Below are 115343 nucleotides of genomic sequence, written 5' to 3' on the forward strand. Positions count from 1 at the left end.
GTCCTCTAAAGAGCCGTTGAAGACTACGACGTTGATAGGTTGGATGTGGAAGCATAGTGATATGTGAAGCTGACCAATACTAATTGCTCGTGAGGCTTGACTATACAACACCCAAACAGTTGTTGTATTAAGCATCAATTGATTCGATATTCATCAAAACGACTTGATTCAGTATCTTGTTAGTAAGACAATATTCAACTCAGATATACCTGTTAATGTATTCTATTTGGTACGAAGTACGGCACATACTGCAAAGCAGTTAAATAAGACCCGAACAAGTCCATAAACAGTTGTGCTGGCGACAATAGCAAGAGTGAACCACCTGATCCCTTCCCGAACTCAGAAGTGAAACCTCTTTGCGCTGATGGTAGTGTGGGGTTACCCATGTGAGAGTAAGTCATCGCCAGCTCATTATTCGAAACACCCCCTGCATCAGCAGGGGGTGTTTTTTTGTGTGCGGGATTTTTAAGAACTTTTAATAAGCAATATTGAAACTACTAGAGCTTCTCAAACTTATTGAAGTGCTTAAATATATTTATATTTCAAAGCTGATCAAAACTTTCTTAGGAGGGTTGTTCTTATAGGAGTGATAGGAGATCTTGAATCTTGGGTTTGCTCTAAAATAATTGATAGGCCGATCTTATAAATCTTGGCAAATAAAAAAACCAGCAAAATGCTGGTTTTTGATTGCAGTTCATTTTAACCAAATACGCGCATTACGGCTGCGATTAATACCCAAAGAATTGCAATGGCGATGATGGGTTCAACAATCTTTGCCCATGTTGGGGTTTCTACAAGAACGACGTCTTCAACATCTTGATGCTGATGATTCTGGCTTACCATTTGATTAAACTCCTTCATTGATGCCTCCAATGATAGCTCTTCTTGTACAATTGGTTTAGAGCCTTTGAGTTCTGTTAGGTTGTTTGTTGTCCAAACCCAATCATCTGCTTGACCGGATAAATGTTCAATCTGGCCGGTGAGCAGTTCTTGAATGCTGTTAAGATTATGATTGCCGGTATCATGTAACTGTTTTAATTCAGTGAGCTGTAAATGGAAAATTTCCGAGGTGCTTTGTTCTAGTTGAGTTCGATCCAGAGCTGACTGGTTTTCCGAATGGGTGGCCAGATGACGCACGACTTCCAGTATATATAATTCATCAGGATGATTAATTTCGTTATAAATTTTTTGTGGATTGTTGCGCCACTCGGTAATCAGTTTGCCTAAAGTTAAGGCATTAATTTCAGTTATATATTTTCGTCTTTCTTCTTTCGTATGGTCTTTTAGAAGCTCAGGCTTTTGAGTTTCTATCTGTTCAACAAAATATTGTACTAAATCAAAAGCCATTCACTTGCTCCATTATTTTTTAATCTAATAACCTTAAAGTTGGTTTTTTCTTTGGCTGTTCAGGTTTTTCTTCAGTGCTTGATTTTAAAGCATCTTCATCGGTTTGTGTATGTTCATATTCACTTGGATCAAAGAATAAACCTTGGCCGTTTTCACGTGCGTAAATACCGAGTACGGCTGCCATAGGGACATAGATATCACGAGAGACACCACCAAAGCGAGCAGAGAAGCTAATTGCATCATTGCTCATATGTAGCGCATGTACTGCATGAGGCACAATATTCAGCACAATCTGCCCATCTTTAATAAACTGCTCAGGAACCATGGTATTTGGACGTGTCGCATCGACCAGCAAGTAGGGCGTCATATTGTTATCACAAACCCACTCATAGATTGCGCGTGCCATATAGGGACGAGTAGGGCTAAGGTTGAATTCTTGTTCGGACATGATGTTTCTCTACAGGTTCTTGATTTGTGCTGAATAACGGTTTTTTTCCTGCAATGTCATAGATTTTACAAAGGCAGGACGACTGAAAATTCGCTGGCAATATAAATAAAATGGACGGCATTGCTGCTGCGGTAATTCTATGCCCATCTGTTTCAGGCGGATAAAAATTGGCGCCAACATGCAATCCAGAATACTGAATTGTTCAGACATAAAATAGGGAAAATGCTGGAATAGTGGCATCAATGAGGTCAGGATATCTTGTAACTGCTTCTGTGCCTGGTTTTTGGCTTTTTTATCTAGGGTGTCTGGATGACGTAACATGATATCGGCCAGTTGTAGCCAGTCATTTTCAAAGCGCCAGATGTATTGACGTTGCTCCGCGCGCGGCATCGGCGCATCGGCATACAGTTTATTCTGACGATAGCGATCATCTACATATTCAGAAATAATTGAAGTATTGAATAATTTGAGTTCATTTTCGATCAGCATCGGCAACTGATTATAAGGATTGAGACTGGCCAGATCCTCGTCATCTGTATCTACCAGAATCAGGTTGTATTTAATTTGCTTCTCGGCAAGCACATAGCGAATCCAATGGGAACGGAAGTCATCGGCATGACTATATAAGGTAATTCCTTGAAGAGGCGCGCTTTCGACTGACATAAATCCTGATGAAGTTCTAATGAATAGACTAGGATACTAAAATTCAACCTAAAAAGCACCAAGCATCAAAGATCAATCGGCTTGAGCCAAGGTAGATTATAAGAAAAATATCTGGAGAAAAACAGCATGCTTATTAAACTGCTCATCATCCTGCTATTTATTGTTATTGGCGTAGCAAATTATTATCTGAGTAAATCATTTTGGTGCCATGACGGAGTCTGGGGTAAAGATATACATGAACAATAACCGCAGAAATATCCTTCAATATTGAAAATGAATACTTATAAAAAAAGCCTTGGAATAATCCAAGGCTTTTTTGTCCGGTTCGGTAAACGAATTAACGTTTAGAGAACTGAGGACGTTTACGAGCTTTACGTAAACCAAGTTTCTTACGTTCAACTTCACGAGCATCACGAGTAACGAAACCAGCTTGACGAAGAGCAGGTTTTAAAGTCTCGTCAGAAGCGATCAATGCACGAGTAATACCGTGACGGATTGCGCCTGCTTGACCACCGATACCACCACCAGCAACAGTGATGTAAAGGTCATATTTCTCAGTTGCTTCAAGCAGCTCAAGAGGTTGGTTAACCACCATACGAGCAGTTTCACGACCGAAATACTGTTCAAGAGTACGGTTGTTAATTACGAGTTTACCAGTACCAGCTGATAGGAAAACACGTGCAGTTGCGGTCTTACGGCGACCTGTACCATAATTAGTAGCCATGTGCTGTTATCCCTTAGATGTCCAAAACTTGTGGCTGTTGAGCAGCGTGTGGATGCTCAGTACCTGCATACACTTTCATTTTCTTGATCATTGCATAACCAAGAGGACCTTTAGGTAACATACCTTTAACAGCTTTTTCTAGAACTGCTTCTGGTTTGTGAGCGATTAACTTTTCAAAGTTAGTCTCACGGATACCACCAGGGAAACCAGTGTGGCGATAGTATTTCTTATCTTGTGACTTTTTACCAGTCACAGTGATTTCTTCAGCATTGATTACAACGATATAATCGCCAGTGTCAACGTGAGGAGTATAAGAAGTCTTGTGCTTACCGCGTAAACGACGAGCGATTTCAGTCGCAAGGCGACCTAAAGTTTTGCCAGAAGCATCAACAACGTACCAGTCGTGTTGAACCTCAGCTGGCTTAGCGCTGAGAGTTTTCATTAAACCACTACCTATTATAGTTGGTTTGGACTATGGAATCTGTCCAAACTAAAGGAGACGCGATTCTAAACGAATACGTGAAGAATCACAAATGAAAATTGAAATTTCAAGTGCTGTATTTTATCTAATCTCCTGAAATAAGGAAAGGCATAAACCTGAATATCTCGCAAAAACGATGACTATATTTGTAACCATCCTTTCAATCGTATCAAAATATTGATTTATAAGGACGCTTTGCAATGATCGCTGCAGCCTGGATATGATCGGGTTATAATATTTCTCAGCTTTGCCAAATTGAGAAGATGATGCTGCCTTTATATGTCACCAGCGGAGAACCTGCCGGAATTGGTCCTGATATTTGCCTGAGTCTGGCAGAACGTGTGGATGAACGTCCGATTATAGTATTGGCCGATCTGAATATGCTGAAAGCCCGTGCAGATCAATTGAAATTGTCTGTGGCGTTGATTGAATATACCGGACAGGACGCATCTTCAAAAAAAGGTCAGCTGTATGTTGAACATGTGCCACTCAATCGGCCTGTGGTATTAGGTGAATTGAACCCGAACAATGCCGCTTATGTATTAGAACAACTGCGACGATCTGCGGACTATGCCATGTCAGCTAAAAGTGTCGGCGTGGCAACTGCACCGGTGCAAAAGTCTGTGATGAATGAAGCTGGCATCCATTTCAGCGGTCATACCGAATATTATCAAGAATTTGCAGGCGTTGAGCGGGTGGTGATGATGCTGGCGACCAAGACTTTACGTGTGGCTTTAGCAACGACGCATCTTCCTTTACGTGCCGTTGCCGATGCGATTAGCAAAGAGCGTTTGCATCAAGTCATCGATATTCTGATTCACGATCTGAAATCCAAATTTAAGATTGAACATCCACATATTTTGGTCTGCGGTCTCAATCCGCATGCAGGCGAGGGTGGCTATTTGGGTATGGAAGAAATTGAAGTGATTAATCCGGTACTTGAAAGCTACCGTGCTCAAGGCATCAATATGAGTTTAAGCTTGCCCGCAGATACTTTATTTACCCCGGAAAACTTAAAAGATGCCGATGCGGTTCTGGCGATGTATCACGATCAGGGCTTACCTGTGTTAAAATCACAGGGCTTTGGTGAAGCCATTAATATTACCCTCGGCTTACCCTTTATTCGTACATCTGTAGATCATGGCACAGCACTCTCCCTCGCGGGTACGGGACTTGCGAAAAGTTCCAGCCTGCACGTTGCTGTCGATTTAGCCCTCGATCTGGCGCGCCACTGATTATTGTTCATCACTCACGTTGGAAATGTTTTTATGTATCAAATTAATGCCTTAAACCCAAAAGAAGAAGGGCATCAGGCTCGAAAACGATTTGGTCAAAACTTCTTACATGACCAACGTGTCATTGCCAAAATTGTACGCTCAGTCAATCCACGTCCAGGTCAGAACATTCTGGAAATTGGGCCGGGTCTGGCTGCATTGACCTCACCTTTGATTGGTGAATGTGATGCATTGACTGTGGTCGAACTTGACCGTGATTTGGCTGCGGGCCTGCCGGGTCGTGTACCACATCCAGAACGTTTAACCATTATTGAAGCCGATGCACTGCGCTTTGATTATTCAACATTATTTGAAGAAGGCCGTCCGCTGCGCGTGGTTGGTAACTTGCCCTATAATATTTCTACTCCCCTGCTTTTTCATCTTTTGGAATTTGGTGGCAAAGTGCAGGACATGCACTTCATGCTGCAAAAAGAAGTGGTTGATCGGATTACCGCATTACCAAATACTAAGGAATATGGCCGTTTGTCAGTCATGATCCAGTATTTCTGCAAACCGACTTTCCTGTTTGAAGTACCACCGGGATCTTTCAATCCGCCACCAAAAGTAACCTCGGCGGTATTTCGTTTAGAGCCTTATGCAGACAAGCCGATTGTGGCCAAAAATGAAAAAGCGCTGGCACGTCTGGTATCTCATGTCTTTACCCAGCGTCGTAAAACCTTGCGCAATAGCTTAAAAGGCATGCTGGTTGAAGATGGTTTTGAAAAAGCGGGTGTTGACCCGATGGCACGTCCAGAAACTCTGACCCTTGAACAGTTTGTTGCACTTTCAGATCAAATGGTGGCTTAAATAACGATGAACCGCACTGTTCGATATAATTATGTAATTGGCGATGTGCAAGGCTGTTTTGAGGCCTTGAAAGCTCTGCTCAAAGAAATCCGCTTCGATGCAGATCAGGACTTTATCTGGTTTGCTGGAGACTTGGTGGCACGAGGTGAAAACTCAATTGCTGCACTGCGGTTTATCAAGAAGCTGGCCGAACAGGGATCGGCTGCAACAGTCTTGGGTAATCATGATTTGACTTTATTGGCCTATGCCCGCGGCATCAAGCCGATTAAAGAAAAAGACAATGTTCGTGATGTGATTGATGCCATCGACAGCGATGACCTGATTGACTGGCTGCGTAAACAGCCGCTGTGTCTATTTCCAAATGAGCAGACTATTCTGACCCATGCAGGGATTCCGAATATCTGGAATGCAGAAAAAACTGCTCAATTGGCACAAGAAGTTGAAGCCATCATTTCTAATGATGACTTCGATGTGCTGGATGATTTTTTGAAAGAGATGTTTGGGAAAGAACCCGCACTGTGGTCAGACCAGCTAAAGGGCCATGAGCGTATTCGCTGTATCGTGAATTATTTGACCCGGATGCGTCTCACTGATGCAGAGGGGCGTCTGGAATACAGCTTTAAAGATGCGCTAGATGATCCAATGCCGGAAGGCTTTAAACCCTGGTTTGAATTTGAGTCATTAGCAGCGCAAAGCCATCAGATTCTGTTTGGTCACTGGGCTGCCTTAAATGGTAAAACTATTTCGGACCGAATTCAAAATGTCGATGGTGGCTGTGTCTGGGGCAATCAACTCATGGCATTCCGTCTGGAAGATCAGCAGATGTTCGCGGTTGATAATCCGGTGATCTAAGTAAATCCAATAAAAAAAGCCACGTGATCACGTGGCTTTTTTAAACTATCTATTAGTCTGCACGTATCCAGGTCTGGTTACGACCAAGTACTGAAACACCTACACTGGCGCGCAGGGTTAAACGTTTGCCAGTGTTGTTTAAACGCATTTTTGCGTCATAAATTTTACCTGCCAAGGGATCAATCACTTTACCTTTTTCATAGTTATTGGTGCCTTTAACATGTTTTAAGCCCTTGATAATTGTCATACCTAAAATGGGCTGATTGGTATAGGGAGCAGGGCAGGCATTACATTTTTCACGTGGTGTATAGCCCGGACGAGGGGTAACTTTCACAATTTTAGCAGAGTAAGTGTCGTTAGGCTCTTGGCTAATTACGATAATCGCTTTGGCAGCTCCCGTTTTATCATCAATTTGTTGCCAAGTTCCAGTAATATCTTCCGCCCAAAGGGTCATGCTAAACCCTGTGGTCAATGCGGCAAGTAATATTTTTTTTAACATAGAGAGTCATTCCAGAGAGTTTTTTGTCATCGCGCCCTCATGTTAGGAATTATGATTAAATAGTCAATAATTATCTGAATACTATAGAGTTAATGTACTAAAAAAAGCTGCCAAGTTGGCAGCTTTTATTAATATTGAGAATTGGATACTAATCCTGACGAATCCAGGTCTGGCTGCGGCCTAAAGCAGAAACGCCGACATAACCACGCAAGGTTAAACGTTTACCATTGGCATTTAGACGTACTCTGGCATCGTAAATTTTACCTGCCAGCGGGTCGATCACACGGCCTTTTTCATAGTTATTGGTGCCTTCCGCATGTTTTAAGCCAGTCAGTACATCCATGCCCAGAATAGGTTGATTGGTATAAGGCGCGGGACATTTATTACAGGTTTTTTGTGGAGTATAGCCCGGACGTGGCGTAACTTTGATAATTTTTCCGGCAAACGTACCGTTATCATTTTGGCGAATTTCAATCACTGCTTTTGGTGAACCGGTTTTGTCATCAATTTGTTGCCAGGTGCCTGTTAAGTCCTGTGCATACGCAGTGCCAGTCATCATGGCAGCGATGAATATTAATCCTAATTTAGATTGTTTCATTATATTTATCCCTTTTTTTATAGATGAAATAAAATATCTCCAACACAAATGTGCTGCTTTATTAATCCTGGCGAATCCAGGTTTGTGTACGGCCGATGGCAGATATCCCAATGTATCCACGTAGAGTCAGTCGTTTCCCATTGGCAGAAATCCGCCCTTTTAAATCATAAATTTTGCCAGTTAAAGGGTCGAGTATTTGACCATGTCCATAGTTATTCTTGCTGGTTGGTTTCAGCCCTTTAATGATCTCTAGTCCTAAAATCGGTTTGTCTGTATATGGGGGTGGGCACTTTATACATTTTTCCCGTGGCGTATAGCCTGGTCGCGGTGTAACTTTGTGAATGTTCCCAGTATAAGAACCATCTGCCTGAGTTTTCATTTCAATCAGTGCTTTAGGTGAGCCGGTTTTATCGTCAATCTGTTGCCAGAAACCCGATAACTCCTGCGCAAATGCCATGGAGCAGGTGACTATAGAGGCTGTAAATACACCTAAAATTGCAATTTTCTGCATACGATATCCTTATGACAACGCATCAAATTCCATTTGATACATATTATGTAAATTCTACTTATTATACTTTCATAATCCATGAGAAAAGCATATGTTCAATATTCATACAACTTAATGTATGAAAATGCAAGCTTCTCTCTGCTAAATTTTAAACTCATCACATTTTATTCAATAGAGTATGAATTAATCCTGTTTAATCCAGGTCTGGCTGCGACCCAGGGCCGAAACGCCTACATAGCCGCGTAAAGTCAGACGTTTACCATTACTGCTTAATTTTGCCTTGGTGCTATACACATTCCCGGATAATGGATCGAGTAGTTTGCCTTGAGCAAAGTTATTATTGCCGGTGTGCTTCAGGCCTGTCAGTACATCCAGTCCAAGAATCGGTTTATTGGTATAAGGTGCAGGACAAGAGACACAATTTTCTTTTGGGGTATAGCCCGGGCGCGGCGTGATTTTGGTAATTTTGGCCGTATAAGTGCCTGTAGCTGTTTCGCGAATTTCCAGGAATGCTTTAGGTGAACCGGTTTTATCATCGATATTGCGCCATGTCCCTGACAGATCCGAAGCTAAGGCCAGATGGCTGAAAGAGGTTAAAAGTAAAGCCGAGAATAATTGAACCTTTTTCATATTTCTGTTCCTTGAATAAAATTGTTTTATGTTTGTATATTAGGAACGATTAAAGCACAAAACAAACAATTAAAATGATTCACTAGTCACATTTTTTGCAAATAAAGTATAAAAGTAGGCAGCCAGATGGCAGTAAACACCGCATTGACTGCCATACCGAAAGCGGCATAACGTCCCGCAACACTGCCACGCTGCCAGGCCTGAGCTGTACCAATCGCATGTGCTGCCAATCCTAAGGCCAGTCCGGAAGCACGTTCATCATTGATATGCCGCAGGATAAACGGTGAAAATGCTGCGCCAATCACTCCGGAAAGAATCACAATCAGAATCACCATACTGATTGGAGCATCCAGCAAGGTGGCGATATTAATCGCAATGGGTGTCGTCACCGCCCGAGTCGCGAAAGCCATAATATCTGCGGAAGACATATGCAGCAGATATGCCAGTCCCATCGGCAGGGCGACAGCACTGATACTGGCAAAAACCAAGATACCGATAATCGCTTTTAGTGGTAAGTCATCATAGCGCATTGCAGCCAGTGGAATGGCCAGGGCGACGGTCACATAGCCAAGTAAATGATTGAAGAGCGGATTCACTTGATCCATGTAATTTTGATAAGGAATCCCGAGCACAAATAAAATTGCAAGCACAAAGAACATGCTAAATACGATGACAGGAATTTGCGGGATGATCCGGTTACAGGGTTTGGCAATCAGATAGGCCATCAGCGTGACCGCAAAGCCATATAAAATAGATAACATGCGGTACTCCTATAACCAGCGCTTGGCCATTTTGGCGTAAATCCATAAAGGAATCAGGGTGCTGAAAAACATGATGAACAAAAATGCCGGAATTTTCTGGCCCATATGGACCAGCATCATTAGTGCACCTGCACTGACAGGCAGGAAAGCAAAGGCGCTTTCCTTCATCAGCTTGTTATTGGTGTCTACGAGACGAGCGGGAAGTTTACCGAAATAGCGCCAGGTAAAAAGGGCAATCAATAAGCTGAGCAATCCTACCAGATTGCCCAATTCAGGATGATCCAGTTGGGTCATGAGCCAGACGGATGCTTCCCGAAAGACAATAATAAGTAACAGGGTGCCGATCCATGCTGGCCAGTCTATTCGTTTTATCCAGTTCATTCGTATGATCAATTATTAAGTTTACTTATCAAGTTTTACTCGATCTTTGACCGGATTTCAAACGCTTCCAGTGGACGTTGAAACTGCTGCGCCTGTTTTCCCAAAATTTCATCTAAAGGTAAATGCGCCTGTTTAATCAGCTGCTCCAGTTTTTGTGCTGCAATCCGAATATGTAAATGCAGCTGACCTTCATCATCATAATGTTCTGACTGGATTACATTTAAACCATAAAGCTGGTTGCGCAGCTTGCCGTAGGCGGGTTTCAGAATCAGGTCAAAGGATTGCAATTGTCCCATCAGGGCTTCATGTACCGCTTTACGCAGCAGGTCGATCCCTTCGCCACTATGTGCTGAAACATAGACACGTTCTGGCTCACCCGGGCGTCGATAAATAATTTTGGCCTCATCGCCGCTACAGTCAATTTTATTGTAAACCTGCAGGATCGGAACATCGGCACCAATTTCTTTCAGGACTTTTTCAACCGCTTCAATCTGCTCCAGCATTTCTGGACTACTTGAATCGATGACATGCAGCAACAGGGTAGCTTCTACGGTTTCTTCCAGGGTCGCCTTAAAGGATTCAACCAGCGAGTGGGAAAGATTGCGAACAAAACCCACCGTATCTGCCAATACCAGATTGCCGATGCCATCCCATTCCAGACGTCTTAAAGTCGGGTCCAAGGTGGCAAAAAGCTGATCGGCTGCATAGACATCACTCTTGGCCAGCAGGTTAAACAGGGTCGATTTGCCGGCATTGGTATAACCGACCAAAGACACAGTGGGGACAGCTGCTTTTTGACGGGCAATACGACCTTGCATTCGGGTCTGGCGGACTTTATCAATTTTGGCTTTCAGTTGTCCCATGCGAATACGCAGTAAACGACGGTCAGTTTCAAGCAGGGTTTCACCCGGGCCACGCAAGCCAATGCCGCCTTTTTGGCTGTCGAGATTGCCACGGCTGCGAATTAAGCGGGATGATAAATGTTGCAGTTGTGCCAGTTCGACTTGCAGCTTGCCTTCATAGGTACGGGCACGCTGGGCGAAAATATCTAAAATCAGTTCGGTACGATCGACCACACGGCACTTGATGACCTGTTCCAGATTGCGGGCCTGGGCCGGTGTCAGGGCATGATCAACAATGACCAGATTGGCGTCCAGTTCTTCTACGCATTCGGCGATTTCTTCTGCTTTGCCTGACCCGATAAAAAATTTGGCATCCGGTTTGACGCGTTGAGCATGAATATGTTCCAGAATTTCGGCATCTGCAGATTGCGCCAGCAGATTAAACTCTTCAGCATCAAGGTCATCCAGCATTTGTACGCTGACACTCACCAGAATGACGCGTTCTTTCCCCCGATGTTGTTCTAAATATTCCACTCAGGCCAATCTCCACTTGAAAGCTTTAGTGTAGTTGAAAAAGAGCGAGGCAGATACTGAATTAGCGCGGCTTTGGTTTAAAGTGCGGTGACAAACAGTTGTGCAAGTGTTACCAGTACAGCGGCATAGATACAGGTACCACCCAAAATATATTTGAGCACTTGTAAAGGCTGAAGCTTTTCATTCGCAGGCTGGGTTTGATCTGGCATGGCAGCGATCCTTTTTAATCTAATATTCCGATGTTTTTATTTTAAATGATTTATTAATCCAATTAAAATTGAAGATATAGATCTTATTGGTCGGTTTTTATTATCAATGCATGTTGCGAATGAACAGTATAGAATGAGTTTAATTCGTGGATATTCCCTGTATCTAGCTTAGGATTTAGTGACGTTTTTATGAACCCAACTGTACAAGATCAAACATCTCACCGACATGGCTTGGCAAAATTCTGGCTTTATATGCGAAAAGTAACAGCTTCACTGGCTGTTATCAGTGAAGGGTTCTATTTGGTTTTCCGTCACGGTTTATACAAAAATCCGAACAATCCAACCAATACCCGTTATGTGCAACATTTTTGTCGACAGTTGTGCAAAGTATTCAATATAGAAGTCCAGGTGCACGGTGAAATTCCGCGCGAACCCGCTTTATGGGTGAGTAACCATGTGTCCTGGCTCGATATTGCAGTTTTAGGTTCAGGGGCACGCGTATTTTTTCTGGCCAAAGCAGAAATTGAAAACTGGCCAATTCTGGGTAAATTGGCCAAAGGTGGCGGCACTTTATTTATCAAACGTGGTTCTGGTGATTCGGTGCGTATCCGCGAACAGATTACCGGATTTTTAAAACAGAATATTCCCGTATTATTTTTTCCTGAAGCCACCACTTCAGATGGGCGAGCCATTAAAAAAGTACACGGCCGGATTTTGGGCGCTGCGATTGAGGCACAGCGTCCTGTGCAAATTTGCCTGATTTGTTATGTGAATCAGCAGGGTGAACTCGATGTGGTTGCGCCGTTTATCAATGACATCAGTTTTGCAGCACATGTCAAAAAAGTACTGGAAATGCCACAAGTGATTGCACATTTAGTGGCTTTACCTGCAATCGCGACTGAGGGGCACACTGTTGAAAGCCTGACCCGTGTGGTACAGCAAACCATGCAGGCTGGCTTGGTGGAGTTGCAATCGCGTGTACTAGAAAAGACTTAATAAAAAACAACTGGATGAGAAATTTAGGCATTTGATATCTATTCTTGGGAATAGACGTGTATAGCCTCATCTTTGCTTTAAACATTTAAATGGCTTTGTGTTGGCAAAACTCTACTTTTGACAGACCCAAAGTAGGCAAAAGTCTTTATTATCCATACACGACGTCCTGTCGTGATAGATAATATGTGACATCCTTGCCACACTCATATCTCTGAAACTTGGGCAAATCCATGAGAAGAAGGCAGCGTTAAAGAAGAGGCTATTTTAAATAGTTCAACTCAAGCTGTTTGTCACTTACATAAACCCTTCGATCGGCAACCAGGACACCAGTTTGAGCCCAGCTTTTTGGTACCATCTTATTCCGGGTTCTTTGGTGAAGGTTTTAACCTCTCCATTGGCTTTCTTGATTTTCCAGTTAATATTCTGGTTGGCATCCAGCACCAGTTTATAGGCATATTTACTTAAGTTCTGATCCATGGTTTGGTGCACTGCCTGTGCTAAAGAGGGACTATTCAGTAAGACACCAATTTCAGTGTTGAGATAGGCAGAACGTGGATCAAAGTTAAAAGAACCAATAAACACCTGTTTTTGATCGATTGCCATCAGCTTGGCATGCAGGCTGGAGCGGCTCAGACCTTTCAGGCTGACTTTGGCTTTTTTGGAAATTTCCGCTGTATTGGCATTGAGATGATCGGCATCTGGCGCTGCAAGGAACTCATATAGCTGCACATCATTTTCCAATAAATCCTGACGATATTTGGCATAAAAGGCATGTACAACGGCAACATCATTGGCTTTAAACGAATTGGTCAAGACACGGACCTCGATATTTTCATCCGCCAGTTTCTTTAAACGATCTGCGCCAATTTTTTCCGGAACAAAATAGGCAGAGACAATATCAACACTTTGTTCAGGTTTTTCCAGATGTTGTAATAACTGGAAGTTGAGATGTTCTTCGGCTTTGGCCTTGGCCTTGATTTTGCTTGGAGGATCTTTGACCACTTCGGCTTCGACCCAATCCAGTTGAATGTTTTGTTCCAGCCATTGGTCAAATGCTCTGGAACGATTGGCCAGATCCAGATAATTCTGTGTGGCCTGATCCTGACTGTGCTTTTCCAGTTGTTGCTTCAGGCTTGGAAAGCGTAAGCCATGATGGCGCGGATTGACAATCTGTTGCACCGGATAGGCATAATCATCATTCCAGTATTCATCGAAGGAATGAATGATTTCATCCGATGCTGCACCGACCAGCATCACATCGACATCGGAAAACTGATAAATTTCACTGACATTATAATACTGGTTACTCATATTGCGTCCACCAATCAGGGCAATCTGGTTGTCGGCAATAAAACTTTTATTATGCATGCGGCGATTAATACGCTTTAAATCCAGCACCATGTCCATGGCACGATATTTTCGAAAACGGTAGGGATTATACAGTTTGACATCGATATTCTGATGCTGGTTTAAGGCCAGATAAATGCCTTCCATTTTCTTGGCATTATTGTCATCCATTAACAGACGCACTTTTACGCCACGATCTGCCGCCTGAATAATCGCATGCAGGGCAAGGGTGCCAATCCGGTCGTTGTCCCAAATATAATACTGTAGATCCAGACTACGCTCGGCCTTCTTAATCAGCTGGATACGCGCACCCAGTGCTTCGAGTGGGTCATAGAGCACACGATAACCGGTCAGGCCGATGTTCTGTTCACGTAAAGGTTCAACAATTTGCGCCAAACTGGTTTGTGAGGTATCTGTTTCAAATGCCATCTGGCTAGGCTGCTCAGTTTGCTTGGGCAAAGTACTGCATGCAGGAAGACCCAAGATCATGCTACAGCTCAGTAAAATTCCAGCTTTATAGCGGTAAATTGATGAAAAGCAGGAAAATTTTGAATGAGCTTGAACGTGGGGAGCAGTGGCCATATAAGTCGAAGAATGAAAAATTAGAATTGAGTATAATTGCCAGCTATGAAAAGATAAATATAAAGCCAGTAATCAGCTTCTCGACTCGACAAGGCAAATCTATGTGGGATACCAGTTCCGTACTTTTTTATTTTTATTTAGGCATGGCCATTCTGGCCATCTGGGCTGTGTACCAGGCATGGTCGAGTCAATCTCGTACCGAGACCATTCATCCATTTAAAGCATTTTGTCATTTGTTGGCTTTTTACCTGTCCTATTTACTGGTTCCACTGGTGTTCTTCAGTATTTATGCCGGATGGAGCGGTTATTATTCCTTGCATGAAGCTGTTTTTGTATTTTTGATCAGCGCCGTCTTGAGTTATGCACGCTTTATCGAGCCGCATTTAATTCAAGTGAAAACGACACAATATCAGATCAATGCGGATAAACGCTTAAAGCAACCCGTCCGGATTGCCCTGATTGCAGATTTACATATCGGTCTGTTTTCTGGTCATGAACGGCAGTTGCGACAAATTGTGCATAAGTTAAATCATGTTCAACCCGATTTGGTGGTGGTGGCCGGAGACTGGACTTATGAGCCGGAAAATAAACTGGCACAAGAACTGGCAGTTTTAAAAGAAATTCATGCCCCAGTCTATTCCGTCAATGGCAATCATGACGAGCAATATCCGGGACCACCGATTCAGGAACTGTTGCATTATGCACTGCAAGTCAATCAGGTCATGGATATTGAAGGGAAAATTGTCGAATTTGATGAATTTCGGCTCTTGGGTGTGGGCGATCTCTGGGCGGGTAAAGCCGATATGCGCAGTCTGCCAGATTTACCTCAGGACAAGCCTTGGGTCATTTTGTCGCATAATCCCGATACGGTGGATATGATTCCCAAATTGCCGACACGTCCTCTCATGCTGGCTGGACATACCCACGGCGGACAGGTGGAATTGCCTTGGCTGACCGATTATGTCATGAAAAAAGTGTCAATTTTGGGGCATAAGAAGGGCATGTACCGTCATGAACATGCAGATGTGTTTGTCACGGTCGGCACCGGTTTGGTCGGCGTACCTTTTCGTTTTCGAGTGCCGCCCACTATCGATATTATTGAACTGATCTAAATGGAGATATTGTCCTGTTCAGCTTTAACTAATGATCCAGATCAGGATCAATAACAGCACTGCAATGGCTGCCAGAATCCAGATTTTATTTTCAATTTTTCGGGTTGGGACTTCTTCGCGTAATTGTCGTGCGGTAATTTCAGCTTCTGTGGGGGTATTCAGGCTCGGATGGGTCGGAATTTCAAGGGGAGGCGTTACCAGGTCAATCTCACCCGCATCATCACTAAAGCGCGGTCCTGTGCTTTCAGTTTTCATGACCACATCGTGCTCACGGACAATCTCTTCAATCACTTGCAGCGCCTGGATTTCATTCAAAGTCGTATGCTCGGTGATATAGCGAACGGCCTCTATTTTTTTATCATCTTCCAGCAAAATGATAATATTGACCAACTGTTTCTGGGTTAGGGATTCAATAAGCTCCTGCATTGCCTTGTCTCATTGTCTGGTTGAGTCCATTTGATTGTTGAGCAAATTTAACGAGATAAGTAGCAGAGTTTTGTTGTGAAATCATAAAAAAGCCAGCATCGAATGCTGGCTTTTAAATCAAACTAAGACTTTAAATTTGATTATTTACATCATCATTCTTGGTTTCACGAATCAACAGAAATGCAATCAGTGACAGGATTGATGCTGCGGTCAGGTAATAACCGACTGCAGACAGACCATAAGTCGTTGCCAGTTTGGTGGCAATCAGCGGAGCAAAGGATGCACCAAAGATGCCTGCCAGGTTAAAGGTCAATGCAGAACCGGTATAACGTACTGAAGTCGGGAAGATTTCAGACAATACAGTGCCGATTGGCCCATAGGTTAAACCCATGATCGCCAGACCAATACACAAGAACAGGAATACCACCAGCGTGCTGCCAGATTCCAGCATATCTGCAAAGAAAATCCCGAAGATGGCAGAGATAACACAGACTGCAATCGAGGTGGTTTTACGGCCAAACTTCTCGGCCAATACTGCAGAAAGTGGAATAAAGGCAGCAAAACATAGGGTTGCAACCAACTGCAATTGCAGGAATTCTTCACGAGAATAACCTAGCTGTTTAGTACCCCATTGCAATGCAAATACTGTGGTGAGGTAGAACACCACGAAGGTACAAATTGCAGCAATGGTGCCGAGTACCAGCATGCGAGAATGTTTTTTGAAGACTTGAACAAATGGAATGTTCACTTCTTTTTGTTTATCTAGCACCTTTTGGAATGCCGGGGTTTCATGCAGTTTTAAACGAATCCATAAACCGACAATCACCAGCAAGGCACTTGAGATAAATGGAATACGCCAGCCCCAAGCCATAAAGTCAGCCTCAGACATGAAAGCGCCCAACGTCAGGAAAGAACCTGTTGCCAGAATAAAGCCGATTGGAGCACCCAGTTGCGGGAACATGCCATACCAGGCACGTTTACCTTCAGGTGCATTCTCGGTGGCAAGAAGTACGGCACCTGACCATTCACCACCCAGCCCCAAGCCCTGACCTAAACGACAGAGTGCAAGCAAGAGTGGTGCAGCAATCCCGATTTGCGCATAAGTGGGCAAGAGGCCAATCGCAACGGTGGAAATACCCATGGTCAGCAAGGCAGCGACCAATGTGGCTTTTCGCCCGATCCGGTCACCCAAATGACCAAAGAGTGCCGCACCAATCGGGCGGGCAATAAAGGCAATGGCGAAAGTGGCAAGCGACTGAATGGTGGCAGTCATCGGATCTGTACTTGCAGGGAAGAACAGATATGGAAAAATAATGACAGCAGCAGTGGCATAGATATAAAAATCGAAGAACTCGATTGTAGTACCGACCAAGCTCGCGGTTAAAACGCGAAATTTTGAATTTTGTGCTGGCTGAGCAGCAGAATTAGACGACGCCATGGAGAACCTTACACTTACTAAAAATAAAAAAGCTTAGTTTTAAAAGCGTAATCTTTTTAAAAAAGGCGTAATTTTTTAAAAAAACAACTGCAATCTTCTCGCTTTAACTCGCTCAGGGTCACTGAAATGAAAAAGAAGATGATTAAATCACGTAAAGATAGATAGACAGAAAATGTGATCCTGCGCCTATCAATACAAATATGTGCCAGATAGCGTGGGTATATCTTACTCTTTTTAAAGCGTAAAACAATGCACCTACGGTATAAGCCAATCCGCCAATGATCAGAAAGGTCAAAGATTGAGCACTGAGATATTGTTGCATATCATCCATCACCAGCAGCGCCAGCCAGCCCATGACCAGATAAGCCACTAAAGAAATTTTCTGGAAACGATGAATGAAAACGAACTTGAACAGTGTACCAATGAGGGCGATCACCCAGAGTGCAATCAATAAATACTGGGCTTTGGCTGTTGGAATGGCAATTGACAGGAAAGGCGTATAGGTTCCGGCGATTAAATAATAAATTGCAGTATGATCAACTTTTTTATAAAAATAACGACGGTCTGCTGCGGTGGCCATGTGATAGAGCATGGACGCAGAGAACAGCAAGATCATGCTCAGCGCGTAGACCCAAAGTCCAATCCATTGTCCAGTACTGAGATAAGACCCTTTAATAATCAAAAGAATACCAGCAATTACCGATAATCCAGCACCCACAGCATGACTGATATAATTAATTCGTTCCTCAGTGTGATCATAATCTGGAACCAGCGGCGCATTCTGCATGATTGTCATTCTTCTTTAAAATATACATTTGTATAGTAATTCAATTTTGCTTTTAGGTTAAGAAGATTTAAACTTGAGGGGCAATTCATTTCAGGTTTTATCTATGTCAACGTTGGCAACTCTCTCAGACCAAGAACAGCAGTTTTTAGATGTATTTCAGCAAGCTGTTGAAAGTGATCAATTTGATCGTCTGATCTTAAGCCAGTATAAAGGTGAACTACAGGATTTAGAGAAAATGACCTTGCGAGTCATTTCATTAAATGGGCAAAAAGTAATGAGCTGTCTGTATCGCCATAAAACTCAGGATGTCACCAAAAACTATCCTTTAGCGGATGCACTGGCACAGGTGACAGTATTATTAGCATGTTGCAAGCAAGCCAATTTAATGACGCTAGATGAAGAGTTACAGCTGAAAAAAAACAAGAAAAAAGCCATGTTGACCCGTACTAAAAACAAAAACTCGACGCTTCAGGCCAAGTCCGCTGAACAGGGCCATGACCGGATTAAACAACGTTATGTTGATCAGGACAGCATCTTTTTACAGCATCTTTTTACAGCATCTCGGCATTAGCGATCATAATGCGCAGATCATTCCGAGCATGGCGCGTAAATGGAAACAGATTAATAAATTTGTCGAGATTTTTTCGGGTGCATTGGCGCAGCTCAAGCCACAAGTCGAAGGTCTGCGTGTGGTGGATTTTGGCTCCGGTAAAGGCTATCTGACCTGTGCTTTATATGACTATATGCAAAAACATGGTGAGACGCCGTGGGTTACAGGGGTGGAACTGAATCCGAAAATGGTCGAGTTCTGCCAAAAGGTCGCGCAACAATCTGGCTTTGATCAGCTCGACTTTTTTCAGGGCGATGTGCGTACTTATGAACCGAAACGTCTGGATGTAATGATTGCTTTGCATGCCTGTGATGTGGCAACGGATTTTGCGATTCACAGCGGTATTCGCCTGAATGCACAGATGATCATGTGTGCGCCATGTTGCCATAAGGAATTGCGCCCACAGTTACAGGCGCCAAAAGTGCTGAGTCCGATGCTGCAATTTGGTATTCATGCCGGTCAACAGGCAGAAATGCTGACCGATACCATTCGTGCGTTATTGCTGAAAGCCTATGGTTATGAAACCAAAGTTTTTGAGTTTGTGGCACTGGAACATACCAGTAAAAATAAAATGATTCTGGCGACGAAACGCAAAGATTACCAACAACCCGATCAGGAGGTCTTGAAACAGATTCAGGACTTGAAAGAAATGTACGCTATCCAAAAACATTCACTGGAATTGTTATTGAATAATCAGTGGGATCAGCAGGGGATTGGTTCTAAATGCTAAAGGATTCAGAGCTTAAAATTGTTTCGGGTGGTTGGGAGGATTTAGCGAAGCATGCCAAAACCATTCGCGAAGCCGTGTTTATTCAAGAACAGAATATCGCTGCTGAAGAAGAATGGGATGAGCAAGATGCCATTTCCATCCATTTTGTGGTCTATGAAAAGGGGCATGCGATAGCCACTGCAAGATTGCTGGCGAATAACAGTATAGGTCGCGTTGCAGTGTTAAAGTCACATCGTGGTTTGAAGATCGGGCAGCAATTGATGCAGGCCATTATCGATTATGCCAAAGCAGATCATCGAAAAGATTTAAAACTGTCTTCGCAAGTACATGCCATCGGTTTTTATCAGGCATTGGGTTTTAAGGTTCAGGGCGAAGACTATCTGGATTGCGGCATCCCGCATATTGATATGTATTTAAAGCTTTAATTTTTTAGTTATTGAGATACAAAAAAGCGAGGCATTGACCTCGCTTTTTTACGCCCTTACTGAATCAAGATCAGTGGCCATGCGCTGAGCTATGCTCGGCACTCTCCATGTTGGCATGTTCTTCAGTTGACATATTATGTTCATTCGCTGTTGTATCGGAATGAGCCGTATTGGCAGTCGCACGTGCCTCACGATCTGCTTGAGCCTTCGCAATTGCTTCAGGAGACATGGTCGGTGCATTTTTAAAAGCATGCTGCTGGGTCGTCTGTTTATTTTGCTGGCTTGGCATGTAATCCGGTTCATTCGTCACCGCAAGCCAAAAAATAAACATGAATAATCCACCTAAAATACAGAAGATAATAAGTGCTTTCCAACCCCAAGGGGATTTTTCAGGTGAACTGTGATCAGTCATAGGTCTTACCCACGTGGATATCAAACTTATGTAACTTTATAACATAAATTGATCAAAAAGCAGATCGAAATCTGTCATTAGACGAGTGTATCCAGTGATTCAGCCAGATCCGGAAAATAAAAAGAGCAACTCAGTTCCTCTTTTTATTTAGAGCTCAAAATTATTGAATCGGCTGGCCTTCTGCTGCCCGGTCTTTCAGGAGTTGCGGTGCTTTGAAGCGTTCACCATACTTGTTTTCGAGTACCTTGGCACGGGTCAGCGCCTTGGCCAGACCATACTGATTTAAGAATTGCACCGCGCCACCCGTCCAGGCTGCAAAGCCAATGCCAAAAATGGAACCGACATTGGCATCGACCACAGACTCCAGCACGCCTTCTTCCAGACAGCGCACGGTATCCAGTGCCTGCACAAACAGGAAACGATCCATCATTTCCTGTTCAGAAAGATCAACCTCTTTTTTCCAGTGGTTGAGACCCGTCCAGAGCTGCTTTTTACCATTTTCTGGATAATCATAAAAACCTGCACCGGCAGCCTTACCTTTACGGTTAAACTCATGAATCATACTGTGAATGACTTCATCTGCGGGTGATTTGGTGATGGTCTGACCTTGTGCTTCTAAGACTTTGTATCTTTCATTGGCCACATGTTCGGAGAGGGTCAAGGACACTTCATCCTGAATGGCCAATGGCCCGACTGGCATACCGGCTTTGAGTGCAGCCATTTCAATCCGCGCCGGATGCACGCCTTCTGCCAGCAGGCGCAAACCTTCTTGAACGAACGTACCAAAGACACGACTGGTAAAGAAGCCACGGCTGTCATTTACCACAATCGGTAATTTGCCAATCTGCTGGACAAAGTCAAAGGCTTTGGCCAGTGTTTCTGCTGAAGTATTTTGCCCCTTGATGATTTCGACCAGCTGCATTTTATCGACCGGACTAAAGAAATGCAGACCGATAAAGTTTTGATCATTTTTTGAAGCCTGGGCTAACTCTATAATAGGCAGGGTCGAAGTATTCGATGCCATCACGCCATGACTGGCAAGATACTGTTCTGCTTCTTGTGTGACTTGAGCTTTCAGTGCGGGATTTTCAAACACCGCTTCAATGATCAGGTCACAACCGGCCAGATCTTGATTGGATGCAGTCGCTTGAATCAGGCTTAAAACCTGATCTCGTTGATCAGCAGATAAACGTCCTTGAGCTACTTTTTTATCCAGCAGTTTCTGGCTATAAGCTTTACCTTTTTCAGCCGCTTCAATCGAAATGTCTTTTAAAATAACCTGAATGCCTTTGCTGGCAGTCACATAAGCAATGCCTGCACCCATCATGCCTGCGCCCAGAATGCCAACTTTAGTGGCTTTCCATTTCGCAACCTTTTGGGGACGGCTGGCACCGGATTTGATCGCATTCAATCCATGCCAAAAAGTAGCGATCATATTTTTAGAAATCTGACCGGTGGCCAGATAAGTAAAGTAACGCGATTCAATGGTCAGCGCCGTATCGACATCGACCTGAGCACCTTCTACCGCTGCCGACATGATTGCTTCAGGTGCAGGATAGCAACCTTTGGTTTTATCACGCAGCATCGCTGGGGCAATCGCCAGCATCTGTGCAACTGCTGGCGTTGAAGGGCTACCACCCGGAATTTTGTAGCCTTTTACATCAAAAGGCTGTTGTGACTTCGGATTGGCTTTGATCCAGACAATGGCTTTGTCTAAGAGTTCATCGGTATTGTCTGCCACATCGTGAATCAGCCCTAAAGATTGGGCTTTCTCTACACCCAACTGTTTGCCTTCCATCAACAAGGGAAAGGCATTTTGCAGGCCGAGCAGGCGCACGCTACGGACAATACCACCGCCACCGGGTAGTAAACCCAGTGTGACTTCAGGCAGGCCAAACTTGTTTTTAGGGTCATTCAAGGCAATACGATGATGGGCACACAGAGCAATCTCCCAGCCACCGCCCAGTGCTGTGCCATTTAGTGCAGCCACAACCGGAATGCCGCGGGTTTCGATATAACGCATCTGTGCTTTCATCTCTTCAATCATGTTGAAGAATTCAGTCGCATGTTCAGGTGTAGCTTGAATCAGTTCATCCAGATCGCCACCGGCAAAGAAGGTTTTTTTCGCAGACCGGAAAATGATGCCAGTAATATTTTCATCAGCTTTGAGTTTTTCTACGGTTTCAGCCAAAGCGCTACGAAAATCTGCATTCATGGTATTGGCAGACTGGTTTGGAGAATCAAAGGTCAGAATGACGATATTATCTTCAGTTTTTTGATATTGAATTGCGCTCATAAATTTTTATCCAGATCATAATGGGATGAATTTGGAATTAATATCCTGATTAGATTTTAGAAATTTTCCTTATTACGGAGCCTTTCCAAATTCATCTAAATTCTTGGTTTAAGCTTCAGTTCGACCTGCCTTACGAAATGTATTTCTCATTTAGCAAAAGTAGGCAAACCATTGTCATACGCAAAATCTATTAATTTTGTAAAACAATGATCTTGCGCTAAAACCAAAGCAGTGCTTTGGTTTTGCTCAGGTTGCATATGACTAAAACGTGAATCAAACACTTTAAATATTTGAGTTAAACCAATTCAATAATGGTGGCGATGCCCATACCGCCACCGACACACAGTGTGGCTAGTCCACGTTTTTTGCCTTGGCGTTCTAACTCATCCAGTAAGGTTCCCAGAATCATCGCGCCTGTTGCGCCCAATGGATGACCCATAGCGATTGCACCACCATTCACATTCACTTTCGCTGGATCAACATTGAGTTCGCTAATAAATCGCATCACCACCGCAGCAAAAGCTTCATTGACTTCAAACAGGTCAATATCATCAATCGTCAAGCCGGCTTTAGCCAAAGCTTTACGTGCTGCCGGGGCAGGGCCGGTCAGCATAATGGTAGGATCAGCCCCGACCAGCGCCGTGGCCAGTACTTTAGCACGTGGTTTTAAACCTTGTTCTTTGACCGCTTGTTCTGATGCGATGAGAACCACGGCTGCACCATCGACGATTCCGGAAGAATTCCCGGCATGATGCACATGATTCACCGTGCCAACTTCAGGATATTTTTGTAGGGCGAGGGCATCAAAGCCCATCTGTCCCATAGTCGCGAAACTAGGATTGAGTTTGCCTAAGCCTTCAGCAGTTGTGGTCGGTTTAATAAATTCATCTTGATCTAAAATCATCACACCGGCCTTGTCTTTGACCGGGATAACAGAAGCGTTGAAATAACCATTGGCTTGTGCGGCAGCGGCTTTCTTCTGGGATTGCTCGGCAAACTGGTCTACGTCGGTGCGGCTATAACCGTCAATCGTGGCAATCAAGTCCGCGCCAATACCTTGCGGAATAAAATCACAGGCCATATTGGTTTCAGGATCCAGTGCCCAAGGGCCGCCATCGGAACCCATCGGCACGCGGGACATGGATTCGACACCGCCTGCAACGACCAGATCTTCCCAGCCAGAACGGACTTTTTGTGCAGCCAGATTGACAGCTTCCAGACCGGAAGCACAGAAACGGTTGATTTGTACACCGGCGACATCATTGTCCCAACCCGCTGCGATCGCCGCGGTTTTGGCAATATCGGCGCCTTGATCACCAATCGGAGTGACACAACCCAGCACAATATCATCGACTTTTGATGTATCAAATTGATGACGTGCCTGAAGTTCGTTAAGTAAGCCAGTCAGTAATGAAATGGGTTTGACTTGATGTAAAGATCCATCTTTTTTACCTTTTCCGCGTGGCGTGCGAATGGCGTCGATAATATATGCCTCGCTCATAGCATGTCCCTTTTATTAATTTGCTGAAAATTATTCTAATGACTCGAGTGTAATACTTAAATTTTGAAGTGCAATGACGAGAACGGACCAGATCATTTGATGATTTTTGCCAATAAAAAAAGCCCAGGTCTGGAAACCTGGGCTGGAGAAGAGGATATCGAGAATTTTAATTAATGATAACCATGCAACTGGCGATATAGACCTGGGGTTACACCGGTCCATTTCTTGAAGGCGCGGTGGAAAGTACTGGTTTCACTGAAACCGACCTGCTGCGCGACATCTTCGAGGGTTAGATCTGGATTCAATAACAGATGAATCGCGGCATCACGGCGCAAGGCATCTTTCACACCTTGATAGCTTTTACCTTCGGCTGCCAGACGGCGGCGCAAGGTTTGAGGAGATAAATACAGCATTGACGCGACATCATTCAATGTCGGCATTTCTTCGCCAATCTGGCTCTTCAATACATCACGGATTCTTGAGGTCAGCGAGTTGGTATTTTTAAACTTCACTAGGAGCTGAGCAGGCGCAGCTTTTAAGAATTCCTCTAAGGTTTCTTCATTCTGACGGATCGGCAGGTCCAGATAGTCCGCAGCAAAAGTGATTTCGGTGCGTGGCATGTCGAACTGCATTACCGGCGCAAAGAACAGGGCATCATATTCGTCAGCATGGGCTGGACGTGGATAGCTAAAATGCACACGTTCCAGCGGTAAACGACGTTCAATCAGCCAAGATGCCAGACCATGCCAGATCATCAGCATACTTTCGGTAATAAAATGATCCGGATCCATTGCATTTGGAATGAGGGGCACCAGACGTGCTTCGTGTTTGTCACGTTCCAGGGTCACCGACCAGTCATCACCGAAGAGTTTATAGAACTGCGAGGAAAGTTCCAGTGCATCACCTAAGGTTTTGGCATGAATGATGAGCTGACACATGATGGCAAAAGTGCCTAACCGGCGTTGCTGTTTGTCAAAGCCGACATGCTCGTCCTGGGTCACCATCCATAACATTTTAATAAAGCGGGTATATTGTTCAGGTGAAATACGGGCTTTGGGTTGATGCAGCAGTTCTGCTTCAATTCCGACGTGAGACAATAAAGTATCGACATCCATGCCTAAGCGCTTGACGCCAGATAAGGCTGCATTGACGAAATGGATACTGATCGTATCACGACTCATGTTTAATCCTTCAGTCTCTTTAATGTTCACTAATATTTGACCTAAATGACGAAAAATAATAAAGCAATGGCAATTTACAAGAACACCTTTGCCATTTTCTTACATATTAGATTGCCGAAACTATCAAGGTAAATGGCTGAACATGACATTGTTTTTATGCATTTATGTTTCTATGATGCTGAAAAAGCAATATAAGTAGAGTAAATATTCCAATGTCATATACCTTAAAAGGATTGAAAATTCTAGACTTTTCTACATTATTACCAGGCCCATTCGCGACATTATATCTGGCTGATCTCGGCGCCGAGGTTGTGCATATTGAATCACCGACCCGCCCGGACCTGTTGCGATTAATGCCCCCCTTTGCCAATGGACAGGCCACTTCACAGAGTTATCTGAACCGAAACAAGCAATCGGTAGCACTGGATTTGAAAGATCCGACCAATATCGAACTGGTCAAATCCAAGGTTGCAGATTATGACATTGTGATTGAGCAATTCCGTCCCGGCGTGATGCAAAGGCTTGGGCTGGACTACTCAACCTTAAGCGAAATTAACCCCAAATTAATTTACTGTTCCATCACTGGCTATGGCCAAACCGGTACTTACAAAGCGAAAGCAGGACATGATATTAACTATCTGGCCTTGTCCGGTATTGCTGGACACAGTGGCCGGATCGAAAGTGGGCCACCTGCTTTAGGCATTCAGGTTGCCGATGTAGCCGGTGGTTCCATGCATGCCGTGATTGCAATTCTGGCAGCGGTGATCGAACGCCAGCGCAGTGGTAAAGGTCAATATATTGATATTTCCATGACCGATTGTGTGGTCACCATGAATAATCTGGCCGCATCTGCCAGTCTGGCCGGCAATCAGCATCAACGACCTGAGTCTGGCTATCTGAATGGCGGGACTTTCTATGACTATTATGCAACACAGGATGGACGTTATCTGTCGATTGGCAGTCTGGAACCTCAATTTATGCAGGGATTGGCACAGGCTTTAGAGCTGCCGATTATTCTAGAAAAAGGCAATTCTTTTGCTCCAGAAGATCGTGCTGCGGTGAAACAGGCAATTCAAAATAGAATAAAGTCAAAATCATTAGCGGAATGGCAAACACTATTCGCAGCGCTGGATGTCTGTGTTGAGCCGGTGCTAAAACTTGAAGAAGCTTTGCATTCTGATTTAGCGCAACAGCGAGAATGGCTAGTTCAGGTTCCATTAAAACCCGATAGTCAGCAGACCGAAGCACAACTGGCCTGTCCGATTAAATTTTCACGTTCAAAGATACGTTATGATTTTGTCGGTCAGTTTTTGGGTGAGAGTGAAAAATGGTAATATTTTTAATTATTTAAAAGACAAAAAAGGGTAAAAGATTGAAATATCACTATATGAAAATAACTGCTAATGATTGATGAATTAAAGCATTATTGCTTTAAAACTACACTAAATGCGCTAAACCGTGATATCAGTGAAACTTTGGCAGGCTTATCAATAAAACAGCTATGAAATATGTATAAAAAGCATTTTATTGATAGGTTTAATCTCGCTATCCTTGCGATCGATATAATAGAAACTACTAGCAGCTGTACGCCATGTATTTATATACTGATTTCGATCAGCAACTGATTAATGAACGTGTTGCACAGTTCCGTGACCAAACGGAACGTTATTTAGCCGGTAAACTCACCGAAGATGAGTATCGTCCGCTTCGTCTGCAAAATGGTCTGTATGTACAGCGTTATGCGCCGATGTTACGTATTGCAGTGCCTTATGGTTTGATGAACTCAAAGCAACTGCGTAAAGTGGCTGATTTGGCTAAAGAATATGACCGTGGTTACGCGCATATTTCGACCCGTCAAAACATCCAGTTTAACTGGCCGGCACTGGAAAACGTGCCAGATATGCTGGCTGAACTGGCGACCGTGCAAATGCATGCGATTCAGACTTCAGGCAACTGTATCCGTAATACCACGACGGATCAGTATGCCGGTGTAGTGGCTGGTGAAATTGCCGATCCACGTCCGACCTGTGAGTTGATCCGTCAATGGTCAACTTTCCATCCGGAATTTGCTTTCTTGCCACGTAAGTTCAAGATTGCAGTCTCTGCGCTTGAAGAAACCGACCGTGCAGCCACTGCATTTCACGATATCGGTGTATATATTGTGCGTAATGAAGCCGGCGAAATGGGCTATAAAATCAAAGTGGGTGGTGGTCTTGGCCGTACTCCAGTGATTGGCAGCTTTATCCGTGAGTTCCTGCCACGTGAAGACTTGATTGCTTATCTTGAAGCAGTGCTTCGTGTGTATAACTTGCATGGTCGTCGCGACAACAAATATAAAGCCCGTATCAAAATTTTGGTCAAAGCTTTAACGCCAGCGGTATTTGCTGAGAAAGTTGAAGCTGAATTTGCGCATACTGGTAAGACTTTGAAAATCGATGCAGACACCTTGGCAAAAATGGATGAAAACTTCACCCCATTTGATTATCAAGATTATGCAGATGAAGATTTTACTGAATTGTTTGCGCAATATCCAAAATTCAAACAGTGGTTCAATATCAATACCAATGCACATAAAGTGAAAGGTTATCGTATTGTGACGATTTCACTGAAACGTGCCGGCATTGCACCGGGTGATGTCAGCACCGAAGAAATGAACCTGATTGCAGACCTTGCCGATCAGTACACTTTCGGTGAATTACGTACCACGCATGAACAAAATATCTCGCTGGTCGATGTGCCGCAAAAAGATTTGTTTGCTGTATGGCAAACCCTTGAACAAAACAATCTGGCACGCGCGCATATCGGTTTCTTGACCGACATCATCTGCTGCCCGGGCGGTGATTTCTGTTCATTGGCCAATGCAAAATCGATTCCGATTTCTGAAGCGATTTCACGCCGTTTTGATGATCTGGATACCATTTACAACTTGGGTAAACTGGACTTGAACATCTCAGGTTGTATGAATGCCTGTGGTCATCATCATGTCGGTAATATCGGGATCTTGGGTGTTGATAAAAAAGGCGCTGAATTCTACCAGATCACGCTTGGCGGTAATGCAGACCATGATGCCTCAATTGGCGATATTCTTGGGCCGTCATTTGCAGCAGATGTGGTGCCGGATATTGTAGAAGAAATTCTAAATACCTATCTTGATCTACGTCAGGACGCTGAAGAGTTTATCGATACTTATCGCCGTGTTGGCATCCAACCATTCAAGGAGCGTGCATATGCTTAATACCGCACTCGCAGTGCTCTCTAAAGATGGCACAGTGACAGAAAATACTTACCAGCTCATCGGTGAAGAGGGTGTTTTACCACAAGGTGATGTGGTTCTGACGGTAGATCAGTTAGATCAGCTTCGCCATGTTTCAGGTAAAAAAGCATTGTACTTAACCGTTGATGCTTCACCTGAAAGCAATGAATTTCCGCTAGCTCAATTAGATGCAATCTTTATTGAATTCGCCGGTTTTAATGATGGCCGTGGCTATTCATTTGCAGCACTTTTACGCCGTCAAGGTTTCCAAGGCGAACTTCGTGCCACTGGTGATGTATTCAAAGATGTGTTGAACTACATGAAGCGTTCCGGTTTCGATACTTTCGTGATTAAAGAAGGTAAAGACATTCAGGAGGCGGCTGCCGGTTTAAGTGATTTTAAAAATCCGTACCAGGCATCGACCGCGGTGAATCAGGCAAATTATCAAACAGGTGCCTAACCTGAAAGTTAAAAAGCTTGTCTGTAAATAAGTCTGTTTTTCTTATAAACAAAAAGCCTGCAATGCAGGCTTTTTGTTTGCTTTGGACGATAGATATGATTGTTTCTATACTATCCTGAATACTTTAAATTGCTGCGAATTGCTGTAGCATAAGTATCTTTATGCTGAGAGTAACGCGAGCAGAGCGCTAATTTTCGAGTATGCAAAATCAATCAAGAGGGCGATTTTAATGGGATCGTCATCTGATTTATTTTTTTAATTTTTTCATGATGAAGTGACTTGTCTTTATGCAAAATTCTATCCGTATTGGTATTGCTGGTTATGGCAACTTGGGTCGTGGCGTTGAAACCGCCATTCAAAAGAATCCAGATTTACAACTTGTGGGTATTTTTACCCGTCGTGCGCCTGAAACGGTATCTCCTTGCTTCGCAGCAACCCAAGTGTTCCATATGGACTCACTGACAGATTTCCAAGATAAAATTGATGTGCTGATTTTATGTGGCGGTTCAAAAGACGACTTACCGCAACAAGGTCCGATCTTGGCCAGCCAGTTTAATATTGTCGATAGTTTTGACACCCACGCACGTATTCCTGAATATTATGCAGCGGTCGATGCACCTGCAACAGCCAGCAAGAAAACTGCGATGATCTCCATTGGTTGGGATCCAGGCATGTTCTCGATCAATCGCTTATTTGGTGAAGCCTTACTGCCAGACGGTGAAACCTATACTTTCTGGGGCAAAGGCTTAAGCCAGGGTCATTCAGATGCCATTCGTCGTGTAGAAGGTGTGAAAGCAGGGGTGCAATATACCATTCCTTCAACAGAAGCAATTGAGAAAGTACGTAGTGGTGTTCGTCCAGTATTAACGACCAAAGAAAAACATACCCGTGAGTGTTATGTGGTGCTTGCAGAGGATGCAGATGCAGAAGCAGTGAAGCAAGCGATTGTGACCATGCCGGATTATTTTGCCGACTATGACACGACTGTGAATTTCATTGATGAAGCAACTTTAGCACAAGATCACCAACGTATGCCGCATGGTGGTTTTGTGATTCGTAGTGGAAACACCAGTGATGCACATAAACAAGTGCTTGAGTTTTCATTAAAACTAGAAAGTAATCCAGAATTTACAGCCAGCGTTTTAGTTGCTTATGCACGTGCAACTTATCGTTTAAATCAAATGCAGCAGTATGGTGCAAAAACAGCATTTGATGTGGCACCGGGCTTGTTGTCAATGAAATCACCTGAGCAACTTCGTAAAGAAATTCTTTAAGTCTTATCATTTAAAGTACAGCTTTGAATATTTGACGATAAAAAGCCTCCAATCGGAGGCTTTTGATTTCTAAAATTCCCCCTCCTTTATTAAAGGATGAGGAACGATGTTCCGCAAGAGGGGAGGATTTATAAAATCCCTCTAAATCTCTTTTTTAAAAGGGAGGCTTTTAATTAAAGCAACTCAATCACCACAGCAGTCGCTTCACCGCCACCGATACAAAGTGCAGCAATACCACGTTTACCACCGGTACGTTTCAGCGCATGAATCAAAGTCAGGATAATACGTGAACCGGTTGAACCGACAGGATGACCGAGGGCACAGGCACCGCCATTAATATTGACTTTTTCAGGATCAAGCTTGAACTCATCCATTGGACACATGGTCACCATGGCAAAGGCTTCATTGATTTCCCAGAGGTCGACATCTTGAGCATTCCAACCTGCTTTATCGAGAACCTTTTGAATTGCACCCACTGGCGCTATGGTAAATTCAGAAGGATGCTGTGAATTTGAAGCATAGGCAACAATTTTGGCCAAAGGATTTAAACCTTTTGCTGCGGCATGATCCGCTGAGCTAATCACCAGAGCTGATGCACCATCAGAAATTGAGCTGGCATTGGCAGCGGTAATGGTGCCGTCTTTGGCAAAGGCTGGACGCAGGGTTGGAATTTTATCAATATTGGCATTGAAGGGTTGTTCATCTTTATCAACAACCACATCACCTTTACGTGTTTTTACCGTAACTGCTACGATTTCATCAGAAAAATAGCCTTCATTCACAGCAGTTTGTGCACGTTTCAATGAGCGAATGGCGAAATCATCCATCTGTTCGCGAGTATAGCCTTTGGTATTTGCCATATCTTGGGCAAATGAACCCATCAAACGACCTGTCTCAGCATCTTCAAGACCATCTAGGAACATATGATCTTTAATTTCGCCATGTCCCATGCGGAAGCCGCCGCGCGCTTTCGGCAATACATAAGGCGCGTTGGTCATTGATTCCATCCCCCCTGCAACCACAATATTTGCAGAACCGGCTTTAATCATATCGGCTGCTTGCATCACCGCTTTCATGCCAGAACCACAGAGTTTGTTAATGGTCACAGCACCCGTTGAATCCGGAAGGCCGGCTTGACGCATCGCTTGACGGGCAGGGCCTTGTTTCAAACCCGCAGGAAGGACACAACCCATAATGACTTCTTCAATATCTGCTGCTTGTAAGCCTGCGCGAGCAATCGCTTCTTTAATTGAAGCCGCACCCAGTTCAGGTGCAGTTACACTGGCAAGGCTACCCTGAAAGCCACCCATGGCTGTGCGTGCACCATTGACAATTACGATATCAGTCATTGTTATATCTCCGTATGAGTTTTAATCAATTTTTCAAACATAAGCAGTATATTGAAAAAAACTCAGGATTGAAGCGCTAATCGCAGTCAATCATAAACTGCATAGTTCTGTTAGCAAGAAGGGAGACTTTCTACCCGGATATGTCCCATTTTACTCAGTACAATACGCTGCTGGCTGGAAATTTGCGCCGAACAATAATAGAAACTGCCATTCGAACCAATCGGAAGGGCGGTACGTGCCTGATAAGTGACACTTGGTGAACTTAATGCGCCTCGCCAACTCAGGTTGCCATATTTAAGATTTAGAGCATCAATGTGTAAAATTTGTTCGCCCGCATCGACTTGCCGATTTTTATTTTTATCAATAAAGACCAGCATATTCTTATTCCATTGGTTAGATTGACAAGTCAGGGAATCCTGGCTTGGACAGATGACAATATTCTGATGAAAAACTGCTGCCTGGCTGCGTGCATAGCGGTTAATCGCAGATAATTTGATTGGGATATTTTTGGCTTCCTGTTTGGAACGATACTCATGAAAGTAAGGTAAAGCAATACTGGCTAAAATTGCAATCACTGCAATACAGATAATTAACTCAACAATAGTGAACGCTCTTGTTATTTTTTTATACATAGAGTTACCTGATTTATATATTATTTTTATAAGAAACATGTTATTAATTATGCGTTTTTTATGCTTTGTTGAGCGTGTGATTTGGTCGTTACTCAAATTTCAAGAAAGCGATTAAAAAATAATTGGCAATCACAATAGGTCATTCAGAATAAAAAATTGAGTAAAAAATTACTGAATTACAACGGAAATTGTAAGTAATTTTGTCAATAATTTACTTGATTAAATTAATCAAGCACTTGGAAAAATAATAAAGTGTTTGTATGATGCCATGTGAATAGCTTAAGAATAAAACTGGGGTAATAAAAAGCCTATCTCAGGATGGCCTATTACGGGCTTGAGCTTGAACAACAATTGTTATCTCTGGAGGATAAATCCATGAAAATGAGTCGTATTGCTTTAGCTATGCTTGTAGCTGCACCTTTTGCTGTTGCAAATGCAGGCGTAACTGTTACTCCGTTGATGTTAGGTTATACATTCCAAGACACTCAGCACAACAATGGCGGTAATGATGGTGAGTTATTAGTTTCTAATCAAGGTGAAATGCAAGACGATTTATTCGTTGGTGCTGCGATTGGTGTAGAACTTACTCCTTGGTTAGGTTTTGAAGCTGAATACAGCCAAGTTAAAGGTGATGTTGACGGTGCTGAGCAGCCTGGTGCAGAATATAAAGGCCAAAACATCGCAGGTAACTTCTACGCAACTTCTGATGTATTTACTGGCAACTATGACAGCAAAGTGAAGCCATACATGCTTCTAGGTGCTGGTCACTACAAATACGAATTTGAAGGTGTAAATCGCGAAGGTCGTGGTAATGAAGAAGAAGGTACGCTAGGTAACGCTGGTATCGGTGCATTCTGGCACATCAACGATGCATTGGCACTACGTACTGAAGCTCGTGGTACTTACCACTTTGACGAAAAATTCTGGAACTATACAGCACTTGCTGGTCTTAACGTAGTTCTAGGTGGCCGTCTGAAGCCAGCTGCTCCAGTAGTAGAAGTTGCTCCAGTTGAGCCTGTAACTCCGGTTGCTCCAGCTCCACAAGAGTTGACTGAAGACCTGAACATGGAACTTCGTGTGTTCTTTGATACCAGCAAATCAAACATCAAAGATCAATACAAACCTGAAATCGCGAAAGTTGCTGAGAAGCTAGTTGAATATCCAAACGCTACTGCTCGCATCGAAGGTCACACTGATAACACTGGTCCACGTGCACTAAACGAACGTTTGTCTCTGGCTCGTGCTAACTCTGTTAAATCTTCACTTGTGAATGAATACAACGTAGATGCATCTCGCTTGTCTACTCAAGGTTTCGCTTGGGATCAACCGATTGCTGACAACAACACTAAAGAAGGTCGTGCTATGAACCGTCGTGTATTCGCGACAATCACTGGTAGCCGTACTGTACTAGTTGAAGGTCAACAACAAGCTCAATAATTAATTATTGAATTGTTAAAAAAGCGGCTCCTATGAGCCGCTTTTTTTATATCTGAATTTTGACTACACTACCTAGGCACTGAAAATGTAGTTGAGTAAAAGCGTGAGTATAGAAATTCCGGAAGATTTACAAAATCTGGAAGCCAATAGTGGAATTTTCTCGATCTGGATGATTTTCCATCATTATGGAATTGACCTGCATATTCCGGACTTGGTTCAGCTCTGTCGTCACAATCCGGAAATGGGAACTTCAACTATTGCCCTTGCAGTGGCTTTGCAGACGCTGGGACTGGATGTTGCTTTTTTTAGCGAATATGATGCAGATAAACAGCCAGTCGAGCTTGATTTTTATCAACAAGTACAGACACTTAAAATACCTGTTGAAGAGCGTGTGATCTCTTATGCAGAAATCCAGCAGCAGGTGGAAGCAGGCCGTTTCGTGATTGTTTTCTACGATACCTTAGAAGGGGTCGGTAATCATTCATTGATCTATGCAATAGATGAACATGAGATCAGTTTCTTTGACAGTTTTGATGCGATGCCGGCAGATGTATTCGAGCAGCAGCGTCAGGCAGAGGGGATCTGTCAGCAAGTGATTGTGATCGATGACCGTAATTTTGTCATGCGGCATAACTAATCTAAGAAATTAAAAAATCAGCCCGTAGGCTGATTTTTTAATTTATGATGGTTTATTCCTGATCAAGTTTCATAGGTTGTACATCCATCTCTTGATAAGACACCAGTTTGGATTTTTTCTTCCATTTGTATCCGAACCAGATTGCCAAGAACAATGGAATACTGATATAGGTCGAGAGAACCCCCATCCATTGACCTGCCAGAACATCCTGATAGTTTTGACCAAGGACGACAATCGCACAGAGAATAAAAGCAAACCAAGGAGCAAAGGGGAAGAACTTGGCGCGATAAGCCAGATCTTCCAGTTTGTAGCCTTGAGCCAAGTAACCTTTGCGGAAGCGATAGTGTGAAATCGCAATCCCGAGCCAGACAATAAAGCCGCACATGCCCGACATATTGAGTAGCCAGTTAAAGACTTCCTGTTCACCGAAGAAGGTGGTCAGGAAACACAGTGCTGCGATTGCAGTGGTGGCATACAGGGCATTCATCGGTACACCACGTGGATCCAGACGGCCAAACAGTTTTGGCGCACTACCTTTACGTGCCATATCAAATAGCATGCGCGTAGAGGAATACATGCCTGAGTTACCCGCAGACAGAATGGCTGTCAAAATCACCGCATTCATAATGCTCGCAGCAAAGGCAAAGCCGGCCTTTTCATAGAGCAGGGTAAAAGGAGAAAGCGCAATATTGTCGGTCGCAGCCGCCTGTAATAAGCGTGGGTCATTGTAGGCAATCAATGTGCCGATAATGAAAATACACACGATATAAAACAACAGGATACGCCAGAAAATCTGCTTGATTGCCACCGGAATGGTTTTCTTTGGATCTTTCGATTCGCCCGCAGCCACCCCGACCATTTCGGTTCCCTGAAAGGAGAATCCTGCAATCATCGCCACGCCAATTAAGGCTTGGAAACCACCGACAAAAGGTGCGTCACCAATACTCCAGTTGGCAAATGCTTCTGCGCCTGGGGTCAGCATAATCTTCACGATCATCCAGATACCGATAATGATAAAGGCAATAATCGCGACAACTTTCACCAGAGAGAAGAAGAATTCAGATTCACCAAAGCCTTTAACTGTCAGGGCATTAATCCCAAAAATAATGGCCAGGAAAATTGCACTCCAATAAACACCAGGAATATCGGGAAACCAGAATTTCATGATGAACTGAACGGCAACCAGCTCAAAAGCTACGGTAATGGCCCAGTTGTACCAGTAGTTCCAGCCCAAAGCGAAACCAAAACCGCCCTCGACATATTTAGTGCCATAAGTGAAAAATGCACCCGAGGTAGGATTATGCGTAGCGAGTTCGCCCAAACTGGTCATCAAGAAATAAATCATGACACCAATCAGTGCATAAGCAAGTAGTGCTCCGCCTGGCCCGGCATTGGCAATGGTCGCACCCGAGGCCAGGAATAGACCTGTACCGATGGATCCGCCAATGGCGATCATATTCAGATGACGAGCACCCAGCTTACGCTGCAGCTGCATCGTATTTTGCGTTTCGCTCATCATGATTCCTTAACATTTTTTTGTGTGCTAGCGAACAGCACTTTAAAGCCTTGTTGATCCGCTTTCACTGTGCAGCGACCAAAGTTTTGTTCAATCAGGGTCGGGTAGTTTAAGAAACGGTTGGCCACGATCCAAAGCTCGCCACCTGATTTTAAATGACGACGCGAAGTTTTACACAAGGTTTCGCTGGCCGTGTAATCGGTCTCGATTCCCATATGAAAAGGCGGATTACTGACAATGGCATGCAAGAACAAGGGTGCATCAGCAATGCCAGTGACCGCTTTAATTTCGATCTGTTCAGGGCTAAGCTGGTTTTCATCAAAGGTCATTTGGGTGGAGGCCAGCGCAAAGGCATCAACATCCATGGCAAAAATCCGGTTTTTCGGATTCAACTTTGCCAGATACGCACTAATCACACCTGCGCCACAACCAAAGTCAGCGATTTTACCCGAGGTAACTTGTGACAAATAAGGTAATAAGGTGGCAGTCCCAATATCTAAACGGTTTTGACTAAACACGCCCGGCAGGGCACAAATATTCAGGTCACCATTCGGGGTCGAGACGCTATAACGCTGTGCCCAGTCTGCAAGTGATTTTTTCTCGACCGTGTGGTCTAGAACCAGTTGCCAAAGCTGGCAATGACGTGCGCTATCCAGTTTGAGGGTTTTACCATAAGGCTGCAACTGTTTGGCTGCACGCTCTATCCCGCCTTTCTTTTCACCGACCAGGAAAATACTGCTGCCCGGTTTAAGTTGTGCTGCCACATTATGCAGTAAATAATTGAGCAGTTCTTTAGACTTGGGTACAAAAATAACCGCCTGATCAAACTCAGCTTCAGGCATCTCTGCGCCAAAGTGGACATCTGCTTGTTGCGACTGGAAATAGTGAAAATCATTAAAATTCCATGTCCAGACAGCGGGATTGATAGAGGCATCGAATTCAGCGAGTAGATCATCTGTCGGTGCATTAATGAGTAAGATGCGACCCGACAAAAAATCATATTGTCTTAATAAAACTTCGCTTTTAGGATCCATAGGTATCTCTCCAATATAAAGAACACTGCCTAAGTCTGACCTAGACAGTGTTCTTTGGACATGAAATTACTTCTTTGTTTCAGGAAGTACAACATTCAGAATAAGGGCAGCAATACCGCCAGTGGCAACGCCTGAGCTAAAGATATTACGGAATAACTCAGGAAGATGCTCAAGAATTTGTGGAACTTGTGCAACACCTAAACCCAGTGCCAGTGAAATCGCAATAATCAGCAGGGCACGGCGGTCCAGATGTACGCCAGACAGAATATTAATGCCGGAAGCTGCTACTGCACCAAACATCACCATCACTGCACCACCCAGTACCGCTTGCGGAACCGCCTGGATAATCCCGGCAACCGCAGGCAGTAAACCCAGAATGATCAGTAAAGCAGCAATCCAGATGCCGACATAACGGCTCGCTACACCCGTCAACTGAATCACACCGTTATTTTGTGCAAATACCGAACTTGGGAAGGTGTTAAAAATACCGGCAAGGAATGAATTGGCGCCATTGACCAGTACACCGCCTTTAATGCGCTGCATCCATTTTGGACCATCGACCGGCTGGTTAGAAAGCTTTGAGGTCGCCGTGATATCGCCAATCGCTTCTAAAGAGGTCACCAGATAAATGAATGCCATCGGAATAAACAGGCTCCAGGAGAAGCTTAAACCGAAATGCATTGGAGTTGGAATCTGTACCAGTGGGGCATCTTTTAAACCGGAAAAATCCAGATGGCCCATAAAGCCGGCCAGAATATAACCACAAACCAGGGCAATCAAAATGGCAGAACTTTTTACCCAGGTAATCCGGATACGGTTCAGGATAATGATCAGCGCCAAGACTGTGCAGGACATGATCAGGTTGTCTGCATTGGCAAAAGTTTTATCGCTCATGGCCTGATAACCACCGCCCATACTGATTAGACCTTCTTTAATTAAGGTTAAACCAATCAGAAGGACGACAATTCCGGTCACCAAAGGGGTAATCAGTTTTTTTATCCAAGGCAGAATCTGGGACACGCCCATTTCAATAAATGCACCTGCAATCACCACACCAAAAATTGCCGCCATGACTGACTCAACTGGCGTACCGGCAGCAACCATGGCTGAACCAATACCAATAATTGGGCCGATAAAGTTAAAGCTGGTTCCCTGAACAATCAACAGACCGGCACCAAAAGGTCCGACTTTTTTAGACTGTAAAAAAGTCGCGATACCCGAGATCACCAGGGACATGGACAAAATCATGTTGGTGTCTTCTTTGGATACCCCAAGTGCCAGACAAATTAGCAGGCCAGGCGTCACGATCGGGACAATAATTGCCAATAAATGTTGGAATGCAGCTAAAAAAGCAATAAATGGTTTTGGACGATCATCCAGACCATATACCAGGTCGAGTTGATCTTTAGGAGGAGGAGATTGATTAAAATCAGACATGTGTCAATGCAAATTAAGGCAGGGTGGAGCTATTCTAATCGAGTTACACGCCTTTACAAAATCAAAAAAAGCCCATCTCCTTAAAAAAAGTTGAGGAGTGTGGTAACAGTGACTATAAAAGTTTTGTATTTTTCTGTATAATTTGCCCTCAAATTACATACGCATTGAATTTACATGTCAGATATTAAAACTCTCCGTAACATCGCCATTATTGCGCACGTCGATCATGGTAAAACCACTCTTGTAGACAAACTTTTGCAACAATCAGGTGCTCTCGGTGATCGCGCGGGTGAGATTGAGCGTGTCATGGATTCTGGCGCTATCGAAAGTGAACGTGGTATTACCATTCTTGCAAAAAACACTGCAATTAAATGGACGGATGCACGTACCAATACTGAATATCGCATTAACATCGTGGACACCCCGGGACACGCCGACTTCGGTGGTGAAGTTGAACGTGTAATGTCGATGGTTGACTGCGTACTTCTTCTTGTCGATTCACAAGAAGGCCCGATGCCACAAACACGTTTCGTAACGCAAAAAGCGTTCGCACGTGGTTTGAAGCCAATCGTAATTATTAACAAAGTTGATAAGCCAAGCGCACGTCCAGACTGGGTGATTGACCAGGTATTCGATTTGTTCGATAACTTGGGTGGTTCTGACGAACAGTTAGACTTCCCGGTCGTTTATGCATCTGGTCTTCGTGGTGTGGCGGGTCCTTCTCCAGAAGAACTTGCTGACGACATGACGCCATTGTTCCAAACAATTGTAGACATCGTTGAACCGCCAGCAGTTGACGTTGATGGTCCATTCCAAATGCAAGTGTCTTCACTTGACTATAACAGCTTCGTAGGCGTTATCGGTGTTGGTCGTATTCAACGTGGTTCAGTTAAATTGAACACGCAAGTGACTGTAATCGATAAAGAAGGCAAAACACGTAACGGTCGTATCTTAAAAATCATGGGTTATCATGGTTTAGACCGTGTGGACATCGAAGAAGCCAATGCAGGTGATATCGTTTGCGTAACGGGTATTGATGCATTGAACATTTCTGACACGATTTGTGATCCGAAAGCTGTTGAAGCGCTTCCACCGCTTTCTGTAGATGAACCTACAGTCACAATGACATTCCAGGTAAACAACTCACCGTTTGCTGGTAAAGAAGGTAAATTCGTAACTTCACGTAACATTCGTGAGCGTCTAGATCGCGAATTGATCCACAACGTCGCATTACGTGTTGAAGACACTGACAGTCCTGACCGTTTCAAAGTATCTGGCCGTGGTGAACTTCACCTTTCAGTTTTAATTGAGAACATGCGCCGTGAAGGCTTCGAGATGGGTGTATCTCGTCCGCAAGTCATCTTGAAAGAAATTGACGGTCAAATGCAAGAACCGTACGAAAACGTGACGTTTGACGTTGAAGAACAGCACCAAGGTTCTGTAATGGAGCAAATGGGCAGCCGTAAAGGCGAGATGACCAATATGGAAGTTGACGGTAAAGGCCGTATCCGTATTGAAGCAACTGTTCCTTCACGTGGCTTGATCGGTTTCCGTTCTGAATTCATGACGATGACTTCAGGTACGGGTATCATGACATCAAGCTTCTCGCATTATGGTCCAATGAAACAAGGCCAAGTTGCGAAACGTCAAAACGGTGTGTTGATCTCTATGGTTCAAGGTACTTGCCTGGGCTATGCATTGTTCACATTACAAGACCGTGGTCGTCTATTCGCTAAGCCTCAGTTAGAAGTTTACGAAGGTATGATTATTGGTATTAACTCACGTTCTGACGACATGACTGTGAACCCGACTAAGGCAAAACAGTTAACCAACGTACGTGCATCTGGTACTGATGAAGCATTAACACTTGTTCCTGCAGTTGAATACACGCTTGAACAAGCACTTGAATTCATTGAAGATGACGAACTAGTTGAAGTAACACCGAAGTCAATCCGTATCCGTAAGCGTTATTTGACTGAAAACGAACGTAAACGTAACCGTTCAGGTAAATAATCTGTAGATTATTGATCTAAGATTCCTAAAGCCGCAATCTTTTCAAAGATTGCGGTTTTTTTTGTATTAAAATTTTAACTAGAACCATAAAACTTATAAAAAACATCACCTTATGTGAAAATGAAATCACTTATAATTAATGTATAATTCATCACAAACTTTAAAATGAATTATTGGAGAAAAAATGAGTATTATTCAAGAATTTAAAGAGTTTGCTGTCAAAGGCAATGTGATGGACCTCGCGGTCGGTGTTATTATTGGTGGAGCATTTGGTAAAATTATTGATTCTTTTGTAAAAGATATCATCATGCCAATCGTTAGCTGGATTTTAGGTGGTGATGTTGACTATTCTAACTGGTTCCTGGTACTGGGTGATAATCCTAATAATGTCACTTCTTTGACAAATGCACAGGCTGAAGGTCTGAATGTATTTGCTTATGGTAACTTCCTAACGATTCTGATTAATTTCCTGTTGTTGGCATGGGTGGTATTCTTACTGGTGAAAATGATGAATAAACTTCGTCGTAAACAGGCAGAAGAAGCACCTGCACCTGAAGCCACCCCTGAAGATATCGAATTATTGCGTGAAATTCGTGATGAATTGAAAAAACGTCCTGAAGCATAAGCGTTCTGACACAAATAAAAAACGGCGCCTCTTGTGCCGTTTTTTTAATCCTCCTAAATCCCCCCTTTTGTTAAAGGGAGGTGGGGAGAGATTTATAAGATTAAAAATCCATCCGGAACTTAATTTCTACCAAATGAAAACCAAACTGGCTTTTGACCGGACCATGTAAGACCCGTTCAGCAGCCGTAAACACCAGCTTATCAATGACAGGCACCAGTTGGCCTTTTTTTACTTCGCCCAGTTCTCCGCCACGCTTGGCAGAATTACAGGTTGAATATTGTTTGGCGATTTTATTAAAGTCAGCGCCACTCAAAATCTTCTTTTTAAGCTGCTCGGCAGTTTCTTTATCTTTAACCAGAATATGACGCACAATGGCTGTTTTCATGACTTTTTCCCTCGTACAGTTGCCAGTTTTTTGACAGGGAGGTGCATCTTTTTCAAAGGCTGACATTCTGGACAGAACACAGAAGCACGTTGTCCCAGTTTAATATTTTCAAGTGTGGTCTCACAGTTCACGCACATTTCCCCGGCACGACCATAGGCCAGCAGCGTTTGCTGAAAATAGCCATTTTCCCCCATGGCGTTGGTGTAATCCCGTAATGTCGACCCGCCTAAATCAATGGCCTGTTTTAATATGCGCTTGATTTCCAGCACTAATTTTTCGATCTGTGCCAAGCTTAAAGTCGAGACGGGTTGTGCTGGATGAATGCCCATATTGAACAGACTTTCGGTTGCATAAATATTGCCGACACCTACCACCACATGGTTATCCATAATCGCAACTTTGGTGCCAACATTTTTATTTTTCAATTTTTCAAATAAATACTGAGAATTAAAATTTTCACTCAGGGGTTCTGGTCCCAGCGTATCAATCAGTTTGCTTTGTGACTGCGCATCTAGCCATAAAATACAGCCAAAACGACGCGGATCATGATAACGCAGTTCAATATCATCAAACTGAATAATCAGATGATCATGTTTGCGTAATTCTTCAGTTGTTTCACACAAACGAAAGCTGCCAGACATGCCTAAATGCCAGAGCATGGTGTCGTGCTCAAACTCAGCCAGAATATATTTGGAACGGCGCGACAGGTTGAGTAATTTCTGCCCGACCAGCTTTTGTATATTTTCGGGAATGGGCCAGCGCAAACTTGACTGACGGATTTCAACCCGTTTTACACGTTGTTCTAACAAGGGTAATAAACTGGTTTTGGTGGTTTCTACTTCTGGTAATTCAGGCATAACACATCAGAGGCGAGGGAGATGCAGCTAATATTGGGCGAATTTACGGAGATTACAAGTCTTAATGGGGATGCAACCATTAGAAAATGACTGGGGATTTCATGTTTACTGGAGGTGTAAGAGCTTAAAGAATAAGCTGTTTTTTTGCATGTTTAGACCAAAAATTAAAGAAATAAAAGGAATGCAAAAATAAATAAATCCTAAGTTTTTGAAAAACATATAAATAATTTAACTATTTTGAAATAAAATTATATTTTTTGTATTAAGGCATAACTAAAAGTTTAATCAATAATAAAAAAAATAATAAGAATTTATAGGAAAAGTTATGTAAATTCATGCACCTAATAGCAATTTTAAAAACCTTGCTTGTTTTTCTCTCCGAATGTTTAGGTTTTATATGAAATATTTAGGTCTCGCTTTATTGCCATTAATGGCTGCCATGACAACCGCGCAGGCAGAATCTGCATTTGATCCGCAAGGTCAATATTTACTAGGGGGTTGGAATGGTCAACGTACAGAACTGGCTCAGCAAGGGATTAAATTTGAAGCCAATCTGCTAACTGATACAGCCTATCTTGCGGATGGTGGCCGGAATGCAGGCGCAGATCCATTAACTTCTGCCCAGTTATGGTTGGGAACTCAACTGGACCTGGAAAAACTGGCAGGATGGAACGGTGTCACGGTACGTGCTGCAATGAGTGCGCGCCAAGGCCAAAGTACGTCTATCCGTGATTTGCAAGATCCATCAGCGCCACAGATGGCCAATGCACAAGGTACGTTTGGGCGTGGCAATCAGGATAGCCGTCTGAGTGAACTTTCGATTGAAAAGAATTATAAAGAGCAAGGACTGAGTATTAAGGCTGGCCGTTTGGGTCTGGGCATGGACTTTAATGTGATGGCCTGTGACTTTGCCAGTACAGCATTTTGTGCTGCGCAGATGGGTAAATGGCAAGGCAATATCTGGATGAACACGCCAGTATCACAATGGGGTGCGCGTATAAAGCAGCAGCTAAACCCTGAACTTGCAGTACAAGTCGGTATTTATGAGTTTAATCCGGACAATGGCAATGGTGCTAAAGAAGGTCAAGGCTGGAGTTTGGATACTAAGCATGCCGATGGCGTGACCATTCCAGCAGAAATTGTATGGACACCCAAATCACTCATCAATAACTTGCCAGGCAGCTACCGTGTCGGCGGGATGTACAATACTGCCGATAATCCCGAAAATCAGTTTGATATTGCTAAGGGTAAGGCCGATGGTGTGGGGATTGAGGGTAAAAACCGTACCTTTGCAGGCTGGTTAGCTGTAGAACAACAGTTAACGTCTAGAGGTCAGGGCCGTCAGGGCCTGCATTCATTTGCTAACTTTACCTGGCATGATCGCGATACTAACAAAGTGGATAATTCACAACAAATTGGTGTGAAATATATCGGTCTTGCGGACAGCCAGCCGAATGATATTTTAGGTCTGGCGGTCAATCGTGTACATATTAATGACCGGATCAAGAATCTGAATTTTGATGCGAGTGCAGAATACAATATTGAACTGAACTATAGCTATAACGCAACAAAGTGGCTGATGCTGCGTCCAAACCTGCAATATGTCATTAATCCAGGTTCAAGCAACAATGTGGATGATGCACTGGTACTCGGTTTGACTACACGAATCATCTTCTAAAGTTTGATCGTTCACGTTATAACTAAACAGGCTCTTAAGAGCTTGTTTTTATTTTTAGAGTGAAACTGGGCAATAAAAAGAGGAAATACAGCGTGGCATTACTATTTCAACCTATTCAATTTGGATCACTGCAACTTCAAAATAAAATCATAATTGCGCCTATGTGTCAGTACTCCGCAACAGAGCAGGGGGAAATTACCTATTGGCACGAGCAGCAATGGGCCAACTATGCCTTATCGGGTGCAGGTTTATGTATCGTCGAAGCGACTGCGGTACAGCCAGAAGGCCGGATCAGTTATGCCGATCTGGGTTTATGGAATGACGAACAGGCGAAGCAGATCAAGACTTTACTGGAAAAAGTCAAATCCATTTCCCCGATGCCTTTTGCGATTCAGCTCGCACATGCCGGACGTAAAGCTTCCACAGATAAACCATGGGCAGGTAAAGGTCAGTTTAAGCCGAATGAAGCACATGGCTGGCAAACTGTTTCTGCCAGTGATATTCCTTTTCAGGCAGATGAGCATCCACCTAAGGCCTTAAGCCAGTCGGAAATTGAGCAGGTCGTTGCTGACTTTGCAGAAAGTGCCAAACGTGCAGTTGAGGCCGGTTTTGACCTAATTGAGCTGCATGCAGCGCATGGTTATTTACTGCATCAGTTCATGTCACCACTTTCAAATAAACGTAATGATCAGTATGGCGGCTCACTGGAGAACCGGATTCGCCTGACGCTGGAAGTATTACAAGCCATGAAAGCGGCGGTTCCAGAAGATTATCCAATCGGAGTGCGTATTTCAGCGAGTGACTGGATGGAGCATGAGGATAGCTGGAATATTGATTCTTCGGTTGAACTCTCTAAAGCCCTCGAAGCGGTGGGCGCAGCTTATATTCATATTTCCAGTGCTGGTTTACATGTCAAACAGAACATTGATGTGAAACCGAACTATCAAGTACCTTTTGCAGATATCATCAAAAAAGCCGTCAATATTCCGGTAATTGCTGTAGGTTTAATTACCGAAGCAGAACAGGCAGAACATATTCTGCAAAAAGGGCAGGCCGATGCCATCGCTATTGCACGCGCGATTCTCTACGATCCACATTGGCCTTGGCATGCAGCTGCGGCACTTGAAGAAAAACTAAAGATTTCACCCCAATATCTTCGCAGTGCCCCGCATGGTCTAAACCATCTGTTTGAGCCTTTTTAACAATCTTTTCTAAGCAGGAAGGTCGTATAATAGTCACTCATTGCAAATGAGGACGCTGCATTATGATTTTTGCGGTCATTGTGCCCATTTTTTTATTGTTGGCACTGGGTTATCTGACTGTAAAAAGTCAAGTGTTAGACAAAGAGCAAGTGGGTACAGTCGGTGCTTTTGTCATTAAAGTGGCGTTGCCTCTGCTGTTTTTCCAGTCTCTCGCCTCTAAAGACCTGCATGAAATCTGGTATTTTGAATACTTTGCGGTGTATAGCAGCGTAACTTTACTGCTCTATGGTAGCGGTTTCTGGATGATGCGCCGTTATTTTCAGAATACGCATTCGCAGAGTGCAGTATTGTCGCTGGGCGCCGCGATGTCGAATACCGGACTGATTGGTACGGCCGTGCTTAGTCTGTTAATCGGGCAGCAGGCCATGACTTATACTTCTCTGGTGGTCATCATTGAAAGTATGTTGCTGATTCCTTTGGTACTGGTCATGGCTGCGCTGGGAACACAGCATCAGGCAAATCTTGGCTCCATTTTTAAAAGTGTGGTGCTGACTTTAGTAACAAACCCCTTATTTATGGGGGTCGTACTGGGTATGGCCTGTGCGATTTTCCAGATTAAAATTCCGCTCTATATCGATCAGGTTTTTGCCTTGATCGGACAGACAGCATCGCCATTGGCCTTATTTGCAATTGGTGGCGGTATTGTGGGAATGAGCCTGAAATACGTCAATCTGCAAAGTTTCTATCTGGTGTTTTCTAACAACATTATGATGCCGCTGCTGATGTATCTTGGCCTCAGTCAATTGACCAGTTTAAGTCAGGAAATGGTTCATGCGGGTACTTTGATTGCTGCCTTACCGATGCCAACAATCTTCGGTATGTTGGGACAGGCCTATGGTTTAAATGATCGAGCCTTAACACCATTGCTGATGAGCACTATCGCTGGTTTTATCGTGACCAGCGGCTTGATTGCCTTGTGGTGGGGATAGCTCATTCCAGGATTGATTCTCTCCTTATAAAAAGCCCCATATTGGCATTTTCTTTTTTAAATTCATGATTATATTTTACAGGTAGAAAAGTCAGCCGCAACTGTTTGAGGAATGCGGTGTATTGCACCGCAAGATTAAAAATGATTGTTTTTGCGACAAATTTACCATGGATGCTGGCTGACGAGTTTTGCGATGAGAGTATGGCTCCGCAAGATGCCTTTCTTGCGAAGCTCCGCTTCTCATTGGGGTGAAACCAAATTAACTCTTTTTGGCAGGTGTTTTTTTCTGCTCAGCCATCATTTTGTCTACTGCTGCCAAAGACTCTTTAGCCTGCGGAATATTTTGCTGTGCCAATGCAGCAAAGATTTTTTTCGCTTCAGGCAAGTTTTGCTGCACGATACTGCCATTGGCAAACATATTGCCGACAGCCATCAGGGCAGGGATATAGCCTTTTTTCGCCAGATCCTGAATACTGCTTAAACCTTGCTGAATCGGTTTTTCATCTTTGTTTTTAAAACCAGAGCTGATGTCATATAAGGCTTTGGCGTGAATCGCTTGCATATTACCTTTTGTGATTAATGGTTGCAGCTTTTGTAGTCCGATTTTATTTGAGGCAGGGGTATTTTCAGCAAATAACAGCACAGCCAGATCTACACTGGCATCATCAAAGTTGGCTGCTGAGGCATGTTCCAGATACTGTTTGGCTTTGCTTAAATCCTGCTTTAGTCCTAATGTACCCGCCGCATAATTTTTGCCCAGTACATAATTGGCCACAGGGTAACCTTTGCTGGCTGCCTGTTCATAGAGCTGGATGGCTTTTTTCTCGTCTTTGGCAGTGCCCTGGCCGGTCTGGGTTAAATAGCCTAAGTTATATATGGCTTGGGCATTTCCCTGACTAGCCAATTGATTTAAAGCGTCATAGGCGCCTTTGAAATTATTGGCTTTCACCATGGCTTCAATTTTTACAAACTGGGGGTCGGCCTGATCTTTTACAGTATTTGCCAGAGTGAATTGCGCAGAAACTGCAAGAACGGTAGCGAGTATTAACTTTTTCATGGTTCCTATAACCTTATTATTGCTGGCACCTAAGTCCTTGGTGCGGTTTTAATCATTTTCACTTACATCATAAAAGGATTTTGTGCTTTGTAAATATACAATTTGTCATTAGAGTTCTTTCATAAATCATTTTTTAATTATTATAAATGAAATTCTATCTTCTTGTCGGAGACTTGCGCAGCATGCTCCTCCTCCCGAAGGGAGAAGGAGCGTTCAACCTCTATTTAAATATGAATAAAATTATCATTTCTTGAGTTATGAAAGGGATTTACTCAAAATAAATCATCAAATCAGGATATACCGATTTAACCAGATCACTGATCTGGATAACTTTCCTATCAATCATTCAGATATTGAAAGGATTACTTTGCTTAAAGGAACTTCTCTGGTTAAATCTCGGTTTAAATCAGCCTCCCAGGATTGAGCCATGTTTGTCAAAACGATTAAACGCCACTATGACAGAATTAACGTAGATGAAACGATTGCGGATGAAGACAAGATTGACGCACTGCTGATGAAGCTCGGTGCAGAATTTTTGATTAGTCAGGAAGACCGGGTCTACACCTTTCAAAAAGGTGAATTAACCACAAAATTTGATGCCAAACATGCTCGTGCTTATCACTTCAAAGATTATGTGGTGAAAGACATGAATAAGCTGTTTCATGGTTTCTAAAACAAAAAAGCCAAGAGTTAACTCTTGGCTTTTTTAGGGCCTAAACCGGAATTATTGCGGACGTGCTACATCACCGCTCAAAGCTTCAGGAAGTTCCAGAACCTCTAGACCCAACTCGGCCAATGCTTCAGGTTTGGCTACGACCAAGGCTTTATAGCCATCCTTCAGACTGATGCTATTCACGACTTCAACATTGTTGTTGAGCTGAGTGCCGACTACAGGTGCTTCACCCGTCGCTTGAATCAGATGCAGCCAATGTTTTGGCTTGGCTTTAAACCATAAGCGTGCAATGACTTCCTGACCTAAGTAACAACCTTTGTCATAGTGAATGCTTTCACGTTGATGTAAGCGCAATTCCTGTGGTTGAAACAGGGTCGCAGTGGCCGCCTGAATCCAGGCCTGACCTGATTCAATGGCTTGCTGCTCCCAGGTCGCCACATCGGTTTCAGTTGCAACAAAGTCAGTATGAATATCATTGATCACAGGATAAACCGCACCGACCAGTTCCAGTTTCATTTTTGAAAAGGCACCAAATTTTTTAATATGATTTGCCAGTTCAGTGGCCTGATCGTCAGTACTTACAATTTCAAAGCTTTCCGGACTGAGCTTTTTAAGCCATAAGCCAAATTGAATACGGCCTTTCAAGCTACAGATCGCGGTATAACGTGTCTGGTTTTCAGCCAATTTTTCAGTATTCAAAGTCACCTGACCTTGAAGGAATTTTTGTGCATCAACACCATTCAGACTAAACAATGTAAAAGCAGGAGACGTTGCCATGATAAGCCCCAGTTTGAATACTATAAATCAATGCAGTTATTGTGCAGCAAGCATCAAATAGAGGCAAACAAAAAAGCCAACAATCTAAATCATCGGCTTTTATGGAATGATAATATTTAGTGGTGATGGCTAGCCGGTAATGGCGAATCACAAGGGAATTTACCGCCACAAATCCGAACATATTCCATCATGCCCTGATCTTCATGATCGAGAATATGACAATGCTGTACAAAATCACCTTCAAATTTCTTGTAATGGCTGCGGACAATTACCTGATACCCCTGTTTAACAAAGATTGTATCTTTAAACTGTCCTTTTAAGCCGCGGTATTGAATATCTTCCAGATTAGGATTTGGATCTACTGCCAGCGGAATATCGCTGACATCCTTACCCGTTGGATCCAGCACTTTTACAATCTGGAAGGGGTTTACATGGATATGATAAGGATGATTCAGGTTATTACTGCTAAGAATCCATTCATCAATTTGCCCGAGTTCCAGTTTCCGTACATATGCACCTTCTACTGCATCCGCACCGGTAAAGAGGTCACCAAAACTATAGATTCCCTCAATATCACTGTAACGGTAGCCAAACTTACCATTTGGACCAAAGCTGGCATCGAAGGTTGAGCGTTGTGGTGGACGGTTTTTTAAGCGATTTTCAATTTCAGTGGTCATCAGCGATGGGTGGTCGATAAAGGCAGAAAGCTTTAACTGTGAGAGCTGGGTCTGAATTTCTTTGTTTAAGCCAATTTTCTGTGCCTGAGTTTGTAAAAACTGGGCTGGCGTTTGCGCTTTTAATTTACTCGCTTTGACATTCACCCATCCCAGTAGTTGGGCATTTAACGTATTACCCGGAGCGAGTTGAGGGGTAATTTGTCCGGATGTAGGGATGGTATTGATTTCATCATCAATGTTCAAGTTGGTGTCAAAAATACAGTATCTATTCGTGCTTGGGAAGGCGACCATCGCATCGTGACGGTAACCGGGTTGAAATATCGAGATTCTACGTGTCTGCACATGATCCATGGTTAAACCATCCTGAGCAATGGTATAGACCGGCAAGCTGGTGAGCTGATCAAAATCTACTTTTTTGTCTTCTTCCTGAAATTCAGAACAAGCTTTAATGGTTTGTTCAGCGGTAAATTTTTGTGATTTTGGCAGTTCCTTAATAATAAGACCAAGGGTGTCGCGAACACCACCATGAATCATACGCCAGCGCTTAAACTGGTTTTGCTCAACTTGAATCTCGCCATGTACTTTACCATTAATCGAGGTGTAATAATGATTTGCTCCCCATGAATTAAAGGCATTCAGGCCTTGATAATCTTCCAGCATACCGACTTCACCAGCATCACAATTATTGAGATTGGTTGTACCTGCCGGGTGAGTGCATCGATACTGAATTTGCTGAAACAGGAGGATATTTTCATTAGAATAGCTGTTCTTGCCTTTATCTTTCCACAGAATATCCATGTCTCCCGTCGATGTGATTTTGCCATTCCTGACTTGAGGAATACGGCTGCCTTCTACGATTAATGGGCCAGCCATGCCGCTAGAGACCTGAATAGCCGTTGAACCATGTAGATGAGCGTGATACCAGTAAGTACCCGCAGGATGATTTGGTTCCATTTTGAATTGATAGTCAAATTTTTCCTGTGGTTTGAACTTCAGGAAAACATTGTCACTATTGCCTTGCGGGCTGACCCAGAGGCCATGAGTGTGCAGATTGGTGGTATTAAAACAATGCGGGTCATTCGCATCGAGAATATGTTCTGGGCAGGTTGCTGTGGACTCCGTGGGCAGTTGGTTATTCAAATGCACAGAAAAGGTTTCTCCCTGTTTGACCCGAATCTGTGGCCCGACCAGCCGGTCTTCGACATATTCACCTGCTTTTTTCTTATTAAATACATTGGGCTTGGTCACATAGCCACGGAGCACCAGTTGATCCCATGTTCCTTTTCTGGGGTTATACAACTTATCCGTTTTATACGCGATGATCAGTTCGTATTTGCCTTTGGCATTTTTCTGTAGCAATGGCGGATTACTGATCAGAGAATCCGGTGCTGTTGGAGCAGGTGGTGGCTGAGTCGGGTTATTTGGGTTACTTGGATTTGACGGATTATTTGGATTTGAAGGGTTATAGGGGTTAGGAGGATTTTTAGCTCCATTCCAGTTTGATGCCAGTACGGCTATGACCGCTGCTATGACACCGATAATCGCAAGCTGTAACATCGTAATCACCTTTATCTACTTTTGTGATGAGTATTGTTGTTGTGAAGTAATTACTGTTTAGATTTACTTAATTGAGAGAAAAACTGTTATCACCAAATTAGGGGGAGGCAGATAAACGGTATGTCTAAAGTATTTTTTCTTTGGTGTTGAATGTGCTAATTTTTATGTAAATCTTTAATTATTCGATAATATTTATACATATTAAAATAGTTGTAAAATTTGTAAGAAAGTCTTACGAAAATTATGGAATTGAATCAGGACACAGCTTTTAAATGGTTCTATCGCTGAAATACGATGATTTTCGGAATTATTGTATAAGGATGTTTTGAAGATATGCTTAATATCCAGTTTTTATCAACAAGCCGCTTGCATATAAAGACCTAAATGTAAGAGAAGAGACTTATTTGGCTTTTAATAGTTGGCTTTTAATCGGTTATAGGGTCTATTCGCTGCTTAAAATACAGCTCATAAAAGTTGCATGAATATGAAATAAAGCCTGTTTATTGCGCCTATGTGTTGATTATTTTTTATGCTGTTGTGAGTGTCTCATACTAAAGAATGAGATGAATTTTCTACGATTTTTCAAAAAAATAGAAGTTTAGAGCCAAAATTCTAAAGGCCAGATAACAAATTTATTAAAATAGACCGATTTCTATAATTAAACTATTGAAAATTATAAGATTTGGGAAATGGACTTTCGGCAGCGTACAATGCCTTTATTAAAAAACAAGTCATCAATAAATTTTGATGTGCAAAAAAGAGTAATAAACGAGGGCAGGCAAGCTATGAACAACAACTACCGTAAACCGCTGCAATCCACCCAGCTGGAATATTATGACGTGCGTCAGGCCGTAGAAGATATTCAGCCAGGCGCATATGCCAAACTTCCTTATACCTCCAAAGTGCTTGCTGAGCAGCTGGTTCGTCGTTGTGATCCTGCCATTTTAGAACAGTCTTTGCGACAGCTGATTGAGCGTAAACAGGAACATGATTTTCCATGGTATCCGGCACGTGTGGTCTGTCACGACATCTTGGGACAAACGGCTTTGGTCGATCTTGCCGGCTTACGTGATGCGATTGCAGAACAGGGCGGTGACCCGGCTAAAGTTAATCCAGTGGTACCGACCCAGCTGATTGTCGATCACTCGCTCGCAGTGGAATTTGGCGGTTTTGATCCGGATGCTTTTGAGAAAAACCGCGCGATTGAAGACCGTCGTAATGAAGACCGTTTTCATTTTATTGAATGGACCAAAACCGCGTTTGAAAATGTCGATGTGATTCCTGCCGGTAATGGCATCATGCACCAGATCAACCTGGAGAAAATGTCTCCGGTGATTCAAAACCGTGATGGCCTGGCATTCCCAGATACCTGTGTCGGTACAGATTCACATACCCCACATACTGATGCGCTTGGCGTGATCTCGATTGGTGTTGGTGGACTCGAAGCCGAAAACGTGATGCTGGGGCGTGCGTCTTGGATGCGTCTGCCAGATATTATTGGGGTGGAGTTTGTTGGTCAGCGTCAGCCGGGCATTACCGCAACCGATATTGTGCTCGCACTGACAGAATTCCTGCGTAAAGAACGTGTGGTCGGGGCATACTTAGAATTCTTCGGTGAAGGTGCAGACAGCATGTCAGTGGGTGATCGTGCCACGATTTCCAACATGACCCCGGAATACGGTGCAACCGCTGCGATGTTCTATATCGATCAGAACACCATTGATTATCTGACTTTGACCGGTCGTGAAGCAGAGCAAGTCAAACTGGTTGAAACTTATGCCAAAGAGATTGGTCTGTGGGCATCGGATATGACTCAGGCAGAATATCCACGTGTATTGCGTTTTGATCTTTCAACAGTAACCCGTAACATTGCTGGCCCATCCAATCCGCATGCTCGTGTCTCGACATCTGACTTAAAAGAAAAAGGCATTGCCGGTAATCTAGAGGCTGCACGTGCGCAAGAAGCTGAAGGTTTAATGCCAGATGGCGCGGTGATTATCGCGGCGATTACGTCTTGTACCAATACCTCAAACCCGCGAAATACCGTGGCGGCAGGTTTGCTGGCGCGTAAGGCCAATGAACTCGGTTTAGTCCGTAAGCCTTGGGTGAAATCTTCTTTTGCACCGGGTTCTAAAGCAGCAGCGTTATATCTTGAAGAAGCTGGCGTACTCAAAGATTTAGAAAAACTGGGTTTTGGGATCGTGGCTTATGCCTGCACCACTTGTAACGGCATGTCGGGCGCACTAGATCCAAAAATTCAGCAAGAAATTATTGACCGTGACCTGTATGCCACAGCGGTATTGTCGGGCAACCGTAATTTCGATGGCCGTATCCATCCTTATGCGAAGCAGGCTTTTCTGGCATCTCCACCACTGGTGGTGGCGTATGCGATTGCCGGTACGATTCGTTTTGATATCGAAACGGATTCACTTGGTAATGACAAAGATGGCAACCCGATTTATCTAAAAGACATCTGGCCATCGGATGAAGAAATTGATGCACTGGTGAAAGAAGCAGTGAAGCCGGAACAGTTCCGTCAAATCTATATTCCGATGTTTGACTTGGGTGTGAATGAAAAGGCAGCAAGCCCGCTATATGACTGGCGTCCGCAAAGTACCTATATCCGCCGTCCGCCGTATTGGGAAGGTGCTCTCGCTGCACCACGTACCTTAGCCAATATGCGTCCACTGGCGATCTTGGGTGATAACATCACCACCGATCATTTGTCACCATCCAATGCGATTGTGCTCGACAGTGCTTCAGGCGAATACCTGAAAAAAATGGGCGTGCCTGAGGAAGACTTTAACTCTTATGCAACGCATCGTGGTGATCACCTGACCACACAACGTGCAACATTTGCCAACCCGAAACTGTTTAATGAAATGGTGGTGCGTTCAGACGGCAGCATCAAGCAGGGTTCGAAAGCACGTGTGGAGCCTGAAGGCGAAGTGATGCGGATGTGGGAAGCGATTGAAACCTACATGAACCGTAAACAGCCGTTGATCATTATTGCAGGTAAAGACTATGGTCAGGGTTCGAGTCGTGACTGGGCGGCGAAAGGTGTGCGTCTGGCGGGTGTAGAAGCGATTGTCGCAGAAGGTTTTGAGCGTATCCACCGTACCAACTTGGTCGGTATGGGGGTATTGCCGCTTGAGTTTAAGCCGGGTACGGATCGTAAGACTTTAGGTCTTGATGGTACGGAGCTGTATAGCGTGATTGGTAATATCGCGCCACGTTCGACTTTGACTTTGGTGATTGAGCGTTCAACCGATGATGGTAAGAACCAGATTATTGAAGTGCCTGTGACTTGCCGTCTGGATACTGAAGAAGAAGTGCATGTGTATGAAGCGGGTGGTGTATTGCAACGCTTTGCACAGGATTTCTTGGAAGGGAATGTGGCTTAATTTTTGTTAAATCCTCCCCAGCCCTCCTTTTTAAAGAGGGGAACTTCCTCCTTTTCTAAAGGTAAGAAGCATTGCTTCGCAAGGGTGGGTTAAAGTTGTTGATATTGTTTAAAAAAAACCCTACTGTGAAGTGGGGTTTTTATTTGGAATAGAAAGTGCAATCAATTATTAAAATGACATTATACTTTTTCTTAGGAATTACGGTTTTTACTGCTTTATTAGCTATAAGCGGCATTATATATACGTGGACAACAATATATTCGGATGAAAATCAGGTTGTACAGTTTTTTAATTTACCGTATTTAAAAGAATTGGTAACACTGTGTTTAGTTGAAATAATAGGAATTAGCATACTATTTGTGAAAAAAGGTTTTAAATATATTCCACAAATTAAAAATAATTCTAAGGTAGATGAAACTTTAGCATTTATGCAAGAGTTTGTAGGAATGGGGACGAGTGCAACAATCGTTAGCAATAGGGTTTCGTGGCTTATCAAAAATGAAAATTTATTAAAAATATTAAATCAAAAAATAGAAGACGGAATTAAGCTTGAAATTATTACACCAACTGAGGTGAGTCATCAGATTAAGTCAAGTCTAGTAGGTGCAATATTTATTGTTACTAATGAAAAATTACCGCCAGAAGCAAGATTCACTCTTATAAATGGTGATAGAACAGGGTGCGAAAAACTAGCTATTGCTAAAGGAGTTCATCCCGAACATGAAATTACTATTTTTGACCATAATTCCGGACCACAAATTATAGCTATGGCAAAGGATATTATTTTTAAATCTAAAGAGTTAGCAAGAAAATGAGTTGGTGTGAGTTAAGTACAATCAGAAAAGTCCAAATTGAAAGCAATAAAGACATAACTTTTTCAAAAGTATTTGTGCCTAAATACCTGGAAAAATTATCTAACTACAGTGGGAAAAAAATTATTGAAATTGGATGTGGTACAGGACATTTAGCAAAAGAATTAATAAGCTCAATAGAGTTTGAAAATTATATTGCTTTAGAACCATCGTTAGGGATGTATGAAAAAGCTAAAGATATGTTAAATGATTGTAAATATATAGAATTAAAGAATTTTTCTATAGGGAATTTAAAAGGTGAGATTAAGGTTGATATTATTCTAGCTCATTTAGTTTTTCATGTAGTTGAAGACATTGAGACTTTGTTAAAAGATAGTTTTGAAAGGCTACAACCTAATGCCAAGCTTTTAATTTCATTGCCTCATCCATGTTTTTATAATGATTATAAAAATATCTTTAACGAAGATGAGTATTCTTATAATGATGAAATTAAAACTAATACTCTTTTTAAAATTTCCCAAGATAATGCAAATGATGTAAAAGTTCCGTATATTCACAGACCAATTAGCTACTATATTAATAGGTTTTCTAAGTCAGGCTTCAAAATACTTGAGCTTGAAGAAATTTTTCCAGAAAAATCAATTCAAGTCTTATATCCAGAGCTGTGGCAGACACCTAGATATTGTATTTTTTACTTAGAAAAGATAATGAATAATTGAGTGGAGAAAACATACTTCGCCTAAACGCCCACATCACTCGTCGAAATGACCAATAGACATTCATCATAAGAGGGTTATACTAGATCTACCATTTCTAAAACTATGGAGAACAAAGATGGTTACTGCTGGCGAAAAACCCGGAACAGGCTTCTATTTTTGTATTCAATGCGGACACCGCACCTACTTAGAAATTGGTACTGATCGTTTACCACCGTGTACCAAATGCCAAGGCAATCAATTTAACAATAAGAATGCCTAAGCAAAACAATTCAAACAGTTACCCTCTGTTTTGAACGAAAGCCCTATTACTCGATAGGGCTTTTTGCTATCTAAACTTCGCTATTTATGATTTAGATTTGATTGAAAATTAACCAATAAAACCCCATATAAAAGCCTAGATTCACAGTGTTTAGGGCAGCTCAATTGCAACATTATCTTGATCTTAATCATGACTCGGGTGTTGCCAATTACGAGATTGGTAACGAGTTTATTCGGGTTCAATTTAAGAAAACCTCGAAAGTTTATACTTATAGCTATAGCAGTGCCGGTTATCAACATGTCGAAAACATGAAACAGCTCGCCCGATATGGCGATGGGCTAAATGCCTATATTAACCAGCATACCCGTCAGCTCTTTGTACACTAAAATTGGTCTGCTTCTTGCTTCAATCCAAGTCTGAGACGGCAAATATTTAATAACAGCTAAATATCTGCCTTGAAATAGTGCATGTGCACATATTGGAAAGAGGGCAAGCGCATATGGAAATCAGAGACTACGCACCAGAATCAGGCAAATTAAGCAAAAAAGCCCATTTTTATTCTGCATGGCCATTAATTCTGATCCTGTTTGGGGGCGCGATTGGCTTGCTCTACGGCGTGATGGCATATTTGGTAAATCTGAAAATCTATAATTCTCAACTGACGAGACTCAATAAGGTTCTGGCTAATCTGCTCTGCGGGATGTCGGCGATCAGTATCTGGTGGTTTAGCGCACAATGGATTCAGGCTGCTTTGTTTCAATAAATAGTCATCATGTCTTGAAGATAAATTGCAATAAAGGCCATTTTTATAGAATAAAAAAGCGTAAAAAATGAAGAATGAAATTTATTTCCCTAAATTTAGTTTAATAATGAAATAAATTTTCAAAAAATCTAAAAATTAAAAAAACATAGGAAATTAATCCCGTTCATTTTTGCCTAATATAGCTTTCAAGGGTGTGATGGGATCGGAAAGAGTAGCATGCTGTGAGCGGCGCAAAACGCGAGTGCAGTACGAACCCAAAAGGTCTCGATCCGGCTTAGGACGCTATAGACCACAAGTTTATAGGCTATAAGATCAAGTCTTATAAAGATTGATAGTTGAAGTAAACCATTAGACGTTTTCCCAACACCCTAAAAAATTCTCCAGCAGTGCAAATATGATAAATCATTAAAATAACAATAAATCAAAAGCTTAAACCAAGATTCAATTCAAGCATGATACAAATCAGTTCTCATTTTCCCAGATCAAATCTGTTATTTTTAAAGCATCAGCTGCGCCCAGTGGGGAATTATGATGAATCTCGATATTTGGTGTCGTTTTCTGCTATTTTCCTTAGTCATCAATTACACTATTCTCATGCTCTGGTTCACGGTTTTTGTATTTGCCCGAAACTGGATGAAACAATTGCATGGAAAATGGTTCCGGCTATCTGAAGCCAGCTTCGATGTGATTCATTATTCAGGTATGGCGTTGTATAAAATTGGGATTTTGCTGTTTAACTTGGCGCCTTTAATTGCAATCTATTTAATCAAGCAAAGTTAAGCGCTATGCTGAACTGAATATTTCAATGACAGAAAAATAGCTTCGGATCAGTAGGGTATATAAAAACTAAAACAGGATTTTAAAGGAGTTGAAACAGATGAATCGATTTAAACCGGCACTAATCTTGGGTGTCCTGATTGCTTTGGGGATGATAATTTCAGGATGGATTCTGGGCAATAGCGCCTTAAAAATCAAACAGTATGAACGTATTGTGTCGGTCAAAGGTTTGTCGGAACGCGAAGTCAAAGCTGATGTAGCAGTCTGGCCGATCCGTTTTAACGCAGGCAGTCAGGATCTGGCCCAGTTGTACGATACCATGCAAAACAATACCCAGGAAATTCAGACCTTTCTAAAAAATGAAGGTTTTAGTGCCGAAGAGATCACCAGTGCTTCACCGAGTATTACCGATAAATACGCCCAGCAATACGGCGGTGATGCCAATGTCGCACTGCGCTATACTGCCAGTCAGACCATTACCGTCTATACCCACAACATCGATGCAGTACGCAAGGCACAAAGCCGTCTGATGGCTTTGGGTCGAAAAGGCATTGCCTTTGCTGGAGATGATTCCGGACAAAGAACCGAATATTTATTTACTAAGTTGAATGACATTAAGCCGGCGATGATTGAACAAGCCACCGAAAATGCCCGCAGTGTGGCAGAAAAATTTGCCGCAGATTCAAAAAGCAGTCTGGGGAAAATCAAGTCCGCCAATCAGGGCATGTTTAGTATCGAAGATCGCGACAGCAATACCCCCTATTTGAAAAAAGTCCGTGTGGTCTCGACGGTGGATTATTATCTGGCAGATTAATTTATCTGGCTATGCGCGGTGATTGACAGGCTAAATACAGCTTGTTATTTTGCGCGCATTGTTCCAGATGCTGTATTCCTAAAATGCCCATCAACCCCGACTTTGTCTATTGCCCACCGCAAGAGCCGTTACATATTGTTTATGAAGATGATGATCTGGTGGTGATTGAAAAGCCGGCCGGATTATTGTCGGTTCCCGGGCGTTTAGCTGAACATCATGACAGTGCTTATTTGCGGGTTCTGGACCAGTATCCGCAGGCTAAAATCACCCATCGTCTGGATATGGCCACTTCAGGTATTTTGATGTTTGCCAAACACCGTGATGCAGAAGTGGCGGTGAGTAAAATGTTTCAGGCATGTACCGTGCATAAAAATTATGTCGCACTGGTACAAGGCAAACTTGAAGGTCAAGGCAGCGTCGAAGTGCCTTTGATGACCGACTGGGAAAACCGTCCGCGTCAGATGGTGCATTATGAACTGGGCAAAACTGCCAAAACCTTATATCAGGCAATAGAATATTTGCCCCAGCAAGACATTAGTCGGGTTTTACTCACGCCCATCACAGGCCGTTCCCATCAGCTACGCGTGCATATGCTGCATATCGGTCATCCCATTACTGGCGATAAAATTTATCATCCTGAACCCCAGCGCAGCCCTTTAAAGCGTATGGCTTTGCATGCCAGTTATCTGGCTTTTAGCCAGCCGCTGAGTGGTGTTCCAGTTGAAATTGAAGTCGTAGTCCCGTTTTGATTTGGATCATAAAAACAATGGTATCCAGTCAAATTAGTTCTATTTTTTGTAATCATTAAAAATGGTATTTGCCCTTAAACTGAACCGCTTAAATTAAAAATTGTGAGAATTTATTTCAGTCAATGCTCTGAAAATTAATGGTTTTTCATGTTTTTTATTTGAAATCTAATACTTATGCATTGCTCAATCTGCTGTTGGTAGAAAACATACAGGTGAATGCTGGTTGCATATCTTGATGATGAGTTTAGGAATTTTTATTGTCTTTATCTGCTTTTATAAGTTTGATATCTTTATTTCTATTGGTTTTTTAATTTTACTGTCATTAATTTTAAACTTTTAAATTATATCCTTTGATATAAAAAATACCGTTAGCTGTTTCAGGATCGTTTTGATTTAAGCTGCAAATCAATTCATGATGTATGACTTACACATAAAAAATTATAGAAAAATAAAATGAATGAAAGACTTAGTGGCGATTAATGGCTTTGATTATCTGGTTAAAGTGATGCAAAATTAACCAGTACTTTATAATAAATTTTTAATTTGATGTTTTAGGGCAATGCCCGGGGTTAAAGGAAAGAACGATGCTCAGTATGGCTCTCTTCGTTCTCGCGAGTATTCTAATATGTGCATTGCTATGGAGCATGAAGGTACAGGCTTCATTACGCAGCAATATCCAGTTTTTACAGGAAAATCTGGATCATTCCCGCAGCAAATTGGCAGATTATGAAACTCAAGTCGATGAATTGAATTATGAAATTACCCAATTACGGGTACAGCATGGCAGTTTAAAAATTGCCCTGAATAAATATAAAAAATACCAGGATATCTATGATATCGAACAATATATTATCAACCGGACTTTGCAGGCCGAAAATTTTGTTGAAGTGACCAAACTGGATGCTTCGATCATGATTGATGATCTCAAGGCTTATATTGAAAGCGTGAAAGACTATCTCGCCCAGTTTCAAGCGAAAGCCTTAGTCGAAGTTGAACAGCAGGCCAGAAAAAGTTTAGCGGGTTATTATCAACAGGCCAAGCAACAGCAGCACTTAGAGGACGTAGTGAATGCCCTGGAACATAAAATCCAGGCCAAGCATTACGGTTTATGTCTGCCAGTACCGCAACTTTTACAACAGCTGATCGCAGGATATAGTGAAACGGATGCGGCTCGGCATCTGCTCGATGTACGTGAAAAAATTCAGCAGGCCATAGCAACACAGCAGATCGCCAGTTGTAATTATATCGATGACAGCCGCCGTAGAAGTATCATTGAAATCTTTAGTTTGGCCTTTAATAGCAAGGCAGATTTATATCTTGCTCAATTAAACAGAGAAAATTTGGGACAGATGTTGCAAGCCTTAAGGGATGATTATGTCCTGCTGAATTATACCGGACAGCAACTGAGTCAGGCCACGATTCAGTCATCCTATCTGGATTTACGTTTAGAGGAATTAAAGTTTGCTGCGCTGGTTGTGCACATGAAGCAAGAAGGCCGGCATCCAGAGACCGTATAGTTTTGATAGGCATCAAGCGCACTAAGTCTTGATGGTAGCTGATAACGAATAGGGTTTTAGCGAAAGATCGATATTCCCGGACGTGATAGGCTGTAAATATTTAAGAAATACCCATTTGACAGATAATTTTTATATTTATAAAAATCATATGTTTATTTATGGTTAAAAGATAATATTTTTTGTCCGGATCTCGATAATTGTCTAAAAATCAGCTAATCTTAGATGCAGAATAAAACAGCATCATAATAAGGATACTTCTATGTCACGTGATTACAATCAATTCCCTGACGATGAAAATGGCAATGTACTGTGGCAAATGCATCAGGATGGCGACGACCTGCAAGAAGCACATGAAATCGAATTTTCGCTGGTGTTTAGTGATGAAGAGCAGGCAGATCGTTGTGCCTTGTATCTCTTAAAGGAAGAACAAAAAATCAGCCTGTTTCAGGATGAAGAAAGCGCGACCCTGGAATGGATTATCACGATTTATGTCTATATGGAACCAACCTACGAGGATATTGTGGATCTGGAACAGTGGTTCAGCAAAATCGCTGCAGAATTTCAGGGTGAATATGATGGTTGGGGCTGCATGGCCTATGTCTATGATGATGAGCTGGATGAAGAAGAAAGCAGTCTACGTAATAGCTGATTGTGCCTGTATTTAAATAAAAAAACCCCGGTGCTGCCGGGTTTTTTTATCCTTTATATTTAGTTATATCGGAATGTCAGGACTTTAATACAGATACATAGTTATTATATATACCAGATTGAGGATTGCGTAAAATCAGTTCTATGGATGCTCAGCTTGGTCTGGTCAGTCTATACAAGAGAAGGGCAATATCCCTCAATAAAAATACATAATAACAATAAGGGACTAGGCAAAATGAGTTACACCCTAAAAATGCATCGAGTGTTTAGTGCACCTCCGGAGCGGGTGTATCGTGCTTTTGTTCACCCGGATGCCCTGGCAAAATGGTTGGCACCACATGGTTTTATTGCCAAGGTAGAACATGCGGAAGTCAAACCCGGCGGCAGCTATAAAACCACCTTTACCAATTTTTCCACCGGTACCCAGCACCATTTTCATGGGATTTATCATGAGGTGATTCCCAATCAGTTACTGCGTTATACCGATCAGTTTTCGACGCCAGATCTGCAAGGTGAAATAGAAGTCACTGTGATCTTTGAAAAGGTTTCAGTCGGTACAGGCCTGCATATTATTCAGGTCGGCTATCCCGATTTAGTGCCGCCTGCGGTATGTCACTTAAGTTGGCAGGAATCATTCCAGCTACTTTCCTTGCTGGTGAATCCGCATATCCCGGATAATTAATGCTTGATGATTATGAGCTGGCCTTCAACGAAACTCCTGTTCAAAAGCGCATCTCTGCAAAGATGCTATACTGTGATCTTATTTGTTTCATTTATTTAATTTTTCTCTTTTTCGAGGTTCTTATGGGTCTGCCAAACTGTCCAAAATGCCAATCTGAATATACCTATGCAGATGGCGATCTACTGATCTGCCCTGAATGTGCACATGAGTGGAAAGAAGGCGAAATTACTGAAGAACAAGTGATCATTAAGGATGCTCATGGCAATGTGCTGGCGGACGGCGATAGCGTGACGGTGATTAAAGACCTGAAAATCAAAGGTTCATCTTCAGTGGTGAAAGTGGGTACCAAAGTCAAAAGTATCCGCCTATTGCCGGATGCTGCCGATGGTCATGATATCGATTGTAAAATCGAGGGAATGGGCCCGATGAAGCTAAAATCTGAATATGTAAAGAAAGCTTAAATCTGGCATCAGACTAGAATTTTAACTGGACATGAGACGGTGGATAAATCGTCTCATTGCTAAAATTCAGCGTTTATTTTTTATGTAGTCCCAATCCTCACGTTTTTGATCCGAGATCACTCGTATGCCACATCTGCATCTGGAATATTCTGACAATCTTCAACATCTGCTCCAGACTCAGCCGCTCTTGCTGGCCATGCATCAGGCATTGTTCAATGCAGGCTATGTCACCGATCCCGATGATTTAAAAAGTCGTGCGATTATGCAGCAGGATTATGTCATTGGACTGAGTCCACGGACAGATCAGGCCTATGCACATGCCAAAGTCTCACTATTGAGTGGACGTAGTGTCGAAGTGCGTCAGGCGATTTCTGCATTGGTGCTTGAGGTGATGCAGCAATCTATTGCTCCACAGCCCGAATTAAAAATTCAGCTCTGTGTCGAAATTATTGAAATGCCAAAGCAGACCTATAGCAAAGCCACGATTTAAATCCTGGCTTTTAGCTGTGTGGCATCGCGACAGCTTAAGAGTTGTACTTAAACTCTTTACAATTGCTCAGTCTAAAATAAATCAGACGACCGAACATGAATACTATTCCTAAATTCATTTCATCTTATTAAAATATAAACATATTTTTTTATAAATGACATTTTTGGTCATTTACAAAAATACCGCAGAAGTCTTAAAGTGGGTTCAGATAACTCTCTATTCCTGATTTAAATAAAAATAAAGATTGATAGGGCTGTAATGTGGCATGTCTATGCAGATTGCATGAAGTTTTGGACTTAACTTAAAGATTGAAATCAAAATAATATTTTAAATAATATTCAGATGAATTGCAGTGAATAACACAAAGGGGATAGCCAAGCAATTATAGTGCTTGAGCATAATCAAAATAAGAAAAGCAAAAGACCAGAAATTTGGGACAATTTTAATTCCGATTTCAGGTCTGAATACCTGATTGAGGGGGACTTTATGCAGGTTTTTGGGGATGAACAACTGAGTCAGGAAGTCGTGGCATTTCTTCAGCAATGGGACCATGCCATATGCAGTCTGGAGATCCAGGATATTATTCAATTATGCCGGCCAGATATCCGTCTGGTCGATGTCAGTACTGAAATAAAAGGCATAGATGCCTATCAGGCACTCTGGTTGCAATATCGGCCTTTTATCCCTGAAGGAATCCGGATAGAGCGTCAAGATGTCAATATTCATGTGAGCACTGATTTAGCCTTGGTCGATGGCTATGTTCGGGTGAATTATGCGGTAATTGAGCCAATTTTCCAGTTGGGTTGGTGCCGGGTCAGTATGTGTCTCAGCAAGCAGCAGGGACGATGGCAATTGTTGCATCAACATACCTCAGTACCGGTACAACTCGAAACCCGTAAGATGCGCAGGATCAAAAGCGTCAGTTAAGTCATAAGCTCAAAAAATTAAGTGCAATATCTTGGTAAATGATTACAGGCATGCTTTATCAGGACACCATTCAGCAAAAACTGAATATACTCAAAGACTATCGTCAGGGAGCCGGGATGTGGGACGGTGCAATTCAGACCTTTGACAGGCTAGAAAATTCGATCGATACCCCGAAGCAGGAAGCGAGGAATCCAAATGTGCAGAATGTCAAAGTGGTCGGCTGGAACCTTCCAGTGAGGAAGCCGCACTAGGCTGGCCGAATACAATTTAAGGACTAAATAATGAAACAACAATGGATAGACAGCATCAAAACAATGAGTGTCGCATTTGGTCTGGCCAGTATCAGCTCATTAAGTCTTGCTGCCATTCAGGGGCTGCATTTTTCACATAAAGATTGGGAAATGGCCTGCGACAATACCGGTACCTGCCGCGCTTCTGGTTATCAGTCGGATCAGGAGATTAATCGACCAGTTTCAGTTTTATTGATGCGCGCAGCAGAAACGACCAGTGCGGTACAAGCAAAAGTCCAAATTTTACCCCTGCAAGCTGCAACATCGACAGCTCAGCTTCAGTTACAAATCGCGGGCAAGCCCTATGGTGTTATTCGTTTAGATCAGCAAGGGATAGGTCAACTGAGTCGTGCACAAACACAAGCCTTATTAAAAGCAGTTCAAGGCACGGATCCAGTGATATTTAAGAATGCACAATCACGCTGGACTTTGTCGACAGCCGGAGCCAGTGCCGTTTTGCTGAAGATGGATGAATTTCAGCGCCGCCTCTCTACGCCCTCAGCCTTGATCAAGCCTGGGAAAAAATCCAGTCAAGCGGTACTCAAAGCCGCAGCGATCCCGCAAATTATGATACCCAAATATCAGTCAGGCAAGATCACTCAAGTGAAACTGAATACGGCGGCGAGTCAGCAGATGATTCGGAAACTGCAAGCGAGCACTAACGAAGATCAATGCGATTTGCTGTTTAGCCAACACTTTATGCCGGATGATGTCATGATGATTTATCCCATCAATGCTCAAAATCAGCTGATTCAGATCCCTTGCTGGCGTGGAGCCTATAATATGGGCAGCGGTTTTTGGCTGATAGATCAAAACAAGCAACCGAGACAACTGGTGACCACCTCCGGAGAAACCTTTAGCCAAGGCCAGATATTTTCCGGGCATAAAGTACGTGGTTTGGGTGATTGTCTGAGTCAGGACGAATGGGCATGGGATGGTAAAACATTTGTCAAAAGTTTCAGTAGCCTGACCGTACAATGCAAGGGCTTTGCTGGCGGTGCCTGGGATTTGCCGACCTATGTAAGCACAGTCATTCAGGGTAAATAGAAATACCCTCGAAAAATAGAAGTGATAAAAAAAGCCTGAATCATTCAGGCTTTTGAATTTAAAAAAATATTATCTTAGAAGCGCTTTGGAATTCTCTGACCATTCGGAACAGGGATGTCGGCAATTTTTAATACCCCAAACAACCAGGTTTCTGCATGCTGTACCGCCGTTTTGAGTTGATCACCCATGGCCAGACGCCCGGCGATAAAGCTGGCCAGTGAACAACCCGAACCATGATATTCACCCTCCAGACGTGGACAGCGGGTCTCATTAATCAACTTGCCCGCGATATACAGACTGTTCTGAATATAATCCGGCGTATCTTCATGACCGCCTTTAACCAGAACTGCTTGTGCACCCATATCAAATAGTTTTTGAGTGGCCAGCTGTAGGTCTTCTTCACCTGTTAAAGCACGCAGTTCAACCGTATTCGGAGTTAGAAGGGTAGCCAATGGAATTAGTTGGGTAAATGCTTTGACCAGTGTCGCCTGATTGCCCAATGAACCGCCACTATTTGCCACCAGAACCGGATCGAGTACATACAGATAGTCCGGATGTGCAGTCAAAAACTCCGCCAGTGCTGCGATATTCTCTGTGGTGCCTAACATGCCAGATTTAATACAGCGAATTGGCAGGTCATTCACCACGGCATTGGCCTGAGCCAGCAGCAGCTCTTTAGATGTCGCTTCAAAACCAAAAACCTGCTGTGAATTTTGAATGGTGAGGGCTGTGCAGGCAATTGCTGCATGTGCACCACTTTGACCAATGGCTTCAATATCTGCCTGAAGACCGGCTCCACCTGAAGGGTCTAAACCGGAAAAGCAAAGTACGGTAGGGCGCAAAATGATGTCCTTCATTCACTAAAATTACATTAGTATAGGCAAATTTGAATGAACTCTCGATATTAATTTATATCGGTGCTGATGAGAGGGGATGGGCTGTGATTAAGAATATTTTAATTGATCTGGATGGGACATTAACTGATCCTAAAGTGGGGATCACCACGTCTGCGCGTTACGGTCTGGAAAAGGTGGGTCATCCGATTAGCGATGAGATCAATATCGACTGGATTATCGGTCCTCCCTTAAAAGCCTCGCTGGCCAAACTTTTAAATATCGAGACCGATCATATTCTGGCTGAGCAGGCGTTGATGGCTTATCGCGAACGTTTTGCAGTGAAAGGCCTATATGAAAATCACGTTTTCGAGGGTGTGGCAGAAACGTTGGCAGAACTGAAACGCCGTGGTTATCGTTTGTTTGTCGCTACGGCAAAACCGACGGTTTATGCCAAACAGATTTTAGAGCATTTTGATCTGGCTCAGTATTTTACTGAAATTTATGGCAGCGAACTCAATGGTGACAGAACCAATAAAGGTGAGCTGATTCAGTATATTTTAGAACAGCAACATTTAAAGGCCGAAGGCTGCATCATGGTCGGTGACCGTGAATACGATATTTTTGGCGCACGTCATAATGGCATTGACTCGATTGCAGTGAGCTATGGCTATGGCAGTCAGCAAGAGTTAGCGCTGGCACAACCCAAATATCAAATAGACCACTTTGACCAGTTGCTCAATTATTTTAAGTGAAGATGAAACAGTCTTATGAACGGTCGTGATGGTTCTGAGGCAGAAAGCAGCTAGGTCATACTGAGCTGCTGAGATTAAAAAATCCCGCACAGTGCGGGATTTTTTAATTTGGGCTAAAAGAATTAAAGCGTCAAAAACCAGGTTGATGCCAACACCACCATAATAATGATCACCAGCAAAATTTTGATGATCGTCATCTGATGTTGGGGGGGGACTCGGTCTTTGGTCAAGGCATTTCCGGCATGGTCAAACAGGATGACATTTTGTGCCTTACTTTCATAACCCAGTTCCAGTAATGCCCGCTTTTCAAGTTCGGTTAAACCATCTTCAGGAACATCCATAATTTGCAGCAGCGCAATAGAACCAAATAGCATCTTCATGGCCGATGAGGGTAAAAGTTGCTTCAGTGTTCCTGAGGCGGCATCAAAGTCCGCAATAATGCTCCGAGGATGGGCATAAGGCACATCGGGTAGCAGGGTATGTATAATCGTGCCATCCATATTCATCAGCTGCATTTTATCTTTGTAGATTTGCACCCATACAGCATCTGGAAATTTCACTAATTGATCTTGCAGCATTGAGAAGGTCTGATTTTGTTGATATTTACTCATTAAATAAGCGATAAACAAATCCCGCATCAAGACGGGATTTGTAAGATTCAGTTATTTTGCTGGAGCACCATATTCATTATTTTGTTGCTTGGTTTCAGTTGCCCACCACCAGATCAGCACCAGAATACCAATCACGGTCAGCATCAGTAATTGCCACCAGCCAGAGCGTCCTACATCATGCAAACGACGAGCGCCAACGGCCAGGCTTGGGACAAGAAGTGCCAGATTAAGCAGGCCATTGAGCAGTGGTTGAGTGCCTAAGACTTGATCAATGACCTCCGCAATAATGCCTAAAATTACACAAAACAGCATAAAGAACCAAAATTCTTTACGGCGTGCGCGGCCAGAAAAGTTTGCATAGTTGGTCAGACATTTTACAAACCAGTCAATGCTGCTGTAATTTTCCTCGGCCTGATCCAGATTGGAGTATTTACCCAGCTGACTGGAAATCTTTTCTCCCATATAAATAGAATTGCCTGAGGCCAGATACACCTCAGAGGCTTCACCTGTGCTGTTGCCAATAAAATCGACCCGATCGCCACGCGAAGGTGGACGCTCACTACGCCAGTCCGCGCCATTAAAGCTATAGCGCTGATTATCATCCCCCGAGATAAAACCGGTATTGTGTTGAATAGAAAAATCAAGGATTGAACCTTTCATGCTTGTTCTCGTCTATTAAGCTGGATTATTGTTTTAAAGTGATGCAATTTATTCGCCGAACCATTTTAGATTGATGCAGTCGCCAACATAAAGCCCGAAGCATCGGTTTTTGATGATTCATTTTTATTCAGATAACAGATTCTGGCAAAGTCTGCTAGAAATGCTGTTGATTTGTTTCATAAAGTCATCATTAGCTTTATAAAGCAATAGAATGTCAAAGAAACCATTTATGTTGGACAATATTGCATAAATTCAAAGAGCATTTTGATCCATGACTTCAATATTTAAACCACATTATTCAGCATTTTAAAATTAAAATTTCTGTATTGATTTTATAAAGATAACTCGAATCCACTGAACATAGACGATCCAGCTGACTGAATAGAATAAATAGATATGTTCCAGCCAGACCTATTTTTCTGAGTCATCATGTGATCAGGAAGCGAATATGATGCAGCATCGACTTCAACATCTGCCGATAAAAACCACCTTATCCGCTTTAATCGCCTGTATCAGCCAGACGCTATACGCACAGAATGCGGTGACAGAAGTACAAAAACTTGCGCCCATTATTGTGCAGGCGACCCGTACCGACCGGGAGCAGTTGACCACGCCTGCATCAGTGTATTATCTCAATCAAGAACAAAATCAGGGCATGAATGTGAACCTGTCGGAAACTTTAAAAGGCATTCCCGGTTTACAACTCAATAATCGGGAAAACTATGCACAAGACCTACAAATTTCGATACGTGGCTTTGGTGCGCGTTCCAGTTTTGGCGTGCGTGGGGTGCGTTTATATGTGGATGGAATTCCAGCCAGCATGCCGGATGGACAGGGGCAAAGCTCGAATATTGATTTAAATAGTCTGGATCATATCGAAGTATTGAGTGGTGCCTTTTCCTCACTGTATGGTAACTCTTCAGGCGGAACGATTTTAACCACCACGCGAGAGGGGCAAGGTGCTGACTCGATTGAGCTGGGGTATTCTGCCGGCAGTCAACATAAAGGCCAGACCAAGCTGGTTGTGCAAGGGGGTTCAGAACATGCCAATGAGCCGGGTTATATCATCAGCTCATCCTATTTTGATACTGGAGGTTTCCGGGAGCATAGCGGCGCGCATAAAGTTCTAAGCAATGCCAAGCTGACCTGGGAGCTGGATGATGGTTCTAAAATCAACTGGATCAATAACTATGTGAAAATTGCTGCCGATGACCCGGGTGGTTTAACTCGCGAACAGTGGCAGGCCAACCCGAAACAGGTCGCTGCGAATGTCCGTTTATATCATGCACGTAAAGATATCGAATAGTTGCAAACGGGTTTAACTTGGACTAAGCCGATCAATGATCAGCATGAACTCTATGGGATGGCCTATTGGGGGCAGCGTGAAGTCACGCAATATCAGTCGATTCCCCGTACAGCACAAGCTGGAATCAATCATGCAGGTGGTGTAATTGACTTCGACCGGAATTTTTATGGTGCGGATCTGCGCTGGACGGGTAGGGAGATTGTTCCTGATCTTCAACTGATTGCAGGTCTCGCTGTGGATGCCATGAGTGAAGAACGCAAAGGCTATCAAAACTTTTTAGGTGATCGCTTGGGGGTTAAAGGCGAACTGCGCCGAGATGAAGACAATCGCTTGTGGAACCTTGATCCCTATCTGCAAGCCTCTTATGTATTCTTGCCAAACTGGACGCTTGATGCCGGCCTACGCTTTAGCAATGTACATTTTAAATCAGAAGATAAATTCCTTTCCAATGGCGATCACTCAGGCAAAACAGATTATCAGAAATTACTGCCTACTTCGGCCTTGAGCTGGCAAATTCGACCTGAATTAATGGCCTATGCCAGTTATGCGCAAGGTTTTGAAACGCCAACCTTTACCGAAATGTCCTATCCTGCAAATACTGCCGAAAACCGTAGCTTTAGTTTAAAGGCAGCAGAAAGTGAAACTTATGAAATTGGCTTAAAGTCCGCTAATCGCTTCGGTGACTTTACTGTAGCCGCTTTCCAGACCCAAACTGAAAATGACATTGTCTCTGCCGGTAGTGATGGTGGACGTTCAACCTTCCGTAATGCCGATAAAACCTTCAGAAAAGGGGTGGAACTTTCCTGGAACAAACAGCTGTGGCGTGACCTAACCACACAAGTCAGTTATAGCTATATTGATGCGACTTTTGATGCAGATATTCCTGCGATTGGGGCAATTGCTGCGATTGCAGAAGGGAACTATATTCCAGGGATTGCTAAAAATCAGGCATTTTTATGTCTGGGTTGGAAGCCTGATCAGGGGCTACAGGCAGGACTCGACCTTCGTTATAGCGACAAAATGTATGTGAATGATTTAAATTCTGATGCTGCTCCAAGTTATGTCGTGACTGCAGCGAATGTTGGTTATCACTGGAAAATGCAGGATTGGGCGGTGAATACTTTTGCACGTGTCGATAATGTGTTTGATACAGATTATTCAGGTTCAGTAATCGTGAATGAAAGCAATGGCCGTTTTTTTGAACCGGCAGAAGGGCGAAATTGGAGTGCGGGGTTGAGTGTGACGAAGGAGTTTTAATGCAAACAATGAAAAGAAGAGGATGAATGATCATTAAATTCAGTCGATAAAAAAACCGCCACGAATGGCGGTTTTTTTATTCATAATACTTTATATATTATGTGATATTTCCAATTACCAGCTTAAAGCACCGCCGGTCTGATAATCCGTAACACGCGTCTCAAAGAAATTCTTCTCTTTACGCAAGTCCATCATCTCCGACATCCACTGGAACGGGTTATTCACACCAGCGAACTGTTCAGGCAAACCCAACTGCGCTAGACGACGGTTGGCAATAAACTTCAGATATTCTTCCATCATGCCCGCATTCATACCCAATACACCACGTGGCATCGTGTCACGTGCATATTCGATTTCCAGCATTGTGCCTTCAAGAATCATCTGAATGATTTCTTCCTGGAACTCGGTTGTCCATAGACCCGGGTTTTCGATCTTGATCTGGTTAATCATATCAATACCGAAGTTCAGGTGCATGGATTCATCACGCAAAATGTACTGGAATTGCTCGGCAACACCATTCATCTTGTTACGACGGCCCATCGACAGGATCTGGCTGAAACCGCAGTAGAAGAAAATCCCTTCAAGTACACAGTAGAACGCGATCAGGTTGCGCAGCAGGATCTGGTCATTTTCAGGTGTGCCGGTTTTAAAAGTAGGATCACTTAAAGACTGGGTATATTTCAGACCCCACGCTGCTTTACGTGCCACTGACGGAACTTCGCGGTACATGTTGAAGACTTCGCCTTCATCCATACCGAGCGATTCGATACAATACTGGTAAGCGTGTGTATGAATCGCTTCTTCAAATGCCTGACGCAAGATGTACTGACGGCATTCAGGGTTGGTAATGTGACGGTAAATCGCCAGTACCAGGTTGTTTGCAACCAGTGAATCGGCAGTCGAGAAGAAACCGAGTGAACGCATGACAATGGTACGTTCATCTTCAGTCAGGCCGTTTTCAGATTTCCAAAGTGCGATATCATGGTTCATGTTGACTTCTTGCGGCATCCAGTGGTTGGCACAACCGTCTAGATATTTTTGCCAAGCCCATTCGTATTTGAACGGAACAAGCTGGTTCAAGTCGGCACGACAGTTGATCATCGCCTTGTCGTCAACCTGTACACGCTGTGCACCCATTTCAAGCTCTTCCAGACCTGGAGCAACATCAAGTTGTTCTAGGGAAGCAGATGCTCTTGCCAGCGAATCGGTTGGATTTGATCCTCGGTTTTGAGTGGCTCTAAGGGGTTGTGCAGTTGCCACATCCGGCGATGCGTTGCCTGCATCAGATACCATCTGTGAATTAGTCGCTTTTTGCGGCTCGACGGGCGCAGGCTGCTGTTCAGGAGCAGCCGGTTTTTGCGAATCATCTTCGAAATCGTCCCAACTTAGGATAGACATATCAATTCTCTCTACGTTGCTTCATATCTTTTATGAGACATTCAGCTTGGCTGAGATGTCTTACTATACGCTTAATTTGTGTAAGCAAAATTAAGTTTTGTCGATGAATGCTGTGAATTTATACAGCAGCACTATCCCCACTACTTATTTTGTTTACGCTGCTGGCGTAGTTTGAACCAGAAATAAGCAAGTGGTGCGTAAAAGGTAATAGCAAAGGAAATCAGCAATGCCGCAAGTCCTAACATGTAGTTGTGGGTCATATGGGGCATTGAGGTTTCCTTTGTTTTTAATTGAGAGGCTTTTCAGCCTCTCAAGTTTTACCATAGGCTTAATTGAGCTTGGTTTGGATAACTTCTGCAATGTGCACGTACTTTTTCCCAACGATTAAATCGAAAACGGGAATAATCACAAACACTTACAGGTTTATCCAATGAGCACATTACTCTCATCAGCATCTCCTTTTTTGAAAAGATACTTTCAGAGGAGTGACTCACACTCTAAATTTTGCTAAAGTAGTCAGCGTTAAGTCCGCTAAAATTTAACACTGATTACCTTTATTACTTTCTAGAGTGTTGCTAACCCTCTGAAAGCTTGGGTTTTCAAATCAATGGTCTGTCACTTGTGATAGGCCATTTTTTTATTGCTTAAAATTTACTTTTTACATCCGCACCTCCTATGATTTTTCGCAGTTAGCTTGGAATCCCCCTAAATCCCTCTTTAAGAAAGAGGGATTTTCACATCTCAAATTATGGGCTGTGATCCCCCTCCTTTTAGGAGGGGTTAGGGGAGGTCAAGCAAAGCTTACTGACAAGCCTCACAATCAGGATTGTCAATTGAACATGCCATTGGCACTGGTGCTGCTTGCGCAAAACCATCTTCCTCTGCAGGAACTTCAGGTTTTTTCGCTTCAACCACCGGAGCAACTGCCGCAGCAGGAGCAGCAACCGTGGTTGCTTTAACCGCATTCAAGGCGCCAGTATTAATAGTCGATTTCTCAGCAGAAGTCGCACCCAATGCACGTAGGTAATAAGTCGTCTTAAGACCACGTAACCAGGCCATCTTGTAAGTGATGTCCAGTTTTTTACCATTTGCACCAGCGATGTAAAGGTTCAGAGACTGAGCCTGATCGATCCATTTTTGACGACGTGACGCAGCATCTACGATCCAACGTGTATCTACTTCAAATGCAGTCGCGAAGATGGCTTTAAGCTCTTCAGGAATACGGGAAATCTTCTGTACAGAGCCTTCGAAATGTTTCAGGTCGTTGACCATTACTGCATCCCAAAGGTCACGTTCTTTCAACGCACGTACCAGGTACGGGTTAATCACGGTGAACTCGCCAGACAGATTCGATTTCACATACAAGTTCTGGAAAGTAGGCTCAATCGATTGAGACACGCCACAAATGTTAGAAATCGTTGCAGTTGGCGCAATCGCCATCACGTTTGAGTTACGCATACCGTCTTTTTGAACTTTGGCACGTAAAGTGTCCCAATCCAAACGTTGAGTGCGGTCAACTTCGAACATACGTTCAGGACGTGTTTTTGCAACCAGATCCAGTGAGTCGATTGGTAAAATACCCTGATCCCACAATGAACCTTTAAATGTCTCATAGGTACCACGTTCAACAGCCAAATCACTTGAAGTTGAAATCGCGTAGTACGAAATCACTTCCATTGATTCATCAGCAAACTCAACCGCAGCATCAGAACCATACGCCAGGTTCATTTCGTATAAAGCATCCTGGAAGCCCATGATACCCATACCGACTGGACGATGTTTCAGGTTTGAATTACGTGCTTGTGGAACAGCGTAGTAGTTGATGTCAATCACGTTGTCGAGCATACGCACAGCCGTTTTTACTGTACGTGCCAGTTTTTCGCGATCCAGTACACCGCCTTGCACGTGTTGAACCAGGTTGATCGAACCTAAGTTACATACCGCGATTTCTTCTTTGCTGGTGTTCAACGTAATTTCGGTACACAAGTTAGAAGAATGCACTACACCAACGTGTTGCTGTGGTGAACGTAAGTTACATACGTCTTTGAAGGTGATCCACGGGTGACCAGTTTCAAACAACATCGACAGCATTTTGCGCCACAAATCTTTTGCACGGATTTTCTTGTGCAGCATGTTTGTTTCTTTGGCAATACCTTCGTAGTAAGCATAACGCTCAGCGAATTCTGCACCGGTCAAATCATGTAGATCTGGGGTTTCAGAAGGTGTGAACAATGTCCATTCCGCATCTTCAAATACACGTTGCATGAACAGGTCAGGAACCCAGTTCGCTGTGTTCATGTCGTGGGTACGACGACGGTCATCACCGGTGTTTTTACGAAGTTCCAGGAATTCTTCAATGTCCAGGTGCCAGGTTTCAAGATATGCACAAACTGCACCTTTACGCTTGCCACCTTGGTTGACCGCAACAGCCGTATCGTTCGCGACTTTAAGGAATGGAACTACACCTTGCGACTTACCATTGGTGCCTTTGATGTAAGAGTTTAAAGCACGCACTGGTGTCCAGTCGTTACCCAAACCGCCTGCCCATTTAGACAGCATGGCGTTATCACGCATTGCGCCATAAATATCATACAGGTCATCATCAATGGTGGTTAAGTAGCAGCTCGACAATTGTGGACGAAGCGTACCTGAGTTAAACAGGGTAGGCGTCGATGCCATATAGTCGAAGCTAGACAACAAGTTATAGAACTCGATGGCACGTTCTTCACGGTTTTCTTCATTGAGCGACAAGCCCATAGATACACGCATAAAGAACAATTGCGGCAATTCGAAACGTACGCCATCGGAATGGATGAAGTAGCGGTCAAATAAAGTCTGTAGACCTAGGTAGGTAAACTGGTTTGAGCGTTCTGGTTGAATCGCTGCTGCCAGTTTCGCCAGATCAAAGTTAAGCAGTTCTGGTGAAATAAGCTCAAGCTCAATTCCTTTTTTCAGGAAAGTTTCAAGTGCTTCACCTTCATGCGTATCCGTAGGCAGACCCAGGAATTTCAAACCAGTCGCCACCAGATCATCACGCAACAAACGTGCGGTCACATAGGTGTAGTTCGGCTCTTGCTCGATCCGGGTACGGGTCGCCATCATCATGGTGGTGGAGATGTCAGACTCTTTTACACCGTTGTACAGGTTTTTCACGGTCTCATCGACAATGGCTTGTACATCAATTCCTTCAAGGCCCTCTGCTGCTTTAGTAACATGCGCAGTTAAAGCACTTAAATCAAGTGGCTTAAGTTGGCCTTCAGCATCGGTAATTTGCAGGGTCGGGTGATGGTGTGCACCTAACTGTTTACGTGCTTCAGAACGTTGTTCACGGTAAATGACATAAGAGCGTGCAACTTTCTGTTCGCCCGTACGCATTAGCGCAAGTTCAACTTGGTCTTGAATTTCTTCGATATGAATCGTTCCGCCAGAAGGTAAACGGCGTTTAAAGGTATTTAGTACCATTTCCGTCAGTTGCTCGATACGATCATGGATCCGGCTCGAGTCAGCGCTTTGCTGGCCTTCAACCGCCAAAAACGCTTTACCAATTGCGACAGAAATTTTTTCTGCATCAAAAGCGGCAACATCACCGGTGCGTTTAATCACCTGAAGTTGACCAGGAGTTGAAGTGATTACGCTCATGTTAGCATAGCTCCATTGTCATCTATTTTTATGTTTATGGACCGTTTGAACTGGGCAAGTTTCATGCACAGTGTTTGAGGAATAAACACAAGACCTAGTGGTTTTAAAATTAATTGAACACAAGATACGGGAAAATTTAGGGTAGATCAATATTGACATTTAGCTAAATATTTTTCTTAAGTTTTGCTTTAATCCTTGTAAAAATATCGCTATTTTTATTGATTTTTGTATAAGCCTTATCAGGCAAGGCATAGCATAACAAAGTCCCGAGAAAGTGCTTATAGATAACATTGTGGATAACTAAAAAGTGCTGAATCAAGCAGTCATATTTTGTTCATGTAATAGTTGTGTAAATCACAAATCAGATCTAAATCACTGTTTCAAGCATAGTTGCCCAAAAAATGCACGATAAAATATTACAAAATGCTATCTTGATGTATCAGTTTGGTGAGCGCTATCTTGTTTACAATGTAAACGTGTGTATATTGCAAGCATATTAAAAACGTATCTATTGGATTTCAAAAGGATACGCCTATAGCGTAGATCCACCAAATAAGGGGCAATACATGAGCCAAGAAGAAAAGTTACCCAAGATTTTAATTGTTGAAGATGATGAGCGTCTTGCTCGTTTAACGCAAGAATACCTCATTCGTAATGGACTTGAGGTTGGGGTGGAGCCGGATGGTAACCGTGCCATTCGCCGGATTATCGCTGAGCAGCCAGATATGGTGGTGCTGGATGTGATGTTACCAGGAGCGGATGGTTTGACCATTTGTCGTGAAGTGCGCCCGCATTATCATCAACCGATTTTGATGTTGACTGCGCGTACTGAAGACATGGATCAGGTTTTGGGTCTGGAAATGGGTGCAGATGACTATGTCGCTAAACCGGTTCAGCCACGTGTATTGCTGGCACGTATTCGTGCATTGCTGCGTCGTACTGACAAGGTGCCTGAAGATGAAGTGGCACAGCGCATCGAATTTGATGATCTGGTCATCGACAATGGCGGCCGTTCAGTGACTTTAAATGGCGATCTGGTTGATTTTACCAGTGCAGAATATGACCTGTTGTGGTTGCTTGCATCAAATGCTGGCCGTATTCTTTCCCGCGAAGATATTTTCGAGCGTTTACGTGGCATCGAATATGATGGTCAGGATCGTTCAATCGATGTGCGTATTTCGCGTATCCGTCCAAAAATTGGTGACGATCCAGAGAATCCGAAGCGTATTAAAACCGTGCGTAGTAAAGGTTATCTATTCGTTAAAGAAACTAATGGTATTTAAGCAAATGTACGTTGTTGCTTGAACGAGCAGGATAAACTATAGGTGTTTAAACACAGTATATTTTTGCGTATATACGCAGGACTCGTCATCCTTGTCGTGTTGGTGGCTGTGTTCGGCTATCTGTTGGTACAGATTATCAACTATCAGCGTGCGCAAGAATATCGTGAGTCTCTGACTGATGGTATGGCCTATATCATCAGTGAGGGTGTCGCGCGCCAGCCAAATCTTCAGCAAAAGATGGATTGGGTTTCCGATGCTTCTGATTTGCTGGAATTGCCAATTCACTATGTAGAAGCCAGTAAGGTGGATATCACCCGTGCTGAAGGTCGCCGTATTGCCGATCGTAAAGCCGTCGTGCGCTGGGATGCCAAAACCGGCATTGCCTATATTGTGGTGGGGCTGCGCGATGACCCGAATCATTACCTGTATATAAAGGCCGACAGTATTACCGAGCGCCAGATGAAGGCGCTGCCGGTCTTTATTCTGGATTATCTGGTCTATTATCCGGGTCAGGAAAAAGAATATCTGTCCGCTATTCAGGATCATTTTTCTTATCCGGTATCGATTGAAAATGTACAGAGCTTACCTTTAGATTCCGAGCAGATCGGGCGCTTGCGTCTTGATCACAGTATTATCCTGTATCGGGATAGTGCCTCAATCCGTGGCACCACCATTTCAATTATTTCGCCAATTCCAGGTTCGACCTCACAAGTCTTGGTGATGGGGCCGGTGCCATTGTTTAACTGGATGCCATTCCAGTTAGCGACTGGTATTACTTTATTGAGCCTGTTTGTGCTGAGTCTGGGGGTGTATGGTTTGTTGGTGCCAATGCAGCGCAAGTTGCGTGAAGTCAGCTATGCCTTAAACAAAATGAAAACCGGTAATATGTCATTGCGTCTTCCTGTAGAAGGAAGTGACGAAATGGCAACGCTAGCCTCTAGCTTTAACAATATGTCTGATCATATTCAGCGCCTGATTGAAGCCCAGCGTGAATTGATGCGTGCGGTTTCACATGAACTTCGTACACCAGTGGCGCGGATTCGTTTTGGTGTGGAAATGATGGCAGATGAAGATGATTACGATTATCGTCTGCAACAGGTCGAACAGATTGATAAAGATATTGAAGCGCTGAATACCCTGATTGACGAGATCATGACCTATGCCAAGCTAGAACAGGGCATGCCTTCGATCGAGTTTGAAAAGGTCAATCTGTTTGAAGTGCTGAATCAGGTAGCTCTGGAAACTGAAGCATTAAAAACCCAGAAAATCATTGAGCTACATTCAATGCCTGATGTGGTAGTTGAGGCAGAGCGCCGTTATCTGCATCGCGTAATTCAGAATCTGGTCGGCAATGCGGTGCGTTATTGCGACAATAGGGTGCTGATCAGTGGTGGTCTGGATCAGGATGGTCAGGCTTATGTCTCTGTTGAAGATGATGGCCCGGGAATTCCGGAAGTGGATCGTGCCCGAGTCTTTGAAGCCTTTGCCCGACTGGATGACAGCCGTACCCGTGCTTCGGGTGGTTATGGTTTGGGTTTATCCATTGTTAGCCGGATTGCGTACTGGTTTGGTGGCAAGATTCATGTGGATCAAAGTCCGAGCTTGGGTGGTGCGCGCTTTATCATGAGCTGGCCTGCACAGCGTTATGTAAAGAAGAGCAAGCGCAAGTTGGCAGAAAAGACTGAGGAAATCAGTGATCATTCAGCTTGATGTTATATAAATGCTTTTGAGTTATAAAAAAACGATGCCTGAGCATCGTTTTTTTATTGGGGAAGAATTTTATTCCTGAATGGTGGCATCCGGCTCAATCAATGGTTTGCCTTCTTTTAGGCCATGCAGGGCTTCAGGATTGAAGTCGATCATTAGCTTGGTATTTTTTCCATCAATGCTATAGCGCTGGATCAGCCTCTGATCACCAGATAAAGTTTCTACTTTGTATTCATCGGCAATATTCATGATGCCATCCAGATTAATGCTGGAAGAGGCATGATCCTCTTGAAACAGTGCATGGATATCGCGCAAGTCAAAAGCGACCTGACTTATATTGGGGTGTTTCTGGACATAATCTTGGATATGTCGCACCAGTAACTGGGCAAATAAAAAATAATTCGGCTTATGCGAGAAGCGTAGAGACATGCAAGGACTCCTTATTGTTACTTTATTAATGTCATTATGTGGCTTAGAAATACAAATAACATATTCTGAATCAGTCTGTTGGGTGTGTTGCAAAAAGATACAATTGCTTGCCTTGAGTGAGGCTGGGCTTAAAGTGCTTTAATCCAAGTTAAAATGTGAAAATCATGTTAAATATCAAATTAAATCAAAAGCTTTATCCGCTGAAAGTTATGGATAGAATAAGTTTTTGTCTGATTTTTCTTTGCTTTGGCCGTGAAAGGGGCTATATCTAAGCCAGAGGCCAAGCAAGAATGATCTGAAATGGATTTATTTTTCAGGAATGCTGTTTATAGAAAAATTAATAGAAAATTAAAACTTAATCCAATAAAACGATTAAATCGGATGTTGAGAGATCAAACGCAAATTAAATGCTGAAATGCCTAAAAAATCATCCCAAAGACTAAGGCTTATAAACTAGCAAGTGAAATCCAAAATCAGGTACAATTGGCGGGATTAATTTTGTGTTTGGTGTATTTGAAGGCCAATACATACATTCTTTGTTAACAAATAGGCCTGCCAGGAGTTATCCCCGCATGAGTGCTATTACTCCATACGAATGGGCAATTATTGCCTTCGTGATCGGCGTTACATTTTTATGCGTCTTTATGCTGACCGTCCCATTACTCCTCGGGGGTAAATCATGGGGCCGTGCCAAGCAGGAGCAGTTTGAGTCAGGTGTTGTTGGTGCAGGTGGGGCTCGTATCCGCTTGTCTGCAAAGTTCTATTTAGTTGCAATTTTCTTCGTGGTGTTTGATTTAGAAGCACTTTATCTATATGCATGGGCGGTTTCTGTTCGTGAAGTAGGTTGGATTGGTTTTGCAACTGCAGCTATCTTTATTTTAGTTTTACTTGTTGGTTTGGTTTACGAATTATCCACAGGCGCACTCAACTGGGCACCTTCAGACAAACGTAAAGCCGCAGGAATTAAAGCTAAGATTGGTTCGCCAAATATGGATCTAGCAGAAATTACGCGCTTTAACTCAATTGAAGAATTGGTAATCGACCCTACAGGTCAAATCCCAGCTCAATCCTCTGGTCGTGTGAAAAGCTCACCGGCTAAATCATCTGATAAGGAGTAAGACGGGATGAAATATACATTAACCCGTGCGAATCCGGATGCTGATCAATATCCACTTCAAGAGCGTATCCTTGTAGAAGATCCGTTACTTGAAGAAGAAGTGAATAAAAATGTATTCATGACTCGTTTAGAGGATGTGGTACATACAGCAGTCAACTGGGGTCGTAAAAACTCAGTTTGGCCGTTTAACTTTGGTACATCATGCTGCTATGTAGAGTATGCGACGACCTTAACCGGTGTGCATGACTTGTCACGTTTTGGTGCCGAGGTGATTCGTGCTTCACCGCGTCAGGCGGATTTAATGATTGTGGCGGGTACCTGCTTTGTGAAAATGGCGCCTGTCATTCAACGTTTGTATGAACAGATGCTTGAACCGAAATGGGTCATTTCAATGGGGGCATGTGCCAACTCAGGTGGGATGTACGACATTTATTCAGTGGTACAAGGTGTGGATAAAATCATCCCGGTCGATGTTTATGTTCCCGGCTGCCCACCACGTCCTGAAGCTTTGATTCAGGCATTAATGCTGTTGCAAGACCAGATTCAACTCGAGCGTCGTCCGCTTTCTGCGGTGATCGGTGATGATCTTAAGCCAGTGTATAAGCCAAAGATGATGCCGGAACGTGACCGTAAGAAAGATCAGCGTGTTGCTGTGAAGAACTTGCGCTCTATGGATGAAATTAAATAATTTAAACGACTGGTCTTTTTTGCTGCACCCGCTATGGGTGTAATTGTCGTTTAGGTTGACTGAATTTGTATTAAATAGGAAGCCAAGCCAATGGCTGAAACTGACATTGCTATGCCAGAATCAACACCAGTTGATTCACGCCCAGCATTTGCCATCATTGAAGAACTCAAAACCAAATTTGGTGAGAACTTCTATGTGCAAACGACTTTCGAGGATTTCCCGACAGTCTGGGTTGAGCGCGCACGTGTACAAGAAGTTTTAATGTTCTTGCGTACAGTATCACGTCCTTACGTGATGTTGTTCGACTTGTCTGCGGTAGATGAGCGTCTGCGTACGCACCGCGACGGTTTACCTGCGTCTGACTTCACAGTGTTCTACCACTTGTTGTCGCTCGAGCGTAATACTGACATTCGTATTAAGGTTGCCTTAGCTGAAAGTGATCTGAATCTTCCGACGGCAACCAACATCTGGCCAAATGCCAACTGGTACGAACGTGAAGCTTACGATATGTTTGGGATCAATTTCGAAGGGCATCCAATGCTCCGTCGTATCTTGTTGCCAACCTATTGGGAAGGTCATCCGCTACGTAAAGAATATTCTGCACGTGCGACTGAATATACCCCGTATTTACAAGACAAGGCCAAGCAGGACTACGAACAGGAACATCTGCGTTTCGTGCCTGAAGATTGGGGTATGAAGCGCGGTAATGCCGATGAAGACTTCATGTTCCTGAACTTGGGGCCTAACCATCCATCTGCGCACGGTGCATTCCGTGTAATTTTGCAGCTGGACGGCGAAGAAGTGAAAGACTGTGTGCCTGATATCGGTTATCACCACCGTGGTGTGGAAAAGATGGCTGAACGTCAAACCTGGCATTCATTCATTCCGTATACAGACCGTGTCGACTACTTGGGTGGTTGTGCACAAAACATGCCTTATGTGATGGGCGTGGAGCAAATGGCGGGCATTACTGTACCGGACCGTGCGCAATGTATCCGCGTGATGATGTCGGAATTGTTCCGTATCAATAACCACTTGTTGTTTATTGGTACTGCAATTCAGGATGCCGGCGGTATGACCCCAGTATTCTATATGTTCGCTGACCGTCAAAAGATTTATGACGCGATTGAAGCGATCACGGGTTACCGTATGCACCCAGCTTGGTTCCGTATTGGCGGTACTGCGCACGATCTTCCAAACAACTGGCAGCACCTCATTCGCGAAATCCTCGACTGGATGCCGAAGCGTATGAATGAATACTACACAGCTGCATTACGCAACTCTGTATTCATGGGTCGTACACAAGGTGTGGCGCAATATGACGCTAAATCTGCATTGGCTTGGGGTGTAACCGGTACTGGTCTTCGTGCAACAGGTATTGACTTTGACGTTCGTAAATATCGTCCGTATAGCGGCTACGAAAATTACGATTTCGAGGTTCCTTTAGAGTACGAAGGCGATGCTTATGCACGTGTCATGGTTCACTTCCGTGAAATCGAAGAATCACTGAAAATCGTCAAGCAATGTCTAGACAACATGCCGTCTGGTGCGTACAAAGCAGACCATCCACTGGCTGTTCCACCACCAAAAGACAAGACATTACAAGATATTGAAACCTTGATTACGCACTTCTTAAGCGTATCTTGGGGTCCTGTAATGCCGGCAGGTGAAGCATCTGTGATGGCGGAAGTGGTGAAAGGTGCGTCGAACTACTACTTGACTTCAGACAAGTCAACCATGAGTTACCGTACCCGTATTCGTACACCAACCTTCACGCATTTACAGCAAATGCCTTCTGTGATTAACGGCAGCCTCATGTCTGACTTAATCATTTATTTAGCGACCATTGACGTCGTAATGGCTGACGTGGATCGCTAAGGGGTAAACGCATTATGATGATTTTGACTGATAAAAAGCCACGTGTGAACGTTGAAGGAATTTTGACTGCGGACGAAATTCACGATATCGAACATCACATGGGGCACTATCCATACCCACGTGCGGCGTGTCTGGACGCGCTAAAGTGTGTACAACGCCGTAATGGCTGGGTAGATGATGCGCAAATGAATGCCATCGCGCAAATGCTGAACATGAGCGTTGCAGATCTGGAAGGTGTGGCAACCTTCTATAACCGTATTTACCGTCAGCCAGTTGGGCGTCACGTAATTTTGTTATGTGATTCGATTGCGTGCTTCTTGATGGGTGCGGAAACTTTGGCAGAAGCATTCCAGCGCGAATTAGGCATTCAGTTTGGTCAAACGACTGCAGATGGTCGCTTTACCTTGCTGCCAATTTGCTGCCTGGGCAACTGTGACAAAGGCCCAACCTTAATGATTGATGAAGACACGCACGGTCTGGTTGAAGTGACTTCGGTGAAACAGCTGTTGGAGAAGTATGTATGAATACTGAACCAAAACCAATTTATGGCGACGGTAACCCGGAAACGCATCCACTCACATGGCGTTTAAGCAAACAAGCGAACGTACGTAATGCCGATGATTACGAAGCGCTCGAAGGTTATGCAGGCTTTAAAAAAGCCCTGTCGATGTCGCCTAAAGATGTATTGGACGTGGTGAAAGCGGCGACTGTTAAAGGTCGTGGTGGTGCAGGCTTCCCGGCAGGCATCAAATGGTCACTGATGGCGCCAAATGACAATTCAGGTCCACGTTACCTGATTTGTAATGCCGATGAGATGGAACCAGGTACCTTCAAAGACCGTTTGTTGATGGAAGATCTTCCACATCAACTGATCGAAGGGATGCTGATCGCGGGTTATACGCTTGAAGCAACCCATGGTTATATCTTTATCCGTGGCGAGTACATCGAAGCGGCTCAGTACTTAAATGAAGCGCTTGAGCAAGTTCGTGCCAAAGGTTACTTAGGGGATAACATTCTGGGTACTGGCTGGAACTTCGAGTTACACGTGCATACCGGTGCAGGTCGTTATATCTGTGGTGAAGAAACTGCATTGATTAACTCGCTTGAAGGCCGTCGTGCCAACCCGCGTACCAAACCGCCATTCCCGCAAGTTGCAGGTGCTTGGGGTCGTCCTACGATTGTCAACAACGTAGAGACCTACAACAACTTACCCGCCATCATGCTGCGTGGCCCTGAATGGTATATCGGCTTGTCTGCGGGCAAATCGAAAGATCCAGGTACGAAAATCTATGGTGCATCAGGTAAAGTGAAATTCCCGGGTCTATGGGAATTGCCTTTTGGTACGACTGCGCGTGAAGTGATTGAAGATCACGCGGGTGGTATGCGCGATGGCTTAACGCTGAAAGCATGGTTACCGGGTGGTGCATCAACGGACTTCCTGGCGGCCGAGCATATCGATCTTCCGATGGATGCGGAAAGCATCATGAAAGCAGGTTCTCGTTTGGGAACATGTCTGCTCATGGTGGTTGATGAAACCCAATGTATGGTTTCAGCAACACGTAACCTAGAAGAGTTCTTTGCACGCGAATCATGTGGTTTCTGTACCCCTTGCCGTGATGGCTTGCCTTGGGCAGTGAAAGCGTTAAAAGCGCTGGAAAATGGCACAGGTAAACAGGAAGATATCGATCACTTACAAGAGTTAACGCGTAAGCTTTGGATCGGTAAGACTTTCTGTGCCCACGCACCGGGTGCAATGGAACCGCTCATGGGCGCACTCAAACATTTCCGTGGCGAATTTGAAGCGAAGGTGGTGAATGCCGCTGCTCAAGTTAGCTCCGTAGAACAAGCTTAAGGAATTCGACTATGGCTACAATTCATGTCGATGGCAAATCGTATGAAGTCAACGGCTCGGAAAACTTGCTACAAGCATGTTTGAGTCTTGGCATTGATATCCCATACTTTTGTTGGCATCCGTCCTTAGGTTCTGTCGGTTCTTGCCGTCAATGTGCCGTGACTCAATACGCGAATCCGGAAGATACCCGTGGTCGTTTGGTCATGTCATGTATGACGCCTGCATCTGACAATACCTACATCTCGATTGAAGACAAAGAAGCAAAAGATTTCCGTGCTTCGATTGTTGAATTCTTGATGACCAACCACCCGCACGACTGTCCGGTCTGTGAAGAGGGTGGTCACTGTCATTTACAAGATATGACCGTAATGACGCAGCATGACCGTCGTCGCTACCGTTTCACCAAACGTACCCATTACAACCAAGAGCTTGGCTCATTCATTTCTCACGAAATGAACCGTTGTATCGCCTGTTACCGTTGTGTGCGTTATTACAAAGACTATGCAGGTGGTACGGACTTCGGCGTGTATGCCAACGCATCACGTGTGTATTTCGGTCGTCCAGAATCAGGCACTTTAGAATCTGAATTCTCGGGTAACCTGACTGAAGTTTGTCCAACAGGTGTATTTACCGATAAAACTCATTCGGCACGTTATAACCGTAAATGGGACATGCAATATGCGCCAAGCGTATGCCAAGGCTGTTCTTCAGGTTGTAACATTTCTCCGGGTGAGCGTTATGGTGAACTTCGCCGTGTCGAAAACCGTTTCAATGGTGAAGTTAACCAATACTTCCTATGCGATAAAGGCCGTTTCGGTACAGGTTATGTGAACCGCGAAGACCGTCCGCGTCAGCCACAATTCCGTAAAGGTGCGACTGTAGAAACTGTTTCAGTAGATGCAGCACTTGATACGGTGATTGCAAATATCCAGGACAAAAAAGTTTTGGGGATTGGTTCACCGCGTGCATCACTTGAATCAAACTTCGCGCTGCGTGAGTTGGTGGGTCAAGAGAACTTCTCAACAGGTTTATCTCAAAAAGAGCAAAATCTGGTTGAACTTGCAGCTTCAATCATGCAAACCGAGGGTGTTTACAACCCGAATATGCGTGAAATTGAAAGCTATGATGCAGTTCTGATCTTAGGTGAAGATTTAACCCAAACTGCGCCTCGTATGGCTTTATCTGTTCGCCAAGCTGCGAAAAATAAAGGCAAAGAGATGGCAGCGGAACGTCGTACCCAGGAATGGCTGGCTGAGCCGGTACAACGTATTGCTCAAGATGCGAAATCTCCGATTTACATCCTGGCTGCGACACAAACCCGTTTGTCTGACGTAGCGGAAGGCGAAGTGGTTGCTTCTCCAAACGACATCGCGCGTTTAGGTTTTGCTGTTGCTGCGGGCGTGAAGGGTGAAGCAATTCTCGGTTTAGATGACGATGCGAAAGCATTTGCACAAACGATTGCCGACACCTTAAAAGCTGCGAAAAAACCATTGATCATCTCGGGTACCAGCTTACAAGATGCATCAATCATGGAAGCTGCTGCACAAGTTGCACAAAATCTGGGTAATGCAGGCTTGACCTTGACAGTTCCTGAAGTGAACTCGATGGGTATGGCAATCTTCGGTGGTCAAAGCTTAGAGCAAGCCTTTGCACAAGATTATGATGCAGTGATCGTGGTTGAAAACGATCTGTATCGTCGTCTACCTGCTGCACAAGTGGATGCTGCACTTTCAGGCAAAGACGTGATTGTTTTAGATCACTCTGAAACTGAAACAGTGAAAAAAGCCGACATCGTGCTTTCTGCTGCAAGCTTTGCTGAAGGTGATGGTACGGTGGTATCGCAAGAAGGCCGTGCACAACGTTTCTACCAAGTGTATGACCCGAGCTACTACAATCCTGAATTGGCAATCAAAGAATCTTGGCGCTGGTTACACGCTCTGGAAACAGGCGTGAAAGGCAAAGCGATTTCTTGGACGTTGCTGGATGATGTGATCGAGTCAGTTGCGAAAAATGTACCTGCTTTAGACGGTATTTTGGATGTAGCACCAGATGCGGGCTTCCGTGTCCATGGTCTTAAAGTAGCACGTGAACCACGTCGTTACTCAGGTCGTACTTCGATGCGCGCGCCATTGTCTGTCCATGAGCCAAAACAGCCAGTGGACAAAGACTCTGCATTAACCTTCTCGATGGAAGGTTATGTCGGAACTCAAACACCTTCAGCACTGGTACCATTTGCATGGTCTGCCGGCTGGAACTCGCCGCAAGCCTGGAACAAATTCCAGGACAATGTCGGTGGTCATTTGAAAGGTGGTGATTCAGGCGTTCGTTTATTCGACCGTTTGGCAAAACGTCCGGCACGTACCTTTGTTGCACCGGCACCTGTTTTGGTTAATGCTGAAAGCTTCCGCCTAGTTCCAATGCACCATATTTTTGGTTCAGGTGAATTCACCGTAAAAACACCAGCAATGGAAACACGTATTCCTGAAGCGGTATTTGCAGTGGGTGAGCAGGATGCAGCACGCTTAAATGTTCAAGATGGTCAGACAATCACGGTGAAAGCAGGTGAGACGTCAATCGTTCTTCCAGTTCAAGTGATTGAATATTTACCGACAGGTTATATTGGCTACCCAATCGGTCTGGCACCGACGGTATCTCTTGCAGAGCCTGTTTCAGTCGCGGTAGGAGTGTAATTCATGGAACAAGAATTAATCCGTCAAACGCCGCTGTGGGCTGAAAACTGGCCAATTGCCTATTCAGTCATTCAAGCGATTGTGATCTTGCTGGTTGTAGTACTGATCGCTGCGTTGATGTCTTTTATTGAACGTCGTTTACTCGGCTTGTGGCAAGACCGTTACGGTCCGAACCGTGTCGGTCCGGGCGGTATGTTCCAGATTGTTGCCGACATGCTGAAAATCATGTTCAAGGAAGACTGGACACCAAAATTTGCTGACAAACTGACTTTCCGTATGGCGCCAGCAGTTGCGATGGCAACTGCTGTGCTGTCGTTCATGGTTATTCCTGTTTCACCTTATCTAGGTGTGGCAGACATGAGCATCGGCCTGTTGTTCTTTATGGCAATGGCAGGTATTGCAGTCTATGCAGTACTGTTCGGTGGCTGGTCATCCAACAACAAATACGCCTTACTCGGTGGTTTACGTTCTGCGGCTCAGACCATTTCTTATGAAGTGTTCCTGGGGATCTCGCTGATGGGTGTGGTGGCAATTGCCGGCTCATTCAACATGCGTGAAATCGTTGAAGCACAACGTGATGTCTGGTTCGTGGTGCCTCAGTTCCTTGGCTTCCTGATCTTCGTGGTTGCGGGTGTTGCGGTGACGCATCGTCATCCATTTGACCAACCAGAAGCAGAACAAGAACTGGCTGAAGGTTACCATGTCGAATACGGCGGCATGAAGTGGGGGATGTTCTTCGTTGCGGAATACGTCAACGTAGTACTAATCTCTGCTTTAATCGTGACGTTATTCTTCGGTGGCTGGCTCGCGCCATTCAACCTTGAAATTCCGTTCCTTCCAGCAGCATTCTGGTTCATTATCAAAACAGCATTCTTTGTAATGATGTTCGTGTTGGCACGTGGTTCATTAATGCGTCCACGTTATGACCAGGTAATGAATTTTGGTTGGAAAATTTGCTTGCCATTAGCTCTAGTCAACCTGTTGGTGACTGGTGCCGTGATCTTGTGGTAAGGGCAGGGAGAACAAAATGTTTAAATTTCTAGCTGGATTTGGATCGATTGTTCGTTCGCTTTGGATGGTGTTTAGCCATGTAACGCGTAAACGTGACACGATTTTATATCCAGAAGTGCCGGCCGAAGAAATCGTGCCACCACGTTTCCGTGGTCGTATTGTATTAACGCGTGACCCTGATGGCGAAGAGCGTTGTGTCGCATGTAACCTGTGTGCGGTTGCCTGTCCGGTAGGCTGTATCTCATTACAAAAAGCAGAACGTGAAGATGGTCGCTGGTATCCGGAGTTTTTCCGTATCAACTTCTCACGTTGTATTTTCTGCGGTATGTGTGAAGAAGCCTGTCCAACCACAGCCATTCAAATGACCCCGGATTTCGAACTCGGTGAATATGTTCGTCAAGACCTGGTCTATGAAAAAGAACACTTGCTGATTTCTGGTCCTGGTAAATATCCTGACTATAACTTCTACCGTGTCACCGGTATGGCAGTTGCAGGCAAGGACAAAGGTCAAGCACAGCGTGAAAGTGCACCTGTTGATGTACGGAGTCTATTACCATGATGTGGCCATTTTATTTAATGGCCCTTGTGGCCATTGTCTCTACGGTTCGCGTGGTGACTAACGCGAATCCGGTACATGCTTTATTAAGCCTGATCGTATCCTTGCTTGCTGTTGCAGGCATGTTCATGATTGTTGGTGCGCCGTTCGCGGCTGCCCTCGAAATTATTGTCTATGCTGGCGCGATCATGGTGTTGTTCGTGTTCGTGGTGATGATGCTGAATCTGGGTGAACAAACCGTTGAACAAGAACGTAAATGGTTAACTTCATCGGCTTGGGCTTATCCGGCGCTGATGAGCTTCCTGATCGGTCTGGTACTGGTATGGGTATTAAACTCTGATTACGCACAGCCTTCACTGGTAATGGGTGTGGAAATGGTGGGCCCGAAAGCCGTGGGTCAAGCACTCTTTACGCAATACTTGTTGTTGGTTGAAGTTGCCGCGATGTTATTGCTTGCTGCCTTGGTAGCTGCATTCCATTTGGGTAAACGTGAACCAGATGCAGAAGAGGAAAAAGAATAATGGGCAACATCCCTTTAGAGCATGGTTTGATCGTTGCATCTATTCTCTTTGCACTGGGTTTTTACGGTGTAATGGTGCGACGCAACCTACTATTTATTTTAATGAGCCTTGAAATCATGATGAACGCTGCTGCTTTAGCGTTCGTCCTGGCGGGCAGTGCATGGGCACAGCCAGATGGTCAGATCATGTTTATCCTGATCCTGACGCTTGCTGCGGCAGAGGCTTGTATTGGTCTTGCGATCGTCCTTCAGTTCTATCATCGCTTCCATCACCTGGATGTGGATGCTGCTAGTGAGATGCGCGGATGAGTTATTTATATCTAACAATTTTATTTCCGCTCATTGGTTTTGTCCTGTTAGCGGCGGGGCGTAACAAGCTTCCGGAATCTGTTGCAGCGATGATTGGTGTCGGTGCAGTCGGTTTATCTGCACTGTTCGCACTGATTGCGGGTATGGACTTTGTGAATAATGGTTCAACTGCAGTAGTACAACATCTCTGGACCTGGTTCAGTGTTGGCGGTTTTGCTCCGGGCATCAGCTTGCAGCTGGATGGCTTGTCTTTATTGATGCTGGGCATGGTCACTGGTGTGGGTTTCTTGATTCACATCTTTGCATCATGGTACATGCGCGGTGAAGAAGACTTTGCACGTTTCTTCTCTTATTTCAACCTGTTCGTTGCCAGCATGTTGCTTCTCGTTCTTGGCGATAACTTGGCGTTATTGTTCTTAGGTTGGGAAGGTGTAGGTCTGTGTTCATACCTGCTGATTGGTTATTACTACCAGAACCCTGCAAATGGTCTGGCGGCAATCAAGGCGTTTACTGTTACCCGTATAGGTGACGTATTCCTGCTGATTGCCATGTTCCTGATCTTCCAGCAATTCGGTACTTTGAACATTCAGTACATCGTTGAAAATGCAGCGACTGTAATGACGCAAAGTTCTTCGCTGACCATCTGGACAGCATTGTTATTGTTCTTGGGTGCGGCAGGTAAATCTGCACAGATCCCATTACAAACATGGTTAGCCGATGCAATGGCAGGTCCAACACCTGTTTCTGCATTGATCCATGCTGCAACCATGGTAACGGCGGGTGTTTACCTGTGCTGCCGTCTGTTTGCAGTCTTTGAACTTGCGCCAGAAGTGATGGTGTTTATTTCGATCACAGGTGCGGTGACCTTGCTTGTAGCTGGTTTTGCTGCATTGGTTCAGACCGACATCAAACGTATTCTGGCTTACTCAACCATGAGTCAGCTCGGTTATATGTTTATGGCAGTAGGTGCTGAAGCATACCAGGCGGGTTTATTCCACATGCTGACTCACGCATTCTTCAAGGCACTCTTGTTCTTGTCGTCTGGTGCGGTGATTTTGGCTTACCATCACGAACAAAACATCTTCAAGATGGGCGGTTTGTTCTACAAGAACAAATTCCTGTTTGCATGTTTCGCGATTGGTGGCGGTGCCTTGGCAGCGATTCCATTCCTGACCATTGGTTTCTTCTCAAAAGATGCAATTCTTGCTGCAGTCTGGACGCAAAGTCATATTGCTGGTTTACCAGTGTATAACACGCTGTACTGGGTCGGTGTTGCAGGTGCTTTCTTAACCTCGATTTATACATTCCGTCTAATCTGGGTGGTATTCTTCGGCAAAGAAAACACGCCTTATCATGAAATCAAAGGTGCAACTTACTGGGCGCCACTGGCGATTCTTGCTGTCCTTTCGACAGGTCTGGCAATCGTACTGAAAGCACCCGTGATGAGCATTCTAGATGCAGCCCAAATTCCAGCCTTCATTATTCCTGAAGCGCTTGAAGCAGGTGCACATGGTGCTGAATACATCGCCATTGCTGTTGCATTGACGGGTCTTGTGGTCGGTGTGGTGCTGTTCGCTTTTGCTTACAATGCAGTCAAACGTTTTGCTGCCACTTCTGTAGGTGCGGGTCTGGTTAATATCTGCCGTAATGCATTAGGTTTCGACAAGCTTTATGACCTGATTTTCGTCAAGCCATATTTGCTGTTCGCTAAACTGTTCGGTCGTGATCCAATTGATGGCTTATGGCTGGTACTTCCTGCACTGGTCAAAAGTGGTCACAGCTTTACAAGTTCACGTCAAACCGGTTCACTGCGTGAATATGCATCTAGTATGGGGCTCGGTGTCGTTGTCCTACTGATGATCTTGATCGTGATTCAGGTCGTGGGGAAATAAAATGGAAGCTCCAAACAATATTATTTTGCCGGCTCTGATCCTCATTCCGTTCATTGCAGGTTTCATATGCTGGTTGGTCGATAAACTCGACCAACACTTGCCGCGTTATATCGCGCTAATCGGTATGCTGGTGACTTTGGTTTTGACCATCGTCCTTTGGCAGACTGGTACCTATAACTATGAATTAGGCGCTGCGACACCTTCGTGGGCTGCCGAATTCAAACTGCCTTGGATTCAGACCCTTGGCATTAACATTCACTTAGCCGTGGATGGTTTATCACTTCTTATGGTTGGTTTGACTGCACTCCTGGGTGTGCTGGCAGTCGGCTGTTCATGGGGGGAGATTCAAAAAAACGTTGGTTTCTTCCACTTGAACCTTTTATGGTCTTTGGGTGGTGTGATCGGTGTATTCCTGGCGATTGACCTGTTCCTGTTCTTCTTCTTCTGGGAGATGATGCTGGTGCCGATCTACTTCCTGATTGCCCTTTGGGGTCATAAAGGGGCAGAAGGCAAGTCACGTGTTTATGCAGCAAACAAGTTCTTCATTTACACGCAGGTTGCCGGTTTGGTGATGCTGATTGGTATCCTGGGTCTGGTGACTGTAGGCTATACCATGACTGGCGAAATCCGTTTCGACTACAACTATTTATTAGGTGTGGCGAATACGCTTGACGCTCAGGTTCCAGCGCTTGCTTATGCATTCATGATCTGTTTATTCATCGGTTTTGCGGTAAAACTTCCAGTTTTCCCATTACACGGCTGGTTACCAGATGCGCATGCGCAAGCACCAACAGCGGGTTCTGTTGACCTTGCAGGTATCTTGATTAAAACTGCGGCGTACGGTTTATTGCGTTTCGTGATTCCGTTCTTCCCGGCAGCTTCGGCTCAGTTTGCAGATATCGCGATCATTCTGGGTTTAATCGGTATCTTCTACGGTGCCTGGTGTGCTTTCCAGCAAACCGACATGAAACGCTTACTAGCGTACACATCTATTTCCCACATGGGCTTTGTTTTACTTGCGATTTACGCAGGTAACATCCTGACCTTCCAGGGTCTGATGATCATGATGTTGGCACATGGTATTTCCTCTGCTGCACTGTTCATTATGTGTGGTCAGGTATATGAGCGTGTGCATACGCGTGACATGCGTTTGATGGGGGGGATGCGTGGTCAGTTCCCGTATCTTGCATTCTTCCTGATGTTCTTTGTTGCGGCGCTTGTCGGTATTCCAGGTCTGGGTAACTTCATTGGTGAGTTCCTGATCTTGATGGGTGCTTATGCACAATTCCCGGCGTTCACTATTCTTGCGGCAATCAGTCTGGTCTTTGCAGGTCTGTATGGTCTGATCCTGATTCACAAAGCCCTGTTTGGTGTGCCAAACGAAGCGCAAAAACAGCACTATACACATCCGTTAAAAGATCTGAATGCACGTGAAATCGCGTTATTGTTGATCTGTGCGTTTGGTCTACTTTGGCTTGGTCTATACCCACAAAGCTTCCTTGATGTGTCTAACTCAAGCATGGCGTGGTTAGCGAATAGCTACATTCCAGTTCAAGAAGTGGTTGAAGTTGCTGATCAGGTAACGACTCAACTTGAAAATGTGGAGATCCAATAAGCCATGAACTTCACAATGTCTTTTTCTGAGCTTATGCCGCTCGCACCTGTGATGATCGTGTCGTTAACTGCGATCGTCGTGATGTTGCTGACGGCAATCAAGCGTAACCATAATCTTGTTGCGACGACGACTGTTGTTGGTCTGAACTTAGCAGCGTTCTATATCATCTTCGTTCTGTTGGCAGGCACATTTGCACCTGCCAATGTGATGAATCTGTTCATCGTAGATCCATTTACGATGTTGTACCAGTTTGTGATTCTGATTGCTGCACTTGCCTGTAGTACCTTGTCACACGCGTATATCGAAACTTATAAAGATAACCGTGAAGAGCTGTATATCTTGATGTTGATATCTGTCGCGGGTGCAATGTTAATGGTGGCAAGCTCGCACTATGCATCATTCTTTATTAGTCTTGAGTTGATGTCGATTCCTGTATACGGCCTGTTGGCATATACACATCAACGTTCTCAATCGCTTGAAGCAGGTGTGAAATATCTGGTGCTTTCAGCAACTGCGTCTGCAATGCTGCTGATGGGTATGGCATATATTTATGCCTACACAGGTACTTTAAGTTTCGTTGCTGAACCGGGCAAACTGTTTACTGTATTCAGTCAGCCAGCTGTGGTAATTGGTCTGGCCTTAATTGTATTTGCTGTGGCATTTAAATTATCGTTGGCACCATTCCACAAATGGACACCAGACGTCTACGCAGGTGCACCAGCACCAATCGCGACTTTCCTTGCAACTGTGGCAAAAGTGGCGATGATTGGTCTGTTTGTTCGTTATGTTTTGTCTTCAGGTTTGATCCTGGCAGACAGCTTCGTAACGATCATTTCGATTATTGCAGTATTGTCGATTCTTGCAGGTAACTTGCTGGCTGTTCGCCAAGTGAACCTGAAACGTATTCTGGCATACTCTTCAATTGCGCACTTTGGTTATTTGCTGGTTGCCATCGTCAGTTCACGTAATACCGATTTCTTACAGGTTCAAGGTTTTGTGACTTTTGAAAGTGTAAACGTGTATGTGATTACTTATGTATTAACCACGATTGGTGCTTTCGGTGTTGTGACGCTGATGTCGAGTCCGTATAACAATACGGATGAAGCGGGTAGTCTGGCTGAATACCGTGGTCTGTTCTGGCGTCGTCCAGTCCTGACTGCTGTATTAACTGTAATGATGCTGTCTCTTGCTGGTATTCCTTTAACTGCCGGCTTTATCGGTAAGTTCCTGGTGATTAAAACTGCAGTTGCAGGCGAGGCTTGGTTCCTGACTGCAATGGTGATCCTGGGTTCAGGTATTGGTTTGTATTACTACCTGCGCGTGATGGTCGTGCTGTACATGACACCACCTGAAACACCACGTCTAGATGCGGTGAATCATTGGGGTCAAAAAGTCGGCGGTATCATGGTATTACTTGCTGCACTTGCGGTACTTGTGATTGGTGTTTATCCAGATCCAGTGATTGCGATTTCTAAATATGCGTTCTTCGCAATATCACCTGAATTACAGCAATTCATTTTCACTTTGGTTCAAAGTGGTTTTAACTAATATCTGCGAAGATTGACGTTATTACAAAAAAGCCTCCATGATTGGGGGCTTTTTTATTTATACAAATCAATAAAAGCCTTTATAATAGCGGAAATTTATCTTTAACCTTTTAGGTGTTCTCCTGTGGCAATCCATGAAATCCGTCATCCGCTCATCCGACATAAGCTCGGTTTACTCCGTCGTGCAGATATCAGTACCAAAAACTTCCGCGAGTTAGCTCAAGAAGTGACCATGCTTCTGACTTATGAAGCGACTAAAGACCTGCCAATGGTTGAACATGATATTGATGGCTGGAATGGTGCTGTCACAGTTGACCGTATTGCCGGTAAAAAAATCACGGTTGTGCCGATTCTACGTGCCGGTATTGGCATGCTGGATGGTTTCTTAAATCTGATTCCAAGTGCAAAAGTATCTGTACTCGGTTTAGAGCGTGATGAAGAAACCCTGGAAGCCCGTACTTATTATAAAAAACTGGTTCCAGACGTACAAAACCGTATCGCGATGATCATTGATCCGATGTTGGCGACAGGTTCTTCTCTTGTAGCTGCAATTGATGTACTCAAAGCCAGTGGCTGTAAAGACATTCGTGTTATGGTTCTGGTTGCCGCACCGGAAGGTATTAAGCGTGTAGAGGCTGCACATCCTGATGTGATCATGTTCACTGCATCAATCGACAGCGGTTTAAATGAAAATGGTTATATCGTTCCGGGTCTTGGTGATGCTGGCGATAAAATCTTTGGTTCAGTTCAGAAAGACTAATTTTTGAACAGGACGAAAAAAGGGGCTACTACAGCCTCTTTTTTATATAATGTAGATCGGGCATTTTCAGCATAGGACAACAGCATGAAAGATGAATTATATCAGGGCAAAATCAAACAGTACGACCCTGCAAAAGGTTTTGGTTTTATTGGTTCAGCTGAGGGAGATGTGTTCTTCCATATTTCAGACTTTCCTGCGGCAGAAGGCGAGCCAAAACGCAATGAACGTGTGAAATTTAATGTGGTAGAAAATGGCGATAAGTATAAAGCCATTAAGATTGAACGTGTTGAGGATACTTCAAAGAAAGCTAAAAAATCTAAGGTCGCTGCACATAACCAGTCAATTACTTCCGCATTACTATCAAATCTCAAGCGTTAATTAACCGTGAATTTGACTAAATGAAGAGGCGTTTTCGCCTCTTTTTTTATCTAAAAATTCATGAACTATAGTCTTACCTCAGGTTTTGTAACTTAAAGCTTATACTTCGTTACGCAAACAATAAAACATCTACCAAAGCGCTACAATCATCTCTATTTCTTCTCACTTAAAATACTATCTGTTGATTTATAGGGATAAATGTCATGTTTAGGAATGGAAAAATTAAAACTTATGATTCCGAACGTGGTACAGGCAGCATTGAGTTAGCAGATGACGCTCAAGAACTAAGTTTTAGGCTACAGGATTTACCTTCACCTGAAATTGATCCTCAAATTGGAGAACTGCTTAAATTTAGAATGATTCCTCATCAGGAAACCATAATATTGGACAATATGGTACGCCTAGATGTCAAAGTACAGGACGAGTTTGTAGCGGAAGTTGTGGCATTACCATATTTGGCACCCACAATATCTGTTCCGTTAAAGCGTTCAATTCTTTTTAGCCCAACGCTATGGTTGGCACTGGTATCCGCAGTTGGTTTTATAATTTTGGGTGAAGTATAAATTTAAACCAGAAATTTTTAATTTTCTATTTTTAACTCGGTATTTCTCTATTCTTCAATTTAAAAAAGCGCCTATAAGTGCTTTTTTGGTTTTTCTATTAAAGAATTTCATAAAAGCTTTTTGATGTATTTTTTATTACAATTATTAAAAATATCAAAGACAAGAGTGAATTATGTTTCAAGAGGGGAAAATCAAAACCTATCACGAAGCACGTGGTTTTGGTTTTATTCAAATCGAAGGGGAATCTAAAGACTTATTTTTTCACATTAAAGACTTTCCCAATCAAAATATTCCACTAAAAATTGGGGAAAAATTAAAGTTTTTAATGGTTGAAGATAATGGAAAGTTTAAGGCAGACCATATTGTCCGGCTGGATATTAAATCAAAATTGGTTATTAAGCAGAATAATGATTTATATGAAGATCCTGAAGTACATGTTTCTCCACGTTATGAAAAGACAAAATCATCAACTCGATCCAAACTAATCACAATATCGGGACTAATTATTATTGCGATTCTTGTTGGGCTTGTTTATAACAAATACCAAAGCTACCAAGTTCAAAAACAGCAGAAGCTTGAACAACTGATGGTAGAGCAGCAACGAATCGTAGTTGAGCAGCGAGCGGCACAAGGTGATTTAGCTATGGAGGGATTATCTGAGCAGGGTAGGCAGAATCTAGAAAATCGTGGTGCTGAGTTACCAAGCCAAAGTTACTCTATTAATCCGAAAACTTCAGAGACGGCTTCGCAATCTATATCTCAATTCAAATGTGATGGAAGAGAACATTGTAGCCAGATGGGTTCTTACGAAGAGGCTTTATTTTTTATCCGGAACTGTCCAAATACTAAAATGGATGGTGACAGCGATGGCATCCCGTGTGAAAGCCAATTTTAAGATAGAATAAAAAGCACCTTAAGGTGCTTTTTGATTGAAAACAAATTTAGGCTTCACAGAAATTCATAAAGGCTCTCAGGCCTGGCCCCTGATATTTCTGGCGATGTACCAGCATAAACAATGGACGCGTTAAAGACCAGAACGGAGTATTGAGAATCACCAGTTGACCTTTCTCGCGTAAAGGCTCAATCGCAAGTTTGGAAATACAGGACATGCCGATTCCGCCGGCTACGATTTTCAAAATTGCTTCATTATGGCCAAGTGTCAGACGGATATTGGCATCCGGCACGTCTTTCAAAATGGCATTATCAAAGACTTCGCGAGTACCTGAACCTTCTTCGCGCAGAATCCACTCTACAGATTTGAAATCTTCCGCGGTCAGCTCACGGTTCAATTGCGCTAGGGGATGATCCGGTGCACAGCACACCGCCAGCTCATCATCGCGCCAATGGATACATTGCAGTTGTGGCAGATGACAGGAGCCTTCGATCAAGGCCAGATCCAGCTGGAACTGATTCACCGCTTCAATCATTTGACGGGTATTACCAACTTGCAGCTGTAAATGCGCTTGAGGCTGAATTTTTAGAAAATCGGCCATCAGGTCAGGAATCAGGTAATCTGAAATGGTCAGGGTTGCACCTAAACGTAAATCGATACTTTGAAGCTCACCTTTCGCAACCTGTTCAAAAGATTCGCATCGACCTAAAATTTCCAGCGCTTGAGGGAGAAGAAAGCGCCCCAAGTCATTGAGCTGTAAACGTTTGCCTAGACGGTCAAATAATGGAGCACCCAGACCATCTTCCAGATCTGCTAAAGCCATACTAGCCGCACTTTGAGTAAGTTTGACGGCATCGCTAGCCTTCGTTACGGTACCCTCTTGTGCCACTGCTACAAAAACAGCCAATTGGCGTAAAGTCATGCGCATGAGTAGAGCCTTAACATTTAAAAAATATTAATAAATTATATTGCCATGCTACCATGAGCACAGTCTTTCATGCCACGTTGAAATCATGTCAATTGAAAAATTTAGCCTAGAAAAAGTTTTATCTGTACACCGCTGGACCAATACATTATTCAGTTTCACCATGACACGCCCGGCACACTTCAAATTCACTGCGGGGCAATTTGCGCGTATTGGCCTGCAGGTGGGAGATGAACTGGTGGTTCGTGCCTATTCGGTGGTGTCATCTCCTTTTGATGAAACTCTGGAGTTTTTTTCGATTGTGGTTCCAGAAGGTAAATTTACCTCCAATTTACAGCACCTTAAAGTAGGGGATGAGCTGTTTCTGGAAAAAATTCCCTATGGTTATCTGACGCTGGCCCGTTATCAGTTGCCCTTACCCAAAGACTTGTGGTTATTGGGCACTGGAACTGGTCTGGCACCGTTTCTGTGCATGTTGCAAGACTTTGAAACCTGGAGCAAATACGAAAAAATCAATCTGGTATATAGCGTGCGTAGCCGGGCTGAACTCGCTTATGTGGAACGGATTCAGGAAATTGCCGAAACCTTTGGCGAAGGACATAGCGGATTTAAATTTATTCCGATTATTACCCGTGAGCCTGATGCACCTTTGCACGATCGTTTACCGGTGCTGATTGCCAATGGTGAACTGGAAAAAGCCGTAGGTATGCAGCTCAATCCGCAAACCACCCATGTCATGCTTTGCGGTAACCCGGAAATGGTCGATGATACCAAAGAAGCCTTAAAAGCCCGTGGCCTGATCATGAACCGGCGTGGCGAAGGCAATATTGCAGTCGAGAATTATTGGTAAGTCTGAATTGCAGATAAAAAAGCTCATCCTTGGATGAGCGTTTTTATCTGCAAGGTGAATAATGACAGCTTAGTGCAGAATCTTGTTCAGGAATTGCTGGGCACGCTCACCACGCGCTGTATTAAAGAAATCATCTTTACTGCAATCTTCCACAATTTTTCCCTGATCCATAAAGATGACCCGGTTGGCAACCTGTCGGGCAAAGCCCATTTCGTGGGTGACACACATCATGGTCATGCCTTCTTTGGCCAGACCGACCATGACATCGAGCACCTCATTAATCATTTCAGGGTCAAGCGCAGAAGTTGGTTCATCAAACAACATGGCAATCGGATCCATGCTCAGCGCACGGGCAATCGCGACACGTTGCTGTTGTCCGCCAGAAAGTTGTGCCGGGAATTTATTGGCCTGTGCACTTAAGCCGACACGATCCAGATAGGCAAGTCCTTTCTGTTTGGCTTCGGCTTCAGAACGACCCAATACCTTGATCTGGGCAATGCTCAGGTTCTCGGTAATACTGAGATGCGGGAACAATTCAAAATGCTGAAATACCATGCCCACGCGACTTCTTAGTTTATTTAAATTGGTTTTCGGATCATTAATTTTAATTCCATCGACCAGAATACTGCCTTGCTGAACAGGTTCCAGACCATTGACAGTTTTAATCAGGGTGGATTTTCCTGAACCAGAAGGACCACAAACCACCACCACTTCACCTTGCCGAATCTGGGTGGTGCAGTCGGTCAGTACCTGAAAATCTTTATACCATTTACTGACATGCTGGAGGTCAATCATGACTTTGGCTTCGTTCATACAGTTAACCTCTGCTGTAATTTTTTAACAATATAGGTGGCGATCATACTGATGGTGAAATAGACCAAACCGGCAAAAAGAATATATTGGGTGAGTAAGCCCATCAGGTCACCACGTACATAATTGCTGCGGAAAAAGTCCAACAGGCCAATTGCATACACCATGGTGGAATCCTGAAACAAAATAATGGTCTGTTGTAATAATAGCGGTGTCATTTTGCGAAAGGCCTGAGGCAGTACAATCAGGCGCATGGACTGGCCATAGCTCATGCCGAGGGCAGAGGCCGCATCTGTTTGTCCCTTAGGAATAGACTGGATTCCGGCACGGACAATTTCGGAAAAATAGGCGGCTTCAAACAGCATAAAAGCCACAATACTGGACACCAGTGCCGTATCCATGGTCAGATATTTTCCAGTCACCCCAGTATAGATAAAAGGCACAGCGAAGTAGAACCACATCAGTACCAGCAGCAGGGGAATCGAACGGAACAGATTGACATAACCCTTGGCAATCCAGTTCAACACCTTGATTGAAGACAGCCGCATCAATGCCAGTAAGGTGCCAATAAAGACCCCGCCAATAGTGGCAAAAAATAAGACTTTTAAAGTAATACTCAGACCATGCCATAGGGCAGGTGCGGATAATTGTAAATCCTGAAAAAATGCAGTGAACCATTCCATTATTTAGTCCCCGCAATCAGACCGGGCACCTGAAGGCGCTTTTCCAGAAAGTTCATCAAGCCAATCAGGCAGACATTGATCAGGATAAAAATCAGGGTGACATAGGTGTAAATCTCAATGGTATTTTGCGTATATTCGCTGATGGTTTTCATCTGGGAAATGAGTTCCGCAACCCCGACCAGTGAGGCCACCGAGGTGTTCTTGACACAGTTGGTCAGCTCAGAACTTAAGGGAGGTAAGATCATGCGAAAAGACTGCGGTAAAATCACATAGCGATATAATTGTGTGGTGCTAAACCCCATAGCATAGCCGGCATTGATCTGCCCGGGTGGAATGGCTTCAATCCCGGTACGCACCTGCTCACAAACCCGCGCTGCGGTAAACAGTCCCAAACCAATACTGGCTGAAATCAGCGCCGTGGTATTGGCTCCCAGATCATTGATCCACCAGCTTTGAATGCTGTTCGGCAGAAAATTCGGAACCACATAGAACCAGATAAATAACTGGATCAGTAAAGGCACATTCCGAAAAATGGTGACATAAGCGCTACCAATCGCCCGGGCCGTTGGGCTGGGCAAGGTGCGCATGATGCCCAGCAGGCTACCCAAGAGCATGGCAATCGACCAGGCTACAATCGCAATGACCGCTAACCAGCCGAGGCCAGTCATGATCCAGTTGAGATAGGTGCTATCACCAATCCCGGTCGGTTGTAATAAGACACCCCAATTCCAGCTGTAATTCATGATCACTCCAAAATGGGCTTAAACAGATGATGCTTAAGCAGATGAATAAGATTCAGAATCTATTGATCGCGGTCATGCGGGGTGCTGATCAGGGCCTTCAAGTCATCAGACATGGCAAAGTTCAGGTTGATATTTTTCGGTGGAATTGGCGACTGGAACCATTTCTGGTACATGCTATTGATTTCACCGGAGCTATATGTGGCTTTAATCGCGTCATCTACCACCTGCTTAAATTCGGGGTCTCCCTTACGTAACATACAGCCATAGATTTCATTGATGGGCGCTGTACCCACAATGTGCCATTGTTGCGGATTTTTAGCCTTGGATTTTTCTCCCGCCAGTAAAATGTCATCCATCATAAATGCAGCAGCACGGCCACTTTGCAGCATTAAAAAGGATTCTGCATGGTCTTTGGTCGAAATAATTTCACCAAGGCCCAATTCTTTTTCATGCTGACGAATATAGCGTTCCGATGTGGTGCCGGCAGTGGTCACCAGTTTTTTGCCTTTCAGATCGCTAAAATCTTGAATACCAGAATTGGTTGCGGTTAATAGACGGGAACCTACTTGAAAAAAGCCAACAGAGAAATCGACCTGTTGCTGGCGTTCCTTATTATTCGTCGTCGAGCCACATTCCAGATCAACCGTACCGTTGGAGACCAGTGGAATCCGGTTCTGGCTGGTCACCAGGTTGTAGCGGATTTTTAAATCAGGAAGATTCAGCTTTTGTTTGACGGCTTCGACCACTTTTAGTTGCAGGTCATGGGCATAGCCGACCGGCTGATTCGGATTGTCAGCGATATAAGAAAATGGAATCGAGGAGTCACGATAACCTAATACAATCGTGCCGGACTGTTTGATCTTATTGAGCGTGCCAGAAGTATTCTGGCTGCCTTGCTGATTGCTTGGTGCCTGATTATCACTACAGGCACTCAGTCCCAAGGTCAGGGCACTGGCACACAGCAGCGTAGCGAATTGAGTCTTTGCTTTCATCGTGAAACTCCATTTTTCATTTTCAATTATTATGAGTACGCCCGTTTTCAGGCGCTGCTAAGACAATATTCTGATTATTGCTATAAAGTCTAAGTATTCGTTTATATTCATCTTAGTTGATGATTCAAGCATGACTCAAGCTGAATTTATTGCTGAAATGTTACTGAATCAGAAAAGGAAATCTGCGAGATGCTCAAAGGAATGCAAATAAATAAAGAGATTGAACTACAAGCATAAGAAAGAAAAAGTCATAAAAAAACCTCCAAACTGGAGGTTTTTTTATCGGTTCAAGCTTAATGCACAAACATATCCATCGATTCACGAATTTCTTGAATGGCCGTTTCGACATCGGCGCTGAGCCAGGTCGGTTCAAAGAATCCAGCGTAATGCTCAAGACGATCCGCAGGGACGACTAAGCGTACCGGACAATCCTCTTCCAATAAACGCCATGGAATAATTGGCACTTCATTGTCAAGCCATGCTGTTACATCTCGGATATCGATAATCATTGCGTTGACACAGTCCGGGAAAGGCATCACGGAAAACTCTTCAGTACGACGACGGAAATACTCCAGGTCTTGCCAGCGCAGTGCAAAACTCGGTTTACTGAATTCGATAATCCCGATCAGATGCTGATCGCGAGTATGATGCAAAGTGCATTGGTGGGTGACATCAGTGTCAAGATCCAACGATACACTTTGTTGACGATACGCCATAGAGCTCGATGAAATAAAAAAATGAGGGACACATTATAGCCCATTTTATAGAAACTGAGCAGTGCTATTGTTTAGCGCAAATTTTAGTGTTGGTTCTGCCCTGAGGTCGCGTACTGAAGCTCTTGAATTTCAAAGGACTGCATACCACTCAGGCAACTCAAGCAAACTGGGATTGGAAAAGAATGGAGAAGCTAAACCTCATTATCAGATTGATTATAGAGCCTTTTTCTTTTCTGATACGCTTTATATCGCTCTATAAGAAGGTTTAAGCGAATAGTGTTGCAATTATTCAAGCGATTAGATGTGTTGATCTGCCAGTAATTTTCTATGTCATTCACATGAGGGGAAAATGAATAGCAGGATAATACTGAGTTAAACCCATTCACCATCAACCAGTAGCGATCAGTGAATTAAAAATGAGCACGATTGCTTAAAGATTATTCTAAATATTATTCATACATATAACTTACATCCCGTCACCATCTCACCATGTTTTGTCACAGAAGCTGTTTTAACTGCTTGTTATGCTAAAAATCTACTTATGAATAACAAAGAGTGAGGATGGTTATGGTCGATGATTTTAATAAAAAACCACCTTTAGATCATCAGACAGCAGTGACGCAAAAAAAGCGTATTCCTGTTTATATCTTGATTTTGGTAGGTATCTTTTTACTGGCATTACTGTTCTATATGTTTGCTGACATGAATCCAGACGCAAATGATGCACCTGCTGGACATCCGAACCCTAATGTGCAACCTGCGACACCAAACAATACGACTCCAGTCGGTGAACCTACAGAAGCTACTGCAACGCTAGGTGATGGAACAGAAGCAACAGCAACTGCGACAGATGATGCACAGGCGGCTCGATAACTCAGACATATATCAAAAGCTCTAGTGAAACCACTGGGGCTTTTTTGCAATATATTGTGATGTTTAAGCTAATGATAGCTAGCTGGCTCAAGTCTAAAAACATCAAATCTGAAGGTGAATCCGAAAGAAGAAGGGGCTGAATGTTTCAAGGATAGGCTCCCGATTTCAGATAAATAGCTTAATAACAAAGAGGGTAAAACAACATGAATGATTATATGAGAAGTCCGCGTGGCGGCTTCGACGCCATGTATTATTGGGATCAGTTTCATCCCATTCTGAGTGCAATTGCCATATTAGTCATTGGTTGGATCATTGCATTACTGGTTTCGGCAGCAGTCAAGAAAGTCTTGCAAAAACTTGGAACCAATACACACTTAAATACGGCGACAGGCCATCGCTCTAATATCGAAAGTATTATTGCCCGGGTGGTGTTCTGGATTATTCTGATTATTGCCGTAATTGGTTCACTGAATGTACTCAACCTGACCAGTATCAGTGGTCCTTTCAGTAATATGATTCAGCAATTCCTGTTATTTATCCCGCAGTTACTAGGTGCAATTGCAGTCGGATTCATAGGGTGGATTGTCGCCAACCTGGTGAAAATAGGGCTACAAAAGCTACTTGACCGAACCCAACTAGACGAAAAACTCAGTGCTGAAGTGGGTGTCAGTCCCATTAGTCAGAACATCAGTGAAATTGCTTACTGGTTAATTTTATTACTGTTCTTGCCAATCGTACTGTCTATTCTGGGACTCAACGGTCTGTTGTTACCAGTTCAGAATATGCTGACTGATGTCGTAAGCTACTTACCAAATATCTTTATTGCTGCAGTGATCATTTTTGTCGGTTATATTCTGGCAAAAATTGTTCGCGGTATTGTTGAAGGCCTATTAAACAGTCTGAATGTACAACAACAAGCTGAAAAAGTAGGTATTTTCAAAAATTCCAATGTGGCACAGGTGATTGGTTCATTCATCTTCGCTGTCGTGATCATTACTGCATTGATTATTGCTTTTGAAGCATTGGGTGTCGAAGCGATTTCTCAGCCTGCCACGGCGATGCTGTATGAAATCATGAATGCCATTCCGAATATTATTGCTGCTGCCTTAATTCTGATTCTGGCTTATGTGGTCTCTAAACTGGTCGCACGTCTGGTGGTTGAAGTGGTATCGGGTACAGGTGTTGATGAAATTCCTGCCAAACTGGATGTACAGCGTTTTTTAGGCACCACTAAACTTTCGAGTGTGGTCGGTTATCTGATCGTATTGTTCACCATGTTATTTGCAGTGTCCGAAGCAGCAGACCGTCTCGGCTTTGAACAGGTGAGCGGCCTGATTGCGATGTTTATTTACTTCGGCGCCAACATCTTGCTCGGTGCCGTGATTCTGGTGATCGGTTTCTGGCTGGCAAATATTGTCGCGAACATCGTACAACGCGGTGAATATAACAGCTCACGCTGGTTAGCGAATCTGGTGCGTGTCCTGATTATGGGCTTGGTCGTTGCCATGGGTCTACGTGCCATGGGTATTGCCGACTCGATTGTGAACCTGGCATTTGGTTTAACGCTGGGTGCTGTCGCAGTAGCATTTGCTCTGGCTTTTGGTCTGGGTGGTCGTCAGCCTGCGGAGCGAGTTTTAACAGATCTGATTGATAAAGCAAAACGCGAAGCCAAAGAACCGAATCCAGTCAAAGATCAAGCTGAAAACAGCATATTTTCAGGATTAGGTACTCAGAGTACTTCAAGTACAACGGACATGGCAGGCACGACAGGTGCAGCGATGGAGATGGGTTCTACAGATACATCAATGGGACAATACTCCGACCGTTCACAAAACATGACCGGTACTGCTGATTCTTCAACCACTACGCCAGGAGCAGGTATTGTGCCAAATCAAGATTCAGAAGCAGAGGGTACTACGCCAATGAGTACGGACTTATCGCATACCACACCGGCAATCCTCACCACTGCACCGCAGGATGAGAATAGTCTAGATCCGGATCAGATCGTACCTGATTCAGTGGAGGTTGATCCTAAACATCCACCAGCCAATAATCCATTTGGTTCAACCGGAGAAAAAGAGCCTGATGTAGATCTTAATCATTCTACTCAGAAAAAAGATGACCTGAAATAACCTGTTATTTTTAACCAAAATCGGCCACGCTCATGTGGTCGATTTTTTTCAGTCACGAGGAAAAATAAATGAATAGCAAAAAACCCAACAAAGTTCTGGCTCCTTTGATTATCGCGGGAATTACCATTGGCTTTTTTACCGCTGCCTATCGATTTATTTTTGTGAAGAGCAAACAGGACGAGCAGTCAGAGCGAGCGCTGGATAGGAAAATACCTGATACAGACGAATTTAACTGAAAGAATTCTGCTGAATAACAAACAATAGAATTTGGCCTTTAAGAAATATATAATATTCAGGTGAATACTAAAATGATTTTGGTATTCTTCTTGCATTAAAAATATAAAAAAGGGAGATCAACATCATGTGGCAAACACTATCATATACATTCAAGAACACTTCAGCAGATGAAGCACCGCTATATTTGCGAGAAGCCACTCGAAAAATGCAGCTGACGATTGACCGTTTAGGAAATACGGCCAATCTCAAGCTGTTTAAGACAGATTATCTGGAATGAACTAAATATCAGTCTTGATGATCTATTGATTAAATATATTCCGATGCGGCATGCGCGGATGACCATGCCCATTGGAAATTATAGCCGCCCAAATGCCCGGTAACATCCAGCACCTCACCAATAAAATACAGGCCTTTCTGCTTTTGACTTTCCATGGTTTTTGAAGAAACCTCGCTGGTATCCACACCGCCCAAAGTCACTTCCGCAGTACGGTAGCCTTCTGTTCCGGATGGTTTCACTTCAAAACCATGCAGCCGTGTCGCAATCTGCTCCAGTTTATCATCACTGATATTACCAATTACGGTTTCTGCGACCTCAGCCCAGATCAGGCTCTGTAATTCAGCCACGACACTTTTCGGTAAAAATTCATTGACTAAGGTGCGTAATAACACTTTGGGCTGGCTTTGTTTTTTGCTTTTAAAGAAATCCAGTAAATCTGCACTTGGTAAGAAATCGACCTTAAAACTCTGACCAACATTCCAGTAATTGGACAATTGCAGGGAGCTTGGGCCACTTAAACCGCGATGGGTAAATAGCAGCGCTTCGGTAAAACTGTTGAGCTCATTGGAAAGGGTCGCTTCTACGGCATTCCCGCTTAAACGAGTGGTCACTTCCTTAAATCCATCAGAGAAAGTGAAGGGCACCAAACCGGCACGGGTCGGATAAACATGATGTCCAAACTGTTTTGCGATTTCATAGCCAATGCCCGAACCGCCCAGCGTCGGAATGGACAAGCCGCCGGATGCCACTACTACAGATTCAACCTCAAAATATCCAAGTGATGTAGCGACTTGAAAGCCTTGATCATCGACCGGATTGACTGCCTTTACTTCGCAGCTGGTTTTAAGATCGACCAGACCGGTCTTGTCACATTCTGCCAATAGCATTGACAGAATATCTTTTGCACCATTGAGGGTAAACAGTTGTCCATGTTTGCGCTCTTCATAAGCAATACCATATTCACAGACCAGGCCAATAAAGTCCCAATTGCTATAACGCGTTAATGCTGAAATCACGAAATGTGGATTATGCGAAATATAATGGCTTGGTTCGACCTCCAGATTGGTAAAATTACATTTACCGCCGCCAGACATCAGGATTTTTTTGCCAACTTTATTGGCTTTTTCCACCACTACGACTTTACGCCCACGTTGTGCAGCCATATACGCCGTCATTAAACCTGAAGCACCGGCACCTATGACGAGAACATCGTATTGCTTGGAAGACATAAAACACTCGAGGGAGAACAAAAGGAAAGCATTATAGACAATTTTATTTCCGCTTTCTCTATTCCTGAACAATCAACAGGCTGATTGCCGATTCGTATTAGAGTTTAAACATAAAATATTTGTAAGTCGGCTTAAAATCATGCATAGTTTTTGTACAGTTTTACAAAAATCACAATAATAAGGCAGGGCTTATGGCAACGTCAGAGGATCTAAAACAATACAACCTGATCAGTTATATTTTTTATATTCTGGGGTTTTTTCTGGGTGTGACCCCATTTATAGCCATTATCATGAACTATATTAAACGTGATGAAATGCGCGGCACCTGGCTGGAAAGTCATGTGGACTGGCAGATTAAAACCTTCTGGGTCAGTTTGCTGGGTTATATTGTTGGTGGCTTATTAACTATGATCTTGATCGGATTTCTAATCATCTTTCTGGTCTTTATCTGGCATATCTACCGCTTGGTCAAAGGGATGATTGCGCTGAATAATAATCAACCGATTCAGGCTTAAGCAATTGTAGAAGTAGTATCAATGTTACGGCCTTGCAACCCGCCGCTATGAATCACCAGCAGTCTAGATCCTGCTGGGAAATAATCTTTTTCAATCAAATCAAAGATGCCCATCAACATTTTAGCGGTATAGACCTGCTCTAGTGGAATTGCAAATTCGGTTTCAAAATCCCGAATAAACTGTATGAGGGCTGTGCTGGTTTTGGCATAGCCGCCACAGCAATAATCATCCAGAATATTCCAGTTGGTTTTGCTGGTTAGTTGCGCGACTTCATCTTTTAAAAATGAGCCTTGCAGCGCTGAAAATCCTAAAACCTGCTGATGCGCCTGACTGGCTTCGATCAGACCGGTGATGGTTCCACCAGTGCCTACTGCGCAGCAAACCACATCAAATTGAGTATCTTGCGGGCTCAAAATTTCCTGACAGCCCCGAATGGCCAAAGCGTTGGTTCCACCTTCAGGAATGAAATAATGCTCAGGAAATTGTTGTGCGAGTTCGGCCAGATACTCAGGCTGTTGCTTGCGACGATAGTGTTCACGACTGACAAAATGTAGCTGCATCCCCAACTGCCGTGCGGTGGCTAAAGTCGGATTGAGTGGCCGATGGGCCAGCTCCTCACCCCGAATAACCCCCACACTCTGAAAACCAAACTGCTGTGCGGCAAATGCAGTGGCCGCAATATGATTGGAATACGCACCACCAAAGCTGAGAATCTGCCGATAACCCTGTCTTTGTGCTTCCAGAAAATTGTATTTCAGTTTAAAAAACTTGTTGCCTGAAATTTGCGGATGTACCAGATCCAGACGACGTATTGTTAAAATAATATCGTGAAAATTAATCTGTTGATCGGGAATATTTTGGGCAATCTCTGCAAACATAAAAATTAACACAGTCAGTTATTCGGCCATTATAGCGAAAGCAGTAAAGATCAGGGATTGAGAATAAGTCATTTTCAGGCATGAGATAAAAATTGACGCAGAATGTCACAAATATTCTGCTGATTATTTAAGCAGGGATGCTAATCTAAATACAGGAAACCCTGAGGAGGGTAGAATAATGAAAATATTGTCCTATGCTGTTTTGGTCGGCGTACTGCTCAGTTTGTCGGGCTGTGATGATGCGATGAATAAACCTAAAACAGAGACCCGTACCATGATTATTGGTGGTGTACCGGTACATGATCAGGATTACCAACTGTTAGACACGCAATTCATTGCTCAGGATCAGTTAAAACAGTAGGCCATTACAGTAACTAAAATTCCTGACCAATACTGAAATTTTTAGAGCAAATGATTCGGTTTTTGCTTAAAATAATCCTTCAATTTTTAAGTCAGGTTATCTCGTGGAATCATTCTGGATTTTAGGCTCAATTGCTGTTGCCCTGATGTTAGGTGCAATGAGTCCCGGGCCGACTTCTATTTATGTGGCAAAAAATTCAATTGCGATTTCACGTAAACATGGTTTATTTACTGCACTGGGGACTGGTCTAGGTGCAGCAATTTTCGGTTTGCTGGCAGTACTGGGTTTGCAGGCATTTTTGCTGGCTGTGCCGTCGGCTTATCTGGCCTTAAAAATTTGTGGGGGGCTATATTTACTTTGGCTGGCTTTTAAAATTATTAAGCATGCCAAAGATCCGATTGAGGCAGATTCGAGCATTACCAAACAGATGTCTTTACGTCGCGCTTTTACCACAGGTTTAATCACGCAGTTGTCGAATCCAAAAATTGCGATTGTGTTGGCCAGTATTTTTACCGCCTTATTACCAAAAGAAATTCCGAACTATTTCTATTTTGCTTTGCCCATTTTATGTTTTTTTATTGATGCTGGCTGGTGCTCACTGGTGGCCATTGCACTTTCTGCTGAAAAGCCGCGCCGTGTGTATTTAAAGTTTAAGGCATTGTTTGATCGGGCAGCAGGTGCGGTGATGACCGTGCTCGGATTAAAACTTATTTTCGGGATGAAATAGTTTCAACACTTGAAGTCATCATCCTTGGAAAGTGATCATTCTTACTAGCTTTCCAAGGGACAGCTGATCATTTGAACTTAATCTTTAAAATGCACGGGAATCCATTGATAGCTTTTAGCATCTTTAGAATAAACATGCCCAATTCCCGGAAATGGTAAATGTGGTGCTGCCACCGTCTGGCCATTCTTTGCATATTCCGCAAAATACTTTAAGCGGGTTTCAACCGCTTTTTTCGGATCGATATCAAAATCTATAGCTGTCTGTGGACGATCAAACTGAATGGTATGGGAATGTACAATATCCCCAATAAATATCATTTCCTGACCTTGTGATTTTAAGCTAAAACCAAAATGTCCCGGTGTATGCCCAGCTGAACTGATCACATCAAAACCATTGATTTTATCGCTAGTCTTAAAGGTCTTTAACTGACCTTTGGCCTGATAAGGTGCGATGGCTTTCTTGATTTTATCGACTGTACCCAAAAAACCGGCCTGTTTTGCTTTTGGTAATTTTTCTACACTTTTAGGATTCATCCAGAAATCCAGTTCGGCTCGCGATACATAAATATTCGCATTGGCAAAATTGGCAACGCCGTTATTACTGATGCCGCAAACATGATCAGGATGTAAATGCGTTAATAAGATCGTATTGACTTGCTCAGGCTTTTGTCCAGATGCCTGTAAATTTGAATAAATAGACCCAAAGTTTGGCCCATTACAGCTAGAAGCACCGCTATCCACCAAGACCAGTTCTTTGCCTGTATTTACCAGGAAAGCATTGACGGAGGTCTGGATGCCTTTGCTTTGGTCAACATAATATTTTTTTAAAATCTGATTCACTTCTGCTTCAGGAATATCCTTAAACAAGGCTTTGGCTAAATAATTGGTGCCATCCAGCAGGGCAGTAATCTGGTAATCTCCAAAGCTGTATTGATAATATCCGGGAACCTGTTTTTGTTGTTCTAAAGTGGAAGGCGTTTGTGCGTGTGTTGGGGAAATACCTGCCAATGAACCTAAAGCAAGGAGTGATCCGACAAGAGAAGAGCTGAGGTATTTCATGGCTATTCTTATGTAATTAAAGTCAACTCTATGTATTAGCATGGATATTGATAAAAAAGAATATGAATATATTTACTATTTTTTTAAATCGAAATGGCGATTTAGCATCTGTACTAAAAATTCAGTGTGAATCTGTATATTGATTTTTTGAAAGTAAAGAATGTGTTTTTTGTAAAAATATTATTATAAATAAAATGCTTAGATGTATTTCACTTTTTATTAAAAGCTCGTTAACATAGGGTATTACGAACAAGCTTTGGGTGTCGCGATGAGTTTTTGGAAAAGAAAAAACAATGCCAGCTTTGTATTTTTCATTATTACCTTATATTCACTACTTGGTTTTGGACTGGGCTATGTGATTTGGGAATTTGTGTTGCAAGGCTAAGTGACCCAGCAATAAAAAAGCCTCTAGAGATAGAGGCTTTTTTATGTATTGATTAAGCCTTAAAGCATAGATGGATTGAGATAGTTTGTTCCATCAAGTAGTGCAATGATTTGGTGGTGGTAGTAACCAGCAACTTGTTTTTTTAGGGGATTAATTCGGTTTCTTGAGCTTGGGGTAGAGCTATAAATAAGCTAAGCGTTAATGCTGTTATGACGATTTTTTGATTGAATATTTTTTTAAGAATTAGCATATCAGGACTTTACTCAGTGTTTTTATAATTATTTTATAGAAAAAATCCTGTTATTACCAAGTTTTACTCGGTTATACAGGTGTATTTATTGACTATAAAGAAGAGTAAAGTTAATTATTTAAATGAATAAAAATTATAAAAAAATATTGTTAATTTGTTTATTATGTGGAGATATTGTTTATTTATTGTTAAGATTATTTTGAATTAATAAAAATTTTTTTAAGTCACAAGGATTAATATTTTGAAAAAACAGCACTCGTTTGTTCTTTAACCTGCTTAGCTTTAACAGCGTGTTCAACAACTGAAACCTCAAAAACAATACAAGCACCGTAAGTAACAGCTGCAACCGCACAAGTAAAATATACGGGCGCTAAAACTGCAGTTTCTATTGGGAAATTTGATAACCGTTCAAGTTATATGCGCGGGATTTTTTCTGACAATGTAGATCGTCTGGGGGGCAAGCAAAAACAATTTTAGAAACTCATTTGCAGCAAACGGGTTATTTCTCTGTTTTAAATCGTGATAATTTATCTGAATTGCAACAAGAAGCAGGATTTGGAAAATCAACACAATCAATTAAAGGCGCACGTTTTTTACTAACAGGGGATGTTTCTGAATTTGGTCGTAAAGAAGTAGGTGATCACCAATTATTTGGTGTATTAGGTCGTGGTAAAACGCAAATCGCTTATGCAAAAGTTAATCTTAATGTAGTTGATGTAAAAACTGCAGAAGTGGTTCACTCAGTACAAGGTGCAGGTGAGTATGCGTTAAGTGAGCGTGAAGTGCTTGGTTTTGGTTCGACCGCATCTTATGACTCAACATTAAACGGTAAGGTTTTAGATTTAGCTGTACGTGAAGCAGTGAATAATCTTGTGCTTGATTTACAGACTGGTAAATGGTCAAACAAGTAATAGGATTATTCTGTGAAAAATATTTTTTTATTACTTGGTGCTGTGATGTCACTAAGTTTGGTTGGTTGTGCAAGTGGTCCTAAATCTTTATATAGTTGGGGTACATATCCGCAACAAACTTATTTGTTGTTAAGTGTTCCTGAAAAAACCTCTCCTCAAGAGCAGATTGCTAAACTTGAAAAAGATATAGAGAAGGCTAAAGCTAAAAATGCGGCTGTGCCCCCGGGTTTATATGCACATTTAGGGCTATTAAATTTAAATCTTAATAATGGCCCACGAGCAGTAGAGTATTTTGAGTTAGAGTGTCAGGTTTATCCAGAATCAACTGTTTTGATGGATCGTTTACTGAAAAAAATGACAAGTCAAACTATTATTGCAGGAGCGAAAAAATGAAACAGTTAAAACATTTATTCGCTTTAGTTGCAGTAACATTGTTAGTTACAGGTTGTGCAGTAGCCCCTAAAAATACGCGTGATTTAAGCAGCTACACCGCGCATATGCCAAAGTCTATTTTGGTGATGCCACCTGTGAATGAATCTCCTGATACACGTGCAATTTATAGTTATTGGTCAACAGTAACTGTTCCTGTTGCAGAGGCAGGTTATTACGTTTTCCCTATTAGCGTTGTCGATACGATGTTTAAGGAAAATGGTATTTATAACGGTTCTGATGCTCAAACAGTAAGCACTCAAAAGCTACAAGAGATTTTTGGCGCTGATGCTGCTTTGTATGTGAAAGTAAAAGAGTATGGTTCGAAGTATCAAGTGATTCAAACGGTAGCTACGGTAGCTGTAGAAGCTAAATTGGTTGATTTAAAAACTGGTCAACTTCTTTGGGAAGGTTCAGAAAAGCAGATCCTTGCTAACAGCAATAATAATGCTGGTTTAGTGGGTATGTTGGTTGGTGCTTTGGTGGATCAAATCTCGAATCATTTAAGTGATAAGGCGTATGTACTATCAGGTACGGTAAGTCAATTGTTGTATTCGCCACGGTTGAATCAGCAAAAAGGTTTGTTATATGGACCAAGATCTCCGAATTTTTCACAGAATTCGATAAGTCCTCAGCAGTAAAAAATCCCCTCAATTGAGGGGATTTTTATATTTAGGTCTAAAAATTAAGACACTTTATCACCCGGTTTAGCACCAGATTCAGGTGAAATCACCCAAACGCCGTTGCCATTACCCGCTGCCAACACCATACCGTTAGAAATACCAAAACGCATCTTACGTGGCGCAAGGTTAGCCACCATCACCACCAATTTACCTTTTAGGTCTTCAGGTTGGTAGAACTCACGAATACCGCTAAACACATTACGTGGTTCAGCTTCACCAACATTCAAAGTCAACTGAAGCAACTTGTCAGAACCTTCAACTATAGCTGCTTCAAGAACTTCAGCCACACGTAGGTCAACTTTCATAAAGTCTTCGATGCCAATAATTTCAGCTTCACCGACTTTAGGTTCAGCTTTCTTCTCGACCTTCTTCTCTTTTTTCTTTTCAGCTTTAGCTGGTTCAACAGCAGGAGCAGCTAAAGAATCTTTAGATGCATCGACCATGGCAGCAACCGCTTTTGGATCTACACGTTGCATCAATGGTTGGAACAATGCAATTTCATGACCCAGCAGAATCGTTTCACGAGAAGCGAAGTTGAAAGATTCTAATTGCAAGAAATCTTGAACTTGTTGCGCCAGTGTTGGCAACACCGGAGCCAAATAAACAGCCAATTGACGGAACAGGTTAATACCGACAGAACATACGTCATGTACTTGTTGTTCCTGGCCTTCCTGCTTCGCCAGCGCCCAAGGCTTTTTCTCATCGATATATTGATTGGCTTTATCTGCAAGTGCCATGATTTCACGAATTGCAGCAGAGAACTCACGTGACTCATATTGCGCTGCGATTGAATCACCCGCATCAATGAAGCTTTGAACCAATTCAGGCTCTGCACAAGTTGCAGATAATTTATTGTCAAATTTAGTATTGATGAACTTCGCACAACGGCTGGCAATGTTGACCACTTTACCAACCAAGTCAGAATTTACTTTTTGCACGAAGTCATCCAGATTCAAGTCCGAATCTTCAACTTTGTCAGAAAGTTTAGAAGCAAAGTAATAACGTAAATATTCTGGGTTTAAATGCTCTAAATAGGTTTCAGCTTTAATGAAGGTACCACGAGATTTTGACATCTTTTGGCCATTTACGGTCAAGAAACCATTCACGAATAAACCTGATGGCGTACGGTAGTTAGCACCTTCTAGCATTGCCGGCCAGAACAGCGCATGGAAATACACAATGTCTTTACCAATGAAGTGATACACCTCATTTTTAGAATCTTTTTTCCAGTAGTCATCAAAGCTTAAATCAG

114 protein-coding genes, 2 rRNA genes and 3 pseudogenes (1 of these 119 running past the window's edge) are annotated in these 115343 nt (G+C 43.4%); 71 read left to right on the plus strand and 48 right to left on the minus strand.

The window, feature by feature from the left end; all coding sequences use genetic code 11:
* Both FTU40_RS06290 and rrf read left to right on the plus strand, forming a co-directional pair.
* Positions 1-104 (plus strand): 23S ribosomal RNA (locus tag FTU40_RS06290); the annotation flags it as partial.
* 190 nt (positions 105-294) lie between these two features.
* Positions 295-409, plus strand: a 5S ribosomal RNA gene (rrf, locus tag FTU40_RS06295).
* 290 nt (positions 410-699) lie between these two features.
* Here rrf and FTU40_RS06300 read toward each other — a convergent pair.
* The 5 genes from FTU40_RS06300 to rplM form a co-directional block, all read right to left on the minus strand.
* Positions 700-1347, minus strand: a complete 648-nt coding sequence (locus FTU40_RS06300) for a hypothetical protein (RefSeq protein WP_005169443.1) — start codon at positions 1345-1347, stop codon at positions 700-702.
* A gap of 19 nt (positions 1348-1366) precedes the next feature.
* Positions 1367-1795, minus strand: coding sequence for a ClpXP protease specificity-enhancing factor (locus tag FTU40_RS06305; RefSeq protein WP_005098047.1), 429 nt, complete (start codon positions 1793-1795; stop codon positions 1367-1369).
* Between the two features lie 9 nt (positions 1796-1804).
* On the minus strand, positions 1805-2458 hold the full coding sequence (locus tag FTU40_RS06310; protein WP_005098044.1) for a glutathione S-transferase N-terminal domain-containing protein: 654 nt from the start codon (positions 2456-2458) through the stop codon (positions 1805-1807).
* Between the two features lie 337 nt (positions 2459-2795).
* Positions 2796-3182: a 30S ribosomal protein S9 gene (rpsI, locus tag FTU40_RS06315; RefSeq protein WP_005007735.1), complete on the minus strand. Its 387-nt coding sequence runs from the start codon at positions 3180-3182 to the stop codon at positions 2796-2798.
* Positions 3183-3195: 13 nt separating this feature from the next.
* On the minus strand, positions 3196-3624 hold the full coding sequence (gene rplM, locus FTU40_RS06320) for a 50S ribosomal protein L13 (protein WP_004281682.1): 429 nt from the start codon (positions 3622-3624) through the stop codon (positions 3196-3198).
* A gap of 305 nt (positions 3625-3929) precedes the next feature.
* Between rplM and pdxA the strand changes: the two genes are divergently transcribed.
* From pdxA to FTU40_RS06335, 3 genes are read left to right on the plus strand one after another with little or no spacing between them, the layout of a single operon-like run.
* The gene (pdxA, locus tag FTU40_RS06325; RefSeq protein WP_074383506.1) at positions 3930-4898 is read left to right on the plus strand and encodes a 4-hydroxythreonine-4-phosphate dehydrogenase PdxA; all 969 of its coding nucleotides are present in this window, start codon (positions 3930-3932) and stop codon (positions 4896-4898) included.
* A 33-nt stretch (positions 4899-4931) separates the two neighbouring features.
* Positions 4932-5744: a 16S rRNA (adenine(1518)-N(6)/adenine(1519)-N(6))-dimethyltransferase RsmA gene (gene rsmA, locus FTU40_RS06330; RefSeq protein WP_005169455.1), complete on the plus strand. Its 813-nt coding sequence runs from the start codon at positions 4932-4934 to the stop codon at positions 5742-5744.
* A 6-nt stretch (positions 5745-5750) separates the two neighbouring features.
* On the plus strand, positions 5751-6596 hold the full coding sequence (locus tag FTU40_RS06335; RefSeq protein ID WP_005169457.1) for a symmetrical bis(5'-nucleosyl)-tetraphosphatase: 846 nt from the start codon (positions 5751-5753) through the stop codon (positions 6594-6596).
* Positions 6597-6648: 52 nt separating this feature from the next.
* Here FTU40_RS06335 and FTU40_RS06340 read toward each other — a convergent pair whose 3' ends face one another.
* From FTU40_RS06340 to FTU40_RS15220, 8 genes are all read right to left on the minus strand, one after another.
* Entirely contained in the window at positions 6649-7095 is a 447-nt protein-coding gene (locus FTU40_RS06340; RefSeq protein ID WP_005098035.1) for a DUF2147 domain-containing protein, read from the minus strand.
* A gap of 148 nt (positions 7096-7243) precedes the next feature.
* Complete coding sequence (locus FTU40_RS06345; RefSeq protein ID WP_074383505.1) at positions 7244-7693, minus strand: DUF2147 domain-containing protein; 450 nt, start codon at positions 7691-7693, stop codon at positions 7244-7246.
* Positions 7694-7754: 61 nt separating this feature from the next.
* Positions 7755-8204: a DUF2147 domain-containing protein gene (locus tag FTU40_RS06350; protein ID WP_005098031.1), complete on the minus strand. Its 450-nt coding sequence runs from the start codon at positions 8202-8204 to the stop codon at positions 7755-7757.
* Between the two features lie 183 nt (positions 8205-8387).
* The gene (locus FTU40_RS06355) at positions 8388-8834 is read right to left on the minus strand and encodes a DUF2147 domain-containing protein (protein WP_005098029.1); all 447 of its coding nucleotides are present in this window, start codon (positions 8832-8834) and stop codon (positions 8388-8390) included.
* Between the two features lie 86 nt (positions 8835-8920).
* Entirely contained in the window at positions 8921-9595 is a 675-nt protein-coding gene (locus FTU40_RS06360) for an LrgB family protein (protein WP_005098028.1), read from the minus strand.
* A gap of 9 nt (positions 9596-9604) precedes the next feature.
* On the minus strand, positions 9605-9976 hold the full coding sequence (locus tag FTU40_RS06365) for a hypothetical protein (protein WP_005098027.1): 372 nt from the start codon (positions 9974-9976) through the stop codon (positions 9605-9607).
* Between the two features lie 35 nt (positions 9977-10011).
* Positions 10012-11352: a ribosome rescue GTPase HflX gene (gene hflX / locus FTU40_RS06370; protein WP_005169463.1), complete on the minus strand. Its 1341-nt coding sequence runs from the start codon at positions 11350-11352 to the stop codon at positions 10012-10014.
* A gap of 77 nt (positions 11353-11429) precedes the next feature.
* Positions 11430-11561: a hypothetical protein gene (locus FTU40_RS15220; protein WP_005098021.1), complete on the minus strand. Its 132-nt coding sequence runs from the start codon at positions 11559-11561 to the stop codon at positions 11430-11432.
* A gap of 189 nt (positions 11562-11750) precedes the next feature.
* Between FTU40_RS15220 and FTU40_RS06375 the strand changes: the two genes are divergently transcribed.
* A complete protein-coding gene (locus FTU40_RS06375) occupies positions 11751-12557 on the plus strand; it encodes a 1-acyl-sn-glycerol-3-phosphate acyltransferase (protein ID WP_100329182.1) in 807 nt (268 codons plus the stop codon).
* A 294-nt stretch (positions 12558-12851) separates the two neighbouring features.
* Here FTU40_RS06375 and FTU40_RS06380 read toward each other — a convergent pair whose 3' ends face one another.
* Positions 12852-14486 (minus strand): phospholipase D family protein, encoded by a 1635-nt coding sequence (locus FTU40_RS06380; protein ID WP_180040188.1) that lies wholly within the window; start codon positions 14484-14486, stop codon positions 12852-12854.
* 101 nt (positions 14487-14587) lie between these two features.
* Between FTU40_RS06380 and FTU40_RS06385 the strand changes: the two genes are divergently transcribed.
* Positions 14588-15598, plus strand: a complete 1011-nt coding sequence (locus FTU40_RS06385; RefSeq protein ID WP_180040190.1) for a metallophosphoesterase — start codon at positions 14588-14590, stop codon at positions 15596-15598.
* A 24-nt stretch (positions 15599-15622) separates the two neighbouring features.
* Here FTU40_RS06385 and FTU40_RS06390 read toward each other — a convergent pair whose 3' ends face one another.
* The 3 genes from FTU40_RS06390 to FTU40_RS06400 form a co-directional block, all read right to left on the minus strand.
* The gene (locus tag FTU40_RS06390) at positions 15623-16024 is read right to left on the minus strand and encodes a hypothetical protein (protein ID WP_180040192.1); all 402 of its coding nucleotides are present in this window, start codon (positions 16022-16024) and stop codon (positions 15623-15625) included.
* Positions 16025-16154: 130 nt separating this feature from the next.
* Positions 16155-17462: an MFS transporter gene (locus FTU40_RS06395; RefSeq protein ID WP_074383499.1), complete on the minus strand. Its 1308-nt coding sequence runs from the start codon at positions 17460-17462 to the stop codon at positions 16155-16157.
* 142 nt (positions 17463-17604) lie between these two features.
* Complete coding sequence (locus FTU40_RS06400) at positions 17605-18249, minus strand: hemolysin III family protein (RefSeq protein ID WP_005098015.1); 645 nt, start codon at positions 18247-18249, stop codon at positions 17605-17607.
* A gap of 103 nt (positions 18250-18352) precedes the next feature.
* Here FTU40_RS06400 and FTU40_RS06405 point away from each other — a divergent pair.
* Both FTU40_RS06405 and FTU40_RS06410 read left to right on the plus strand, forming a co-directional pair.
* Positions 18353-19589 (plus strand): annotated as a pseudogene (locus FTU40_RS06405) (SAM-dependent methyltransferase).
* A complete protein-coding gene (locus FTU40_RS06410) occupies positions 19583-20014 on the plus strand; it encodes a GNAT family N-acetyltransferase (RefSeq protein ID WP_005098012.1) in 432 nt (143 codons plus the stop codon). Before FTU40_RS06405 ends, FTU40_RS06410 begins: the two are co-directional and overlap by 7 nt.
* 70 nt (positions 20015-20084) lie before the next feature.
* Here FTU40_RS06410 and FTU40_RS06415 read toward each other — a convergent pair whose 3' ends face one another.
* The 4 genes from FTU40_RS06415 to FTU40_RS06430 form a co-directional block, all read right to left on the minus strand.
* Positions 20085-20426, minus strand: coding sequence for a hypothetical protein (locus FTU40_RS06415; RefSeq protein WP_034608399.1), 342 nt, complete (start codon positions 20424-20426; stop codon positions 20085-20087).
* A 160-nt stretch (positions 20427-20586) separates the two neighbouring features.
* Entirely contained in the window at positions 20587-22722 is a 2136-nt protein-coding gene (locus FTU40_RS06420; RefSeq protein WP_180040194.1) for a 3-hydroxyacyl-CoA dehydrogenase NAD-binding domain-containing protein, read from the minus strand.
* 295 nt (positions 22723-23017) lie between these two features.
* Complete coding sequence (locus FTU40_RS06425; RefSeq protein WP_005098009.1) at positions 23018-24223, minus strand: acetyl-CoA C-acetyltransferase; 1206 nt, start codon at positions 24221-24223, stop codon at positions 23018-23020.
* A gap of 170 nt (positions 24224-24393) precedes the next feature.
* The gene (locus FTU40_RS06430; RefSeq protein ID WP_005169495.1) at positions 24394-25404 is read right to left on the minus strand and encodes an AraC family transcriptional regulator; all 1011 of its coding nucleotides are present in this window, start codon (positions 25402-25404) and stop codon (positions 24394-24396) included.
* 212 nt (positions 25405-25616) lie between these two features.
* Here FTU40_RS06430 and FTU40_RS06435 point away from each other — a divergent pair, with 212 nt between their 5' ends.
* The 4 genes from FTU40_RS06435 (at position 25617) to FTU40_RS06450 (ending at position 30391) form a co-directional block, all read left to right on the plus strand.
* On the plus strand, positions 25617-26738 hold the full coding sequence (locus FTU40_RS06435) for a CaiB/BaiF CoA-transferase family protein (RefSeq protein WP_100329176.1): 1122 nt from the start codon (positions 25617-25619) through the stop codon (positions 26736-26738).
* Between the two features lie 257 nt (positions 26739-26995).
* Entirely contained in the window at positions 26996-28639 is a 1644-nt protein-coding gene (locus FTU40_RS06440; RefSeq protein WP_180040196.1) for a nitrite/sulfite reductase, read from the plus strand.
* Positions 28632-29117, plus strand: coding sequence for a DUF934 domain-containing protein (locus tag FTU40_RS06445; RefSeq protein WP_180040198.1), 486 nt, complete (start codon positions 28632-28634; stop codon positions 29115-29117). The genes FTU40_RS06440 and FTU40_RS06445 overlap by 8 nt, the downstream gene beginning before the upstream one ends.
* 287 nt (positions 29118-29404) lie before the next feature.
* Positions 29405-30391 carry a diaminopimelate dehydrogenase gene (locus FTU40_RS06450; RefSeq protein WP_005169500.1) on the plus strand — a complete coding sequence of 329 codons (987 nt, stop codon included), beginning with the start codon at positions 29405-29407 and terminating at the stop codon, positions 30389-30391.
* Positions 30392-30564: 173 nt separating this feature from the next.
* On the opposite strand, the gene FTU40_RS06455 is transcribed toward FTU40_RS06450, so the two are convergent.
* Both FTU40_RS06455 and FTU40_RS06460 read right to left on the minus strand, forming a co-directional pair.
* The gene (locus tag FTU40_RS06455; RefSeq protein ID WP_180040200.1) at positions 30565-31740 is read right to left on the minus strand and encodes a thiolase family protein; all 1176 of its coding nucleotides are present in this window, start codon (positions 31738-31740) and stop codon (positions 30565-30567) included.
* Between the two features lie 110 nt (positions 31741-31850).
* A complete protein-coding gene (locus FTU40_RS06460; protein ID WP_005169505.1) occupies positions 31851-32372 on the minus strand; it encodes a GspH/FimT family pseudopilin in 522 nt (173 codons plus the stop codon).
* A 375-nt stretch (positions 32373-32747) separates the two neighbouring features.
* Here FTU40_RS06460 and omp38 point away from each other — a divergent pair, with 375 nt between their 5' ends.
* Together omp38 and FTU40_RS06470 are read left to right on the plus strand one after the other, a co-directional pair.
* A complete protein-coding gene (gene omp38, locus FTU40_RS06465; RefSeq protein ID WP_180040202.1) occupies positions 32748-33809 on the plus strand; it encodes an outer membrane protein Omp38 in 1062 nt (353 codons plus the stop codon).
* A 103-nt stretch (positions 33810-33912) separates the two neighbouring features.
* A complete protein-coding gene (locus tag FTU40_RS06470; protein ID WP_180040204.1) occupies positions 33913-34446 on the plus strand; it encodes a peptidase C39 in 534 nt (177 codons plus the stop codon).
* A gap of 52 nt (positions 34447-34498) precedes the next feature.
* Here the strand turns inward: FTU40_RS06470 and FTU40_RS06475 are convergent, their stop codons facing one another.
* From FTU40_RS06475 to FTU40_RS06485, 3 genes are all read right to left on the minus strand, one after another.
* Positions 34499-35962 carry an amino acid permease gene (locus FTU40_RS06475; protein WP_005097999.1) on the minus strand — a complete coding sequence of 488 codons (1464 nt, stop codon included), beginning with the start codon at positions 35960-35962 and terminating at the stop codon, positions 34499-34501.
* On the minus strand, positions 35962-36996 hold the full coding sequence (locus FTU40_RS06480) for a methyltransferase (RefSeq protein ID WP_180040206.1): 1035 nt from the start codon (positions 36994-36996) through the stop codon (positions 35962-35964). Before FTU40_RS06480 ends, FTU40_RS06475 begins: the two co-directional genes overlap by 1 nt.
* 66 nt (positions 36997-37062) lie before the next feature.
* Positions 37063-38433: a uracil-xanthine permease family protein gene (locus FTU40_RS06485; RefSeq protein ID WP_005097996.1), complete on the minus strand. Its 1371-nt coding sequence runs from the start codon at positions 38431-38433 to the stop codon at positions 37063-37065.
* Positions 38434-38607: 174 nt separating this feature from the next.
* Here FTU40_RS06485 and typA point away from each other — a divergent pair, with 174 nt between their 5' ends.
* Together typA and mscL are read left to right on the plus strand one after the other, a co-directional pair.
* Positions 38608-40446: a translational GTPase TypA gene (typA, locus tag FTU40_RS06490; protein WP_005097994.1), complete on the plus strand. Its 1839-nt coding sequence runs from the start codon at positions 38608-38610 to the stop codon at positions 40444-40446.
* A gap of 184 nt (positions 40447-40630) precedes the next feature.
* Complete coding sequence (mscL, locus tag FTU40_RS06495) at positions 40631-41071, plus strand: large conductance mechanosensitive channel protein MscL (RefSeq protein ID WP_074383487.1); 441 nt, start codon at positions 40631-40633, stop codon at positions 41069-41071.
* A 100-nt stretch (positions 41072-41171) separates the two neighbouring features.
* Here the strand turns inward: mscL and FTU40_RS06500 are convergent, their stop codons facing one another.
* Together FTU40_RS06500 and mutM are read right to left on the minus strand one after the other, a co-directional pair.
* Positions 41172-41456 (minus strand): peptidylprolyl isomerase, encoded by a 285-nt coding sequence (locus tag FTU40_RS06500; RefSeq protein ID WP_004281718.1) that lies wholly within the window; start codon positions 41454-41456, stop codon positions 41172-41174.
* Entirely contained in the window at positions 41453-42313 is an 861-nt protein-coding gene (mutM, locus tag FTU40_RS06505; protein WP_180040208.1) for a bifunctional DNA-formamidopyrimidine glycosylase/DNA-(apurinic or apyrimidinic site) lyase, read from the minus strand. Before mutM ends, FTU40_RS06500 begins: the two co-directional genes overlap by 4 nt.
* 397 nt (positions 42314-42710) lie before the next feature.
* Between mutM and FTU40_RS06510 the strand changes: the two genes are divergently transcribed.
* From FTU40_RS06510 to FTU40_RS06520, 3 genes are all read left to right on the plus strand, one after another.
* Complete coding sequence (locus FTU40_RS06510) at positions 42711-43991, plus strand: carbohydrate porin (protein ID WP_180040210.1); 1281 nt, start codon at positions 42711-42713, stop codon at positions 43989-43991.
* 92 nt (positions 43992-44083) lie between these two features.
* Positions 44084-45193, plus strand: a complete 1110-nt coding sequence (locus FTU40_RS06515) for an NADH:flavin oxidoreductase/NADH oxidase (RefSeq protein WP_180040212.1) — start codon at positions 44084-44086, stop codon at positions 45191-45193.
* Between the two features lie 62 nt (positions 45194-45255).
* Positions 45256-46182: an AEC family transporter gene (locus FTU40_RS06520; protein ID WP_005097988.1), complete on the plus strand. Its 927-nt coding sequence runs from the start codon at positions 45256-45258 to the stop codon at positions 46180-46182.
* 258 nt (positions 46183-46440) lie between these two features.
* Here the strand turns inward: FTU40_RS06520 and FTU40_RS06525 are convergent, their stop codons facing one another.
* A complete protein-coding gene (locus tag FTU40_RS06525; protein ID WP_180040214.1) occupies positions 46441-47238 on the minus strand; it encodes a tetratricopeptide repeat protein in 798 nt (265 codons plus the stop codon).
* Between the two features lie 427 nt (positions 47239-47665).
* On the opposite strand from FTU40_RS06525, the gene FTU40_RS06530 reads away from it, so the two are divergent.
* Positions 47666-47911 carry a hypothetical protein gene (locus FTU40_RS06530; RefSeq protein ID WP_005097984.1) on the plus strand — a complete coding sequence of 82 codons (246 nt, stop codon included), beginning with the start codon at positions 47666-47668 and terminating at the stop codon, positions 47909-47911.
* Positions 47912-47962: 51 nt separating this feature from the next.
* Here FTU40_RS06530 and FTU40_RS06535 read toward each other — a convergent pair whose 3' ends face one another.
* The gene (locus tag FTU40_RS06535) at positions 47963-48688 is read right to left on the minus strand and encodes a folate-binding protein YgfZ (protein WP_179999796.1); all 726 of its coding nucleotides are present in this window, start codon (positions 48686-48688) and stop codon (positions 47963-47965) included.
* A gap of 116 nt (positions 48689-48804) precedes the next feature.
* Positions 48805-50922: a multicopper oxidase family protein gene (locus tag FTU40_RS06540; RefSeq protein ID WP_180040216.1), complete on the minus strand. Its 2118-nt coding sequence runs from the start codon at positions 50920-50922 to the stop codon at positions 48805-48807.
* A gap of 785 nt (positions 50923-51707) precedes the next feature.
* On the opposite strand from FTU40_RS06540, the gene acnD reads away from it, so the two are divergent.
* From acnD to FTU40_RS06625, 17 genes are all read left to right on the plus strand, one after another.
* The gene (gene acnD / locus FTU40_RS06545) at positions 51708-54326 is read left to right on the plus strand and encodes a Fe/S-dependent 2-methylisocitrate dehydratase AcnD (protein WP_005097979.1); all 2619 of its coding nucleotides are present in this window, start codon (positions 51708-51710) and stop codon (positions 54324-54326) included.
* A gap of 155 nt (positions 54327-54481) precedes the next feature.
* A complete protein-coding gene (locus FTU40_RS06550) occupies positions 54482-55141 on the plus strand; it encodes a hypothetical protein (protein WP_180001539.1) in 660 nt (219 codons plus the stop codon).
* A complete protein-coding gene (locus FTU40_RS06555; RefSeq protein WP_180040218.1) occupies positions 55138-55857 on the plus strand; it encodes a bifunctional 2-polyprenyl-6-hydroxyphenol methylase/3-demethylubiquinol 3-O-methyltransferase UbiG in 720 nt (239 codons plus the stop codon). Before FTU40_RS06550 ends, FTU40_RS06555 begins: the two co-directional genes overlap by 4 nt.
* Positions 55858-55972: 115 nt before the next feature.
* On the plus strand, positions 55973-56116 hold the full coding sequence (locus FTU40_RS06560; RefSeq protein WP_180001537.1) for a zinc ribbon-containing protein: 144 nt from the start codon (positions 55973-55975) through the stop codon (positions 56114-56116).
* Positions 56117-56280: 164 nt separating this feature from the next.
* Positions 56281-56502 carry a hypothetical protein gene (locus tag FTU40_RS06565; RefSeq protein WP_005104128.1) on the plus strand — a complete coding sequence of 74 codons (222 nt, stop codon included), beginning with the start codon at positions 56281-56283 and terminating at the stop codon, positions 56500-56502.
* A 113-nt stretch (positions 56503-56615) separates the two neighbouring features.
* On the plus strand, positions 56616-56879 hold the full coding sequence (locus tag FTU40_RS06570) for a hypothetical protein (protein ID WP_005169554.1): 264 nt from the start codon (positions 56616-56618) through the stop codon (positions 56877-56879).
* A 531-nt stretch (positions 56880-57410) separates the two neighbouring features.
* Complete coding sequence (locus tag FTU40_RS06575) at positions 57411-57659, plus strand: DUF6868 family protein (RefSeq protein ID WP_005097975.1); 249 nt, start codon at positions 57411-57413, stop codon at positions 57657-57659.
* A gap of 97 nt (positions 57660-57756) precedes the next feature.
* Positions 57757-58470 (plus strand): SIMPL domain-containing protein, encoded by a 714-nt coding sequence (locus tag FTU40_RS06580; protein WP_180001536.1) that lies wholly within the window; start codon positions 57757-57759, stop codon positions 58468-58470.
* Between the two features lie 83 nt (positions 58471-58553).
* Positions 58554-59219 (plus strand): pseudouridine synthase, encoded by a 666-nt coding sequence (locus FTU40_RS06585; protein ID WP_180040221.1) that lies wholly within the window; start codon positions 58554-58556, stop codon positions 59217-59219.
* 584 nt (positions 59220-59803) lie between these two features.
* Positions 59804-60736 (plus strand): DUF4041 domain-containing protein, encoded by a 933-nt coding sequence (locus tag FTU40_RS06590; protein ID WP_180040223.1) that lies wholly within the window; start codon positions 59804-59806, stop codon positions 60734-60736.
* A gap of 259 nt (positions 60737-60995) precedes the next feature.
* Positions 60996-61385, plus strand: coding sequence for a ribonuclease E inhibitor RraB (locus FTU40_RS06595; RefSeq protein ID WP_005097967.1), 390 nt, complete (start codon positions 60996-60998; stop codon positions 61383-61385).
* Positions 61386-61619: 234 nt separating this feature from the next.
* Positions 61620-62066: an SRPBCC domain-containing protein gene (locus FTU40_RS06600; RefSeq protein ID WP_005169565.1), complete on the plus strand. Its 447-nt coding sequence runs from the start codon at positions 61620-61622 to the stop codon at positions 62064-62066.
* A 122-nt stretch (positions 62067-62188) separates the two neighbouring features.
* Positions 62189-62527 carry a zinc ribbon domain-containing protein YjdM gene (locus FTU40_RS06605; protein ID WP_005097964.1) on the plus strand — a complete coding sequence of 113 codons (339 nt, stop codon included), beginning with the start codon at positions 62189-62191 and terminating at the stop codon, positions 62525-62527.
* Between the two features lie 124 nt (positions 62528-62651).
* Positions 62652-63017 carry a 5-carboxymethyl-2-hydroxymuconate Delta-isomerase gene (locus tag FTU40_RS06610; RefSeq protein WP_005169568.1) on the plus strand — a complete coding sequence of 122 codons (366 nt, stop codon included), beginning with the start codon at positions 62652-62654 and terminating at the stop codon, positions 63015-63017.
* A 486-nt stretch (positions 63018-63503) separates the two neighbouring features.
* Positions 63504-63944: a nuclear transport factor 2 family protein gene (locus FTU40_RS06615; protein WP_180000566.1), complete on the plus strand. Its 441-nt coding sequence runs from the start codon at positions 63504-63506 to the stop codon at positions 63942-63944.
* A gap of 50 nt (positions 63945-63994) precedes the next feature.
* The gene (locus FTU40_RS06620) at positions 63995-64195 is read left to right on the plus strand and encodes a hypothetical protein (RefSeq protein WP_244881220.1); all 201 of its coding nucleotides are present in this window, start codon (positions 63995-63997) and stop codon (positions 64193-64195) included.
* 30 nt (positions 64196-64225) lie between these two features.
* The gene (locus tag FTU40_RS06625) at positions 64226-65281 is read left to right on the plus strand and encodes a DUF1176 domain-containing protein (RefSeq protein ID WP_180040225.1); all 1056 of its coding nucleotides are present in this window, start codon (positions 64226-64228) and stop codon (positions 65279-65281) included.
* Between the two features lie 74 nt (positions 65282-65355).
* On the opposite strand, the gene FTU40_RS06630 is transcribed toward FTU40_RS06625, so the two are convergent.
* Positions 65356-66123, minus strand: a complete 768-nt coding sequence (locus FTU40_RS06630; protein ID WP_100355901.1) for a hydroxymethylpyrimidine/phosphomethylpyrimidine kinase — start codon at positions 66121-66123, stop codon at positions 65356-65358.
* A gap of 98 nt (positions 66124-66221) precedes the next feature.
* Here FTU40_RS06630 and FTU40_RS06635 point away from each other — a divergent pair, with 98 nt between their 5' ends.
* On the plus strand, positions 66222-66869 hold the full coding sequence (locus FTU40_RS06635; protein ID WP_100329157.1) for an HAD-IA family hydrolase: 648 nt from the start codon (positions 66222-66224) through the stop codon (positions 66867-66869).
* 122 nt (positions 66870-66991) lie between these two features.
* Here the strand turns inward: FTU40_RS06635 and FTU40_RS06640 are convergent, their stop codons facing one another.
* Both FTU40_RS06640 and FTU40_RS06645 read right to left on the minus strand, forming a co-directional pair.
* Complete coding sequence (locus tag FTU40_RS06640; RefSeq protein WP_074383469.1) at positions 66992-67507, minus strand: hypothetical protein; 516 nt, start codon at positions 67505-67507, stop codon at positions 66992-66994.
* A 24-nt stretch (positions 67508-67531) separates the two neighbouring features.
* Complete coding sequence (locus tag FTU40_RS06645) at positions 67532-68140, minus strand: DUF805 domain-containing protein (protein WP_074383468.1); 609 nt, start codon at positions 68138-68140, stop codon at positions 67532-67534.
* Positions 68141-68591: 451 nt separating this feature from the next.
* Here FTU40_RS06645 and FTU40_RS06650 point away from each other — a divergent pair.
* Positions 68592-70703: pseudogene (locus tag FTU40_RS06650) on the plus strand (TonB-dependent receptor domain-containing protein).
* 114 nt (positions 70704-70817) lie between these two features.
* Here FTU40_RS06650 and FTU40_RS06655 read toward each other — a convergent pair.
* From FTU40_RS06655 to FTU40_RS06660, 3 genes are all read right to left on the minus strand, one after another.
* A complete protein-coding gene (locus tag FTU40_RS06655; protein WP_005169603.1) occupies positions 70818-72101 on the minus strand; it encodes a ribonucleotide-diphosphate reductase subunit beta in 1284 nt (427 codons plus the stop codon).
* A 140-nt stretch (positions 72102-72241) separates the two neighbouring features.
* Positions 72242-72370: a hypothetical protein gene (locus FTU40_RS15370; protein WP_005169615.1), complete on the minus strand. Its 129-nt coding sequence runs from the start codon at positions 72368-72370 to the stop codon at positions 72242-72244.
* Between the two features lie 532 nt (positions 72371-72902).
* Entirely contained in the window at positions 72903-75740 is a 2838-nt protein-coding gene (locus tag FTU40_RS06660; protein ID WP_005169619.1) for a ribonucleoside-diphosphate reductase subunit alpha, read from the minus strand.
* 566 nt (positions 75741-76306) lie between these two features.
* On the opposite strand from FTU40_RS06660, the gene bfmR reads away from it, so the two are divergent.
* Positions 76307-77023: a response regulator transcription factor BfmR gene (bfmR, locus tag FTU40_RS06665; protein ID WP_005097931.1), complete on the plus strand. Its 717-nt coding sequence runs from the start codon at positions 76307-76309 to the stop codon at positions 77021-77023.
* Positions 77024-77065: 42 nt separating this feature from the next.
* Complete coding sequence (bfmS, locus tag FTU40_RS06670; protein WP_159516145.1) at positions 77066-78733, plus strand: sensor histidine kinase BfmS; 1668 nt, start codon at positions 77066-77068, stop codon at positions 78731-78733.
* Between the two features lie 69 nt (positions 78734-78802).
* Here bfmS and FTU40_RS06675 read toward each other — a convergent pair whose 3' ends face one another.
* Positions 78803-79159, minus strand: coding sequence for a hypothetical protein (locus tag FTU40_RS06675; RefSeq protein ID WP_100329152.1), 357 nt, complete (start codon positions 79157-79159; stop codon positions 78803-78805).
* Positions 79160-79731: 572 nt separating this feature from the next.
* On the opposite strand from FTU40_RS06675, the gene ndhC reads away from it, so the two are divergent.
* The 17 genes from ndhC to FTU40_RS06760 all read left to right on the plus strand — a co-directional run bounded on the left by ndhC (position 79732) and on the right by FTU40_RS06760 (position 97430).
* The gene (ndhC, locus tag FTU40_RS06680; RefSeq protein ID WP_005097926.1) at positions 79732-80277 is read left to right on the plus strand and encodes an NADH-quinone oxidoreductase subunit A; all 546 of its coding nucleotides are present in this window, start codon (positions 79732-79734) and stop codon (positions 80275-80277) included.
* Positions 80278-80283: 6 nt separating this feature from the next.
* Positions 80284-80964 carry an NADH-quinone oxidoreductase subunit B family protein gene (locus FTU40_RS06685; protein WP_005097925.1) on the plus strand — a complete coding sequence of 227 codons (681 nt, stop codon included), beginning with the start codon at positions 80284-80286 and terminating at the stop codon, positions 80962-80964.
* 90 nt (positions 80965-81054) lie between these two features.
* Positions 81055-82842 carry an NADH-quinone oxidoreductase subunit C/D gene (nuoC, locus tag FTU40_RS06690; RefSeq protein WP_005097924.1) on the plus strand — a complete coding sequence of 596 codons (1788 nt, stop codon included), beginning with the start codon at positions 81055-81057 and terminating at the stop codon, positions 82840-82842.
* 14 nt (positions 82843-82856) lie between these two features.
* On the plus strand, positions 82857-83366 hold the full coding sequence (gene nuoE, locus FTU40_RS06695; RefSeq protein WP_100358017.1) for an NADH-quinone oxidoreductase subunit NuoE: 510 nt from the start codon (positions 82857-82859) through the stop codon (positions 83364-83366).
* Positions 83363-84694: an NADH-quinone oxidoreductase subunit NuoF gene (gene nuoF / locus FTU40_RS06700; protein ID WP_005097923.1), complete on the plus strand. Its 1332-nt coding sequence runs from the start codon at positions 83363-83365 to the stop codon at positions 84692-84694. Before nuoE ends, nuoF begins: the two co-directional genes overlap by 4 nt.
* Before the next feature lie 11 nt (positions 84695-84705).
* Positions 84706-87384, plus strand: a complete 2679-nt coding sequence (gene nuoG, locus FTU40_RS06705; RefSeq protein WP_180040227.1) for an NADH-quinone oxidoreductase subunit NuoG — start codon at positions 84706-84708, stop codon at positions 87382-87384.
* Between the two features lie 3 nt (positions 87385-87387).
* Positions 87388-88395, plus strand: coding sequence for an NADH-quinone oxidoreductase subunit NuoH (gene nuoH, locus FTU40_RS06710; protein ID WP_005097920.1), 1008 nt, complete (start codon positions 87388-87390; stop codon positions 88393-88395).
* A 16-nt stretch (positions 88396-88411) separates the two neighbouring features.
* Entirely contained in the window at positions 88412-88954 is a 543-nt protein-coding gene (gene nuoI, locus FTU40_RS06715; RefSeq protein WP_005097919.1) for an NADH-quinone oxidoreductase subunit NuoI, read from the plus strand.
* On the plus strand, positions 88954-89472 hold the full coding sequence (nuoJ, locus tag FTU40_RS06720; RefSeq protein WP_171063341.1) for an NADH-quinone oxidoreductase subunit J: 519 nt from the start codon (positions 88954-88956) through the stop codon (positions 89470-89472). The genes nuoI and nuoJ overlap by 1 nt, the downstream gene beginning before the upstream one ends.
* The gene (gene nuoK / locus FTU40_RS06725; protein ID WP_004280769.1) at positions 89472-89780 is read left to right on the plus strand and encodes an NADH-quinone oxidoreductase subunit NuoK; all 309 of its coding nucleotides are present in this window, start codon (positions 89472-89474) and stop codon (positions 89778-89780) included. Before nuoJ ends, nuoK begins: the two co-directional genes overlap by 1 nt.
* Positions 89777-91672: an NADH-quinone oxidoreductase subunit L gene (gene nuoL / locus FTU40_RS06730; protein WP_180040229.1), complete on the plus strand. Its 1896-nt coding sequence runs from the start codon at positions 89777-89779 to the stop codon at positions 91670-91672. Before nuoK ends, nuoL begins: the two co-directional genes overlap by 4 nt.
* A gap of 1 nt (position 91673) precedes the next feature.
* A complete protein-coding gene (nuoM, locus tag FTU40_RS06735) occupies positions 91674-93287 on the plus strand; it encodes an NADH-quinone oxidoreductase subunit M (protein WP_100329150.1) in 1614 nt (537 codons plus the stop codon).
* 3 nt (positions 93288-93290) lie between these two features.
* The gene (gene nuoN / locus FTU40_RS06740) at positions 93291-94835 is read left to right on the plus strand and encodes an NADH-quinone oxidoreductase subunit NuoN (protein WP_005097913.1); all 1545 of its coding nucleotides are present in this window, start codon (positions 93291-93293) and stop codon (positions 94833-94835) included.
* A 123-nt stretch (positions 94836-94958) separates the two neighbouring features.
* The gene (gene upp / locus FTU40_RS06745) at positions 94959-95594 is read left to right on the plus strand and encodes a uracil phosphoribosyltransferase (RefSeq protein WP_005097912.1); all 636 of its coding nucleotides are present in this window, start codon (positions 94959-94961) and stop codon (positions 95592-95594) included.
* A gap of 84 nt (positions 95595-95678) precedes the next feature.
* The gene (locus FTU40_RS06750; RefSeq protein WP_005097911.1) at positions 95679-95972 is read left to right on the plus strand and encodes a cold shock domain-containing protein; all 294 of its coding nucleotides are present in this window, start codon (positions 95679-95681) and stop codon (positions 95970-95972) included.
* A gap of 203 nt (positions 95973-96175) precedes the next feature.
* Positions 96176-96535, plus strand: a complete 360-nt coding sequence (locus FTU40_RS06755; protein WP_180040231.1) for a hypothetical protein — start codon at positions 96176-96178, stop codon at positions 96533-96535.
* 172 nt (positions 96536-96707) lie between these two features.
* A complete protein-coding gene (locus FTU40_RS06760) occupies positions 96708-97430 on the plus strand; it encodes a cold shock domain-containing protein (RefSeq protein ID WP_180001528.1) in 723 nt (240 codons plus the stop codon).
* Positions 97431-97476: 46 nt separating this feature from the next.
* Here the strand turns inward: FTU40_RS06760 and gigC are convergent, their stop codons facing one another.
* Positions 97477-98355 (minus strand): LysR family transcriptional regulator GigC, encoded by an 879-nt coding sequence (gigC, locus tag FTU40_RS06765; protein WP_005169640.1) that lies wholly within the window; start codon positions 98353-98355, stop codon positions 97477-97479.
* An 85-nt stretch (positions 98356-98440) separates the two neighbouring features.
* Here gigC and FTU40_RS06770 point away from each other — a divergent pair, with 85 nt between their 5' ends.
* Positions 98441-99202 carry a ferredoxin--NADP reductase gene (locus tag FTU40_RS06770; protein WP_100355586.1) on the plus strand — a complete coding sequence of 254 codons (762 nt, stop codon included), beginning with the start codon at positions 98441-98443 and terminating at the stop codon, positions 99200-99202.
* 69 nt (positions 99203-99271) lie between these two features.
* On the opposite strand, the gene FTU40_RS06775 is transcribed toward FTU40_RS06770, so the two are convergent.
* The 5 genes from FTU40_RS06775 to FTU40_RS06795 all read right to left on the minus strand — a co-directional run bounded on the left by FTU40_RS06775 (position 99272) and on the right by FTU40_RS06795 (position 103146).
* Positions 99272-99997, minus strand: a complete 726-nt coding sequence (locus FTU40_RS06775; RefSeq protein WP_171063342.1) for an amino acid ABC transporter ATP-binding protein — start codon at positions 99995-99997, stop codon at positions 99272-99274.
* A gap of 14 nt (positions 99998-100011) precedes the next feature.
* Positions 100012-100695, minus strand: coding sequence for an ABC transporter permease subunit (locus tag FTU40_RS06780; RefSeq protein WP_074383458.1), 684 nt, complete (start codon positions 100693-100695; stop codon positions 100012-100014).
* Positions 100695-101438: an amino acid ABC transporter permease gene (locus FTU40_RS06785; RefSeq protein WP_074383457.1), complete on the minus strand. Its 744-nt coding sequence runs from the start codon at positions 101436-101438 to the stop codon at positions 100695-100697. The genes FTU40_RS06780 and FTU40_RS06785 overlap by 1 nt, the downstream gene beginning before the upstream one ends.
* A 59-nt stretch (positions 101439-101497) precedes the next feature.
* Positions 101498-102430: a transporter substrate-binding domain-containing protein gene (locus FTU40_RS06790; RefSeq protein ID WP_005097894.1), complete on the minus strand. Its 933-nt coding sequence runs from the start codon at positions 102428-102430 to the stop codon at positions 101498-101500.
* A gap of 293 nt (positions 102431-102723) precedes the next feature.
* A complete protein-coding gene (locus FTU40_RS06795; RefSeq protein WP_100534919.1) occupies positions 102724-103146 on the minus strand; it encodes a hypothetical protein in 423 nt (140 codons plus the stop codon).
* 567 nt (positions 103147-103713) lie between these two features.
* Between FTU40_RS06795 and FTU40_RS06800 the strand changes: the two genes are divergently transcribed.
* The 4 genes from FTU40_RS06800 (at position 103714) to FTU40_RS06815 (ending at position 106665) form a co-directional block, all read left to right on the plus strand.
* Positions 103714-104019: a hypothetical protein gene (locus tag FTU40_RS06800; protein ID WP_005097890.1), complete on the plus strand. Its 306-nt coding sequence runs from the start codon at positions 103714-103716 to the stop codon at positions 104017-104019.
* Between the two features lie 203 nt (positions 104020-104222).
* Positions 104223-106151 (plus strand): mechanosensitive ion channel, encoded by a 1929-nt coding sequence (locus FTU40_RS06805; protein ID WP_180040233.1) that lies wholly within the window; start codon positions 104223-104225, stop codon positions 106149-106151.
* Between the two features lie 68 nt (positions 106152-106219).
* Positions 106220-106387 (plus strand): hypothetical protein, encoded by a 168-nt coding sequence (locus FTU40_RS06810; RefSeq protein ID WP_180040235.1) that lies wholly within the window; start codon positions 106220-106222, stop codon positions 106385-106387.
* A gap of 125 nt (positions 106388-106512) precedes the next feature.
* A complete protein-coding gene (locus tag FTU40_RS06815) occupies positions 106513-106665 on the plus strand; it encodes a hypothetical protein (RefSeq protein WP_167381268.1) in 153 nt (50 codons plus the stop codon).
* A 29-nt stretch (positions 106666-106694) separates the two neighbouring features.
* Here the strand turns inward: FTU40_RS06815 and FTU40_RS06820 are convergent, their stop codons facing one another.
* Positions 106695-107894, minus strand: coding sequence for an NAD(P)/FAD-dependent oxidoreductase (locus tag FTU40_RS06820; RefSeq protein WP_100329144.1), 1200 nt, complete (start codon positions 107892-107894; stop codon positions 106695-106697).
* Between the two features lie 191 nt (positions 107895-108085).
* Between FTU40_RS06820 and FTU40_RS06825 the strand changes: the two genes are divergently transcribed.
* Complete coding sequence (locus FTU40_RS06825) at positions 108086-108409, plus strand: hypothetical protein (RefSeq protein WP_180040237.1); 324 nt, start codon at positions 108086-108088, stop codon at positions 108407-108409.
* Here FTU40_RS06825 and FTU40_RS06830 read toward each other — a convergent pair.
* Complete coding sequence (locus FTU40_RS06830; RefSeq protein ID WP_180040239.1) at positions 108406-109287, minus strand: 1-aminocyclopropane-1-carboxylate deaminase/D-cysteine desulfhydrase; 882 nt, start codon at positions 109285-109287, stop codon at positions 108406-108408. The genes FTU40_RS06825 and FTU40_RS06830 overlap by 4 nt on opposite strands.
* A gap of 178 nt (positions 109288-109465) precedes the next feature.
* Here FTU40_RS06830 and FTU40_RS06835 point away from each other — a divergent pair, with 178 nt between their 5' ends.
* Together FTU40_RS06835 and FTU40_RS06840 are read left to right on the plus strand one after the other, a co-directional pair.
* A complete protein-coding gene (locus tag FTU40_RS06835) occupies positions 109466-109648 on the plus strand; it encodes an NF038215 family lipoprotein (RefSeq protein WP_005097873.1) in 183 nt (60 codons plus the stop codon).
* 103 nt (positions 109649-109751) lie between these two features.
* Positions 109752-110375: a LysE family translocator gene (locus FTU40_RS06840; RefSeq protein WP_100329141.1), complete on the plus strand. Its 624-nt coding sequence runs from the start codon at positions 109752-109754 to the stop codon at positions 110373-110375.
* Between the two features lie 77 nt (positions 110376-110452).
* Here FTU40_RS06840 and FTU40_RS06845 read toward each other — a convergent pair whose 3' ends face one another.
* Positions 110453-111433, minus strand: coding sequence for an MBL fold metallo-hydrolase (locus FTU40_RS06845; protein ID WP_180040241.1), 981 nt, complete (start codon positions 111431-111433; stop codon positions 110453-110455).
* A 268-nt stretch (positions 111434-111701) separates the two neighbouring features.
* Here FTU40_RS06845 and FTU40_RS15375 point away from each other — a divergent pair, with 268 nt between their 5' ends.
* The 4 genes and pseudogenes from FTU40_RS15375 to FTU40_RS06860 all read left to right on the plus strand — a co-directional run bounded on the left by FTU40_RS15375 (position 111702) and on the right by FTU40_RS06860 (position 114049).
* Complete coding sequence (locus FTU40_RS15375; RefSeq protein WP_086044934.1) at positions 111702-111818, plus strand: hypothetical protein; 117 nt, start codon at positions 111702-111704, stop codon at positions 111816-111818.
* 532 nt (positions 111819-112350) lie between these two features.
* Positions 112351-112979: pseudogene (locus tag FTU40_RS06850) on the plus strand (CsgG/HfaB family protein); the annotation flags it as partial.
* 45 nt (positions 112980-113024) lie between these two features.
* The gene (locus FTU40_RS06855) at positions 113025-113372 is read left to right on the plus strand and encodes a DUF4810 domain-containing protein (protein WP_218951638.1); all 348 of its coding nucleotides are present in this window, start codon (positions 113025-113027) and stop codon (positions 113370-113372) included.
* A complete protein-coding gene (locus tag FTU40_RS06860; protein WP_005097867.1) occupies positions 113369-114049 on the plus strand; it encodes a GNA1162 family protein in 681 nt (226 codons plus the stop codon). The genes FTU40_RS06855 and FTU40_RS06860 overlap by 4 nt, the downstream gene beginning before the upstream one ends.
* 44 nt (positions 114050-114093) lie before the next feature.
* Here the strand turns inward: FTU40_RS06860 and metG are convergent, their stop codons facing one another.
* Positions 114094-115343, minus strand: the 3' portion of a protein-coding gene (gene metG, locus FTU40_RS06865; protein WP_180040245.1) for a methionine--tRNA ligase. It continues 811 nt past the right edge of the window; 1250 of the gene's 2061 nt are visible here — the last part of the coding sequence; its start codon lies off the right edge, out of view — the gene reads right to left on this strand; it ends in the stop codon at positions 114094-114096.

This window comes from Acinetobacter sp. YH12100 (assembly GCF_013419135.1).
Lineage (GTDB): Bacteria > Pseudomonadota > Gammaproteobacteria > Pseudomonadales > Moraxellaceae > Acinetobacter > Acinetobacter pseudolwoffii.

Bases quoted from the DNA above. Each gene is read 5' to 3' on its own strand.
- FTU40_RS15375 (WP_086044934.1), top strand. From the start codon at position 111,702: ATGAGTTTTTGGAAAAGAAAAAACAATGCCAGCTTTGTATTTTTCATT.
- FTU40_RS06385 (WP_180040190.1), top strand. From the start codon at position 14,588: ATGTGGGATACCAGTTCCGTACTTTTTTATTTTTATTTAGGCATGGCC.
- FTU40_RS06675 (WP_100329152.1), bottom strand. From the start codon at position 79,159: ATGTCTCTACGCTTCTCGCATAAGCCGAATTATTTTTTATTTGCCCAG.
- FTU40_RS06410 (WP_005098012.1), top strand. From the start codon at position 19,583: ATGCTAAAGGATTCAGAGCTTAAAATTGTTTCGGGTGGTTGGGAGGAT.
- FTU40_RS06595 (WP_005097967.1), top strand. From the start codon at position 60,996: ATGTCACGTGATTACAATCAATTCCCTGACGATGAAAATGGCAATGTA.
- FTU40_RS06380 (WP_180040188.1), bottom strand. From the start codon at position 14,486: ATGGCCACTGCTCCCCACGTTCAAGCTCATTCAAAATTTTCCTGCTTT.
- FTU40_RS06620 (WP_244881220.1), top strand. From the start codon at position 63,995: ATGCTTTATCAGGACACCATTCAGCAAAAACTGAATATACTCAAAGAC.
- FTU40_RS06820 (WP_100329144.1), bottom strand. From the start codon at position 107,894: ATGTCTTCCAAGCAATACGATGTTCTCGTCATAGGTGCCGGTGCTTCA.
- nuoH (WP_005097920.1), top strand. From the start codon at position 87,388: ATGGAACAAGAATTAATCCGTCAAACGCCGCTGTGGGCTGAAAACTGG.
- FTU40_RS06790 (WP_005097894.1), bottom strand. From the start codon at position 102,430: ATGAAAGCAAAGACTCAATTCGCTACGCTGCTGTGTGCCAGTGCCCTG.
- FTU40_RS06430 (WP_005169495.1), bottom strand. From the start codon at position 25,404: ATGAGTCGTGATACGATCAGTATCCATTTCGTCAATGCAGCCTTATCT.
- FTU40_RS06510 (WP_180040210.1), top strand. From the start codon at position 42,711: ATGAAATATTTAGGTCTCGCTTTATTGCCATTAATGGCTGCCATGACA.
- bfmR (WP_005097931.1), top strand. From the start codon at position 76,307: ATGAGCCAAGAAGAAAAGTTACCCAAGATTTTAATTGTTGAAGATGAT.
- FTU40_RS06800 (WP_005097890.1), top strand. From the start codon at position 103,714: ATGGTCGATGATTTTAATAAAAAACCACCTTTAGATCATCAGACAGCA.
- nuoN (WP_005097913.1), top strand. From the start codon at position 93,291: ATGAACTTCACAATGTCTTTTTCTGAGCTTATGCCGCTCGCACCTGTG.
- nuoF (WP_005097923.1), top strand. From the start codon at position 83,363: ATGAATACTGAACCAAAACCAATTTATGGCGACGGTAACCCGGAAACG.
- acnD (WP_005097979.1), top strand. From the start codon at position 51,708: ATGAACAACAACTACCGTAAACCGCTGCAATCCACCCAGCTGGAATAT.
- FTU40_RS06860 (WP_005097867.1), top strand. From the start codon at position 113,369: ATGAAACAGTTAAAACATTTATTCGCTTTAGTTGCAGTAACATTGTTA.
- FTU40_RS06845 (WP_180040241.1), bottom strand. From the start codon at position 111,433: ATGAAATACCTCAGCTCTTCTCTTGTCGGATCACTCCTTGCTTTAGGT.
- rpsI (WP_005007735.1), bottom strand. From the start codon at position 3,182: ATGGCTACTAATTATGGTACAGGTCGCCGTAAGACCGCAACTGCACGT.
- nuoM (WP_100329150.1), top strand. From the start codon at position 91,674: ATGGAAGCTCCAAACAATATTATTTTGCCGGCTCTGATCCTCATTCCG.
- omp38 (WP_180040202.1), top strand. From the start codon at position 32,748: ATGAAAATGAGTCGTATTGCTTTAGCTATGCTTGTAGCTGCACCTTTT.
- mutM (WP_180040208.1), bottom strand. From the start codon at position 42,313: ATGCCTGAATTACCAGAAGTAGAAACCACCAAAACCAGTTTATTACCC.
- mscL (WP_074383487.1), top strand. From the start codon at position 40,631: ATGAGTATTATTCAAGAATTTAAAGAGTTTGCTGTCAAAGGCAATGTG.
- rsmA (WP_005169455.1), top strand. From the start codon at position 4,932: ATGTATCAAATTAATGCCTTAAACCCAAAAGAAGAAGGGCATCAGGCT.
- FTU40_RS15220 (WP_005098021.1), bottom strand. From the start codon at position 11,561: ATGCCAGATCAAACCCAGCCTGCGAATGAAAAGCTTCAGCCTTTACAA.
- FTU40_RS06415 (WP_034608399.1), bottom strand. From the start codon at position 20,426: ATGACTGATCACAGTTCACCTGAAAAATCCCCTTGGGGTTGGAAAGCA.
- nuoI (WP_005097919.1), top strand. From the start codon at position 88,412: ATGTTTAAATTTCTAGCTGGATTTGGATCGATTGTTCGTTCGCTTTGG.
- FTU40_RS06600 (WP_005169565.1), top strand. From the start codon at position 61,620: ATGAGTTACACCCTAAAAATGCATCGAGTGTTTAGTGCACCTCCGGAG.
- FTU40_RS06425 (WP_005098009.1), bottom strand. From the start codon at position 24,223: ATGAGCGAGGCATATATTATCGACGCCATTCGCACGCCACGCGGAAAA.
- FTU40_RS06835 (WP_005097873.1), top strand. From the start codon at position 109,466: ATGAAAATATTGTCCTATGCTGTTTTGGTCGGCGTACTGCTCAGTTTG.
- FTU40_RS06755 (WP_180040231.1), top strand. From the start codon at position 96,176: ATGTTTAGGAATGGAAAAATTAAAACTTATGATTCCGAACGTGGTACA.
- FTU40_RS06570 (WP_005169554.1), top strand. From the start codon at position 56,616: ATGGAAATCAGAGACTACGCACCAGAATCAGGCAAATTAAGCAAAAAA.
- typA (WP_005097994.1), top strand. From the start codon at position 38,608: ATGTCAGATATTAAAACTCTCCGTAACATCGCCATTATTGCGCACGTC.
- FTU40_RS06610 (WP_005169568.1), top strand. From the start codon at position 62,652: ATGCCACATCTGCATCTGGAATATTCTGACAATCTTCAACATCTGCTC.
- FTU40_RS06355 (WP_005098029.1), bottom strand. From the start codon at position 8,834: ATGAAAAAGGTTCAATTATTCTCGGCTTTACTTTTAACCTCTTTCAGC.
- FTU40_RS06830 (WP_180040239.1), bottom strand. From the start codon at position 109,287: ATGTTTGCAGAGATTGCCCAAAATATTCCCGATCAACAGATTAATTTT.
- FTU40_RS06390 (WP_180040192.1), bottom strand. From the start codon at position 16,024: ATGCAGGAGCTTATTGAATCCCTAACCCAGAAACAGTTGGTCAATATT.
- FTU40_RS06590 (WP_180040223.1), top strand. From the start codon at position 59,804: ATGCTCAGTATGGCTCTCTTCGTTCTCGCGAGTATTCTAATATGTGCA.
- nuoE (WP_100358017.1), top strand. From the start codon at position 82,857: ATGATGATTTTGACTGATAAAAAGCCACGTGTGAACGTTGAAGGAATT.
- FTU40_RS06420 (WP_180040194.1), bottom strand. From the start codon at position 22,722: ATGAGCGCAATTCAATATCAAAAAACTGAAGATAATATCGTCATTCTG.
- FTU40_RS06310 (WP_005098044.1), bottom strand. From the start codon at position 2,458: ATGTCAGTCGAAAGCGCGCCTCTTCAAGGAATTACCTTATATAGTCAT.
- FTU40_RS06540 (WP_180040216.1), bottom strand. From the start codon at position 50,922: ATGTTACAGCTTGCGATTATCGGTGTCATAGCAGCGGTCATAGCCGTA.
- FTU40_RS06580 (WP_180001536.1), top strand. From the start codon at position 57,757: ATGAATCGATTTAAACCGGCACTAATCTTGGGTGTCCTGATTGCTTTG.
- FTU40_RS06785 (WP_074383457.1), bottom strand. From the start codon at position 101,438: ATGAATTACAGCTGGAATTGGGGTGTCTTATTACAACCGACCGGGATT.
- FTU40_RS06395 (WP_074383499.1), bottom strand. From the start codon at position 17,462: ATGGCGTCGTCTAATTCTGCTGCTCAGCCAGCACAAAATTCAAAATTT.
- FTU40_RS06535 (WP_179999796.1), bottom strand. From the start codon at position 48,688: ATGGCAACGTCTCCTGCTTTTACATTGTTTAGTCTGAATGGTGTTGAT.
- nuoK (WP_004280769.1), top strand. From the start codon at position 89,472: ATGGGCAACATCCCTTTAGAGCATGGTTTGATCGTTGCATCTATTCTC.
- FTU40_RS06815 (WP_167381268.1), top strand. From the start codon at position 106,513: ATGTGGCAAACACTATCATATACATTCAAGAACACTTCAGCAGATGAA.
- ndhC (WP_005097926.1), top strand. From the start codon at position 79,732: ATGAGTGCTATTACTCCATACGAATGGGCAATTATTGCCTTCGTGATC.
- FTU40_RS06350 (WP_005098031.1), bottom strand. From the start codon at position 8,204: ATGCAGAAAATTGCAATTTTAGGTGTATTTACAGCCTCTATAGTCACC.
- FTU40_RS06805 (WP_180040233.1), top strand. From the start codon at position 104,223: ATGAATGATTATATGAGAAGTCCGCGTGGCGGCTTCGACGCCATGTAT.
- FTU40_RS06445 (WP_180040198.1), top strand. From the start codon at position 28,632: ATGCTTAATACCGCACTCGCAGTGCTCTCTAAAGATGGCACAGTGACA.
- FTU40_RS06775 (WP_171063342.1), bottom strand. From the start codon at position 99,997: ATGATTGACCTCCAGCATGTCAGTAAATGGTATAAAGATTTTCAGGTA.
- FTU40_RS15370 (WP_005169615.1), bottom strand. From the start codon at position 72,370: ATGCCCCATATGACCCACAACTACATGTTAGGACTTGCGGCATTGCTG.
- FTU40_RS06485 (WP_005097996.1), bottom strand. From the start codon at position 38,433: ATGTCTGATTTTAATCAATCTCCTCCTCCTAAAGATCAACTCGACCTG.
- FTU40_RS06345 (WP_074383505.1), bottom strand. From the start codon at position 7,693: ATGAAACAATCTAAATTAGGATTAATATTCATCGCTGCCATGATGACT.
- FTU40_RS06530 (WP_005097984.1), top strand. From the start codon at position 47,666: ATGTTTGTCAAAACGATTAAACGCCACTATGACAGAATTAACGTAGAT.
- gigC (WP_005169640.1), bottom strand. From the start codon at position 98,355: ATGCGCATGACTTTACGCCAATTGGCTGTTTTTGTAGCAGTGGCACAA.
- FTU40_RS06625 (WP_180040225.1), top strand. From the start codon at position 64,226: ATGAAACAACAATGGATAGACAGCATCAAAACAATGAGTGTCGCATTT.
- FTU40_RS06560 (WP_180001537.1), top strand. From the start codon at position 55,973: ATGGTTACTGCTGGCGAAAAACCCGGAACAGGCTTCTATTTTTGTATT.
- FTU40_RS06500 (WP_004281718.1), bottom strand. From the start codon at position 41,456: ATGAAAACAGCCATTGTGCGTCATATTCTGGTTAAAGATAAAGAAACT.
- FTU40_RS06615 (WP_180000566.1), top strand. From the start codon at position 63,504: ATGCAGGTTTTTGGGGATGAACAACTGAGTCAGGAAGTCGTGGCATTT.
- FTU40_RS06440 (WP_180040196.1), top strand. From the start codon at position 26,996: ATGTATTTATATACTGATTTCGATCAGCAACTGATTAATGAACGTGTT.
- FTU40_RS06605 (WP_005097964.1), top strand. From the start codon at position 62,189: ATGGGTCTGCCAAACTGTCCAAAATGCCAATCTGAATATACCTATGCA.
- FTU40_RS06770 (WP_100355586.1), top strand. From the start codon at position 98,441: ATGTCAATTGAAAAATTTAGCCTAGAAAAAGTTTTATCTGTACACCGC.
- FTU40_RS06575 (WP_005097975.1), top strand. From the start codon at position 57,411: ATGAATCTCGATATTTGGTGTCGTTTTCTGCTATTTTCCTTAGTCATC.
- FTU40_RS06655 (WP_005169603.1), bottom strand. From the start codon at position 72,101: ATGTCTATCCTAAGTTGGGACGATTTCGAAGATGATTCGCAAAAACCG.
- FTU40_RS06555 (WP_180040218.1), top strand. From the start codon at position 55,138: ATGAGTTGGTGTGAGTTAAGTACAATCAGAAAAGTCCAAATTGAAAGC.
- pdxA (WP_074383506.1), top strand. From the start codon at position 3,930: ATGCTGCCTTTATATGTCACCAGCGGAGAACCTGCCGGAATTGGTCCT.
- FTU40_RS06825 (WP_180040237.1), top strand. From the start codon at position 108,086: ATGGCAACGTCAGAGGATCTAAAACAATACAACCTGATCAGTTATATT.
- nuoL (WP_180040229.1), top strand. From the start codon at position 89,777: ATGAGTTATTTATATCTAACAATTTTATTTCCGCTCATTGGTTTTGTC.
- FTU40_RS06750 (WP_005097911.1), top strand. From the start codon at position 95,679: ATGAAAGATGAATTATATCAGGGCAAAATCAAACAGTACGACCCTGCA.
- FTU40_RS06480 (WP_180040206.1), bottom strand. From the start codon at position 36,996: ATGGATCCTAAAAGCGAAGTTTTATTAAGACAATATGATTTTTTGTCG.
- nuoC (WP_005097924.1), top strand. From the start codon at position 81,055: ATGGCTGAAACTGACATTGCTATGCCAGAATCAACACCAGTTGATTCA.
- FTU40_RS06585 (WP_180040221.1), top strand. From the start codon at position 58,554: ATGCCCATCAACCCCGACTTTGTCTATTGCCCACCGCAAGAGCCGTTA.
- rplM (WP_004281682.1), bottom strand. From the start codon at position 3,624: ATGAAAACTCTCAGCGCTAAGCCAGCTGAGGTTCAACACGACTGGTAC.
- FTU40_RS06360 (WP_005098028.1), bottom strand. From the start codon at position 9,595: ATGTTATCTATTTTATATGGCTTTGCGGTCACGCTGATGGCCTATCTG.
- FTU40_RS06450 (WP_005169500.1), top strand. From the start codon at position 29,405: ATGCAAAATTCTATCCGTATTGGTATTGCTGGTTATGGCAACTTGGGT.
- nuoG (WP_180040227.1), top strand. From the start codon at position 84,706: ATGGCTACAATTCATGTCGATGGCAAATCGTATGAAGTCAACGGCTCG.
- FTU40_RS06365 (WP_005098027.1), bottom strand. From the start codon at position 9,976: ATGAACTGGATAAAACGAATAGACTGGCCAGCATGGATCGGCACCCTG.
- FTU40_RS06335 (WP_005169457.1), top strand. From the start codon at position 5,751: ATGAACCGCACTGTTCGATATAATTATGTAATTGGCGATGTGCAAGGC.
- FTU40_RS06645 (WP_074383468.1), bottom strand. From the start codon at position 68,140: ATGAAAGGTTCAATCCTTGATTTTTCTATTCAACACAATACCGGTTTT.
- FTU40_RS06795 (WP_100534919.1), bottom strand. From the start codon at position 103,146: ATGGCGTATCGTCAACAAAGTGTATCGTTGGATCTTGACACTGATGTC.
- FTU40_RS06400 (WP_005098015.1), bottom strand. From the start codon at position 18,249: ATGCAGAATGCGCCGCTGGTTCCAGATTATGATCACACTGAGGAACGA.
- nuoJ (WP_171063341.1), top strand. From the start codon at position 88,954: ATGTGGCCATTTTATTTAATGGCCCTTGTGGCCATTGTCTCTACGGTT.
- FTU40_RS06855 (WP_218951638.1), top strand. From the start codon at position 113,025: ATGTCACTAAGTTTGGTTGGTTGTGCAAGTGGTCCTAAATCTTTATAT.
- FTU40_RS06810 (WP_180040235.1), top strand. From the start codon at position 106,220: ATGAATAGCAAAAAACCCAACAAAGTTCTGGCTCCTTTGATTATCGCG.
- FTU40_RS06460 (WP_005169505.1), bottom strand. From the start codon at position 32,372: ATGTATAAAAAAATAACAAGAGCGTTCACTATTGTTGAGTTAATTATC.
- FTU40_RS06660 (WP_005169619.1), bottom strand. From the start codon at position 75,740: ATGAGCGTAATCACTTCAACTCCTGGTCAACTTCAGGTGATTAAACGC.
- FTU40_RS06300 (WP_005169443.1), bottom strand. From the start codon at position 1,347: ATGGCTTTTGATTTAGTACAATATTTTGTTGAACAGATAGAAACTCAA.
- FTU40_RS06760 (WP_180001528.1), top strand. From the start codon at position 96,708: ATGTTTCAAGAGGGGAAAATCAAAACCTATCACGAAGCACGTGGTTTT.
- FTU40_RS06640 (WP_074383469.1), bottom strand. From the start codon at position 67,507: ATGCGGGATTTGTTTATCGCTTATTTAATGAGTAAATATCAACAAAAT.
- FTU40_RS06340 (WP_005098035.1), bottom strand. From the start codon at position 7,095: ATGTTAAAAAAAATATTACTTGCCGCATTGACCACAGGGTTTAGCATG.
- FTU40_RS06435 (WP_100329176.1), top strand. From the start codon at position 25,617: ATGTCATATACCTTAAAAGGATTGAAAATTCTAGACTTTTCTACATTA.
- FTU40_RS06375 (WP_100329182.1), top strand. From the start codon at position 11,751: ATGAACCCAACTGTACAAGATCAAACATCTCACCGACATGGCTTGGCA.
- FTU40_RS06455 (WP_180040200.1), bottom strand. From the start codon at position 31,740: ATGACTGATATCGTAATTGTCAATGGTGCACGCACAGCCATGGGTGGC.
- FTU40_RS06305 (WP_005098047.1), bottom strand. From the start codon at position 1,795: ATGTCCGAACAAGAATTCAACCTTAGCCCTACTCGTCCCTATATGGCA.
- FTU40_RS06525 (WP_180040214.1), bottom strand. From the start codon at position 47,238: ATGAAAAAGTTAATACTCGCTACCGTTCTTGCAGTTTCTGCGCAATTC.
- FTU40_RS06475 (WP_005097999.1), bottom strand. From the start codon at position 35,962: ATGAGCGAAACGCAAAATACGATGCAGCTGCAGCGTAAGCTGGGTGCT.
- FTU40_RS06685 (WP_005097925.1), top strand. From the start codon at position 80,284: ATGAAATATACATTAACCCGTGCGAATCCGGATGCTGATCAATATCCA.
- FTU40_RS06520 (WP_005097988.1), top strand. From the start codon at position 45,256: ATGATTTTTGCGGTCATTGTGCCCATTTTTTTATTGTTGGCACTGGGT.
- FTU40_RS06780 (WP_074383458.1), bottom strand. From the start codon at position 100,695: ATGGAATGGTTCACTGCATTTTTTCAGGATTTACAATTATCCGCACCT.